Source organism: Campylobacter sp. RKI_CA19_01121 (genome assembly GCF_025771295.1).
Classification (GTDB): Bacteria; Campylobacterota; Campylobacteria; order Campylobacterales; family Campylobacteraceae; genus Campylobacter_D.
Genome location: NZ_JAKMQA010000004.1, coordinates 1 through 115,343 on the forward strand (window position 1 = coordinate 1; position 115,343 = coordinate 115,343).

Consider the following 115,343-nt stretch of genomic DNA (forward strand, 5'->3'; position numbering starts at 1 on the left):
AGGTTTGAATAAAAAAATAATGTTATAAATTTTTAAAAGAATTTTTTACTAAAAGTATACTTAGCAAAATAACCAGAACTATTGTAAAAATTTAATCTTATTTTCTAAAATACTTTTTGGGGTAAGTCCGATGAATTTTTCATTTATTTTGCCTTTTTCATCGTAAAAAACTATCACAGGCACACCATAAATTCCACCCACAGCTTTAGATAAAAATGAGCTTGCTTTGGCTTCATATAAAAGTGGCAAATCTAGCTTTTTTTTCAAAAGAATTTTTTGAGCTTCTTCTTTTGAATTAACTCCATTTAACACTGCTAAAATAGGAAAATTTCTTTCTTTATAAAGCTCGTTTAACATAGGAATTTGCACATTACATGCACCACAATCTTGCGTGAAAAAAAATAAAGCGTAAGCTTGATTTGCATTTTGTGTTTTTAAGGTTTTTTCAAAACCATCATATTTGAAAGTATAGTTTTGATTTGAATTTAGGGTTTGAAATTCGTTATTTGAGCATGCACTAAAGAAAAAAATGCTTATTAAAGCCAAGAAGCAATAGAAGCTTTTAGTTGCAACCATGGTTTTTCTCCTATAATTTTATCTTGCACAACTCCATCTTTAATGACAAAAGTAGTTGGCACCGCAAAAACACTAAATCTTTGCCATGAGATATCTAAATCATCTTGCAAAAATGTGATATTTTTATAATCATATTTTGTAGCAAATTCTTCAAAATCTTTACCCTTATCTATAGAATCAAGCGCTAAAATAGTGATTTTTTTAGGGTATTCGTTAGCTAGTTTTTCCAAAAGTGGTAAATCTTTTAAACAAGATGCACAACCTTGCTCCACAAAGGTTAAAACGATAAGATTATCAAAATCAGCTAGTTTGATTTTCTCACCTTCTAAATTTTTAGCTGCGATTTCTGGTGCTTTTAGACCTATTTTACCACCATTTTTATTGTTGTTTTCAAAACACGCACTTAAAAAAACTAAACATAAACAAGCTAAAATTATACTTTTAATTTTCACTTTTCATCACTCCATGGCTTAAAATGATAGTTCTATCAGCAAAGGTTGCTAAGTCTGGATTGTGGGTGATTAAAACTATGGTTTTACCATCTTGTTTTAATTTATAAAAAAGTTCTAGAATATTTTTTTCATTTGCCTCATCTAAATTTCCAGTTGGCTCATCTGCTAATAAAATTTCAGGATCATTCACTAAAGCTCTTGCTATGCATAGTCTTTGTTGTTCCCCGCCACTTAGTTGGCTTGGTAAATGCGTAAGTCTGTGTGAAAGCCCTACTTTTTCTAGCGCCATTATAGCGTCTTTTTGCTCTATACTTGAGTGATAAAACTGAGCTAGCATAACATTTTCTAAAGCATTTAAATAAGGTATTAAATGAAATTGTTGAAAAATTAAGCCTATTTTTTCTCTTCTAATCACGCTTTTTTCTTCTTCGCTTAAATTTCCAACTTCTTTATCATCTAAAAAATACTCCCCACTACTTTGAGTATCCATCAAAGAAAGTATATTTAAAAGTGTTGATTTACCTGAACCTGATGGACCCATGATAGCTAGCCATTCACCTTGCTTTACTTCTAGGTTGATATTTTGCAAAGCTTTAACTTCTTTAAAATTACGATTTAAATTTGAAATTTTTATAATATTTTTCATCACTCACCCTTTAAATTTTCACAAACATTGATCTTTAAGGCTTTTTTTAGTGGTAAGATGCTTGCAAAAAATGCAAATACCAAAGAAACAAGTACCGCAAAAAATACTGAAAGCAACCTAAAATCTATACTTGCATTAAAAATCAAATACCCAAAAATATTTGCCAAAAAATATCCACAAAAAGCACCGAGCAAACTAGCACTTAAACTTAAAATAAATACTTCAGCTCCAAAGAGCTTGATGATTTCTTTATGCTTAGCTCCTAGTGCAAGGTGCAAGGCTATTTCTTTTTTTCTTGAAAAAATCACCGCACTAAGAGTGGTATTTACACTCAAAGAACTAATGAGTAAAATAGTTAAACTAATCAAAGCCATTAAAGATTTGATCTTTTCTAAAATCACACCTTCGCTAATGGACACTGAAGCTATGACTTTGGCTTCTACATTGCCCTTGCTAAGCTCTTTTGCTTTTTGATCTAAACTTTCATAATCACCTAGCAAAATAGCTTGAGCATAATTTATCACTTCTTTAGCTGCTAACTCTTGAGCTTTTTTTAAAGAAATGATTAAAACCCCATCTTGCTCATCATTGCTTCTTAAAATAGCTTTGATTTTTACTTTGACTATTTTAGATATATTTGGATTATAAATTTGTAATTCTTGTCCTATTTTAAGCTCTAATTGTTTAGCTAAATCAGCTCCCACAAAGGCACTATCTTCGCTAAAATCGCTCAAAGAAAAACTTCCTTTTAAAACTTCCATAAAAGGTTTGGTAAGCTTTAAATTTGCAAAATCAACCCCAACAACTACCGCACTTGAGCTTTCAAGATTATAAAAACCATATAAAAATGGGGTTAAAGCTTTTGCTTTCAAGTTTTCTTTGGCTTGATTAAATTCATCCATGCTTAAAAACTCATCATCTTTTGGCGTGATGATAAAATTAGCTCCATAAGCTTTTAATTCTTTAGATAATTTTGTGTCAATATCAAAATAAATATTAAAAAATGAAGCACTAACCATAGCACCCATAAACACAGCTATAAAAATAATACAAACTCTTTTATAAGAAAAAATAAGAGATTTAAAAACCTCTTGCATAAAAAAATTATTTGCCATATAAAACCTCTGAAGTAGAAAGTTTAGAAATTCCTTTGATAGAAAACAAACATCCTAAAAATACTATAAGCACTGCAAAAAATAAACAAATTGGTAAAATAATCCAGGAAATTTCAATGGTATGTTCAAATATACTCAAGGCGATAATCTCTGACATACCTATACCAAAAGCAAAGCCCAAAACAGCCCCAACTAAAGCTACCACAACCCCTTCTAACGCAAAAATCATATAAATTTGCAAAGTGCTAGCACCCAAAGCTTTTAAAAGTCCTATTTCGCTTTTTCTTCTAAAAATATCTGCACTCATTAAAGATGATATGGCTATGGAAGCTACGATTAAACATATAATACTAACTACTGCCATTAAAGATTGAATTTTAGATACTATCAAACTTTCTGCATCTGAAATCGCACTCACTACTTTTGTGCTAGCACCTTTAAAATCTTCTGCGATTTGATAAGCAATAGAACTTACATAAGCAGTACAATACCACTGATCATACTCAAGCTGATCAAGACTATCTACATCGCGTCTTGCTTTTTGTGCTAAATCATTTTCAGGTATAGTCAAAGCTGAAACTTCTGCTTTAGCAAATAAACCTTCTTTTTTAGAAAGCTTTTGTGCTAAAAGTAAAGAAGTAATGATTTTATTTGAAAAGGCTTGAGTTAAGTCTATAATACCAACAATTTTCACTTTAAAAAATCGTTCATTTTGCACAAGGGTGATTTCATCATCTATTTTTAAATCATACTTTTGTGCTAAGTCTTTTCCTAGCATTATTTCATCTAAACTATCATCTTTTGGATAATTTCCTTTAATTTGACTATATTTGTATAATTCTTTAATACCTGCATAAAAATCATCATCATCTTGAACCTTTATAGCCTTATCAAAATAAGTTCCCACTAAAGAGATATTTTCATAATTTGCATTTGGAGTTTGAATTTTTACCTGGGTATCTAAAAATGGCGCAAAGGCATTGATATTATTTCTCCAAAAAATTTCTTTTATAGTATGAAGCTTATTTTCTTCTAAAAAATTTTGATTTTTCAAAGGCTCATAGATTTTATTACCCACTTCTACACTTAAACTTGTACCTTTAGGTAAAACTAAAATGTTTGACCCATAACTTCTTAATTCTTTTGTAATTTCATTACCTATACCCAAAGTAAGATTTAACATAGTAGCCATAAGTAAAGTAGCTAAAAAAATGGTTAGTAAAGCTAGAGATTTTTGAATTTTATTTTGAAAAATGGAATTTTTTACAATCTTAACTTGCATAGTCATTTCCTAATAAATTATGAATTCTATATTTTGAAGTCTTATTCATATCGATGTATTTTAAAGGATCGTTTTTAAACTCTTCATAATTTTTTTCATTAGCAAAAAAATATGTTCTACCTTTATAAACATAAGACCTTGGCGCTTTTAAATTAATAAGCTCAGTATTATCAATAGGATCATAAACTTTCTTTTCTACTACTTGAGTGAAAAAATTCACCCCATCTAAAATTTCTGAAAAAGGTATAATAACCTTACCATTTTCAAATTTATACTTCATAGGGATAGGATTACACCCACCTGCCTTACCTACACTTGGTAAGAAAATTCTAACATTACATGAGATACAAATTAATTCTCCACCTTTTTTAACATACCCCATATCCCCACATATACTACAAGCATCAAAAACAGCTACTGGCGAGTCTTTATCTTCTCTTTTGTTAATTAAAAAAAATCTCACCACTTTACCCTCATCACTAATATAAGCAAAGCGATGTAAGTTATTATCTCTTAAAATCGCTACATCAAAGACAAATTCATCATTTTCATTTGGCTCTACATAGGTTGGCTCGTCTATGGTTACCGGTCTTGAAGCATGCAAGTCATAAAAAAGAAAAATACAAAGACTTAAAATCATAGCACTAAAAATACTTGCACTAAAACTAGTTATAGTTGAATTTTTTGCTTGATTTTTTCTAAATTCTATATCAAAATCTTTTTTCTTGCTGTTTTCACTCACTCTTTGCTTTAGAGCTAAAACTATACAAATTCCTAGCAATAAAAACCATACATAAGTATAAAATTTAGCATAATACACACTTTTTGCCACATAGCTTAAATACAAGCTTTCTGTTTCTACCACGCCTTCTCTCATAAGGTGTAATAAAATTTGCGCTAAAGCTTCATTTAGATAAAAAATCACGATAATAAATAAAAATAAATTTAAAAACTTAAATTTAAATTTCCTTAACCATCTTGTAAAAAGATAAACCCCAAAACACATAATAAAAGCAAGTAAAATAAACCCAAAAGAGCTAATCGCTAAAGAATCTAAAAAATTAGTGCTTAATATAGGAAAATCAATAGAAATATGTAAGTATTTTATACCAAAAGCAAAAGATAATAAAAAAAGCAATATTGCTTGAATTTTTTCTTTTAAAAAATTATTTTTCATAAAAGAAAAAATGATAACATCCAAAAACAATAAAACAAATAAAATATCATTAGAAAAATACAACAAATCATAATTTAGTGTTTTAGCGCTAATAAAAAAAGCAAAATAAGAAAAAACAAAACCCACAAAAGCAAGTTTAAACACTAAAGAATTTTTTAGATTATAAAAAAATAAAGCACTCAAAAGCGCATAAGAAAAAAATGCTCCAAAAAAATGTACAAAATAAATCGACATAGGCTCTTCTTTAATAGAATTTATTTATAAAATCAATAATTTCATAAATAAACCCTAGCAAAAGCTAGGGAAAAAATCACTTAGGTTTTCCTGTGTATTTGAAGTTATATTTAACTGAAAATGGCTCAAACCACTTACCAACACCTGTTTCTTTATCAACATGGCGTCCAAAACCTTGTTTTTCTGGACTTTCTATTAAAAATACTAACTCGTAATTTCCAATGCCTGTATCCATTTTTAAATTTGCACCATAGTGAGGGCCATCATCTGCTACCATAGGCATAAGAGTTCCTGTTTTTACTTTACCATTATCAAGATTAGTTAGCTTATAAGCTATAGTTAAATAAGGGATCCAAAAGCCTTCTGGAAAGCCGTTTTTATTGCCCTTTAATGCATGAATATCTGCTTCAAGGTGAATATCTGCTAAACTAGCTGCAAGATCAATCCCTCTTGGCTCCATTTCGATTGGCTGTAAATAAACCGCTGCTATTTCCATACCATTTAATTCATAAGGATCGCCAATTGGCACCTCTGCTGCAAAAACTGAACTAGCTAAAATACTAGCTGCTGCGCCTAAACTTAATAAAGTTTTTTTCATATTTTTTCCCTTTTATTTGAAATTTGCTTTGTTATAAAAATACCCATAATGAGTAAGATTAAAACCATAAACTGAGGTATGATGCTCTCATAGTAAGGATAAATTCCAAGCCATAAAATTCCTTCAAAATCAAAAGGAAGTAAGCTTGGGGTGATAACCTTAGCTTCTATGAGCTCACCAATGCCTTTGCCTGTAAAGACAAAGACCATGTAAAAAATAATGTATGAAGTTATATAGAAAAATTGTTTTACTGGTATTTTTAAAGCACCAGCTTTTAATAAATAATAAAGTATGATAAGTATAATTAATCCACTAGCTAATCCTATAAATATAAAACTATAATCTGTGCTTGTTTTTGCATCAAATAATAAAGCCTGATAAAAAAGAATAGTTTCAGCACCTTCTCTATATACAGCTAAAAACACACTAAACCATAAGGTTTTTGCTGAATTATTTGATATAGCTTCAACTGCTTGGGTTTTTATGCGATTTGCCCATTTTTTATTTTGTGCATTTGATAAAAGCCAAAAACCTACATAAAATAATAATGCAACAGCCACAAGCATAGTAATGCCTTCTAGCAACTCTCTGCTTTGCCCTGCTTGTTCTTTAAAAATCCATGAAATAAAAAATGCTGTTACAAAACTTAAAAATACCCCACTCCAAAGTGCTGAATATACTATATTTAAACGCTTTTTATTACCACTTTGAACTAGGTATGAAACTATAGCTACAATAATAATTAAAGCCTCCAAGCCCTCTCTTAAGATAATACCCAAAGCCCATATAAATAAAGACATAGGTGAGGATTCTTGAATTTTATCTAAAGAGCCTTCCACTAAGGCACTAAGCTCGTCAAAATTTTGTTTTAATTCTTCTTTAGAAGCACTTGCTTTAATAAGTGCAACACCTTTTGAAAAATAACTTTCTATTTTTAATTTTAAAGCACTATCAATAGCACCAATTTTACTTTCCATGCCACTTGCTTCAAAAATATCCAAATACACATTTTGCAAAGCATCTATACTATTTAAACTAAATCCCTCATAATTTTGCAAAATATCATTAAGAGCAATTTTCATATCATCATATACTTTAGTATAGTTTTTAGCACTCATAGTACTTTCATCAAAGCCTTTAACTTGAAGCAAGGCTAATTCTTCTTTAGGTAGAGCTAAAAACGCTTCATATAATAAATCTGATATGTTTGAAATTTCATCTCTAATAGTTTTTTCATCTAAAGTATTAGCATTGATTTTTCTTATAATAGTTCTAAGTTTAGTTTGAATTTTTTTATCCACTCCTGCCTTAGTATATCTTGCCACTAAAACTTCTACTTTTGAATTTCTATAGTCTTCAAACAATGCTGATTGAATCAAATCTTTAGCTTTTTGATAGTCTTTATTTACAAACGCTAATGCAGCCTGATCAAGCTTTGAAATCATAGAATCCATTAAAAATTGCAACCTTGCATCCAAAGTCGAAGCTTCTTGTAAAGCTAGCAATGCTTCATCTTTTTGAGTGTCTTGCTCTTGAGCAATCAAACTTTGAGTTGAGTTTTGTGAAGTTTGTTCTTTAACATTCTCTCCAAGCAAAGCAGCAAACATCGCTTCAGCTTGTGCTTGGCGTTCTTTTTCTGCTTTTAAAGATGAGTTTTCAGCTGCTTTTTTATCATAATTTACATCACTAGCTTCAGCTTTAAGCTGGAAGCCTTTTTCTAAAATAGGAACTATTTCATCTAAATCAAAATACAAACTACTAATCAAAGCTTCTATTTTAGAAAAATCTTCTTTATCTTTATATAACTTTCTTAAATTAACAAATTTACGCTCCATAACAATGGCTTTTCTACCAACATTACGCCCAATAGAGCCTTCCATGGTTTCAAAATGCTGAAAGTATGCATCTTCTGCTTTTTTCTTTGCTTCTAAATTTTTATTTTCTTTGTATAAAATCATACTTTCATTTAAAATTTGTTTGATTGCTTGGGCTTCTTTTTGATAATCAATCTCTCTAGCATAAACAATAGTACAAAATAAAAAAATTATCAACAAGCTTATTTTTTTAAACACTATTTTACTCCGAAATGATATTCATTTTTAAAATCATAGTCGCAAGTATAGTACTAGCTTTCTTAAATTTAGATAAACATTATCATTATTTATTTCATAATAAATCAGATAAAAATACTACAAAATGCTACTTTTAGCTACAAAATAAGCTAAAAAATTATTATTTTTAAGAGTATTGTTTATTTTTTATTTGTTTTAATCATAAAAATAAGTTTTTCTTTGCTAATATGTGGTGGTTTTAAAAATTCAAGGAGTTTTTGTGCTAGTAATTACCCATGAAAAACCAAGCAAGCTCAAAAAAATGTTAAAAAATTTAGGTTTTTGGGTGATTATAGGAATAATAGCTGGTATTAGCCTTGGTTTATTAGATAAAGAACTTGCACTAGCTAGTAAAATCGGGGTAGATTATTTTATACAAGCTTTAAAATTTTTAATAGGGCCTATTATATTTTTGACTATTGTTTTAGGAGTTGTTAGCCTTGAAAGTCTAAAGCAAGTTGGAAGTATAGGCGCTAAAGCTTTGTTATACTTTGAAGTAGTGAGTACTTTTGCTTTAGCTATTGGTATTTTTATGGCAAATATCATGGGACCTGGAAAAGGAATGAATCTTGATCCAAGTACCTTAGATAAAGATAGTGTAGCTCAATTTGTCAATAACAATATAGAAATAAGCGCACAAAATGAAATTTTACATATTTTAAAAGACGCTATACCTACTGATATCATCGCTGCTTTTAGCGAGGGGAAAACCTTGCAAATCTTAGTTATAGCCCTAGCTTGTGCTTTTATTATTTCACTTATGAGAATTGATGAGAAAAAAGCTATACAAAAAACCTTAGAAATAATGCAAAGTTTTGTTTTTAAAATCCTAGAAATCATTATGTATTTTTCTCCTATTGCTGCTTTTTCTGCGATGGCTTTTTTAGTGGCAAAATATGGACTTGATTCTTTGTTAAATTTAGGATATTTACTTGTTGTTATGCTACTTGCTTCTTTGCTCTTTATCTTTGGAGTTTTAGGACTTATTTGTTTTATTGCCAAAGTAAATATTTTTAAATTTATGCGTTTTATTTCAAGAGAAGTTTTGATAGTTTTTGCTACAAGTTCTAGCGAATCAGCATTAGCTCCACTTATGAGAAAGCTTGAAAAAGCAGGAATTTCAAAAGCCACTGTGGGTTTGGTATTGCCAACTGGATATAGTTTTAATCTTGATTGTACTAATATTTATTTGGCTATGAGTTTGATTTTCCTTGCACAAGCTTTTAATGTAGAGCTTTCTTTAACGCATGAAATTAGCATTTTAATCGTACTAATGATAGCTTCAAAAGGTGCTGTTGGTGTAACTGGTTCAGGTTTTATCATACTAGGAAGTACGCTGGCAGCTTTATCTAATATGCATATTGCAGAAGCTAACAATGGCTTAGGAGCAAGTTTAGGCGAGGTTTTACCAGTAGCTGCTATTTCTATACTCTTGGGTGTGGATAAGTTTATGTCTGAAATTCGTGCAGTAGGAAATTTATGCGGTAATAGCGTAGCAGCTTTAATCGTAGCTATTTGGGATAAACAAATAGACTGGGAAAAGTTTCGCTACGCTCTTGATAATCCTAAAGAATTTACTAATGCGGGTTTTGATTAAAAAACCTCTTTTTGTATTTTTTCTACATATTTTTCTCTTAGTTTTTGGGTATAAAAGCCTACTTTACCATCATTAATCACCTTGCTATCTGCTTTTATAACACCTAAAATCAAAAAAGTAGCCGCAGAAATAAATACCTCATCAGCCTCATATACTTCTTTCATACTAAAAGCTCTTTGATCTACTTTAAGATCAAGTTCTTTGGCAAATTTCAAGATATTTTTGCGGCGAATTCCTGGTAAGATTTCATTAGAAAATGGCTTAGTAATTAAAGTTTTATCTTTTATAATAAAAGCTGAACTACTAGAAGCTTCCGTTACTAAAGCATTTTCTACCATAAAAGCTTCAAAAACCTTAGCTTTTATAGCTTCTTCTTTTGCAAGACATTGAGCCAATAAAGAAATTGATTTTATATCCCTTCTTTTCCATCTTAAATCAGCTGTTGAAATAACACTTACCCCATTTTTAGCATACTCATGCTCAATCACCTTGCATTCAAAAGCAAAAGCCATAATAGTAGGTTTTAATCCCTTCAAAAGAGCAAAATTTCTACTAGCAACCCCTCTAGTAACTTGCATATAAAGCCCACCTTCTTTAAGAGAGTTTTTAATGATTAATTGCTCTAAAATATTTTCAAATTCTTCTTTTGTATAAGGAATTTGTAGTTCAATTTGAGCCAAACTACGCTCAAAACGCTCCCAAAATTCTTCTTTGTCAGCTATTTTTGCATTTACCACAGGAACTACTTCATAAATTCCATCTCCAAAGATAAAACCTCTATCAAAAACACTCACTTTAGCTTCACTAGCTTTTACAAACTCATCATTTAAAAACACCACTTCCATTTCTTGCATAAGTCCTCCTTTTAATCAAATAAATCAACAATATCTTTTGGCAAATCAAGCTGATTAGAATAATAAAAATACTTAGCTAAAACTAAAATTCCTATATAAAATTCTATCTTTTCATCCAAAAATTGCTCTATGTAAGCATGGACATTTTGAATGATTTCTTTTGCTCTATGCGGATTAATTAAATAATAATCAAGCAAAGCTTCTACATTTTCATAATCATCATCAATCAAAGCAAAGTGCTCATTTGGAACTAGCTTTCCTTCCATAAACCAAGTTTCATAGCGCATTTTTGGTGCCAAAACTAAAGAATTTGTTCTCATCGCCCACTTTAAGTTGCTTGCTACATCATTGCCTTCTAAAGAAAGTAAAAATTTAAACTGAGTTTGATAGGCTCTACTGATTTTAAAATTTAAATTTTTAATCCATTTTTCGGCTTGAATTTTTCTACCACCAACATGAGCAATATCACAACGAGGATTATCAAAATACTTTTCAAAAAATTTAATACGATGAGGTTGATAAATTGCGCCTCTAAAAAAAAGCAAATCTTCTTTATCTTCAAATTGGTTTTTATCTTGTATAAAATCAAAATGTCTGTTTTTGTCTAATTTTAAAATGATATTATTAAAACCATTTTCAACCGGTCTTGATTTAGCTATACTTGGATATTTAAGATTATAACTAATATCCCCAAAACCTTTAACCCATAAAAAATCATCATCAAAATACTTACTGATTGCATAAGCATCGTAAGCATAAGAAGTTTTTTTAAAAGGAAATTTTCCTATTTTTTCATAATTTTCAAATTTTTTTATATCAAAAAAATCATTTTGCAGATTATAATAATTTAAACGAGTAATAATATTATCTATATTTTTTGATTTTAAAATTTCTTTTAAAATATTTTGCAATTGATTTTGATAAATTTTTCTAGGTATAAAACTTTTAGCTATGCCTTTTACATTCATCATAAATCTAGAATCTGCCATTTTTCTTCCATTTTGATATTAAAATAATATAAATTTTAACACAAGAATTCATTTACAAGACTTAAAAATTTAGTTTAATTAAAAACAAAAATGTTAAAATCACAAAAATCACATACTAATTGGGTAAAAAATGAAAATACAAGAATTTATTTTAAACTTTATTTTTAAAGTTTCAAACCAACCTGTTAATTTAAAAGATTTATTAGAAGCAAACGCCTTACTTAATGAAGGCATGATGGTAGATCCTGCGAAATTAAATTTTAAATTTAAGGTGTTTAATTCTTATCTTATTTATGCATTTTTTTGCATAGCTATTTTAGTTCCTATGCTTATCATTAGTCATTATTTTTTAACAATTATTGATTTTCATATTAGTATTTTAAGTGCTGTTTTTGTAACCGCTTGTGTTTTTATTGGCTATGATATTTTTAAAATTTACACTAGAAAAGCAATAAGCAAAAGATTATTAAAAAAAGCTTGGGTTTTGCATTTTCCATATTTTGCTTATGAAAAATATTCAAAAATAGCAGAAAATATTTATAACCAAGCCATTAAAGAAGAAATCCCAAAAAACCAACTCGAGCAATATATTTTAGAAAAAATCATTCAAACACAAGATTAATCTAAAAAGTCTAAAACTTGATTTTGAAAATATAGCGCCTCAAGCTGTCTTTGAAGCTCTTTATTTTCTTCATCTAAAACAAGTTCTTGCGATCTTAAATCCGCTATATCTCTACTTACATAATAAATTTGATTTCTAATATAAATTTGTGGGAAAAATATCAATAAAGCAAATGCTATTATCAAACCTGCGTATATTAAATTTTTAGGACTTAAATTTTTATTCTCCTCACTTACTATACTATCTAAAAGTTCATATTTATCTTCTTGATTATACTCTTGGTTTTCTTCAAGTCTTACTTTTTCTTCTAAAATTTTTTGTTCTTGCTTGGCTAATTTTTCTTTTTCTTTTAATTCCTCTTGAGCTTTTCTTAGTTTTTCTTGTTCGATTTTTTTTTGCTCTTTTAATTCTTGTTTGAGTTTAGCTTTTTCTTTTCTTTTTTCTTTTAAATCTTGAAATTTTGAAGTGACAAAAACATTGCTTTGGGTAAGAATTTTAGATATTTGAATAGGATCTTTATTTTCTTGTTTTTTTTCTATTTTTCTTGCTTCTTGAGTTGATTTGTTACTTTTAAGCGTTTTAGAATTTGCAATATTTTTTTTATCGAATTTTTCTTTTTGCTTTTTGAAAAAATTAAGTTGTAATTTAAAAGGCTTTTTTTCTTCTAATTTAACATTAATCAAATCTTCTTTTAAATAAATAGCAGATTGCTTCCTAGGTTTTTCTTCATATTCTTCATCAAAATCTGTAAATTTAGGTCTTTTTTTACGTTGTATTCTATTTTTTAGTATACGATCACTTTCATTAAAATTTTGCTCATATTCTTCATAAGGCCTACCTTCTTTAATAGCCCTAGAATATTTCAACATTTTTTCACGTATATTTTGCTTTTCTTTTAAAAAATCATCTTCAACCATTATTTACCTAAAATAAAAAATTCTCATTTTTGCACAACTTGATCTGCTATTATAGCTTATTTCTTCTTTGGAGGCACTTATAGCTTTTTTACTTAAAATTTTCCCAAGACTATGATTTTTACCACATTCACATTTTATGGCTCTTTCATCACAAATGCAGTCTTTTTCCCATCTTTTAAAAGTATTTTTTACTATCCTATCTTCCAAAGAATGAAAACTAACAATGGCTAATTTACAATCTTTTAATTTTGCTTTTTCTATGTTTTCAAGCAAGGATTTTAATTCGCCAAGCTCATTATTTACTTCTATACGCAAAGCTTGAAATACAAGCAAAGCTAAAGATACATTACGCCCTTTTAGCTTAGCATTTCCTATAATTTGACTTAATTCTTTTGCGCTTGTAATCTCTTTTTGACTTCTTGCATTAATGATTTTTTGAGCAAGCATTGAAGCAACCGGTGTTAAATCTCCATAGTCTTTAAAAATTTGCTCCAAGGCTTCCTTGCTGTAAGAATTTACCACTTCTTTAGCGCTTAAAGGATTATTTTGATCCATTCTCATATCTAAAAAATCAGAATTTAGTGAAAAACCTCTATCATTTTTGTCAAGCTGCAAAGAAGATACACCGATATCAGCTAAAATTCCTCTTAAGTTTTGCGTTGGAATTTGAGTTAAAATATCTTTAAAACCTATATGATTAAAACTTATCCTATCTTGAAATTTTTTTAAAAATTCTTTAGAAAAATTTAAAGCTTCTAAATCTTTATCACAAGCAATTAATCTTAGTTTCTCATGAGCTTGCAATAACGCCTTAGAATGCCCTCCATAACCCAAAGTGCAATCTAAAAAATCCCCACTATCAAAATCATCAAAAACATCTAAAACTTCTTGCAGTAAAACAGGAATATGTGGACTTTGCAAAATAAACCTTTAAAATATTTTTTAGTATAATATCTTAGTTAAGTTTAAAACAAGGTTTTTAATGAATAAAGAAAATATCATTTCTCAAATCAAAATACTTTCTACTTCAATGTTTAAAAAAAATTTTTTTGGAATTTGCCACGGATCAGTTTCAGCAAAACTATCTCAAAGTTCTTTTATTATAAATAAAAATGACACTTTTTTAAATCAACTAGATGAAAAAAGTTTAAGTATTTTAAAATTTGCAAAAGATTATAGCTGGGATGAGGCAAGTAGCGATAGTGAAATCCATAAAAGTATATATGAGAACATACCTGAAGCCAAATTTATATGTTTTGCCTGCCCAACCTATACCTTATCTATGAGTTTAAATCATGATTTTATAACACCTCAAGATTATTTTGGTGAAATTTTTCTAGAAGAAATTCGAGTTTATAATCCTAAAAATTATGAAGATTGGGAGGATAGATCACAAACTGAAATTTATCGTTATATGTTAGAACAAAAACAAAATTTTGTTGTTGTAAAGGGCTATGGTATATTTGCCTATGGTAGAACAAGTTATGAATTAGGTAAAATTATAGATTTAATTGAAAATTCTTGCAAAATTATCCATTTAGCGGAAACAAATTTATCATAATAATTTAAAATTAATCTTTTATTAATCACAAATTATTTATAATTTATAGTTTAATTTATTTAATCAGATTGGGGTAAAAATGCTCACTTGGATGCAGCATCATAAAAAATACTTAGTTGTAACTATTTGGATTAGCGTTATTGCTTTTGTTGGAGCAGGTTTTGTTGGTTGGGGGAGTTATGATTTTAACACCGATAGATCTAGTTCTGTTGCAAAGGTAGGCGATGAAAAAATAAGTTATGATGAGTTTAATCTTAAATATTCTCAATTATTTAGCTATTATTCTCAGCTAAACAATGGCAATTACACACAAGAACAAGCACAAAAAGATGGCTTAGACACCCAAGCTATTAATGAACTTATACAAGAAAAACTACTACTTTCTTATGCTAAAACCTTGGGTTTAAATGTGAGCGAGGAAGAAATTGCTTATGATTTAGCACATCAAAAAATCTTTCATAATGCTTCAGGTGTTTTTGACAAAAATTTATACTACAATCTGCTTGCAAGAAACAACTATACACCAAAAACTTATGAAAAAATCATTCACGATGAGTTATTACTTAAAAAAATCAATGCTATTTTAAATTTACAAATCAAACCAAATGAACTTGATATGTTTGGCGCAAGTTTTTTAATGCAAGATAGTTTAAAAGTTCAAGCTATAAAACTTGATAATAAAAACATAACAATGGATGAAAAAGAGTTAAAACAAACTTGGGAGAAAAATAAAGAGCTTTATAAGACGCAAAAAAGTTACGAGCTTGCAACTTATTTTTTAAACCCTGATATAATCAAAATTGATGACAAAGAAATCCAAGCTTACTATGAAGAAAATAAAAATGACTATAAAGATTTTGCAGGGAAAATTCTAAGTCTAGAACAAAGCAAAGATAAAGTTATAAAAGATTTAAAACTTTCTAAACTTAAACTTAAAGCCAATGAAAGCTATGTGGCTTTGAGAAAGAACGAGCTTAGTTTTGATAAAAATATCACAATCAGCGATGCTGATATTTATTATCCTTTAGAAAATATACAAAAAGCTAAAGAAAATGATTTTATTAAGCCTTTTAAATTTGAAAACGGCTATATGATTGCAAAAATTATAAAAATAAATCCTATACAAACTATGACTTTTGAGCAAGCTAAAAACGAAGTAAGTAAACTTTACATTAAAGAAAAAACTAAAGCCTTATTAGAAGAAAAAGCAAAACTTGCCCTAGATAATTTCCAAGGCATAGACATAGGAACTTATAGTCGCGACTCAGCTAAAAATGCAAAAGTAGGTGATATGATGAATGATGCTGAATTTAGCGAGTTTTTAATGCATGTATTTGACTCAAACAAAGCTAAATCTTATGTATTGTTTGATGATAAAGCAATTGTTTATGAAATCACAAAGCAAACTTTAGAAAATAAAAATAAAGAAGAAATTTATAAATTTATCATAGAGCAAAGCGCTAAACAAACTAAACAAGCTTTACTTAAGGAAGAATTATTAAAAAAACTTATAGAATTATATCCAATTCAACGCTATTATAAAGGAAATACAAATTGAATATTTTAGGAATTGATTTAGGCTCAATACAAACTTGCGCCATATTAGCACAAAAAAGCGAAGAAGGACTAAAAGTCATTGGTTTTGGAAAATCAAAATCAAATGGTATAAAAAAAGGAGCAATTACTAATATAGAACTTGCTTCAAAATCTATAGAAGAGGCAGTAGCTGATGCACAAATGATGTCAGGCGTGCATTATGATAAAGTAATTGTATCTATTTCAGGTGCTTACGCAAAAAGCGTAGATAGTATAGGTGTAGTTAATATACCAAATCATGAAATAGGTATTAAAGAAATTCACAGAGCAGTAAGCACAGCAAAGCATACTGCAAATATACCTAGTGGATATGAAATCATTCATGTATTACCTTATAATTTTAAAGTAAATGATCTTGAACATGTAGAAGATCCTTTGGGAATGAGTGGAAATCGCCTTGAAGTTTCTACGCATATTGTAATCTCGCAAGAAGTGCATATTAAAAATCTAAAAAAAGCTGTGGAGCTTGCTGATCTTAGAGTAGATAACATCGTTCTTTCAGGCTATGCTTCTTCTATTGCTTGCTTTGATGATAGTGAAAAAGAATTAGGTGCTATTTTAATCGATATGGGTGGAGCAGTTTGCGATATGGTCATTCATGCGGGTAATTCTATACGCTACAATGAATGCTTGCAAATTGGCTCAGTAAATATCACCAATGATTTATCCATAGCTTTACATACCCCACCAAAAGAAGCAGAAAAACTAAAATTAAATTATGCATCTTTAGCACAAAATGAAAACTCAATTATACAAATTCCATACATGGGTGATGAAAAAAGAAAAAATGAAGTTTCAGTAGAAGTCATATCCAATGTAATTTATGCAAGAATTGAAGAAACTATTATTATTTTAGCTAAAATGCTAAGCGATAATGCTTGTGCAAATCAAGCAGGAGCAGGTATAGTATTAACAGGTGGAATGACAAAATTTGCAGGACTTGACAAGCTTGCTTCAGCTTATTTTGATAATAAAGCTGTTAGAATAGCGACTGCAAAAAAAGATACTATGGATGGTTTTAAAGAAATTTTTGAAGATGCAGAAAATAGCTGTGCTATAGGTCTTTGTTTGTATGGTGGTGGGCATTTTACTCCTTATGAATTAGATTCTAATGAGAAACTAAGATATAAAGGAGAGCCTGAGTTTATCAATAAACAGATCAAACAAAATCTTACCATAGATGAAAACGAAGAAGAAAATAAAGATTTTGAAGAAATTTTTCAAGATCAAAAAGAATTTGAAGATGAAAAAACAGAATTAGCAAAAATAGAAACAAAGAAAGATAAAAAAACGAATTTAATGCATAAATTTTGGAATAAATTAATAAACCAGTTCTAATAGGAGACACAATGAGCGAATATCTAGTGGAAGAAATGCAACACGCAAAAGGTGCAAAAATAAAAGTCATAGGCTGCGGTGGCGGTGGCGGTAACATGATAGATCATATGGTAAATATGGGTTTACATGATCTTGATCTTATTTCAGCTAATACTGATGCACAAGCTATAGCTAAATCTTTAGCAAAAACTAGAATTCAACTAGGTGAGAAAAAAACCAAGGGTTTGGGTGCTGGAATGCAACCAGAAATTGGGGCAGAAAGCGCAAGAGAAAGTTTTGAAGAAGTAAAAGCTGCTTTAAGTCAAAGCGACATAGTATTTATTTCAGCAGGACTTGGTGGTGGAACTGGTACAGGTGCAGCTCCTGTTGTAGCACAAGCTGCTAAAGAAGTAGGTGCGCTAACTGTTTCAGTTGTAACTATGCCTTTTGCATTTGAAGGAAAACAAAGAAAAAAATTAGCAGAAGCTGGTTTAGCTGAATTAAAAAAAGAAAGTGATTCTATCATTGTAATCCAAAACGAAAAACTTCTTAGTATACTCCCAAAAAAAGCAGGTATAAAAGAAGCATTTAAACTAGTTGATGATATTTTAGCTAGAGCTGTTAGGGGTATGGTGTCTATCCTTTTAGAAGATGGCGATATTAATGTTGACTTTGCTGATGTTAGAACTGTTATGAGCCACAGAGGTTTAGCACTAATGGGCGTGGGTCATGGAGAAGGTGAAAATGCTATCATGGATGCATTATCAAGTGCTATAGAATCTCCATTATTAGACGGCATGACCATGAAAGGCGTTAAAGGCGTAATCATCCATTATAAAATTGGTCCTGAATGCTCATTGATAGAAATTTCACAAGCTACTCAAAGCATTAGCGATATAGCAGATGAAAACGCAAAAGTAATCTTTGGTGCAACGACTGATGAGAGTATGGGTGATCGCGTTGAAGTTACTATCATTGCTACAGGTTTTGAAGATAAAGCTGAAATAGAAAGCGCTAAAGAACAAGAAGAAAGTAAAAAAAATAGCTATATGAATTTACGTAAAGCTAGCGGTGGATTTGATGAAGAAGTGATTTCTCAGCTTGATGTTCCTGCTTTCTTGCGTCGCCAAATGGATTAATTTTTTAGTAAAAATCCTTATATGAATTCTTCATTATTATGTGATTTTTACGAACTAAGTATGGCTTATGCTTATTTTAAACAAAATATGCATAAGCAAATTGTTTATTTTGAAGTTTTTTTTAGAAAAGCTCCTGATAATGCTTCTTATGCTGTTTTTTGTGGATTAGAACAAATCATAAATCATATTAATCATTTTTCTTTCTCTAAAGATGACATAGATTTTTTGAAAAATACTAAAAAATTTGATGATGAATTTTTAAACTACCTTTCAACTTTAAAATTTAGTGGAGATATACTAAGCGTTAAAGAAGGTGAATGCGTTTTTGCTAATACTCCTTTAATGATTATTAAAGCACCTATAATAGAGGCTTTATTGTTAGAAACTTTCATACTTTTAACCCTAAATCATCAATGTCTAATTGCCACTAAAGCTAGCAGAATTACTCAAATTGCAAAAGAAAAATTGCTTTTAGAATTTGGCTCTCGCAGAGCCCATGGAGAAAGTGCAGCTTTAAATGGTGCTAGAGCTGCTTTTATCGGTGGTTTTCATGCAAGTGCTTGTACTTTAGCTGGGAAAAAATTTAATATTCCTATTAGTGGAACCATGTCTCATGCTTGGGTGCAAATGTTTGATGATGAGCTAAGTGCTTTTAGGGTATATTGTCAAATTTATAAAGATAATATAAGTCTTTTGATTGATACTTATGATTATAAAAAAGGCATTGAAAATGCTATTTTAATTTTTAATGAGTTAAATGCGCAAGATTCTATGCAAAATTATTCTATCCGTATTGACTCAGGAAATTTGCTTAAAATCTCTAAATATATTAGAAAAAAACTAAATCTTGCTGGATTAACAAAATGCAAAATCATAGCTAGTAATACTTTAGATGAGTTTATCATAGAAAAATTACTAAAAAACAAAGCCCCAATCGATGCTTTTGGCATTGGAGAAAAGCTTATTACTTCGGCAAGTTCGCCTATTTTTGGAGCTGTTTATAAGCTTGTTGCATTAGAAAAAAACAATCAAATCATCCCTAAAATAAAAATCAGTGCAAGCTCAAGCAAAACAACCTTGCCACATTTTAAAAAACTCATAAGGTATTATAAAGAAAATAAAGCAAGTTTTGATATCTTATATGCACATGATGAAAGTATTAAAAATTATCAAGGTTATACATATAAAAATTTACATGAGCTTATTTTTAAAGATGGAAAATTAATCTATGAGCTTCCTAACTTGAAAAATATTCAAGAGTATCATAAAAAAAGTATTGATAGTTTGGATTTTAAACTAAAAAAACTTCAAAATCCAAGTATTTATAAAGTAAAAATTTCTAAAAAATTACAAAATATGCAAAAAACTTACTTAGAAAAAAATTAATCTTTTTTTCTAAGTTTTACCTCATCTTCTACTTCAAGTAAAAATCTATCTACAAGCTCATCTTCTTTTAATTTTGCCACTACTTCGCCATGTCTTATAACTAAACCTTGATTTTTTCCAAAAGCAATAGCCACATCAGCACCCTTAGCCTCGCCCAAGGCATTTACAACACAACCCATAACACTTATATTTAATGGTTCTTTTATATGCTTAGTTTTTTCTTCTACTATTTTAATCGCTTTGATCAAATCACTTTGAATTCTTCCACAAGTTGGACATGAGATGATATTTACTCCACTTTTTTGCACTCCACTATCTTGCAAAATAGCCCTTGCTACTTTAATCTCTTCTTCAAGCTCCCCTGTCATAGAAACTCTCATTGTATCGCCTATACCTTTTAAAAGCAAATTTCCTAAAGCAATCGAGCTTTTAACCGTGCTATGAAATTTAGTCCCTGCCTCAGTAACTCCTAAATGAAATGGATAATCACAAAGTGGTCTTAGAGCTTCATAAGCTTTTATGGTATTTTGCACATCTGAAGTTTTCATAGAAATTTTAATATCAAAAAAGTCTAAATCTTCTAGTAATTTTATATTATATAAAGCGCTTGCAAGCATAGCTTCTATATTATAACCATATTTATCGCTAAATTGCTTTTCTATAGAGCCATGATTTACCCCTATTCTAATAGGAATTTTTCTTTGTTTACAAGCTTGCACCACTTCTTTGATATTTTCTTTTGAGCCTATATTTCCTGGGTTAATTCTCACCCCATCGATAAATTCAGCACAAAAGACTGCTAGCTTATGATTAAAATGTATATCCACTATTAAAGGTAAGGGACTTTTTGCTTTGATTTCTTTTAAAGCTCTTGCATCTGCCATATCCAAACAGGCTAAACGCACTATATTTGCACCAGCAAAATAAAGTCTGTTAAGCTGCTCTAAACAACCTTCAATATCTCTTGTTTTAGTAAAAAGCATAGATTGCACTGAAATAGGAGCATCTCCACCTATTAAAACATCACCTACTTTTATTTGTCTTGTTTTGTACCTTGTCATTAAAATCACTCTAAAAATATTTTTAGAGTATTATAGCCCAAAAATGGGCTATATCATTAATCTTTTTTATTTTTATTAAGAGATTTATATTTTATATCTGTATCTCTTGTTAAAAGGGTAAAAATTTGATTTGTCAAATCTTGAGTAAGTTTTTTAGCTTCCATTTGATTTTGCAATGAAAAATCAACTAAAATTTGCTTTGCTTTGTTCTTATCTTTTTTATAAAGACTTAAATATTCTTTTTCCATAGCTTCTTGTTTTAAAGATGTGTCTTTTTCAAATTTAGCATAAGCATTTTTTACGATAGGAGCATATTTATTATAATCACTCATTACAAGAGTTTGCAACTTGCGATAAATCCAATAAATTGATTTATCATCAGCTTCATTTGTTCCTTGTTGATATCCTGCAATAAACTCATCATTACCAAAATAATAAGGCAAATACACACTCAAATCAGCCATTCCTATTGCGACATAATTTAATCTACCTATTTCTTTAGGAAGCCACGGTCTAACTTGCATAATGTGAGATTCATAAGTTCTAAACACACTCACAACACGGTAAATGTTTTCATTTTCATTGAAATTTGCATATGGATCATATTTTGTTCCATCATAGTGCGATCTTAAAGCTTTTTTTAAATCATCCACACTAAGTTTTTGCTCAGGTTGCAAAAACACATTAAAATTAGCACCATTTTTTACATCTTGATTTAAAGATGGATTAAACATTTTTTGTATCCACCAAACTCTAGGATAATTATAAGTTAAATCTCTATCATCATTTCTTGTATAAACTTTAAAAAAATCAAAATCCTTATCCACTTTAGGATTATACGCTTTATGTATTATGGCAAAATTTATTAAATTTTTAGAATGCAAGGTATTTTCATCGTTGAATTTTAGTTGTTTTAGCCTACCTTGATTCGCACTAACAAAATACGAATTATTAGGAATTTTTACAGCCATCCACTGATGTGCTGTGGCACTTTCTAAATACCAAATTTCTTTAGAATCCACAAAAGCTACTCCAAAACCCTCAGTAGCTCCTTGTTTTTCTATAATATCACCCAATAATAAAACACCTTCTTTTGCACTTTTAATTCTTGGAAGCAAAACATCCAAAATATCATCTTCACTAATGCCATTTTTCTCATTATAAGGATCAAATTTTAAAAGTTCATCTTTTGCATAAATTGATTCAGTAGCACTTATCCCAACACCCATTTCATTAAAACCAGTAGCACCGTGTAATTTACTTTGCCAATTAGCTATGGTACTATATTGAAAAGATTTAGTAGGCAAAGGGTAAGTAAAATCATTCATTCCTTGATGTGCTTTAGTGCTATAAATACCTTTTTGATTTTCAACTCTTGGGTGGATTAGAAAAACTTGTGCTTTATCTGCCTTACTATCAGCACTTCTTGCAACCAACATAGAGCCATCTTTACTTGCTTCATTTGGTACTAAAATAGTAGTGCAAGCTAAAGTATTATTAAACAAAGCACCAAAAAGTACACAACCTGCAAGAAAACTAAACTTTTTCATTTTCTCTCCTTTAAATTTAAGAAATTAAAAAAGTATATTCTTATCAAAATAAATTTAAAATTAAAAATAAAATATTGTTTTTATTATAAAATAATAATTATTTATAAATAAATATATTTTTCAAGAAAAATCAACTGGATCTATATCGCAAGTAATATTTTTAAAATTTAAAGCAAAATGCTCAAATTTTACAAGTTCTTGATGGGTATTAGCACGCAATAACACATAAAAACGCCATTTTTTATTTAGCATTTCAATACCACAAGCACCATGGCCTACTAATTGCACTTGTTTTAATTCTTGAACTTTATTAGCTATAAATTCACACAAATTTAAAGCTTTATTTTTATCCTCATCTTCAATAATTAGCCTTAAAAGTCTTTTAAATGGAGGATAAAGTTCATTTCTAGCATTTAATTCATCTTTTAAAAAACTATCGTAATCTTGTATATATTTTTCAAAAAAAGATCTATTTTTAGTTTGTAAAAGCACCCTACCTTCACCCTTTCGACCTGCACGACCTGCTACTTGCATAGCAAGAGCCAAAGTCTCTTCTAAGGCTTTAAAATTAGGCCTAAATAAATATTCATCAAGCCCCAAAATCACACTCAAATCCACATTGTGATAATCATGTCCTTTAGCAAGCATGGAAGTGCCTACTAAAATATCAATTTTTTCTTGGTTAAAATCTTTTAAAATCATATCAAGCTTTTTTACACTGCTAATCTCATCACTATCAAATCTTTTTATGATAGGATTAAACTCAGCTAATTCTTTTTCTAAAAGCTCACAAAGCTCTGCTGTGCCCATTTTTTTAGCTTCAAGCATAACTCCATTGCAAGTTGGGCAGGCTTGATCGATTTCTTTAGTGAAATTACAATAATGGCATTTTAATGCATTTTTATTTTTATGCAAACTCAAAGCAATAGAACAAAAAGGGCATTTAATAGTATTAGCACATTCTTTGCATAAAATTTGTCTAAAATTTGCCCTTGTAGGTAAAAATACCACGGCTTGCTTTTTATTTCTTAAGCTAATTTTTAATTCTAAAAGCAATTTTGATGAAACACTAAGCTCACTCTCATCATATAAAAACTGCTTTTTACTTTCAAAGAAAGTTCCTTTAAGCCTAAAACAAGGATGTTTATAAAAACTTACAACACTTGGAGTAGCCGAACCTAAAAGAACTTTTATATGCATTTTTTTTGCTACAAATAAAGCTAAATCTCTTGCATTGATTTTTGGATTATTAGAAGCTTTATAAGAATTATCATGCTCTTCATCAATAATAATCAAACCCAAATTCTTAAAAGGTAAAAACAAAGCCGACCTAGCTCCCACTACTAAAAGAGCTTTTGAATTTGCTAAATCTTGCAAACATTCTTGCTTTTTTTTCTTAGTAATTTTAGAATGCCACAAGAAAAAATGCTCGCCAAAATACACTTTTAATCTTTTTTGCATTTGTGGAGTTAGAGCGATTTCTGGCATTAAAAGCAAAACTTGCTTTCCTTGCTCTAAATATTCTTTTATCAAGCTAATATAAATTTCAGTTTTACCACTTCCTGTATCACCAAATAGCAAACTAGTTTGTTTAGTTTTTATAAATTCCAAAGCCTCTTGCTGGTTTTTACTTAAACTAGGTACTTTTTCTATATGAATTTTTTCATTTTTATACTCTTTAATGCTTTCAAACATACCTAAAACAAAAGCTATTTTACTAGCATAATAATAAGCAATAAATTGAGCAAGTTCGTATTGATATTGCGTTAGTTTAAAACCTGTTTTTTCCTTTATAGCTTGGGTTTTAAAATCAGGCTTTGAACATTTTTGTAAAATTATAGCTTTGAGATTTTTTTTCCTTGCAAGATCAACTATTACCTCATCTAAAATTTCAAATTCTTCTTCACTTTCGTAAGTTAAGGTATCTAAATAATATCCTTTAATAGCAAGTTGATAAAAATTCAAAACCCATAATCCTTACAATTTAAACTCACACATTCTAAAAAAACTTTTTCACTATTATAAGAAAAATCTATGTAATTTTTAGAATTTATAAAAAATCTATATTGAGTATTTGCTATTTTCATCCACGATTTTTTAGATGAAATGATTGGTTTTTCTAAAACGCTGTAAGTGCATTGTTTTGTATTTTTATGATTTTGAGAATGAGAACATACAAATAATTTTTGATTTTCACTATTTATCAAAGCTTCATCTAAAATTGCTGGAAAATCCTTACTTTCTTTAAATAAAAACTGATTTCTAAGTAAAGACAAAGAAGCATTGATAAGCTCCACCTCACTTTTTACTTGAATGAGTTTAGCATCATTTTTTCCAAAAGAAAAATACGGATAAGCAATTACGCTAAGAATAGCAATAATCATCATACAAAAAACAAGCTCTATCAAAGTAAAAGCTTTTTTTGTTTGCATTTATTTTATTTCTTCATCGATAGTATTGATAAGTTTATTGAGTTCTTTTTTTAAGATATAGTTTTCATAGCTAAGTTTTACAAAAGCATTAATGAAATTTGCAAGCTCTATCTTGCCTGTACCTCCAGAAATTAAAGCAATTTCATCTTCAAGATGATTTGCAAATTCATTACTGCATGTTACAACAAAGTCTTTTGCATAGACATTAATTGTAACTTTTCTTTGGTTATTGTTTGCCAAGAACTGCCTCTATTTTTTTGATCACATCTTCGCTTTCAATATTTTTATTTTTAAGCTCTTCTTCTAAACGTGCGATTTGATTGTTTTTAGCTTCATTTTGTGCTTTTACACTTACTAATTCATTTCTTAAATTTTCATTGATTTCACATACTTCATTATATTTAGCCAAAAGCTCATTTACTTTATCAGTCATTGTGTTGATTATTCTTTCATCATACATATTTTCTTGCCTTTATTGATTTTATATTTAGAGTATTTTAAACACATAATTGTAACAAAAAAAAATTTAATTTTGCATAGCTTTTTGTTTTAAAATTTAAATTTTTACAAAAAATTTTGTGTAAAATTAGCAAAAATACAAGTTAGGAAAATTTATGTTTGAACTTACTAGTGATTTTAAGCCAAGTCCTGATCAAAAACAAGCCATTGATGGTATAGTAAAAAGCATTAAAGCGGGCAATAAATACCAAACCTTGCTAGGTGTTACAGGTAGTGGAAAAACTTTCACTATGGCAAATATCATTAAAAACTTAAACATGCCTACTCTTATCATGAGCCACAATAAAAGCTTATGCGCGCAACTTTATAGTGAATTTAAAGGCTTTTTTGCAAATAATCATGTGGAGTATTTTATAAGCTATTATGATTATTATCAACCCGAGGCTTATATACCAAGAACCGATGTTTTTATAGAAAAAGATAGTTCCACTAATGAAGATTTAGAAAGATTAAGACTTAGTGCAAGTGCTTCGCTTTTAAGTTATGATGATGTTATTTGTATAGCTAGTGTTTCGGCAAATTATGGTTTGGGAAATCCAAGTGAGTATGTAGGTATGGTTTTAATTTTAGAACTAAATATGCAAATTTCACAAAAAGAACTTTTAAAAAAACTTGTAGACATGGGTTATAAACGCAATGATAATTTCTTTGATAGAGCTGATTTTAGAGTAAATGGAGATATAGTAGATATATATCCAGCTTATTATGAAGATGAAGCTATTAGGCTTGAGTTTTTTGGCGATGAGCTTGAGGCGATGTATCATTATAATGTCTTAGAAAATAAAAAAGGTAAAGATTTAAAAAAATTCATACTTTACCCAACCAGTCAATTTAGCGTAGGTGAAGTTAGGCTTAAAGAGGCTATAAAAGGTATAAAAGCTGAATTAAATGAACGCCTTGCTTATTTTGAAAATGAAAATAAACTCGTAGAAGCACAAAGGTTAAAACAAAGAGTAGAATTTGACCTTGAAATGCTTCAAAGCACTGGAATGTGTAAAGGAGTTGAAAATTATGCTTTGCATTTAACAGGGCTTAAAAGTGGTGATACACCTTATACACTTTTTGATTATTTTGCTATTAAAAACCAAGACTTTTTAGTCATTGTGGATGAATCTCATGTATCTTTACCACAATTTCGCGGGATGTTTGCAGGGGATAGAAGTAGAAAACAAACTTTGGTTGATTATGGTTTTCGCTTGCCAAGTGCCTTAGATAATAGACCTTTGATGTTTGATGAATTTATTAATAAAAATTGTAAATTTTTATTTGTTTCAGCTACACCTGCACCTTTAGAACTAGAATTAAGCAAAGAAAATATTTTTTATCAAATCATGCGTCCAACAGGGCTTTTAGATCCTAAAATAGAAATCAAAGATAGTGAAAATCAAGTAGAAATTTTATACGATGAAGCTAAAAAAGTTATAGAACGCAATGAAAGAGTTTTAATAACCGTTTTAACTAAAAAAATGGCTGAAGAGCTTAGTAAATACTACTTAGAACTTGGCTTAAAAGTAAAATACATGCACTCAGAAATTGATGCAATAGAGCGTAATGAAATCATCCGTGGTTTAAGAAGTGGTGCTTTTGATATTTTAATCGGGATTAATCTTTTAAGAGAAGGACTTGACTTGCCTGAAGTTTCTCTTATAGCGATTATGGATGCAGATAAAGAAGGCTTTTTAAGAAGTACCACTGCACTCATTCAAACGATGGGGCGTGCTGCTAGAAATGTCAATGGAAAAGTTTTACTTTTTGCCAAAAAAGTCACAAAATCCATGCAAGAAGCTATCGATACTACTAATGAAAGAAGGGCTTTGCAAGAAGCTTATAATAAAAAACACAACATCACACCAACCTCAGTAAAAAGAAACATAGAAGAAAGTTTAAAACATGAACTTGAGCAAGGAGAAATTTATCGTAAAGGTAAAGAACTTGAAAAAATGCCTGCAAAAGAACGTGCTAAAATAGTAAAAGAATTAAGAAAACAAATGTTAGAAGCAGCTAAAAATCTTGAATTTGAAAAAGCAGCAATGCTTAGGGATGAGATTAATAAATTAAGAACTTTATAAACTCTTACTATTTAAGATTATTTTCATAATATTTTTAATAAACTAAAAATAAATAATAAATTTAAAGTGAAACTATGCTCAAATTTCTTTTGCTTGCCATGTCAATATTTTCTTTCTATGCATGCTCTAATCCAAATGACAAATTTGATGCAATGGGGATTTTTGAAAGTGATGAGATAATTATCTCTAGTGAAATACAGGGAAAAATTTTAGAATTTAATATCCAAGAAGGACAAAAACTACAAAAAGACCAGATAATAGGAAAAATAGATAGTGTTTCTTTGGAGTTAAAAAAGAAAGAACTTTATCATATTATTGAAGCGTTAAAACTACAAAAACTAGATATAAAAAACCAACTCTCACCTTTATTTCAGCAACTCAAAGATACCTTAGTAGATAAAAAACGCTATTATACACTTTTGAAAAATGAGGCAATTTCTCAAAAAGAATACGATGATATTAATGCAAAATATTCATTATTAGAAAAAGAGATCGATGCTAAAAAAGAAAATCTAACTCTTAAAAACGCTTCTATAGACAAACAAATTCAAACCGCATTGATTCAAATTGCTATCTTAGAAGATAGTATTGCCAAAAGCTTTATAAGATCTCCTATTTATGGCACTGTTTTAGAAAAGTATGCTTTCGCTGGAGAATTAAGTAAAAATCAAGCGTTATTTAAAATAGCAGATTTATCAAACCTATATCTTAAAGCTTATATCATCAATCAAGATTACAACAAAATAAAGCTTAAAGATAATGTTAAAATAATTTCTGACACAGGCAAAAGCTATCAAGGTGTTGTATCTTATATTTCACAAAAAGCTGAATTTACACCAAAGACTATCATGAGTAAAGATGAGAGAGAAAATCTTGTTTATATGATAAAAATAAATGTCAAAAATGATGGTTATTTAAAAATCGGAACCTATGCCGAAGTACATTTTTACCATGATTGAAGTTAAAAATCTTTATAAAAGTTACAATAATAAGAAAGTTCTAAGTGATATTAATTTTAATCTAAATGATGGTGAAATTTTAGGCATTATTGGAGCAGATGGATCTGGCAAAAGTACTTTGTTAAAAATTTTAAGCACTCTTGTATTACCCGATACGACAAAAACTAAAATTTATGGATATGATCTAGTAAAAGACTATCAACAAATTAGAAAAATAATAGCCTATATGAGTCCTTGTTTTAGTCTCTATGGTGATCTTAGTATAGATGAAAATATAGATTTTTTTGCCAAAATTCACTCTTGCAATTGGAAAGAAAATTTACAAGAAATATTACCTATATATCAGCAATTACAACAAGTAAAAAATAGAAAAGCAAGCGCTCTTTCTGGAGGAATGAAGCAAAAGCTAGCTCTATGCTGTGCTCTCATTCACAAACCAAAACTTTTAATACTAGATGAACCTACAACTGGAGTGGATCCTTGTTCAAGAAAAGATTTTTGGGATATATTATTGTCTTTAAGCAAAAGTATTATCATAACAAGTTCTTATATGGATGAAATTGCAAGATCAAATAAAATCGCTTTTATACAAAATGGTAAATTTATAAGATTAGACAAGCCAAAAACACTATGCGAAAATATTCAATCAGAAATTTATGCTCTAGAAGGAATAAAAATCAAAAACATTATGACAATTTTAAAAAATGATGATAGTGTAAAAAATTTTTATGCTTTTAAAGAAAATATTCATATTGTTTTTAAAGAACATACTAATACTTCTAAATGGTTATCTATAATAGAAAAAAAATGCAATCAAAAACTTTCCTTATATAAAACCAATGCAAATCTTGAAGATTGTTTTATGGAATTAAACCATGGATAGTGTTATAAAAACTTCTAATCTTTGTCAATATTTTGGAACCTTTAAAGCAGTAGATAATCTAAATTTTGAAGTTCACAAAGGAGAAATATTTGCCTTTTTAGGAGCCAATGGAGCAGGAAAAACCACTGCTATAAAAATGCTTTGTGGTTTGAGTTTACCAACAAGTGGAAATGCTTTTATTGGCGGATATGATGTATATAAAGATAGTGAAAAAATCAAACAAAATATAGGTTATATGAGTCAAAAATTTTCGCTTTATGAGGATCTAAGTGTTTTTGAAAATATAGAATTATTTGGCACAATATATGGTTTAAGCACTAAAACAATAAGAGAAAACGGAGACTCATTATTAAATTTTTTAAATATATATGCTTATAAAAACAAGCTTGTAAAAGATCTATCTTTAGGTTTTAAACAAAAGCTAGCCTTTTGCGTAGCAACTTTACACAAGCCAAAGATTATTTTTTTAGATGAACCCACAAGTGGTGTAGATCCAAAAACAAGAAGGGATTTTTGGGAGCTTATTTACAAAGCAAGCAATGAAAATATTTCTATTTTTATCACAACGCACTATATGGATGAAGCAGAATATTGCGATAGAGTAAGTATTATGATAGATGGCAAAATCAAAATTTTAGATACTCCCAAAAATTTAAAAAGAACATATAATGCTAAAGATATACAAGAAGTATTTTTTCAATTAGCAAAAGAAGCAAAAAGATCTTAATATGAATATTTTTCTAGCTATTGTTAAAAAAGAGAGTTTGCATATTATAAGAGATAAAAGGACTATGTTGATAGTATTTTTCATGCCTATAGTGCAAATTTTACTCTTTGGTTTTGCACTTAGCATGGAAGTAAACCATATAAAATTTAGCATTTTAAATTTATCAAAAGATAATACTAGTAAACAAATATCTCAAACACTAATAAATAATCCTTATTTTGAATTTATACAAACTTACCACGACATTAAACAAATGCAAGATGATTTTAAAAACTCTAAAATAGATATGACTCTTATATTTGATCATAATTTTGCAAAAAATCAAATAATTCAAATTTTAATCGATGCAAGTGATCCTAATAGGGCTAGCATTATCAATGCTTATATTGAAAATATTTTATTAGAACAACTTGATGTACAAAATTTCAATATACGTTTTTTATATAATCCTAGTTCTAAAAGTCAATATGTATTTATACCTGGACTAATGGGTATGATTTTAATGTTAATTTGCGCGATGATGACTAGCATATCCATAGTGCGCGAAAAAGAAAATCAAACCATGCAAATGCTACTTAGTGCCCCAATAAGACCTTTTATAATTATATTTGCAAAAATGTTGCCGTATTTTTTTATTTCTAATATTAGCTTGTTTATTATTTTGTTGTTATCGGTTTTTGTTTTAAATATACATATTCAAGGAAATCTTTTTATCTTGCTTTGTTTTTGTATGTTATACATTTTTCTAGCTTTAAGCATAGGGCTTTTTGTATCATGTATAACAAAAACACAAGCAAGCGCTATGTTAATATGTGGAATGGTATTTTTAATCCCTATAATTTTACTTTCAGGTATGATATTTCCCACTGAAAGCATGCCAAAAATTCTAGAATTTTTCACCCATTTGATCCCTGCAAAATGGTTTATCATAGGCATTAAAAAAATTATGTTTATGGATGTTAGTTTAAGCTTTTTATTAAAAGAACTTATTATTTTATTGTCGATGAGTTTTATTTTCCTATTTGCAAGCATTAAAAAATTTAAAGATAGGATTGAATAATGCTGTTAAAAGCTTTATTAAAAAAGGAATTTTTACAATTTAAACGTAATAAATTTTTACCACGATTGGTTTTGATTTATCCTTTAGTTCTAATACTTATTATGCCATGGGCAACAAATCTTGAAGTTAAAAATATCAATATAGCAGTAATTGACTGGGATAAAAGTCAGAGTACTAAAAATATAATAAATACTATTGTTAATAACAAATATTTTGACAAAATATACACATTTTCCACGTACCAAGATGCTAAAAAATGTATAGAAAATAACATTTGTGATGCAATATTAGAATTTAACTCAAATTTTGAGCGCGATTTTTTCAAAGAAAACAAATTAAATTTATCTCTTTATATTAATGCTATAAATGGAGTAAAAGCCAATATAAGCTTAATCTATATAAATAAAATCATCACTTCAAGCTTAAATTTAAAACAAGACAAAATTAATATCTTAAGCAATTTCAAATTTAATCCAAATCTTAATTACCAACATTATATGATTCCTGCTTTAAGCACTATAGTACTCACTTTACTTTGTGGTTTTTTACCCGCAATTAACATTGTAAGTGAAAAAGAAAAGGGAAATATTGAACAAATAAATGTTAGTCCTATTTCTAAATTTAATTTTATACTAGCCAAGCTCATTATGTACTGGATAATTGGTATAGTTGCCTTTAGCATATGTCTTTTGGTTTCATTTTTTGTTTATGATTTGTATCCTAAGAGTAATGTGTTGTTACTATGTGCTGTGGTGTTTATTTATATTTTGGCTATTTCTGGATTTGGGATTATCATTTCTAACTATTCTAATACCATAGCACAAGCTATGTTTGTAATTTTTTTCTTCATGATGATTTTTATATTAATGAGTGGCCTTTTTACTTCTATACTTTCTATGCCAAAGTGGGCTTATGCTTTAAGCCATCTAAATCCATTAAAATACTTTATAGAATCTTTAAGAATGATTTTTCTAAAAGAAGTTGATATAACAAATTTATATTCTAATTTTATAATACTTGGTATATTTGCGATTATATTCAACTGCTTTGCTATAATAAGTTACAAAAAAAGAAGCTAAAAGCCTTAAAAAAGGCTTTTATTTATTTGCTCTTTCTATATATTCTCCACGCACAGTATCAACGCGAATTACTTCCCCTTCTAATACATGGAAAGGAATTTGCACTACTGCACCTGTTTCTAAAGTAGCTGGCTTTTTGTTTGAGCCTTGAGTGTCACCTTTGAAATTTGGTGCTGTTTCGATAATTTTAAGCTCCATTACTTGAGGCACTTCCACACCAATTGCTTTTCCATTGTGGAATAAAACATCCACCATGGTTCCATCAAGCATCCATTTTTTAGCTTCACCCACATCTTCATCGCTAATTGCAACTTGCTCATAAGTTTGAGTATCCATAAATTGACAATTTTCACCATCATCGTATAGATATTGCATTTGTTTTTCTTCTAAATTTGGAGATTCGCATTTATCTCCTGCATGGAAAGTTTTTTCTAAAACCTTACCATCGATAAAAGATTTAATTTTAATACGTACAAAAGCAGGACCTTTTCCTGGTTTTACGTGTTGATATTCTACGATTTTAAAAGGAATACCATCAATTTCTATTTTTAAACCTTTTTTTAAATCTCCCATTCCATAAGAAGCCATATATTTTCCTTAATTTTAAAATTAAAAAATAATTGTAACAATTAAGGCTTATAAAAAGCCTTAAACTTCTGCATATTCTGCAAAAATACAAGCATCAACTGCTCTTAATTCCTCAAGCAAAGCTTTTGAAATTTTTGCATCAAGCAAAATCACAGCTAAAGCTTTTCCAAAACCATTTCTACCAAGTCTAAAATCAGCTATATTGACATTATTTTTAGCTAAAATTCCGCTAACATTAGCAATAACTCCTGGTATATCATTGTTATTTAAAATTATCATTTTCCCTTTTGGTTTAAAATCTACATCAAAACCATTTAACTCTACTATCCTTTGTTCATTTTCACCAAAAATAGTCCCTGAGATAGAAAGGTTAGAATTATCTGTAATTACCTTTATGGTGATTTTGTTACTATAACCACTACTTGGTAAAATACAAGAAGAAAGTTCCACACCCTTGTCTTTAGCTACAAAATGTGCGTTGATATAATTAATATTTTCACCTAAAATTCCTCTTAAAACACTCACTGTTGCAAAAGTTAGCAAAGACTCATTATACTCACTAATTTGTCCTTCACTTTCAAGTTTAATAGCTTTAATAGGAGTTTTATCAAGCTGAGCAGCCAAAAAGCCCATTTTAGAAATAAGCTCAATATAAGGTGCTACAAAACTTGGCAAATCTTCAGTTTTAATTGGTAAATTTAAAGCATTAGGATAAGAAATTCCTCTTGCAGCATTTAAAGCTTGCTCGCATGCTTGGATAGCTATATTTTCTTGACTTTCTAAGGTATTTGCACCAAGATGAGAAGTAACAGAAACATTTTCAAAGTCTAAAAATGGATGATTAGTTGCAGGTTCTTTATTAAACACATCGATACCAAGCCAAGCTATTTTACCACTTTTTAATCCTTCACACAAAGCATCTTCATTATAAAGACCACCTCTAGCACAATTTATCAATCTTACGCCATCTTTCATTTTAGAAATTTCTTCAAAAGAAATCATATCTGTTGTTTCTTTTGTTTTTGGTGTATGTATAGTAATAAAATCACTTTGAGTTAAAATTGTATCTAAAGAATTCACGCACTCAATACCCAAATCAGTCATTTTAGAAGCTACCACATAAGGATCATAAGCTATAACTTTCATACCAAAAGCTTTTGCGCGTACAGCTACTCTTGAACCTATATTACCAAAACCTATAACCCCTAAAGTTTTGTTCATAAGTTCAACACCATACCATTTTTCTCTTTCCCATCTTCTTTGTATTTTTAAAAAATTATGAGCATTTACAAAAGATCTTGCAGAGCATAATAGATGATTCATAGTAAGTTCAACTGCTGCTATGGTATTAGCCGTTGGCACATTCATAACTATAATGCCTTTTTTAGAACATTCATCTATATCAACATTATCAACTCCAACACCTGCTCTAACTAAAGCTTTTAAATTAGAACATGCATTGATAAATTTCAAATCCACATCTGTTGAACTTCTAGTAATAGCCACATCTACATCACTTAATTTTGTTAAAAGCTCATCTTTAGGTAAATGCGCTGCTTCAATAAGTTCTACATCATCAGCTTTTCTTAAAAGCTCCATACCTTTGTCTAATATTGCATCACATACAATAATTTTTTTCATAACCAAACCTCCTTTAATTTTGCATTTATGTTGTAAATTTTTAATTTGTCGATCAGTGCGTTTAAAACTTTTTCATTATTTGTATCTAAATAAATTGCCACTTCATCTTTGCTTTGTGTTAAAGTGTATTTGATAAAAAAAGAATGCAAAGTTTGCTTTAAACAAAACATAGAATAAACATCGTTTTTGTTTACATCGAGCATATAAAATTTTTGTTTTGGTTTTACTACAGAATCATCCATATTAAAACTCATATAAAATTCATTCGCTGCTGGAGAAAAATCATTAACTTTAAGATTTGAAAGTTTATCTTGCCAAGTTTGTGGTAATTCTTTTTTTATCTCATCAAAAGAATATTTAACATTTTGTGAGATAGGTAAATTTCCAACACTTACATATCTCACCATAAAAACAAAAGCAACAATCAAAACTAGGCTTAAAAAGCCTAAAATACCATAAAGGGTATATTTTTTCATTTGTTATTATGAAAGTTGATCTTTGATAATATCACCTAAAGTTACTTTATCATTATCATTGATTTCGTTTAACGCTTCTCTTTCTTTCATTCTTGCAAGACTTTTTACGCTTAAACGAATTCTATTTTTCTTTTCATCAATGAAAACAATTAAAGCTTCTATTGTATCGCCTACTTTTAAACTTGAAAAATCAATATTACCCAAATCTTCTTTGTGAATTAGTGCATCAACGCCCTCTTCAAGCTCTACAAAAACTCCAAAATCCTTAATATCTCTAATTTTTCCTGAGATAATATCATTTACTTGGTGTTTTTGTGCATAAACCTGCACAGGACTTTTTTGCAATTCTTTAGTACTTAAAGAAATTTTTTGATTTTCTTTGTCAAGCTTGATGATTTTAACTTCTATAACATCACCAACTTTATACATATCTTTGCATTTATCGTTTCTATTCCATGAAGCATCTTCATTATGCAACAAACCTTCTAAGTTTGCAATTTTTACAAAGGCACCAAAATTAGTTACAGAAGTAACACTACCTTTTACCACATCACCTACCTTATGTGATTTTAAAAACTCATCAAAAGGTTTTGCTAATAAATTTTTTAAAGAAACTCTAAGTCTTCTTTCTTTAGCATTAATCTCAATTACTTCCACATCAAGCTCTTGGCCTTCGCTAATATAATCTTTTGGATTTTTAGCATTTTTATCCCAAGAAATTTCACTTATATGTAAAAATCCTTCTATATCATTTCCCAAATCAACAAAAGCACCATATGGCTCTATATTTGAAACCGTAACCTTAATAGTGTCACCAACCTCTAAACCATCTTTAATTTCATCCCAAGGATCAGGCATAGCAAGTTTGATAGATAAAGAAAGATGTTTTTTATCTTTATCATATTTAATCACTTTTACAGGAACCTTATCACCCTCATTATATAATGAACTAGGATTTACCGGTCCTTTATAAGAAATTTCACTATAGTGAACCAAACCATCAACACCGCCTACATCAACAAACATACCATAGGTGGTGATTTTTTTAACAATACCTTCTATGATTTCTTCTTGATTTAACACATTTGAGATAATCTCTTTGCGTTTTTTTCTTTCTTCATCTAGTATTTTTTTTCTAGAAACTACTATACTTTGAGCTTCTTTATCTATTTTGATGATTTTAACTTTGAAAGTTTTATTGATGATGTTATTTGAATCTTTAAAGCTACTTTGTGATTTTGGCAAGAAAAATTCTACTCCATTTTCATCCACAGCTACAAAACCGCCTCTATTTTTACCAATGATTTTTACATCAAACATACTTTCATCATCTTTATAATTATCAATAAATTCTTTAACTTTTTGCTTTCTTAAAGCTTTTTTATGAGAAAGTAAAGATCTGCCACCGCGAGAACCCACTATAGCAACTTCTAATGTATCGCCTTCTTTGAAGATAAATTCGCCTTTGTCGTTTTGAATTTCTTCTATTGCCAAAATACCTTCTGATTTTTGCCCTACATTTACAAATACTTCATCGCCTTTAATCGCGACAATTATACCCTGTGTAGTTGCCTCCTCATCAGACTTGAAAGATTCCTCGAGCATTTGCTCAAAATCTTCTTCTATAATAATATCCTCTAGTCTGTTTTGAACTTTTTTGTTCACCTCGCTCATCGTGGTCCTTTGTTTTAAATTTTAATTCTTGATTATAGTATTGTTTTCTTTAAACTTAGTTAATTTTGGTGTATTCTTTGATTTTTTCCAAAACCAAGTCAATCACCCAATCAGGTGTAGAAGCACCTGCGCTAATACCGCATTTTTCTTTACCGCTAAACCATTCTTTTTGAATTTCTTTTTCATTTTCGATTAAATAGCTATCCTCGCAGTAATTTTTTGCTATTAAAAAAAGTTGCTTAGTATTAGCTGAATTTTTCCCTCCAACTATTATCATTACATCACTTTTTTTTGCAAGCTCATTGATTGCTTCTTGGTTTTTAAAAGTCGCATCACATATGGTATTAAAAACGCGCACTTCCTTAACCCTAAGCATTAAATAATTTACAATTTCCATAAATTTTTCTATCTTTTTTGTAGTTTGTGATACCACTGCAATTTTAGAAGGCAATTTAATATCAAATAATTCTTTTTCATCAAGAACCACATAAGCTTTAGTGCTTACATAACTTCTAACCCCTTTTACTTCAGGATGATTTTCATCTCCAAAAATCACAACTTCATAACCTTCATTGCTCATTTGCTCGCAAATTTTTTGAGGTTTAGTCACAAAAGGACAAGTTGCATCAAAAATTTCTATATCTTTTTGCTTTAATTTTTCCAAATCTTGCTTTGTAATACCATGGGTTCTAATGATAGCTTTTTTTTCTGTGCTTAATTCATTGATATCGTTTAATGTTTTAACATTATAATTTTTCCAAAGTCTTGTGATTTCTTCATTATTATGGATTAAAGGGCCTATGGTAGCTGCATCTTTAATCTGTTCAGCCTTTTTAATAGCTCTTTTTACCCCAAAACAAAATCCATAGCTTTTTGCTAGTTCAATCTCCAATTTTAGCTCCTATTTGCTTTAAAATCTCAATAAAATTTGGAAAAGAAGTTTTAATGCATTCACTATCATCTACTTCCATTCCACATCTTAAACCTAAAATTAAAAAACTCATCGCAATTCTATGATCTCCAAAGCTTTCTATTTTAGCACTTTTAACTTCGCCACCTTCTACTTCAAAACCATCTTCTAATTCTTTTACTTTTATGCCACATTTTTGCAAATTTAATACAATTGATTTGATTCTATCACTTTCTTTTACGCGTAATTCTTTAGCATTTTTTATAATGCTTTTTCCTTTTGCACAAGCAAAAGCTATGGCCAAAGCTGGAATTTCATCAATCAGCCATGCGATATTTTCACTCACACTTACTGCCTTTAAAGGCGCACTTTCAACACAAATTTCTCCAATACTTTCAAAATCTTCATTGGTAATATTATAGGTGATCTTTGCGCCCATTTTTTCTAAAATTTTAAAGGCTTCAATGCGTGTTTTATTTAACAAAACATTTTTTAAAACTACTTTTGAATGAGGTAAAATACAAGCAGCTAAAGCAAAATAAAAGGCCGATGATGGATCATTTGGCACACATACTTCAAATGCTTTTAATTTTTCTTTTAGAGGATTGATTTTGATAAAAGTTTTTTCCTCGTTTAAATATTCAATACAAGCTCCCATTTTATTAAGTATAATCTCACTATGATCTCTTGAAAGCTCAATTTCTTTAAAATAACTTTCTTTTTTGGCAAATAAAGCTGCTAAGATTAAAGCTGATTTTACCTGAGCTGAAGCAATATTACTACTAAAATCAAAACCATCCAACTTAGCTCCTTGTATACAAATAGGTGCTAAATTTGCATTAGCTCTTCCATAAATTTTAGCCCCTAAACTCATCAAAGGCTCACTTACGCGTCTCATCGGCCTAGCATTTAAATAACAATCACCGCTAAGTACAAAAAATTCATCTTCAATAGCGCCTAAAAGACCTATTAAAAGTCTCATAGCTGTACCTGAATTGCCACAATCTAAAACACAATTTGGAGATTTTATATATTTTGGAGCTTTAATGCAAATTAATCCATCAATTTCTTCAACCTCAGCTCCCAAGGCTTGAATGATTGCTAAAGTATGTAAAGTATCTTGGGCTTTTAAATAATTTTTAATTTTGCAAGTTCCTTGGGTAAGCAAAGAAAAGATAGCAAAGCGATGAGATATAGACTTATCAGAAGCTATATCTTCAAGCTCTGCTGTAAAAGAACTAATAGGACTGATTTTCATCGAAGTTTTAAACCATACTCATCATCTAAAGCTTTGATGATTTTATCAATATATTCAAGAATAATATTATCTTCTAAGGTTTTTTCAAAATCTCTAAATACTAAATTAATAGTCAAGCTATAAAAATCGCCTAAATTCTCATCTGTATATAAATCTACTACTCTAAAACTTTCTAATCTTTCAATATCTAATTTAGCAATGGTATGTTTGATTTTTTCATATTCAAAACCCTTAGGTATAACTATACTTAAGTCCCTGCTCATAGATGGAAATTTAGAATAAGCTTTAGCGGTTTTAAAGTCTTGTTTTAAGCCTTCTAAATCAAGCTCACAAATATAAGTTTTAACCAAATCTCTTTTATTTTCTATACTTAAATGCACTCTACCTATAAACCCTATACGCTTACCATTTTTATATACATTTGCTTGCTCATATGGGCTTAAAAACACATATTCTGATTTTTGCAAACTAAAATCACCTATAATGCTTTTTAATTCTGCTAAAAAAGTATAAAAATCTACCAAAATAGGCTTAGCTTTATTTGTGATTTTAGCTTCTTCTTTGCAGCCACTAAAGATCATCGCAAATTTAGCATGCTCATTTGAAAACTCATCAAAAACACTACCACATTCAAAAAGTTTGATTTTCTTTTTTGAATTTCTTAGATTAAAACTTGCTGCATTTAAAAGATGATTTATCAAAGTGTTTCTTAAAGTATTAAGCTCATTGGTGATAGGATTAATAAGCTTATTTTTAATGCATTTAAATCCTAATTGACTTAATTCTTCTTCATTATCTAAAACATAATGCACACTTTCAAAATACCCATTACTACTTGCTTTTAATCTTAAATTTTTAAGCTCTTGATAATCAAAATATACTTGATTTAGGCGATTTTTTTCTTTAAATTCTAAAGCTTTTGATGGGATATTATCAATGCCAATAATTCTTACTATTTCTTCACTAATATCAGCTATATTTGCTATATCACTGCGATGAAGTGGGATTTTGATATTAAATTGCTCATCATTTACCACACTTATTTCAAAGCCTAGTTTTTTAAGAATTTTTACTAAATTATTTTTATCTATAGGCATACCAATGATTTTATCAATCTCTGCACCAAAAATACCAATAATATTTGCTTCATTTTCTTTAAAAACTTGTTGGCTTCCTGAAAAAACACTCATCGCGCTAATTTTTAAACACTCATTAAATAAATACTCCATTCCCAAAGAAAGCTTAGGTTCACTACCTCTTAAAGAACGATATATAGTATCATTTTTCTTTTTATAAAAGGCTATTGCATTTGCTATAGTTTGAGGATGAGTATAGCTTGCTTCTATAATGATGATTTTACTCTCATCATTGATTTTAAATTTATCTTCTTGCTCTATACCTGCTAAAGCAATCAACTCATCTTTATAATAAACTCCATATTCTCCATGCTCTTGAGTTTTAATCTCTAAAACAATCTTTTCATCGATTTGACAATCTTGACAAAGCTTATGAAAATCATAAGCACAAAAAATCACCCCACTTGCATGAGTTGCATAAGTTAAAAGATTTTCTATGTTGTTGTTTTTATATAATTCAATCAAAGCAAGACGAATTTGTATCGTGATATTTAACTTAAACTCTTCTTTGATTTCTAAAGCTTTATAAGCAAAAAACCCTTCGACATCACTTTGATTTTTAACACTTAGTATTCTTCCTATACCTACGCTATTTTCACTTTCTTTTAAAGGGTTTAATTCTTTTAAATTTAAATCAAGCGCCGCGCTTAAATCTCTAGCAACACCATATAAACTCAAGCAATCTCCGCGATTTGGAGTAAGTTCAATTTCAATTAATTCATCATTAAAAAGTTCATAATCATTTAAAGCTTTTCCTAGAACTAATTCCCCCATGCTTTCATCTAAAACCATAATGCCTTCATTACTTTTTCCAAAACCAAGCTCACTAGAAGAGCAAATCATACCCATAGATTCAACCCCTCTAAGTTTAGCAGGTTTTATCTCAAGTCCATTTGGAAGCACTGCGCCTACTAAAGATACGGCTACAAATTGATCTTTATCAACATTTTTTGCCCCACAAACAATTTGTAAAATTTCATTCCCAACATCTACTTTACAAATATTCAATTTATCTGAATTTTCATGTTTAACTTTTTCTAAAACCTTACCTATTACAACTTTTTGGGGAGCTTTAACACTTTTGAAACTATCAACCTCTAATCCTATGGAATTTAAAGTATTTACTATAGTTTGCGTTGATATTTCACTTAAATCAATCCATTCATTTAACCAATTTCTACTAATAATCATCTAAATTGCTCCAATAATCTTAAATCACCTTCAAACATAGAACGCAAATCAGGAATTTTATGTAAAAGCATAGCAAAACGCTCCACACCCAAACCAAAAGCATAGCCACTTACATTTTTATAACCAACAAATTTATAAACATTAGGATCAACAACACCACATCCTAAAACTTCAAGCCATCCTGTTTGCTTACAAACCCTACATCCACAACCTTTACAAAATACACAAGAAATATCTACTTCAGCAGATGGCTCTGTAAAAGGAAAAAAGCTAGGTCTAAAACGCACTTTTACATCACCAAACATATGTTTTAAAAAATGTTCTAGCATATCTTTTAAATTTGCAAAATTTACCTTATCACCCTCTTCTACCACAAGTCCTTCCACTTGATGGAACATAGGTGTATGGGTAATATCAAAGTCTCTTCTAAAAACTGCACCTGGTGCTATCATTCTAATAGGTGGTTTTTGAGATAGCATAGTTCTAATTTGAACTGGAGAAGTTTGGGATCTAAGCAAGGTTTTATCTTCAAAATAAAAAGTATCTTGCATATCTCTTGCAGGATGATTTTGTGGTAAATTTAATGCTTCAAAATTATGAAAATCATCCTCAATCAAAGGCCCTTTTTCTATGCTGAAATTTAAAGCTGTAAAATATTCTATGATTTTATCCATAGTTTGCATGATTGGGTGCAAAGCACCTGCATTTGAAGTTTCATCAAAAAAGCTAAAATCTTGCACATCTTGTTTCATTTTTTCATTTAAAGCTTTTTCTTCTAATTCTTTTAATTTTATTTGATAAGCTTCATTAAATTCATCTCTTGCTTTATTTAAACCATTAGCAAATTCTTTTTTTTCTTCACCTTGCAAATCTTTTAACTTTGCAAATTCCAAAGTCAAAATACCTTTTTTTCCTAAAACACTTACTTTTATATTTTCAAGTTCTGCTAAAGTACTTGCAGAAGCAATTTTTTCTATCATATCTTGCAATTTTAGCTCCAACTAAATTTTTTTTAAACATTCTAATGTAAAATTATTTAAAATTAGCAAAAATAACAAAAAAAGGACTATTAAATGAGAGAAAAAACCGTATTTGAACTAATCATAGAAGGAAAAATCCCTGCTAATAAAGTTTTAGAAAGTGAAAAATTTTTAGCCTTTCATGATATTAATCCTAAAGCACCTATTCATATTTTAATCATTCCAAAAGAACATTTTGAAAACTTTCAAGAATTAAGACCTGAATTAATGAGTGAAATGACACAATTTATCCAAGAATTAGCTACTCTTTTAGGACTTGATAAAAGTGGGTATAGATTAATCACAAATTGTGGAAAAAATAGCGGACAAGAAGTCTTTCATTTACATTTTCATATGTTAGGTGGATTTGAGCTTCCAAAAAATAAAGAAACCCAAATCAATCCTGAATCACTATTCTAAAAAGAGCTTAACTCTTTTTAGATAGCAGGACCAGCTAATTTAAATTCTGCTCCTTCTTTTACATCTTCATAGCGTTTAAAATTTTCTATAAACATTTTTGCAAGCTTTAATTTGGTTTCCTCATAAGCTTTTTTATCTTCCCAAGTATTAACAGGGTTTAATAACTTACTTTCTACACCCGCTAATTCTTTTGGAACTGCAAGATTAAATAAATCATAGTTTTCAAACTCACAATTTTGTATGCTACCATCTAAAATCGCATTAATGCAAGCTCTAGTAGCTTTAATACTCATTCTTTTGCCTACACCATAAGCTCCACCGCTCCAACCGGTATTTACTAGATAAACATTCACATTATGCTTGCTGATTTTTTCGCCCAAAAGTTTTGCATAAACAGTTGGGTGTAATGGCAAAAACACTTCTCCAAAACAAGCTGAAAAAGTCGCAACAGGCTCAGTAATACCTCTTTCAGTTCCTGCTACTTTTGCAGTATAACCACTTAGAAAATAATACATTGCTTGTTCTTTACTAAGTTTACTAACCGGAGGTAAAACACCAAAAGCATCTGCTGAAAGGAAAATAATATTACTAGGATGACCTGCGCTAAGACTTGGCTCGTGATTTAAAATATGTTCTATCGGATAAGAAACTCTAGTATTTTCAGTTTTAGAACCATCATTGAAATCAACACTTAAATCATCTTTTAAAACTACATTTTCTAAAAGTGCATTTTGCTTTATAGCTCCATAAATTTCTGGCTCACTTTGAGGGTCAAGGTTAATACATTTTGCATAACAACCTCCTTCAAAATTAAACACACCCTCATCATCCCAACCATGCTCATCATCGCCTATTAATTTTCTTTTTGGATCGGTTGAAAGAGTAGTTTTACCTGTACCGCTAAGTCCAAAGAAAAGCGCCACATCACCTTTTTCTCCAACATTAGCACTACAATGCATAGGAAGTTTATTTTCTAGCGGAAGCCAGTAATTCATCATAGAAAAAATTCCTTTTTTCATCTCTCCGCCATACCAAGTCCCACCAATTACTGCTATATTTTTTTCTATGTTAAAAATGACAAAAACTTCTGAATTTAAACCATCTTTTTCATAGTCTTCATTCACACATTTGCAAGCATTATACACCACAAAATCAGGTTTAAACTCACCAAGCTCTTCTTCTTTTGGACGAATAAACATATTTTTTACAAAATGCGCTTGCCAAGCAATTTGTGTTACAAAACGCACAGCTTTGCGACTTTTTAACGAAGCACCACAATATGCATCTTGGATATAAATGTCACTATTACTAAGCTGCTTTTTAGCTTTTGCTAAAAGTTTTTCAAATAATTCCTCACTAATAGGTTGGTTAATCTTACCCCAAGCAATATATTTTTGTGAAGGATCTTGTTTTACAAAATATTTATCCTTAGGGCTTCTTCCGGTAAAAATTCCCGTATCCACACTAAAGGTACCATTTTTAGTACATACACCTTCATTGTTATTTTTTTCATGTTTTAAAAGCTCATCATAACTAAGATTATGAAAAACTTGCCCGATATTTTCTAAACCTAAATTTTCTAAACCTATCATTTTTGCCTCCTTATTTATAAGTCATTAAAGCTTGGCCTTCACTTACACTCTCACCAGCATTTACTAAAAGTTCTGCGATTTCTCCATCTTTACTTGCACTAACTTCAATCTCCATTTTCATAGCTTCAAGTACAGCTACAACTTGCCCTGCTTTTACACTATCATTTTCTTTGACTAAAATTTTAAATACATTTGCATTCATACTTGCAACGATAGCATTATCACCCGTTTGGACTTTTTTAGCTTCTGTGTTGTTACTACTTGCTTTTACAGCACTTTTAACATTAACATCTCTATCAAAACCTGCACTTACTTCTACATGGTATTTGTTACCATTAACTGAAACAGTAAATTGATTTTCATTAACAAGACTTGGTTTTAATTTGCTATTTTTTCTAACATTAACCTTAGCTTCACCTTTTAAGAAAGCTATACCTTTTTCTTTACAAGCTGCAACGATAAAAATATTTTCTTCACTTGTTTCTAAATTTTCTTTTTCCAATAAGTTTTTAATATAAGCTATGCTTTTACTCTCATCTGCATCAGCAATATCTGTGGCTAATTTTGTAGTTGGTTCTAATTTTAATTGCTCGCTTGCAAGCTTAATTACTTCAGGATCTGGAGCAACAGGAGTTTTTCCAAAATATCCCAAAACCATCTTACCATATCCATCTGCTATTTTTTTCCAAGGACCAAACATTACATTATTAAAAGCTTGTTGAAAATAAAACTGCGATACAGGAGTAACCGAAGTACCATAGCCACCTTTTTCTACCACTTCTTGCATGGCTTTTATAACTTGAGGAAATTTATCTAAAATATTATTATCTCTCATCATTTGTGTATTAGCAGTTAATGCCCCACCTGGCATAGGTGAAAAAGGTATTAAAGGATTTACCGCTGTTGCTTCAGGTGGTAGAAAATAATCTTTTAAGCAATCTTTTAACACTTCTTCATATTTTAAAATTTTCTCTTCATCCAGACCAAGATCAAAATTACTTCCCTTTAGAGCATGAAGCATGGTTAAAATATCAGGTTGAGAAGTACCACCACTAACAGGAGCAGCAGCTAAATCTACACCATCAACACCTGCTTCTAAAGCTGCTAAATAGCATGCTATACTCACCCCTGCAGTTTCATGCGTATGTAATCTTATATGCATATTTTCAGGCAAGTTTTTTCTAGCCATTTTAATAACTTCATAAATTTTATTTGGATTTGAAGTTCCACTTGCGTCTTTAAAACAAATACTATCAAAAGGAATTTGTGCTTGTAGGATTTCTTTTAAAATTCTTTCATAAAAAGGTACATCATGCGCACCTTTACATTTTGGAGGTAAATCCATTAAAGTAATAGTAATTTCATGTTTTAAACCATGTTTAACTATGCATTCTCCACTAAATTTCAAATTATTTACATCATTTAATGCATCAAAATTTCTTATGGTAGTTGTACCATGTTTTGCAAACATTTTTGCATGTAAATCAATAATTTCTTTACTACCTGTATCAAGTGCTACAGTATTAACCCCTCTTGCAAGGGTTTGTAAATTTGCTTCTTTTCCAACGATGGCTCTAAATTTATCCATCATTTCAAAGGCATTTTCATTTAAATAAAAAAATAAGCTTTGAAACCTAGCTCCACCGCCAAATTCAAAATGCTTAATATCTGCTTCTTTAGCTGCTTCTAGGGCAGGAAAAAAGTCATTCATCAAAACTCTAGCACCATAAACAGATTGAAAACCGTCTCTAAATGTGGTATCCATCACATCAATTAATTTTTTAGCCATAATTTTTCCTTATTTTTGCATCTTTGCAATTATAACCTTATTTCTTAAAAAATAAATTTATAAAATTTGATTTAACATAATGATAATAATCGCAACAGGCGCAACAAATCTGAGTAAAAAATACCATATTTCAAAAATACTTTTACTCATAAATTTAGAAAACAAATTATACATTTTCATTTTATCTACAAAAAATCCTACAAAAATAGCACTAGCAATAGCTCCAAGTGGGAGCATAAAATTAGAAGTTAATTTATCCAAAATATCAAAAAAACTAAAACCAAAAAAACTAAAACTAGCCCCATAACTAGCACTAAAAGATAAAATACAACTCATCCCTAAAAGAAAAACCACAAAACCTATAAAAACCAAAGCTTTTTTTCTTGAAATTTTATATTCATTCACAAGATAAAAAGTAAAAGGTTCTATCATAGAAACTGCTGAAGTAATCCCTGCAAAAAACAAAGCCAAGAAAAAATAAAAGGCTAAAAAATGCCCAAAGATAGCACCTAAGTTGGAAAATAAAGTCGTTAAAGATATAAATACAAGTCCAGCACCTTCTGCGGGATTGGCATTAAATTTAAATATAAAAGTAAATACAATAAGCCCCATCATTAAGCCAATGCTGATATTTAAAAGCACAATTATGGCTGAACTTGTGATTAAATTTGTATCATCTTTTAATGAAGCTGCGTAAGTAGTAATACAACCTATACCTAAACATAAGGTAAAAAAAGCAAGGCCTAAAGCTGTTAAAACCGAGTTTAGATTAAGTTTAGTAAAGTCAGGATAAAACAAATAAACAAAAGCTTCTTTAAAACCATCTTGAAAAAAGCAATACACTAGCATTAATACAAGCATGATAAATAAACTTGGCATGATCCAAACATTCAGTTTTTCTATACCACTTTTAACCCCTCTTGAGACAACAAACAAGGTAAGAAAAAAAGCAATTAAAAAATACAAACTACTTTCCAAAATACTATTTTGTATTAAATTTCCAAACAAAGCTCCTGCCTCTTGGGTATTACTAGGCAAATAATAAATCGAAGTTATCATGTATTTTAAAACCCAACCCATAATAACAAGATAAAAAGATAATACAAAAATTCCACCAAGCATAAAAAATCCAGCAAATTTCCATTTTTGAGCATACTTGGTTGCTAAACTTTTATAAGCATTTACAGGATCACTTTGACTTAATCTTCCCATAGCAATTTCAGCTAAAAATACACAAAATCCCACACTAATAGTCAAAAGCAAATACAAAAGCACAAAAGCAAAACCACCATTTTGCCCTACTAAGGTTGGAAATTTCCAAGCATTTCCAAGCCCTATAGCACCACCTGCAACGGCTAATACAAAGCCTATTTTAGAAAATTTATCATTCATTTTAATGCCTTAGAAAAAAAGCTGTCTGGCCATGATTAAAATCACTGCTAATGGAGAAATATATCTTAAAAAGATATACCAAATTTCAAAATACACCCCGCGCATAAAGGGATGAAATAAAATTTGCAAAGCCTCTTTTTTAAGCACAAAACCCACAAAAAACGCTGTAATTAAAGCAGAAATTGGCATTAATAAATTTTGTATGAAAAAATCTAAAATATCAAAAAAACTTTTTCCAAAGAAATTTAAACTTGGCGCACTTACATGATAAAAAGAAAGTATAGATAAGCTTCCAAGAAAATAAACAATCACACCTACAAAAACCAAAGCTTTTTTTCTTGAAATTTGATAACGATTTATAAGATAAAAAGTAAAAGGTTCTATCATGGAAATAGCTGAAGTAATCCCTGCAAAAAATAAAGCTATAAAAAAGGCTATGGCTAAAACATTTCCTAAAAATCCTAATTTTGCAAAAAGTGTTGTTAATGATATAAATATAAGCCCTGGACCTTGTTGGGTAGGATCAGCCCCAAATTCAAATATAAAAGTAAATACAATAAGCCCCATCATTAAGCCAATGATAGTATTAATGATGATAATATTTAAAGCACTACTTATAAAATTTGTTTTATCAGGCAAGCTTGCTGCGTAAGTTAAAATCACACAAACACCCAAAGACATACTAAAAAATGCAAGCCCTAGTGCATCTAATATAGAATTAACACTTAATTTTGAAAAATCAGGTACAAACAAAAACTCACTTGCTTTAGAAAAACCATCCATGCTAAAAGAATACCCGAGCATTAAAATAAGTAGTATAAATAAGCTTGGCATCATCCAAACATTGAGTTTTTCTATACCACTTTTAACACCTTTTGATACTACATAAAAAATAACTATAAATACAAAAGTAAAACATATAAATTGAGATAAAACATCATTAGAAAGTAAATTTCCAAAAATAGCGCCTGCTTCATTTGTATCTTTAGGTAGTTCAAAAAATCCAAAATAAGCATATTTTGCTATCCAACCTATCACAACACTATAAAAAGACACTAAAATAATAGCACCAAGCATAAAAAATCCCGCTAGAGACCATGCCTTTTTATTTTTTGGTGCTAAAGTATAATAAGCATTTACAGGGTCTTTTTCACTAAGTTTTCCTATGCTAAGTTCTGCTAAAAATATCACAAAAGCCACACCTAAGGTTAAAAGCAAATACACCACTACAAAAGCTGAACCGCCATTGTTACCCACTAAAGTTGGAAATTTCCAAGCATTTCCAAGCCCAACGGCTGAACCTGCCACTGCTAATACAAAACCTATTTTAGAAAATTTTTCATTCATCTTTTAACCTTAAAAAAATAATTGTTTTATCATGATTAAAATCACCGCCAAAGGTGAAATATATCTTACAAAAAAATACCAGCACTCAAAGTATTTACCCCTCATATAAGGATAAAATAAAGTTTGCAAAGCTTCTTTTTTAAGTACAAAGCCTACAAAGATTGCACCAAATAACCCGCCCAAAGGCATCATTAAATTTGAAGCTATAAAATCTAATATATCAAAAAAACTTTTTCCAAAAAATTCCAAAGAATCTTTACTCCACTCAATTCCTGATAAAATACACAAACTTCCCAAAAAATACACAATGAAAGCTATAAAAATCAAAGCTTTTTTTCTTGTAAAATTATAAGAATTAATTAAATAAAAGGTTAAAGGTTCTATCATGGAAACTGCCGAAGTAATCCCTGCAAAAAATAAAGCTATAAAAAAGGCTATGGCTAAAATATTTCCCAAAGGTAAAAAGCCAATTGGATCAATATTTGAAAACAAACTCATTAAAGATACAAAAATCAAACCTGGACCTTGCTGAGCTGGATTGCCATTAAATTCAAATATGAAAGTAAATACAATAAGTCCCATCATAATACCAATGATAATATTAATAATAATAATATTAATAGTACTTGTAATAAAATTTGTTTTATCAGGCAAACTTGCAGAATAAGTTATAATCGAACCCACTCCAATAGATAAAGAAAAGCAAGCAAGTCCTAAAGCACTCAAAAACGCCCCTACACCAAGCTTAGAAAAATCAGGAGAAAACAAAAATTCACTCGCCTTAGAAAAACCATCCATACTAAAAGAATACCCAAGCATTAAAATAAGTAGTATAAATAAACTTGGCATCATCCAAACATTAAGTTTTTCTATACCACTTTTAACACCTTTTGATACTACATAAAAAATAACTATAAATACAAAAGTAAAACATATAAATTGAGATAAAACATCATTAGAAAGTAAATTTCCAAAAATAGCACCACTTTCTTCTATGCTTTTTGGTAAAGGAAAAAATCCAAAATAAGCATACTTCACAATCCATCCTATAATCACACTATAAAAAGAAACAATCAAAATAGCGCCTATTAAAGAAAAACCGACTATAGACCAAGCTCTTTTGTGTTTTGGTGCTAAAGTATAATAAGCATTTACAGGATCTTTTTCACTAAGTTTTCCTATACTAAGTTCTGCTAAAAATATCACAAAACCTACACCCAAAGTCAAAAATAAATACAAAAGTACAAAGGCTGAGCCTCCATTTTGCCCTACTAAAGTTGGAAATTTCCAAGCATTTCCAAGCCCAACGGCTGAACCTGCCACTGCTAATACAAAGCCTATTTTAGAAAATTTATCATTCATAAAAATAACCTTAAATTTTATAAACACATAAAAAACATTTAATGTAGCTAAAAAAAACTTTAATTTATTTTAAAATATGCTTATTAATTTAAATTTCAATAATTTTAAAGCTATATTAATATATAATTTCGCTTTTATAAATCACGAGTAGGGATACGCAAGCCGAAAGGATTTAAATTTTATATCGAGGGAATACTATGAAAAAAATCGTATTTTTAATGCTAGCTTTAAGTGGTTTTGCATTCGCTGCTGAAGGCTCTATGAATCAATGGTTAGCTTCTTTTTCTATCTTAGCAGCAGGTTTAGGACTTGGTGTTGCAGCTTTAGGTGGTGCTATTGGTATGGGTAATACTGCGGCAGCAACTATAGCAGGTACTGCTAGAAACCCTGGTCTTGGTGGTAAATTAATGACTACTATGTTTATTGCTTTAGCGATGATTGAAGCTCAAGTTATCTATGCACTTGTTATTGCTCTTATCGCTCTTTATGCTAATCCATTCCAAGCATTAGTAGCAGCTTAATCACAAAAGCCCTTTTAGGGCTTTATGCGGTTATGGTGGAACTGGTAGACACGCCATCTTGAGGGGGTGGTGCGCTCAGCGTGTGCGAGTTCAAATCTCGCTAACCGCACCATTTAAGGAATTTTAAAAAATGGTTTTTTATCTCTTAATTAGCGCAATAGCTTTTTTAATTCTTTTTTTTGCTATTAAAAAATATACACTAAAATTAGATGAGCAAGCCTTACTTGAACCCATTAAAAATGATATCTATCCTGAATTTTGTGATCTTATTAACGAAGAAATAAGAAATATCAAAAACAATCTTTTACAAAACACTTTTACACTTCAAAATGAAAATAATAAAGATGAATTTTTGGAAAATTTAAGCGATATGAGCAGAAAGCTTAACCATATTCAAACTATGAATTTAAGTAAAAAAAGCAATGCTTTGTGGGAAGAAGCTCTTTTTGACTTTTTAAAAGAGCTCGAAAAGCTTAATGAACAATACTTAAAGAATAGTGATGAGATTAATGATTCAATCAGAACTTCTTTGCAAGAAAAATTTTCTAATTTAACAAAAAACTAACACAAACAAATTATTTATTTCAAAAAACACTTTATAATTTTAAGCTATTTTTATAAAGGAAATTCATGTTTGTCAATAAGAAAAAAATCAATGAGCAAATTATTCAATTAGAACAATCTAATCAAGCTTTTCAAGATATACTTAATGCTATTAGCAAAACTATGGCGATGATAGAATTTCAAACAGATGGGACCATCATTAGCGCTAATGAAAATTTTCTAAAAACTATGAATTACTCTCTAGATGAAATTAAAGGAAAACACCATAGTATGTTTTGCTTACCTGAAGTAGTAAAGTCTCAACGCTATGTTGATTTTTGGAGAGATTTAAAAGGTGGTAAATCAAGAAATGGTCTTTTTAGACGCATCGCAAAAGGTGGAAAAGACATTTATCTTGAAGCTAATTATCTTCCTATTTTAGATCAAAATAACAAAGTATATAAGGTTATTAAATTCGCCAATGACATTACTCAAAGGCACTATGAAATGCTTGATTTAAAAAACACCATAGATGCAGCTAATCGTTCTATGGCTATTATTGAATTTAATCCTTATGGAGAGATTTTAAATGCTAATGAAAACTTCACTCAAACTATGGGTTATTCATTAAGTGAAATCAAAGGAAAGCACCATAGTATGTTTTGCGAAGAAAAGTTTAGAAACTCAAAAGAATATACAATTTTTTGGGAAGAATTAAGAAGTGGTAAATTCCAATCAGGAAAATTTATACGCTTTGGTAAAAACAATAAACTAATCCACCTAGAAGCAAGCTATAATCCTATCAAAAATGATGATGGAGAAATTTATAAAGTTATTAAATTTGCAACAGATATTACCGAGCAAGTTGTAAGAGATGAGGAAAAACTAAAACTCATTAGCGAGCTAGCAGAACAAAATGATAATTTAACTCAAGAAGGCGATAGTGTTATAGAAAATACGGTTCAAAATATTCAAAATATTGCCGAGATGATGAATAATAGTAGTAATTTAGTTTCATCATTAAATGAACAATCAGAAGAAATCAAAAATATCATTCAAACTATTAGTGATATAGCAGATCAAACCAATCTTTTAGCGCTAAATGCTGCCATAGAAGCAGCGCGTGCTGGAGAACATGGACGTGGTTTTGCCGTGGTTGCTGATGAAGTTAGAAATCTAGCTGAAAGAACTGGACATTCAGTAAATGAAATTACTACTACCATTAATTCTATTAGAAATGTAACAGCTGAAGTGGTACAAAGTATTAAAGATGGTTTAAGTGGTGTAAATCAAAGTGTGGATTTAGCCAAAGAAGCTAGAGAATGTATGGAAAAAATTAGAAATAGCTCAGCTCAAGTAGCACAAGCTATGCAAAATAAATAAGAGTTTTTAGCTTAAAAGCTAAAAACTTTTCCTGCTATAAAGCTTTTTTCTACCTTACCTTGCAAGGTATCATTTGCATATAAACCCTCCCCTTTAAAAGAAAGATTTTCTTCAAATACAACTAAATCAGCATCAAAACCAAGTTCTATTTTACCTTTGTTTAATCCTAAAAATTGCGCTTGATTATAACTTGTAAAATCACATAATTCTTTCCAAGTTAAAATACCTTCTTTTACTAAATATGTAAAACATAAACTCATATACATAGCTATGGCATTAATTCCAAAGTCTGCTTCATCAAAAGCTAAATCTTTTTTAGTGCTAGGAGTATGCAAAGAGCTTAAGAAAGTAATTTTTTTATCTTGAAGTAATTTTTTAAGACCTATTAATTCATTTTTTGCTCTTAGTGGAGGTAAAATTTTTGCTTGAGTATTGAAATTTTCACAAGCGTTTTCATCTTTGATTAAATGATGGATTGAAATTTCACTATATTGATCATGTAGTAATTCAAATGATCTTGTAATTGCTAAAGAGTTAAAACAAGCTTTGTTTTTATAAAACTCCACTAATTCTTTCATTTTTGCTACTTCACTAGTTTCAGCTATATCACTAATTCCTATTAGTCCTAATTCAAAACTTGTTTGTCCATCATTCATCACTCCATGATCATCAAAACTCTCATCAAAACACTTTAAAAACACAGGAGTTGATTTCATATTAGCATATTGCATACACTGTCTTAAATAATTTGCACCTAAAGTACTTGAAAGTTCCAAGCCTTTTGCGCCCATATCAATTAAGGTGGCGATATTTTTTAATTTTTCTGTTTTATCTAATACATTAATAGTAGGTAAAACATTAATATCTAAAGATTTTAATTTATCAAAATAAAGTGCATAGCCTTGAGTGTTAGCTTCTAAACTATCTTTTAAAACAATAGTCCCTACCCCGCCTTTTAAGCATGCTTTTTCAAGATCATATAATTTATCTATACTAAATTCATTATCAAGTAAACTAACATTTAAATCAATAAACGAAGGAAGCAAAGTTTTGCCTTTTATATCAACAATACACTCATCATTATTTAAATCATTGGCAATTTGAGTGATTTTTCCATCTTCTATTTTAAGATCAAGTACTTGTTCACCATAAATTTTTGCATTTTTGATAATCATGATATTTCCTCCTTTGATGACATCAAATCTTTCAAAGATTCCCAAGCATTTTTACCCTCTAGCATTAAAACCACTTCATTGACAATCGGGGTATAAATTTGAAATTGCTTTGATAAGGCATGTATGGCATAAGCAGTTTGCACTCCTTCGGCTACCTCTCCAAGCTCCATTAAAATATCTTTTATATTTTTGCCACTAGCCAAACTCAAACCTACTCTATAATTTCTTGATAGATTGCTTGAAGCTGTTAAAAATAAATCTCCAGCCCCACTAAGTCCTAAAAATGTTTCTTCTTTAGCACTAAAAAACTGCCCAAAACGGTGCATTTCTACTAAACCTCTTGAGACTAAAGAAGCTCTTGCATTATTGCCTAAATTTAAGCCATCACAAACTCCGCTTGCAATTGCTAAAACATTCTTATAAGCACCACAAATTTCAGCACCTTTAACATCAGAACTTGTATAGGTTTTAATATAGTTTGGAAAAAAACTCGCAAATTGATTACAGAGTTCTTGATTTTTACCACTAATAACCAAAGCACAAGGTTTTTTTTCTAGCACTTCGCTTGCAAAAGAAGGTCCACTTAAAAAACAAAGTCTATCACTACTTATAAACTCACCAAATACCTCATCCATAAATTTTAAACTTTTGCAATCAATGCCCTTAGAAGCTACAAGAATTTTTTGATTTAAATCTTTAAAATTATTTGCAAGCCATTCATGTATTCCTTGAGCATATAAAGCAAAAACCAAATATTCATACCCTAAAGCTTCTTTGGTGCTAACAAAATAAGAAAGATCTTTTTCGTGAAAAGAAGTTATCACGCATTCATTTTTAACACTCAATGCATCATATAAAGCACTTCCCCATTTTCCTGCACCAATAACTGCTATTTTCATATTTAACCAAGTTTTGCTTTTAAAATTTCATTTACCTTAGCAGGATTAAACGCACCCTTGCCTGCTTTCATTGCTTGACCAACAAAGAAACCAAAAAGTTTATCTTTACCACTTTTATATTCAGCTACTTTATCTTCATTGTTTGCTAAAATTTCATCAACAATCTTTTCAATAGCACCATCATCGCTTACTTGTTTTAAACCAAGTTTTTCAATAGCATTATCAATTTCAACTTCTGTATTTTCAAACACATAAGCTAAAATATCCTTACCTGCTTTAGCACTAATAACACCTTCTTCTATACGTTTGATTAAAACAGCTAATTTTTCTTGTTTTATAGGTGAGTTTTCTATAGTTAATTCACCTTTTAAAAGTCCCATTAACTCGGTCGTAAGCCAAGTAACACAAAGTTTTGGATTTAATTTTTGATCAATTAAATACTCAAAATATCTACAAAGCTCTAATGAAGAAACAATCACTTCACTATCGCTTTCTTTAATACCTAACTCACTAACAAATCTAGCTTTTTTCTCATCAGGAAGTTCAGGTATATCTTGACTTAGCATTTCATCATCTAAAATTACAGGTAAAAGATCAGGATCAGGAAAATATCTATATTCAGCAGAATCTTCCTTGCCTCTCATACTTCTAGTAACTAAATTAACCGTATCAAATAATCTTGTTTCTTGCACAACTTCTTGATCGTATTTTCCATCTTCCCAAGCTTCACTTTGGCGTTTTACTTCATACTCAATCGCCTTTTGGATAAAACGGAATGAATTTAAATTTTTAATCTCCACTCTAGTATAAAGCTTATCATCACCCTTTGGACGAATACTAACATTAGCATCACATCTAAAACTACCTTCTTGCATATTTGCATCTGAAATATCTAAAAATCTTATAATAGAATGAAGCTTTTTCAAATAAGCCACTGCTTCATCAGAACTTCTAAGTTCAGGCTCGCTAACGATTTCAAGCAAAGGTGTACCTGCTCTATTTAAATCTACTTTTGAAAAATTACTTTCATGTATATTTTTCCCCGCATCTTCTTCTAAATGAGCTCTAGTAATACCTATGCGTTTATTTTCTCCATTTACATTAATAAACAACTCGCCATTTTCTACTATAGGAATGTCAAATTGCGAAATTTGATAAGCCTTTGGTAAATCAGGATAAAAATAATTTTTTCTATTAAAAATACTTTTTTTATTTATAGTTGCATTAACTGCTTTTCCAAACGCTATAGCTTTTTTCACTGCTTCTTGATTTAATACAGGCAAAGCACCTGGTAAAGCTAAACATGTTGGGCATACATTAGTATTTGATTTTTCTCCAAAAGAAGTTGCACATGAACAAAAGATTTTTGTTTTGGTATTTAATTGTGCATGAACTTCAAGTCCTATAACAACTTCAAACATTAAAATTTTCCTTAGAATTTTTTGTTTATTCTAGCGTTTTTTATTTCAAAAAGAGTTTAAAAAAAGAATAAAAGAGGAATAATAAAAAAGAAAAAAGCAAAAAATATTTTTTGCTTTTTAAAAATTAATGATGTTCATCAACTACAGTTGCACCCGCTAAATAAACATAAGTTAAAATCATAAAAATAAAAGATTGCAAAAATGCCATAAAAGTTAAAAGCATATAAGCAGGCAATGGCGCAACCCAAGGCACAAGAGCTAAAATAACTGCTAAGAATAAATCATCTCCTTTGATATTACCAAATAAACGGAAAGATAAAGAAATAACTCTTGAAAAATGAGAAACCACTTCTATAGGAAACATTAAAGGTGCTAGAATTTTAACAGGTCCCATAAAATGTGCAAAATACTTAAAAAATCCTTGAGTTCTAATGCCTTCAAAATGATAATACACAAATACTATAATAGCTAAAGAAGCACTAAAATTTAAACTAGCACTTGGAGCTTCAAAACCTGGGATAATTCCTATAATATTACTAAAAAACACCATAAAACCTATAGTTGCAACCAAAGGTAAATATTTTCTAGCAGCTTCATCACTACCCATGGTATCTCTACCCATGCTTAAAATGCCTTCCATATAAGCCTCAGCTAAATTCTGACTACCTCTTGGGACAATTTGCATGGATCTTGTAGCAAGTTTTGCTAAAATTAAAGAAATCACAACCACTATACCCAAATGAAAAAAGTATGCAAAAGTGTGACTAGAATCTATAAAAGAACTAAATAAAAATAAATCTTTCATTAAAAATCCTTAGCAGAATAAATATTTCAAAGCTAATATTATAAAAAAAAATTGCTTATATTTTAATGAAAATTCATTTTATTAGCGCAAAAATATCCTCCTAAAATCGCACCTGTAAAACCACCGCCAGGAAATATAAAAGCATTAGCAAAATATAAATTTTCTATACTTTTACTTTTATAATACAATCTATATTTAACCCCTTCTTGATCTTGAGAAAATCCATAAATTGCACCCTCATAAGCTTTAGTATATCTTTGTATAGTTTTTGGGGTAGCTAATTCTTGATGGATTAAGTGTGAGCTTAAATTTGGAAATATCTCATCTAGTCTTTGCACTATAGCTTTTAATACTTCTTCTTTTTTAGCTTTATAATCTTGTTTATTTAAATCCCATTCATTATAATTTGAACTAAAAGCTACAACACCTATGTATCTATCGCTAGCTAAACCACTATCAATTTTAGAATAATTTACAAAAGCCATAGGTCTTTTTTTGATATCTAATTTTAAAATATTAGTATTTTCATATGAACTATTTAAAAAATCATCTTCAAATATAAAATTGCAATAATCCATATTTTCATAAATTTTAGAAATATCTTTATCATAAATAAAATAAGCACTTACCAAAGAACAAGCACGCTTTTTAGACTCTATTGCTTTGATTTCTTGGGTTAAATTTAAATCTTTAAGCAAGTCTTTATATACGATTAAAGGATCACAATTTGCAATGATATTTTGCGCATAGATGGTGTGTTTTTGATTATTTTGAATGTATTCTACTCCATAAGCTTTTTGATCTTTTGTGAGTATTTTAACAACTTCAGCCTTAGCTAAAACCTGTCCTTGATTTTCTTTGATAACCTCAGCCAAAGCATCACTTAAAGCTTGCGAGCCACCTTTAATATACACCCCACCATCATAATAATGCTTTTGAGCAATGCCATGAAAACTAAAAATAAATTCTTTACTATCATGATGATAATAACTCATATTTGCATTTAAAATCTTTTTTAACTTATCGTCTTTTATATAAGCATTTAAAACATCATAAACTTTTTTATTAAACAATCTATTTTTGATAAATATCCAAGAAGTGCTAAATGGAAATAACAATAATTCACTTAATTTTAAATCCCAAGGAAACCTTCGAATAGCATAAGCTTGCGTTTTTATAGCTTTAAAATATTTATCAATGCCTTTGCATTCTTGTGGAAATTCTTTTTTCAAAACCTCTTTTACTTTTTCTATGCCATGAGGTAAAGTTAGATTATAATTTTTACTTTTAATACTCCATGCACTTGGTAAAGGTAAAATTTCAATTTTATTTTTTATACCAAGTTTTTCAAAAACCAAATGCTTCATGTCAGTTTTTGCTTCACCTAGGTCCATTTCATGAAGCCCCGCATCAATCAAAGCACCTTTTCTTTTAAAACAAGTAGCACAACCACCGATTAAAGAATGCTGTTCTAAAACTAAAACTTTTTTACCATTTCTAGCTAAAAAAGCACCCGCACTTAAGCCTCCAAGTCCTGAGCCTATAACAATCACATCAAATTTTACATCCATTCTAAAACCTCACGTAATTCTTTGGCTACAAAACATTTTAAACCAAGTTCTTCCATAGGTTTAACCGGCACTATGGCATTTTTAAATTTTTGCATTTTAGCTTCTTTTAAACGCACATCAAGCGAAAATACTTCTTTAATCTCACCATTTAAGCTAAGCTCACCCACAAAAACACTATCTTTACTCAAGGGGCGGTTTTTAAAACTTGAAATAATCGCTGCAACCACCGCTAAATCTGCCGCAGTTTCACTAATTTTCACCCCACCACTTACATTAATAAACACATCATAATGTCCCAAAGGAATTTCAAGCTTTCTCTCAAGTAAAGCTATGAGCATATCTAAACGATTTTTTTCATAGCCTGTTGCACTGCGTTTTGGGTAAGCACTCTCACAAACTAAGGCTTGAATTTCTAACACCAAAGCTCTGCTTCCTTCCATCACTACACTCAAAGCGCTACCACTTACTGCCTTGCCACGCGTAAAAAATCTATTAGCTATATCTTTAGCACTAATTAAACCCTTAGAAGTCATTTCAAAAATACCAACTTCAGAAATATTTCCAAAACGATTTTTAAAACCTCTTAAAATTCTTATTTCTTTATTAGCATCACCTTCAAAATAAAGCACTACATCTACCATATGCTCTAAAATTCTAGGTCCAGCTATAGCCCCATCTTTAGTGATATGTCCTATGATAAAAGTGCTAATATTATTGGCTTTAGAATAGCGCATTAACTCAAAAGTAATTTCTCTAACTTGAGTGATACTACCTGCTGCTGAAGTAATTTTATTAGAATATAAAGTTTGAATAGAATCAATAATTAAAATTTCATAATCTTTTTTAGAAAGCTCGCTTAAAATATCTTCCAAGCAAAGTTCAGTAAGTAAAAATAAATTTTCACAATTTGCATTCAAACGATCTGCACGCAGTTTGATTTGAGATTTACTCTCCTCTCCACTTACATAAAGTACTTTTTTGCCACTTTTTGCCAAATTTGAAGCAATTTTTAATAAAAGTGTGGATTTTCCAACTCCGGGTGAACCCCCAATTAGCACCAAAGAACCCACAACAAGCCCACCACCTAAAACTAAATCAAGCTCATTATCATCAGTGCTAATACGTGTAAAATTTTCTGCTACAACATCATTTATACATACTGCAGAATTTGGAGTGTTTGAGGGTGAATTTAACTCTTTTAAAACTTTAATTTGTTCTTGCTTTAGCTCAACAAAACTATCCCAAGAACCACATTCAGGGCATTTTCCTAGCCATTTACTTTGCTGATTTCCACAAGCTTGGCATTCAAATAAAATATGTTTTTTAGCCATAAATTACGCAAAAATCTCTTCAACTAAAGTTTTAACATATTCATTAGGATTAAACTCATGAATTTGTCCTAGTTGCTCCCCTACTCCTACATATAAAATAGGAAGTTCAAGCTCTCTTGCTATGCTAAACAAAGCCCCACCTTTAGCAGTTCCATCAAGTTTTGTAATAATCACTCCATCTAGTTTTACTAAATCATTAAAAGCTTTTGCTTGCAAAATTCCTGCCACACCTTGAGTGCCATCAAGCACAAGGATTTTTCTATGAGGAGCTCCTTGCATAGCTTTATCACTTATGCGAACGATTTTTTCAAGCTCATTAGCAAGATTTTTTTGATTTTGCAAGCGTCCTGCCGTATCTAAAATAACCCTATCATAGTTTTTTGCCAAAGCTTTAGAAATAGCATCATAAGCGACTGCTGAAGGATCGTGTCCTTGTGAAGTAGCTATGATATCTATATCTAATTTTTGCGCCCATAACTTTAACTGCTCTATGGCTCCTGCTCTAAAAGTATCACAAGCTCCAAGTATAACTTTTTCGCCATTTTCTTTATGTAAATGCGCCATTTTAGCAATACTTGTAGTCTTGCCTACCCCATTTACACCTAAAATCAAATCCACAAAAGGCTTGGCATTAGCAAGTTCTGGTTTATCATAAATAAAATAAGTCCCCATAACACGCTCTAAATCAGCCTTTTTAACCTCATCATTTGGAGGAAGATAGTAAATAATCTCTTCAACTATCTCATATGCCACATCAGCTTCTAAAAGCATTTCTTCAAGTAAATCTTTGGTAATGATTTTATTTGAAGCTTTAACTAAATGAATACTTTCTAAGGTTTTTTTCAAACCATTTTTTAAAAATCCAAACATTACATTATCGCTTTTTGTATATCTATATCTAACATTTCTTCGGGGATTATCCCTAAATACTCTTTAATCTTTTCGCCTTTTGCATTAAACAACACCATCGTTGGAATAGAATTGACATTTAAAACCTTGGAAAAAACAAAATTATTCCCTCCTATAGCCGCTGAAAATTTCATTTTTTCATCTTCTATAAAAGTTAATATTTCTTGCTCTTTATTTTCTTCTAAAAAAAGCGCTATTACTTCAAATTTGTCTTGGTATTTTTTATTTAGATTATTTAAATGTGGAATTTGAACCTTACAAGGTGCACACCAACTTGTAAAAAAAACAAACAACTTAGCTTTAGTCGTATCATCAAAACTGAAAGCTTGTTCATGATATTTCACATACATTTTTCTACCATCTAAAAATTTCAAAGTAAAATCAGTATTTTCACTTTGAGTCAAACTTGCATTGTCTGTATTTTCAGTGCTAGAATTTTCTTTATCACTCGAACATGAAGCAAAAAATACCGCGATAAAAATTACTAAAAAAATTTTAAATTTCAATTCTTATCCTTATGATTTTTTAAGCTTAAAAGTATAACATAAAAAGTTAAAAACTTTAAGGAAAGCCTTGATAAAAAACAATTTTAGAATAAAACAAAAATCCAAAATGCATTTAAAATTAAAATATCAATATAAAAGAGATTTTTTAGTTTTTCAAGAAATAATGAAAATTCTAAATTTATGCAAAAATTGCAAAAATATCCTTATATATATCCCTTTAAAATATGAAATTAATCTTTATAAATTCAGACATTTTTTAACAAAAAAATATCAAATTTTCGTCCCATTTATGCAAGATAAAAGTTTAAAGGTAGTAAAATTAAGATTAGCTCTTGAAAAAAAGAGCTTTGGGGTATATGAACCAAAAGATTCTTTTTTGCAAACTCGCATTGATGTTGCGATTATCCCTGTAATAGGTGTAGATGCAAAATTAGGAAGAATCGGTCATGGTCAAGGTTTTTACGATAGGTTTTTTGAAAGCATTTCTTATAAAAAACCTTTGGTTATTTTTACGCAAATGATAGATGCAAAATCTGATCAATTTTTTAGCCAAGATCATGATATAAAAGGAAATTTTTATATAAACCCTTATAAAAAATATTTTAGGAAAGTTAAAAACAATGATAGAAATATTAGTCGCATTAATAGCCGTTTTTATAGGCGGAGGGATTGGGTATATAGTCGCCAAAAAGATTAATGATGCAAATTTCAATATCTTTTTAGAGCAAGCAAAAGCAAAAGCAAAAGCCATTGAATATGAAGCTGAGCTAACACTTAAAGATGCTAAAAATTCAGTTGCTGAAGCTGAATTTGCGGCAAAGAAAAAATTTGATGAAAAAATTCAAAAACTACAAAAAGAGCATTCTATTAAACTAGAAGAGCTTAACAAAAAAGAACAAAATCTTCATTATCAAGAAAAACTTCATGAGGAAAACAAAAATAAATTAGCAAAAGAACAACAAGTTATAAAAGCTTTACATGAAGAAAATGAAAATTTAAAACAAAACTATGAAACAAAACTCGATGAGGTGCTAAAAATACTTGAACATTCAGCTGGTCTTACACAAGAAGAAGCAAAAAACATTGTCTTACAAAAAGTAGAAGAAAACTCAAGGGCTGAAATTGCTCATATTGTTAGAAAATACGAAGAAGAAGCTAGAAATGAAGCTAAAAGAAAGGCTAATTTTATCTTGGCACAAGCTACTTCAAGATTTGCAGGAGAATTTGCTGCTGAAAGATTAATCAATGTGGTAAATATCAAAAATGATGAGCTAAAAGGTCGTATTATAGGTAAAGAAGGAAGAAATGTTAAAACCTTAGAAATGGTTTTGGGTGTTGATATTATCATCGATGATACACCTGGAGCAATCATAGTAAGTTGTTTTAATCTTTATAGACGCGCCATTGCTACAAAGGTGATTGAACTTTTAGTTGAAGATGGCAGAATTCAACCTGCAAAAATAGAAGAAATTCATGAAAAAGTTTGTAAAGAATTTGAAGATAATATCTTAGAAGAAGGTCAAACCATAGTAATGGATTTGGGACTTAATAACATCCATCCTGAAATTGTTAAATTAATAGGAAAATTAAGATATAGAGCAAGTTATGGTCAAAATGCTCTAGCACATTCTTTAGAAGTAGCACATTTAGCTGGAATCATAGCAGCTGAGTGTGGTGGGGATGAAAAATTAGCAAGAAGAGCTGGGATTTTACACGATATAGGCAAGGCTTTAACACATGAATTTGAAGGTTCTCATGTAGACTTAGGAGCTGAGCTTTGCAAAAGATACAAAGAACATCCTGTTGTGATTAATGCAATTTATGCTCACCATGGACATGAAGAGGCTACAAGTATAGAATCAGCTGCAGTTTGTACAGCAGATACACTAAGCGCTGCGCGTCCTGGTGCAAGGCGTGAGGTGCTTGAGGCCTTCTTGAAACGAGTTAGCGAACTTGAAGATATAGCAAAAAGTAAAGAAGGGGTTAAAAAAGCTTATGCTATTAATGCTGGTAGGGAGATTAGAGTTATTGTCAATGCAAAATTAGTTAATGATGATGAATCTGTGCTTTTAGCTAAAGAAATAGCTGAAGAAATTCAAGAAAAAGTTCAATACCCTGGTGAAATAAAAGTCAATGTCATCAGAGAGCTTAGAGCTATTGATTTTGCAAGATAAGGTTTTTCATGCAAGAAATGATAGATAATCTAAGCACTTATGGCTATTTGATTTTATTTTTTTATTCTTTTGGTGGAGGTATGGTTGCTATACTTGCTGCAGGAGTGCTTTGTGCAAGTTCTACTAAACTTGATTTGCATTTGTGTATATTTTTAGCCTTTTTAGCTAATACCATAGGCTCAACTTTATTATTTATCTTGGGAAAATACTATAAAAAAGACATAATGCCTTATTTTAAAAATCATAGAAGAAAAATTGCTCTTGCTATGATGAAAATCAAAAAATACGGCGATTTGCTTTTAGTGGTGCAAAAATTTATCTATGGAGTAAAAACTATCATTCCTATAGCAGCAGGTCTTTGCAAATTTAGCTTTGTAAGATTTTTCATCATCAACACCTTAGCTAGTTTGATTTGGGCTGTTGTTTTAGGTTATGCTGGTTTTATTTTTGGAAATACCCTAAAAGAAGCTTTTGAAGCATTTACCAACTACCCTTACATAGCTCCTGCTTTTATAATCACTTTAATTTTTATTATATGGTTATATTTATCACTCTTTTCTAAGAAAAAATGAGTTTAAAATTCTCTATAAAAGAAACTTATAGAGAATTTTTTATTTTATTATTATGTTTTTTAGCAATTTTTAGTTTAAATCTCATCTATGAGTATAAAAAATATCAAAATTTTAAACTTACTAAGCATTTATTACTTAAAGATAACATCGTTTTATCTTCTTATGAAAAAACTAATAAAAAAGGTAAAAAATATCAAGTTTTAAAACTCAAAAATTCTGATTTTATTTTTTATACCACTAGCTTTAAAGATCTAAATTTAAGTAAAAATGATGTGATAAATCTTAGAATTATCACTAAAAATATTAACTTCAAAGATTATCTTAGTAAAAGTTTTTATGCGCCAAGTTATGATTTTAACAAAACCAAAACACAAAAAGAAAATACTTTAATAAGGTATTTTTTAAATCAACATCAAAATGAAAAAATCAAAGAATTTTACGGGGCTTTATTTTTTGCTAAAAATATTTCAAATGAGCTTAGAACTGATGTAAATTTTTACAATATCGCGCATTTAATCGCTATTAGTGGGTATCATTTGGGCTTGTTATTTAGCTTTTGCTTTTTGATTTTTGCTCCTTTATACGCTTTTTTTCACAAACGATATTTTCCTTATAGAAGTTTAAAGCTTGATATTAGCATTTTTGCTTTCTTGCTTTTAATTTTTTATATATTTTTAATAGACTTTAGCCCTTCTTATACAAGAGCTTTATTAATGAGCTTTTTTGCTTTTTATTTATTTAGTAAAAATATTAAAATACTCAGTTTTAAATTTTTATTTTTAAGTATAGTATTTTGTATTAGCATTTTTCCAAAACTTCTTTTTAGCGTTGGGTTTTTATTTTCTATTTTGGGAGTTTTTTATATTTATTTATATCTTTATCATTTTAAAGATCAATTTTCAAATTTTACTCATGTTTTTTTGCTAAATATCTGGGTCTTTTTAGCAATGATTATTCCTGTATTATACTTTTTTCCTCTACTTAGCTTTCAGCAATTTTTAGCTATACCTTTAAGCTTAGCCTTTGTGATATTTTATCCTTTGGTTTTAATCTTGCATATTTTTTCTTATGGAAATTTATTAGATTTATATTTAATGCATTTTTTTGAGTTTAAAATGCATGCAATTAATCTATCAATACCTTTTGTGTTTTATTGTATTTATTTAATTTTATCTTTAATCGCTATATTTAATAAATACTTAGCTCTTTTTATAATTTCTCTTGGGCTTATTCCCTTTATTTTCTTGATTTAAAAGCAAATAAGCCTTTAAGCCCAAAAGATAAATAATCCAAGAAATATAAATCCACAAAAAGAAAAATAATATTACAGAAAAAGAACCATATACATTTAAATAAGTTTTATTATATACAGCATAATACACAAAAATCATCTTAGAAATATACCAAATCACAGAAGCGCCAAAAGAACTAATAAGTAAGGTTTTTAAATCACCTTTTTTGCTTACTGAACTTGAATAAGATACAAAAAATAAAGCCCATATAATCACATAAGGTAAAATCTCAAAAAAATTTAAAGCAATATTAAAATCATCTAAGGTTTTTTGTATAAAACCTGAAATATAAAAACTCACTCCAAGCCCAAGTGGAGTTAATGTTGCCAAAGTCCAATAAGAACTTATACTATGCCAAAGACTTTTAGAGTCTTCTTCCAAAAGCTTATTAATAACATAATCATAACCTGAAAAAAAAGCCAAAGAAGTCAAAGCCATAGCTAAAAGCCCTATAAGTCCTAAATTTACACTGTTTTTTAAAAATGTATTGATGTATTGTATGATTAATTCTTGTTGAGTTGGGATTAAAAAAGTAAAAATTAAATTTTTAATTCTTTCTTGATACATTTCAAAACTTGGAATTTGGGTAAAAACCCAAAAACACAAAAACAAAAGTGGTATTAAAGATAAGATAGTATAAAAGCTCAAAGCCGCAGCATAATTTAAAATTTCTTTATCTCTTAAAGCTAAAAGAATTTTAAATAAGTTTTTAAAACTCATCAAAGTCCCATTTTGAAAGGATTGAGTATATTATTTGGATCAAATGCCTTTTTGATATTTCTCATTAAGTCCATTTCAGCTTCACTAAAAGCAAGCTTCATAAAAGGAGCTTTTGAAATGCCTATACCATGCTCTCCACTTAAAGTCCCACCCAAAGAAACTGTAAGCTTAAACACCTCTTCCACGGCTTCATAACCTTTTTTAACCAACTCAGGATTATTTTTGTCACTTACCATCACATTAGTATGCACATTGCCATCGCCAGTATGACCAAAACAAGGAATTTTAAAACCATATTTTTTAGAAATTTCAGCTATGCCTTTTAAAAGCTCAGGTAGTTTTGAACGTGGCACTGTAATATCTTCATTAAGCTTTAAATTTCCATACATTGCTATGCTTTGAGAGCAATTTCTTCTAGCAAACCAAATATTAGCTGCTTCTTGCTCATCTTTTGCTATTTTAAACTCTCTTACGCCAGATTCATAAAAACTCTCTTGCAAGATTTTTAAATCTGCTTCCAAAGCCTCTTCTACATTACCATCTACATCAGCAATTAAAATTGCACCCGCATCCATAGGTAAGCCTTTTTGGAATTTTTGCTCTAATGCTTGTATGCTTAGTTGATCTAAAAATTCCATAGATACAGGAGTTACACCTTTGGCTAAAGTTTTATAAACTGCATTCATTGCTTCATCAATACTGTTAAAAATCCCCATAGCTGTCTTTTTAAACTTTGGCAAAGCAACTAGTTTTAATGTAATCTCACTAAGCACAGCCAAAGATCCCTCACTTGCTATTAAAATTCCAGCTAGATTATAACCTGCTACATCTTTTATGGTTCTTTTACCTGCTCTAATGATTTCTCCATTAGGTAAAACTGCTCTTAAAGCCATTACATAATCTTTAGTTATGCCATACTTAGCAGCCCTCATACCCCCTGCATTTTCGCTTACATTTCCCCCTAAAGAAGAATACTCCATACTAGCAGGATCAGGTGGATAAAATAAGCCATATTCTTTTGCTTTTTCTTGTAAAGCCATATTTATCACACCAGGTTGTACCACTGCGACTAAATTTTCAAGATCAATTTCTAAAATTTTATTCATATGTTTTTCAAAGCTTAGCACCACTCCACCATTAACAGCCAAGCTTCCACCGGTAAATCCGCTACCTGAGCCCCTAGGAATGATGATGATTTTATTTTCATTGCAATATTTTAGAATTTGACTAATATCATTTTCATCTCTTGGAAAAAGCACTCCATCAGGTAAATAATGCTTTTTAGTAGCATCATAACTATACGCTCTTTTATGGATAGGATCAAAATGAGCATTTTCAACCCCTAAAAGATCTTGAAAGAATTTTTGATGAATTTCTTGCATTATTTTTCTCTAGTTAAGCTAATTAGTTTTTCATAATATACATAATAATTTCCAATAGCCTCATCATTTAAGCTAAAAATATCACTTTTATAACCTGTAATTCTTGAATAAAATGGAATTTGCAAACTTTGAGCTTGCGGTATGGTAAATTCTTCAATCTTACCAAAGTCTTGACAATCAACTATCTCAGCTTTATTTTCTAAAGCTACTACTAAAAGCCCTACAGCATTTTTTGAACAAAAAGATCTAAAATCTGATCTTCTTGGAGTTTGGCGGTATTCTTGTATCATATGCGCACCAAATAAATCAGGATGTAAAAAATAAATTCCATTTAATTTTTGTGCTATAAAATGATACACACTTTTATCAGGAGCTATAATCAAAGCTCTATCGTATAAATAATTTAAAACTATTTTATCGCCTACTTGTGGCAATACATTTGGCAAAGGCATAGCATCTTGAGCTAGCATATCAAAAACTTTAAATTGTAATTTGACTAAGCCATTTTCACGCCCTATCACACTAGCTCTTGCAATAATGGATTTTTGTGTATCAATTTCATGCACAACTATACCACTTGAGTGCAATAAAATTCTAGGATCATCTTTTATATAACCATAAATATCATCTACTTTTTCAAGTTTTGTTTGTATTAAATCAAAATTTTTAGCTTGTAAAAATGCTAAAAAACAACAAAGCAATAAGATAATTCTTGACAATTTATACTCCTTAAAAAGTGTAAAAAATAAATTATATTGTTTTTTCCTTACAAAATTGTAAGAAAAATTAAGTAAAATACAAATTTATGTTTAAATTTTAGAAGGCTTTAGATTATCATGAAAAAAATTTTCATATCTTTACTTTTATCTATAAAACTTTTTGCTATTTCAAGTGTCGAAGAACTTTCTTGGGAAAATGGCAAAACCTTACTTGATTTTTTACAAGATCATTCTATACCACTTAATTTATATTATAATCTTGATGGAGAAGATAAAGAACTAAGCGCAGAAATCACAAGTGGTGTTAGATACCAAATGCTAAAAGATGAACAAGGTGAGCTTGAGCAAGTTTTAATCCCAATTAGCGATGATTTACAAATTCATATTTACAAAAATATAGAAAATAAATTCGTATTGAGTTTTACTCCTATTTCTTACACTAAAGAAAAGCGAACTATTCGCGTAGCTATTAACAACTCAGCTTATCAAGATGTTTATGATGAAAGTGGCAGTGTAACCTTAGCAAGAGCTATGGTGAGAGCTTTTAAAAATAGTGTTAACTTTAAAAATGTCAGAAAAGGCGATAGCGTAGTATTAATTTATGAGCAAAAAAGAAGACTAGGAAGACTTTTTGGCGATATTAATATCCAAGCAGCTTTAGCTAACATTAGAGGCAAAGAATATTCTGTATTTTTATATAAAGATTCTTATTATAATGCTCAAGGAAAAGAACTTGAAAATTTCTTTTTAACCAAACCTGTTAAATACACAAGAATTTCAGATCGCTTTACTAGGGCAAGATATCATCCTATCTTAAAACGCTATAGAGCGCATTTAGGTATTGACTATGCAGCTCCAACGGGTACTCCAGTTAAGAGTGCAGGAGATGGGACGATTAGTTTTGTTGGGACAAAAGGTGGTTATGGTAAGGTTGTACAAGTAAAACATGTATCAGGCTATATGACTTTATATGCTCATCTTAGTCGCTTTGCAAAAATCAAACGTGGCCAAAAAGTTAAGCAAGGACAAGTAATTGCCTATGTAGGCTCTACTGGTATGAGCACTGGGCCACATTTGCATTTTGGACTTTACCTAAATAACAAAGCAATTAATCCTGAAACCATAGTAAAAATTCCAAAATCAAGCCTAAGCGGTAAAAACAAAGAAGAATTTTTAAAAATGGCAAAAGAGTATGAAAACCGCTTGCAAAGCATTGATGAAAACTATAAAAATCCACCAAAAGAACAAAATATAGAAAATTCTATGGAGCTTTGAGATGATGAATGATTTTTTAGAAGCACAAGAACTTTTAAAAAATATTTCCAAAGATCAAAGCACCTATGAAACCAATGAAGCCCTAAAGACTATCAAAAGATATAACGAAGAGCTTTATTTGCAAACTCTTAAATCTTTTGATACTTACACACTTGCAAATGTAGCTACTATAACACCTGAACATATCTTAGAAGATATTTTAGAACACTTAAGCATTATAAAGATTGCAAAAGCAGTAGAAGAGCTTGAAAGTGATGATGCAACAGACTTAATTAAGCGTTTTGAAGAGCTAAATCCGCAAAAAACTTTAGCTATTTTAAACCGCTTAAGCTCTGAAGATAAAGAAGAAATTTTACGCCTTAAAAATTATGATGAAAATACTGCTGGTGCTTATATGCAAACAGAAATTTTCACAGCTTCTATTGATGAGAGTATAGAAAAAGCTATTAAAAGATATAGAATTTTAAAACATTCAGGACAAGTAGATCAAATTTTTCAAGTTTATATCATAGATAATCAAGGAAAGCTTTGCAATGCTATCAACCTAAGCGATCTTTTGCTTTGGGATTTTAAACTAAGTTTTGCAGATATTATTAAAAACAATAATGAAAGATATAAAAGCTATAGCATAAAAGATCATGAAGACATACAAAAGGCTATTGATATAGTGGAAGATTATGATTTGAGTGTTTTAGCAGTTGTAAATGATGATGGAGTGCTTTTAGGTAGAATTACCTATGATGATATCCATGATTTAATCCAAGAAAATGCAACAGAACAAATTTATAACTTAGCCGGAGTTGATGCAGATGTTGAGGAAGAAAGTGCTTTTAAAGCGGCTAAAGCTAGAGCTTTTTGGCTTATGATTAATCTTACTACTTCATTAATCTCAGCTAATATCATTAGCCTTTTTTCAGGTGAAATAGAACAACTTGTAGCCCTAGCAGTACTTATGCCTATCGTAGCTTCCATGGGAGGCAATACAGGCTCACAAGCTTTAGCAGTAACAGTTAGAAAGCTCTCACTCAATGAAGTAGAATTTAAAGATGCTAAAAAAGTTATATTAAGAGAGAGTGGAATTTCTTTACTCAATGGATTTATATTTGCTAGTATTATGAGCATTATAGCTTTCATATGGTTTAAAACAGCTCTTTTGGGACTTGTTATAGCCTTATCAATGCTAATTAATCTAGCCTTAGCCGGTTTTGTAGGTTCTTTTGTACCTCTAACTTTGAAAAAATTTAAAATCGATCCTGCGGTAGGATCAAGTGTAGTGATTACTGCGATTACTGATGGTTTGGGATTTTTTAGCTTCTTACTTTTAGCAAAAATGATTTTATTATAAAAAAGGGAAATTATGTCAAGCATTACATATAAAGGTCAAATTATAGAACTTGCAGGAATTGAACTAGAAGTTGGAGATAATGCTCCAAGGGTAGTTCTAAGAACCAAAAATCTTGCCCCAGTAGAAATAGCACCACCTGGGAAAACTCAAATTTTATTAACTCTACCCAGCTTAGATACACCAGTATGCTCAAAACAAGCCAAAGAAACCAATAAAAGACTAGCTTCTATGAAAAATATTGAAGTTATTATTGTTAGCATGGATTTACCTTTTGCTATGGATCGTTTTTGTGCTACTGAAGGGATTGATAATATTATAACCGCAAGTGATTTTGCCTTTAAAGATTTTGGCATAAACTATGGGGTATTAATAAATGATAGTGTGTTTGCAGGATTACTAGCAAGAGCAGCCTTTGTAGTCAAAGATGGAAAAATAGTATACAAACAGCTCGTAAAAGAGCTAATGGGAAAAATCGATTTTAAAGATTTAGAACTTTTTATGCATAAAAATTATGGTTACCCTTTGAATTAGCCTTCAAAGTTTGTAACCACAAAATCTTCTTTTGGAGCTTCAATAAAGCATGATTTTTCTTTCAAAAAAAGCAAATCCACATGCCCTACAGGGCCATTTCTATTTTTACCTATAATGAGCTCAGCCTTTTCTTGCACAGGATTTGGCATAAATTTTCTCTCATAAGTTTTGCCTTCATTTTTAGCTTTATTTTCTCTTTCTTTTTCTTCTTGTTCTCTATAAACCTCATCTCTATATACAAATAAAATCGTATCTGCATCTTGTTCTATGGCGCCACTTTCTCTTAAATCACTGAGCATAGGACGCTTATTTGCTCTACTTTCTAATGAACGATTAAGCTGTGAGAGTGCCACTACTGGCATATTTAATTCTCTTGCTAAAAGCTTTAAGCCTCTTGAAATTTCACTCACTTGCAAATGCCTATCATTAAAAGCTGAATTACTCATCATAAGACCGATGTAATCAACTACGCAAAGCTCAATACTCTCATCTTGAGCTTTAATTTTGCGTAAAATCGAACGAATATCAGCTATACTAGCATAACCACTATCGTAAATATAAAGATTTTTTTGTGCATATTCATTACAAGCATCACCTACCCTACTCCACTCATCATCGTTTAAATCTGCGATTAGAATTTTTTGCAAAGGAATGGAAGTTTTTGCACTGATTAATCTTTGCATGATTTGCGTAGCAGGCATTTCTAGTGAAAACATCACAACGCCTTTATTTTGTCTTAGTGTTTTTTCTATAAAATTTAAGCAAATTGTAGTTTTTCCCATACCAGGGCGTGCAGCGATGATTACAAGATCGCCAGGTTTAAAGCCTTTTGTCATTTTATTAAGCTCACTAAAGCCTGTATTAAGTCCCAAAATGTCTTTGTTTTCTGCTTCTTTTTGCTTTTTAAACTCATCCATAAGCTCAGACATAACCATAGTCATATCCTTAATACTATTACTATTTACACGGTTAGTAAGATTAAAAATCTCTTTGCCTATTTCATCTGAAATTTGAGAAATGCTTTTATCTTCATTAACCCTTGTAGGTATAGTATAAGCAAAATTTAAAAGCTGGCGTCTAATGGACTTTTCTCTTAGCTCATAAGCATATTTACTCACATCTGCTATAGAAGTAGTGGCTAAAACTTCAGCTAAAATTTGCTCATCTACTTTTTTATGTTTTCTTATAAAACTTGCACTTATAGGCTCACCTGCATTCACACAAGCTAAAATAGCTTTGTAAATATCTTGATGAGCTTTGAGCGAAAAATCATTAATCTCAATATCTGAAGAAATACTAAAAAAAGAATCCTCACTATATATACAAGAACTTAAAATCGCCCTTTCAAGATCTAAATCAAAATGCTCATTATTTTGACTCATATTCACTCCTAATTATAAATTTACAAATAAATCAGTTGACAAATACCGCTCGGCTGTATCATTTAACATAGTCAAGACTTTTTTATTTGGATTTTCTAAAGCAATTTTTCTAGCCATATATACATTTGCCCCGCTTGAAATTCCTGCCATTATGCCGTTTTTACCAAGCTCTAAGGTTGTGTTTATGGCATCTTCATTACTTACACAAACTATCTCATCTATGATTTTTTGATTTAAAATTTTAGGGATAAAATTTGCACCTATACCTTGAATTTTATGGCTTGCAGCGGTATTTTGACTCAAAAGTGGTGAAGATGCGGGCTCTAAAGCTATGATTTTAATATTAGGATTGTGTTCTTTTAAAATTTCTCCTACCCCACTAATAGTCCCGCCTGTACCAAAACCTGCTAAAAAAATACCAAGATCAGGCAAAGCTTTTAAAATTTCTAAGGCAGTATTTTTTCTATGTGCGTTTTTGTTGTTGATATTTTCAAATTGACTTACCATAAATGAATTTGAAATTTCACTCAAAAGCTCATTAGCTCTATCAAGCGCTCCTTGCATGCCTTTGCTTGCTTGAGTAAGCTCTAACTTTGCACCAAAAAAACTCATCATTTTTCTACGCTCAATACTCATAGACTCAGGCATAGCTATGATAAGTTTAAGCTTTAAGCTTGCACAAATCATTGCTAAAGCTATGCCGGTATTTCCACTTGTAGCTTCTATAATGGTTGTTTCTTGATTGATCTTACCTTCACTTAAAGCTTGTTTTATCATCTCTACAGCCGCTCTATCTTTTATAGAATGACTTGGGTTAAAATACTCACATTTAGCATAAAGATTTGGAGCAAATTCTTTTAAAGAAATAATCGGGGTATTACCTATACAATCTAAAATATTATTATAAACTGACATTGTTTTCCTTCTAATTTTTTAAAACAATATCAAAAGAAAATTAATACTTAATCTATGAAGAAAAACGCAAAAGTTAGAAACTTTTGCGCAAAGAATTATTTTTTAGCTTTTTTAGCAGTTTTAGCAGCAGCAACCGCGTCTTTAAGGTTTTTACCTACTTTAAATTTAGCAACTTTAGTAGCAGGCACTTTGATAGTAGCACCAGTGCTTGGTACTCTAGCTTCTCTAGCAGCTCTTTCAGCTACAGAAAATGTACCAAAACCGATAAAGCTAATACTATCACCTTTAGCTAATACATCAGTAATAGTAGCGATTACTGCATCAGTAGCTGCAGTTGCATCTTTTTTAGTTAGCCCAGCAGTTTGAGCAACTTGAGAAATAAAATCTGCTTTAGTCATAAAAAGCTCCTTGATTAAAAATGATTGTTAAGTTTAACACATTTATCAAGCTTTTGCAAGAGGTTTAAACCCAAATCACAAAGAAAAATATGTTAAAAAAATGTTTTTGCTAAATTTATTACCACTTCAGGCTTTAAGTCTTTCATGCATTTGTGGTGTTTTAAAGGGCAGACCTTTTGCATACAAGGCATACAAGCTAAATTTAAATGTGCTATTTTAGCATTTTCTTGCCAAGGCGAGGTTTGACTAAATTTAGTCGAGCCAAAAACGGCCACCATTTTTACCCCATAAGCTGCACCTATATGCATAGGACCACTATCGTTTGTGATGAGCAAATCAAGCATAGAAATATTTTTACATAAAGTATAAATACTAGTTTTACCACAAAGATTTTTTGCCCTTATGCCTTCTTTTAAAAGAAAATGTTCAATTTCATTACAAATTTCTCTCTCACTTTCCACTCCAAAGATTAAAATTTGATGGGTGGAGCTAAATTCTTTTGCTACCCTTGCAAAATAGCTCGCTTCCCATCTTTTCGCGCTTCCAAAATGCGCACCTGGGTTTATACCTAAAATTTTTTGAGTTAATTTTGCTTTTATAGGGAGTTTTAAAGAATTTGAAGTAGCTTTAAAATTTAAGGCTTTTTCTATGAAATTTAAGTATTTTAAGACTTGGTGTTCTTCTTTTAGAATATTTTTATCAAAATAAAATCTTTTTTTTGCTTTGATTAGATTTAAAATGATCTTACTTGAAAATGCCGAGCGAAATGAAAAAGCTAGATCGAATTTACCAAGATTTTTTCTAGCTTTTAAAATTTGCTTATATCTTTGCTTTTTATTTTCTACTAAAATTTGAGCATTTTCAAAGCGTTTAAAAAGCTCTGTGCTCACAAAAGAACCATAAAAAGTAAATTTAGCTTGAGGGTATTTTTCTTTTATAGCATAAATAGCCGCACTAGCCATCACCGCATCGCCAAGCCAAGTAGGAAGGTTGATAAAAATATTCATAATTTTCCTTAAAAATAAAAGCTATAATTATATCATCACTTTATTTAAAGAGCTAAAATGAGTCAAATTTCCATCATACTACCAACCTATAATGTAGAAAAATATATTGCTAGAGCATTAGAAAGCTGTATTAATCAAACTTTTAAAGATATAGAAATCATTGTGGTAGATGACCTTGGCAATGATAAAAGTATAGATATAGCTAAAGAATATGCTAGTAAAGATGATAGGATAAAAATCATACACAATGAAGAGAATTTAGGAACTTTTGCTAGTAGAAATATAGGTGTATTAAATGCAAAATCAGATTTTATAATGTTTTTAGATCCTGATGATTATTTAGAGCTTAACGCTTGTGAGTTTGGGTTTGAAAAAATTAAAAATGTAGATATGGTAGTGTTTGATGCATATGTCCATAGAGTGAAATTTAAGAAATTTTATAGATTTAAGCAAGATGAGCTTTTTAAAAAAGATGAATTTTTGGAATTTTTACTTAAACAGAAACATTTTTGCTGGAGTGTTTGGGCAAAAGTCTATAGAAAAAATTTGATTTTAAAAAGTTTTGAGCATGTTGATTTTAAAGAAAAACTTTGTTATGGAGAAGATGTGCTTTTTAACTATATAAATTTTATGCTAAGTGAAAGTTTTTTTGTATCGCAAGAATGTATATACCGCTATGAATTTAATGAAAATGGTAGATATGAAAACAAAAATAAAGAAATTTTATGGCAAAATTACGAGCATAAAAAGCAAAGTTTAAAATACATTAAAAAATTAACTAATATTTTTCCATATAAGCATTTCAATGAAAAAATATTAGAAGTTTTAGTAAAAGAAATTTTAGGATTGAAAGGTAGGGTTTGGAAAAAGTAAGTAATTTTTATAATAAAAAAATGATAATTTTCAATAGAAGTTTTTTTTATATATTACTTATAAATATTTTCTTATATTCTTTAGTTTATTTATCGCCACAAACTTTTAGAGGCTGGTTTGAGACCATCGAAGAAATTAGCAGAGCAGTAAAATACAATATAATTAGTGTATTTTGCTATTTTTTTATTATTTCATTCTTTCCTCTTAAGATTAAAAATCTGCTGGAAAAAATAATTATTGTGGTAATTTTTATTATTGGGCTTATTGATTTATTTTTATATGTAAACTTTAATTCTTTTTTAAATTTAGCCTTTTTAGAAACTTTTCTTACCGCAGATCCCACAGAAAGCAAAGAATTTATTCAAACCTATTTTGACTTTACCACTATAACAATTTTGCTAGCCTATGTACTAGCAACTTTTTTATATTTTAAACTACCTTTTCCATCTTTTTTTATTCCCAATAAGTATAAAATGCAGCAGTTTTTAAAGGTAATACTATTTATTGTTTGTATAATAACTATTATCAAAAAACCAAATAAATATTTGTATGAGGATACATTAACTTTTGCAAGATGGATCCAAACGATCTCCGTTGCTCTGGGAAAACAAAATTCATATATCGAGCAATTAAAAAAATATGACATAGAAATGAATAAAATTTTGGAAATTTCAAATTTGAACATCACTCATTCGCTAAATATACCAAAAATTGTAATTATAATGGGAGAATCTACGCAAAGAAATTATATGGGAATTTATGGGTACCCATTAGATACTACCCCACAACTAAATAAAATCGCAAACGAGGGCAATCTTTTTATCTTTGATGATATTATTTCACCTTTTTCTCATACAAACCCCTCTTTAGCAAGAATTTTTACTTTTAGTAACTATGAAAATAATACTATACCTTGGTATCAACAATTAAACATCATAGATATCATGAAAAAAGCGAATTACCATACATATTGGATTAGCAATCAAGAGCCTATTTCTATTTATGGAAATGCACCTGAGGCTATATCTAGAAGAGCTAATGAAACTATTTTTTTAAGTAAATTTTCTTCATTTAATTCCAACACTTTAGATGGAATTATTCTGACTAAGTTACAAAAAAATAAATTTGAAAAAGAATTTTATATTATACATCTTGCTGGAACACATACTAGTTATGATAAAAGATATCCACAAAGCTTTAATATATTCAAAAAAGAAAATCTAATATCCAACAATCTCAACAATCTTAATTCAAGAGAAAAACTTAGCACAAGACAAGCTCAAGTCAAAACACGCTATTTAAATGCTATTGCCTATAATGATTTTGTAGTCAGTGAAATTTTTAAATATTTTAAAGATGAGAATGCATTGGTAGTTTATATGAGTGATCATGCAGATGAGGTATATGATTTTAGGAATTTCCATGGACATAGCGAAAGTCTAGCCTCGAGATTTATGGTTGAAATTCCGTTTATGATTTATGTTAGTGATAAATTTAAAAAAACCTATCCGGAAATAATTGATAAAATTCAAAAAGCTCAAAATTTACCTTTCATGAGTGATGATTTTTTACACTCTTTCTTAGATTTAACTCAAATTAAAACCAAACAACTAGAAGAAAATCGCAGTCTATTTAATGAAGCATACAATCAAAATAGAATTAGACTTTATGCCAATAGAAATTACGATGAAGAGCTAAAACAAAATTATCCATTCAAAGCACCATCTAAAATTTGGCTTCACAGAACAAACAGTTTGGATAAATTTGAATATTTTAAAAATGACTATAAAAATTTTGAAGTAGATGTTCATTTTTTTGAAGAAGAAAATTACTTTGATATTGGACACGATGGCAAACAAACATCAATAGGGTTAGATTTAAAAGATTTATTAAAAGCTGCGGTTGAAAAAGATAAAACTACTCATTTTCAAACCAAATTTTGGATTGATTTTAAAAATCTTAATAACAAAAATGCTAAAAAAGCACTATCAGTACTTTTAAAAAATTGCGAAGAAACCAATTTTGATCCTAAAAATTTAATCATAGAAAGTTCACAATATACAGCATTAAAAGTATTTAAAGATGCAAAATTATATACTAGTTATTATATAAAATACTATACAAAAGAAGAACTTCAAAAAAATGGCAATAACATTCGTAGCGATATCCAAAAAGCAATAGATTCAAAATCATTTAATGCTTTAAGTTTTCCATATTATCTTTATAAGTTTATAAAACAATCAAATTTCAAAGTTGAAAATAAATATAATAATTTAGAAGATATTGATTTATTAATTTGGAACGAAAGCAATGATTGGTTCAAAAATCAAAACAAAGAAATTTTTCATGATCCTCAAATAAAAATTATACTAGCTGGAGAAAAATACAACAAAAACTAAAATTATAATTTATTTATGAAAGAAAAGAATTGAAAAATGACTAATATCCTTCTTTGTGGTGGTAGTGGTACAAGACTTTGGCCACTTAGTAGAACACTAATGCCAAAACAATTTTTGAAATTATTTGATGATAAATCTTTATTTGAACTAGCCCTACAAAGAAATTCCAAATTTTGCTCTAATACTTTAATAGTATGCAACGAAGAACAGTATTTCCTAGCTCTTGATCAAATTTCAAACACAAGTAAAACTAGATTTATTTTAGAACCACTAGCAAAAAATACCGCAGCAGCTATTACTTTAGCTTGCTTATCTTTATCTAAAGAAGAAATAGTTTTAATTACACCAAGTGACCACTTAATCAAAAATAAAAAAGCATATCAAGAAGCAATAGCTAAAGCTATAGAATTTGCAAATAATAATTATCTTGTCACTTTTGGTATAAAACCCGATAATCCACATACTGGATATGGCTATATTAAATCCAAAAATACTTATGATGCTGAAGCTTTTATAGAAAAACCAAATTTAAAAAAAGCTGAAGAATTTTTAGAAGATGGAAATTATTCATGGAATTCTGGTATGTTTATGTTTAAAGTTGGTTTTTTCTTAGAGCAAATGCAAACTTATGCAAAAGAAATATATGATTTTTGTTTAAAAGCGCATAAAAATGCTTTAATACAAAATGATTTTATCAAAATCAAATCAGCAGACATGGAGAAAATTCCAGAACTAAGCATAGATTATGCCTTGATGGAAAAATCAAACAAAGTAAAAGTGATACCTAGTAACATTTCTTGGAGTGATGTAGGAAGCTTTGAAAGCTTAGCTAAAGAGTTTAATAATGGTAATAATTATTCTAATGTTAATACCAAATTTTTAGATTCTAATAATATCTTTTGCTATGCAAGCGATCAAAAGAAATTTATAGCTACAATTGATCTTGATGATATATTTATCATAGATACTCAAGATGCACTTTTAATTAGCAAAAAATCATCCTCTCAAAAAGTAAAGCAAATTTATGAAACTATTCAAGAAAATGAAAATCTAAGTAAAAATCATCTTTGCACGCATAGACCTTGGGGAAGTTTTACTATACTTGAAGATGAAAAAGGATATAAAATCAAACGTATAGAAGTTAAACCTGGAAAACGACTTTCCTTGCAAAAACATTTTCACAGAAACGAACATTGGATAGTTTTAAGCGGTACAGCAACTGTAGAAATAGATGGAGTGGAAAATTTAGTAAGACCTAATGAGTCAATCTATATAAAAATGGGGCAAAAACATCGTTTAAGTAATTATGGCAAAATTCCTGTTGTAATTATAGAAGCTCAAGTGGGCGAATACACTGGTGAAGATGATATAGTAAGATTAGAAGATGATTATAAAAGGATATAAATGAAAAAAGTGGCGTTAATAACTGGAGTTACTGGACAAGATGGAGCTTATTTGTCTGAATTTTTACTCAATAAAGGTTATGAAGTACATGGCATAAAAAGAAGATCTTCTTTATTTAACACAGATAGAATAGATCATTTATTTGAAGGTCATCATGGCAAAAAAAATGATTTTTATTTACACTATGGTGATATGACTGATTCTATGAATTTAACTAGAATAATAGCTGAGATTAAACCTGATGAGATTTATAATCTTGCCGCTATGAGTCATGTACATGTTAGCTTTGAGACACCTGAATACACAGCAAATGCTGATGGTATAGGTACGCTTAGAATACTTGATGCAGTAAGATTTTTAAATCTAACTCAAAAAACTAAAATTTATCAAGCCTCTACTTCAGAGCTTTTTGGAAAAGTGCAAGAAACCCCACAAAGTGAAAAAACCCCATTTTATCCAAGAAGTCCTTATGCGGTAGCAAAAATGTATGCATATTGGATTACAGTAAATTATAGAGAAGCTTATAATATGTTTGCATGTAATGGAATTTTATTTAATCATGAAAGTCCTATTAGAGGTGAAACATTTGTAACTAGAAAAATCACCCGCGCGGCTGCAAAAATAGTCTTAAATTTAGATGATATACTTTATCTTGGTAATTTAGATGCTAAAAGGGATTGGGGTCATGCAAAAGATTATGTAAAAATGATGTGGATGATACTTCAACATAAAAAGGCCGATGATTGGGTTATAGCTACTGGAAAAACTACTACAGTAAGAGACTTTGTGAAGCTTGCCTTTGAATACTGTGGGATAAAATTAAATTTTAAAGGAAGCGGAGTGGATGAAGAAGGTTTTATAGAAGATTTTGACCAACAAAGAGCTAAAGAGCTTTCTTTAAATTTTAACCATCTTCAAAAAGGTCAAGTGGTAGTAAAAGTAAATCCTAGATATTTTAGACCTACTGAAGTTGATTTGCTTTTGGGCGATCCTTCTAAGGCTGAAAAAGAACTAGGCTGGAATAGAGAATATGATCTTAAAAATTTAGTTGATGATATGATGGAAAGTGATTTAAAACTTATGAATAAAGATGTCTATCTTAAGCAAGGTGGATATAAAATAATGAGATATTATGAATAGGAAATAAAATGCAAGATTTATTAAAAGAACTAAAACTAAATAACCAATTAAAATATCAATTATTAATGTCAAATATTATTTCAAATTTGGATTTTAAAAATCAAAAAGATAAAGAAATATTACTATTATTGCTACAAGATAGAGATAGAAATTTCATAAGAATTAATAACAACAAGCAGTGTTACGAAAATATTAAAGCATACTTAAAAGTTTTACAACCACTTGATATTCCACAAGAAGATCTAATTCGCATTGGTGGTCATACTGATGGTGGTTATATAATGTATAATAAAAACAATGAATTAAATAATCCTCTAAATAACAAAGCTATATCTTTAGGTGTTTCAGAATCTTCACCATGGGATTTAGATATGGCTGATAGAGGATTTAAAGTGATCGAATATGATGCTAGCATAAAGCAAAGTCCATATCAACATAAAAATATAACTTTTCATAAAAAATTTATAGGTATAAAAAATGAAGGTGAATACATAAATATTGAAAAAGTTATAGAAGATAATAACTTAAATAAAAAAGATATGAATATTCTCCAATGTGATATTGAAAATTCAGAATGGGATATGCTTAATAGTATAAATATAGGATTATTTAACGATTATTTTAAACAAGTTATATTTGAATTTCACGGATGCAATCCTGAGGAACAAGTAGGTTTTGAAAAAAGAAAATCTCTCTTAAAAAAAATAAATCAATATTACTACCCTTTTCATGTGCACCTAAACAACCATGGAAAAATATTCTACTCTAATGGCTTATTTTTTAGTACTACTTTAGAAGTCAGCTATATAAGAAAAAAAGATTTAGATAAAACCAACATTAAATATAACTATAAAACAATTGGTATAACTGAATTAGACTATCCATCCTGGCCTTCAAATCCTGAAATTCCTTTAAAATTTGAGTTTGAAGATGATAGCAATGAATAAAACATCCAAAATTTTCATAGCAGGTCATAAAGGTTTAGTTGGCTCAGCTATATTAAAAAATTTACAAGATAAAGGTTATAATAATTTAATTTATAAAGACAGAAAAGAACTTGATTTATTAAATCAACAAGCAGTAAAAAATTTTTTTGAAAAAGAAAACATAGAATATGTTTTTTTAGCAGCTGCAAAAGTAGGAGGTATATTAGCTAACAATACCTATAGAGCCGATTTTATTTATGAAAACCTTCAAATTCAAAACAATATCATTCATTATTCTTATCTAAATAAAGTAAAAAAATTGCTATTTTTAGGTTCTACTTGTATTTATCCAAAAAGTGCACCTCAACCCATGGATGAAGAAGTGCTTTTAACTAGCGAATTAGAATACACCAATGAACCTTATGCTATAGCTAAAATAGCTGGTATGAAAATGTGCGAAAGTTACAATTTACAATACAGCACCAATTTTATCAGTGTAATGCCTACAAATTTATATGGCAAAAATGACAATTTTAACCTTGAAACATCCCATGTTTTACCTGCATTACTTAGAAAAATATATCTAGCTAAACTTTTAAGTGATGATAATATGCAAGAAGTTTTAAAAGACTTAAACATACAAGATATCAATCAAGCTAAAAATTATTTAGAAAATTTTGGAATTTATAAAGATAAAGTTGAAATTTGGGGTAGTGGTCAAGCAAGAAGAGAATTTTTATATAATGAAGATATGGCCGATGCGTGTGTATTTATCATGGAAAATATAAATTTTAAAGATCTTATAAGCGATAAAAAAGAGATTAAAAATACCCATATAAACATAGGTACAGGAATAGATGTAAGCATAAAAGAGCTTGCATATCTTATAAAAGATATCGTAGGTTTTAAAGGGGAATTATATTTTAATACTCAAAAACCTGATGGAACTATGATAAAACTAACCAATCCTAGTAAACTTCATAAACTAGGATGGAAACACAAGACTTCTTTAGAAGAAGGGATTAAAAGTATGTTGGAGTGGTATAGGAAAAGTAAAAAATTATACAGATATAACAAAATATGATATACTTCTTTCAAAAAAGGCTTATTCATGTTATATGAAAATACTTTATTGAAAATAAAAATTATAATATATTATATAAAAAGCATATTTTTACATCAGCAGGCAATAATAAAATTAAAAAAATATAGAAAACAGTTAGAGTTAAATAAAAAAATTTACCAAGAAAATACAAATAATTGCACTCTTATTGAAAACTCAAGCGTTCCTAGTGTTAATAAACCTTGGGTTTTATTCAACTACTCGTATAAAAATAATGATTTTAATGTTGATAACTTTTCTTGCAATCTAGGTGACTATATTCAAACCATAGCTACAAAAAAAATTCTAAATAAAATTGGATATAACAATCATCTTTTCCATGATAGAGATAATTTAGTAGATATTTTTAATAGCAATATTATTATGCAAGGTTGGTTTGCCCATTCTATTAATTTTATTCCAAATAAAACAAATACACCAATATTTATAGGAACACATTTTACAAAAAATATTCAAGCATATTTTGATAAAATTGAAAAATACAAAAATATTTTTCCTTTTAAAGGTGTTGATATAGGATGTAGAGATTTATTTACTCTTCAATATTTAAAATCAAAAAAGCAAAAAGGAATTGATATTAATCCTTACTTGTCAAGATGCTTAACTTTAACTTTACCCAAAAGAAACGAACAAAAAAAATATGACAAAATATTTTTTGTAGATTTAACAGACGATATATTAAAATATATACCTAAGAATATACAAGAAAAAGGAATTACAGTACAACAAAAAGAAGTGTTTGATGGAAAATATGATTTAGAAAAAAATTGGAATTTTTACTATCAAAAAGCAGAAAAATTACTAAATCTATATAAAAATGAAGCGAAACTTGTCATAACTACTGCTCTACACTGCGCTTCTCCTTGCATAGCTATGGGCATCCCTACAATACTAATAAGCAACAACAAAGAAGAGCAAATGACTAGATTTTCTGCATTAGATGGAATTGTTACGATTTATACGCTCGATGATATCAAAAATCGCCAAATAAATTTTTATCCAGAAATACCACATATAGAAGATTTGAAACACTATATGCTGAAAAATTTAGAACTTTCAATATTAAAAACAATGGGCAAAGAAGTTAACGAACAAGAACTTGCGTATATCAGAAATATAATAGAAACATGGAAATCAAATTAACGTGATATGGAAAGATAGTGATTTAAATAAAATTTTTTCCGGAACAGAGAAAAATATTTTTAAACAAAATGAATATTATATAATAGAACTAGATAATATTTATAACTTAGAAGTTATTAAGCTTTTTTGCCTTGATTCAATTACGATTAATACCCCATGTTTTTTATTATCAATAGATGGAAATAATTTCATTAAAGCATCAATTGAAAAAAAACATGACACTCTTAATACAATTGTATTTTATTTATATAAAAATACTCCTGTTAAATTTATAAAATTTTTACACTATTCAAATTTTATCATTGATATCTATAGTCGGAAATACTGTGGCATATTTTTATCTACTTGGCAAGGAGGTTGGGGCGATAGAATCATACCTCTACTAAATGCAATGTATTTAGCAAAACATACGAAATTTAAATTTGGCTTCATATGGAATCAATTAGACAATGATTTTTTCAATATAGAGAAAGAGAATAATATTTTTTCGAAGCATTTTATTAACAAATACTCATACACAAACAATTGTAAAGATGTAATTTTAAATGATACTTTTTTTTCACTCAAAAAAACATTTAACGATTACCAAAAAAATCCATTTGATTATTATTACGGATATAATACAAACCACTACATTTTTTTAAAGCCAAAAAAATTTTATCAAGAATGCAAAAAATTATTTAATCAAATAGATTTTTCTAAAAATATCAAGAAAACGATAAGAACGGCTCGATTAATTTTTTCAAAATATATTCCTAAGGATATTACCGCACTACACATAAGAAGTGGTGATATTATTTATAGCAAAGAAAGATTTCGCTATTTTTTATATTACGAGAAAGCTATGCCATTTGAGATAGCACTGGAGCTCATAAAAAAAATAAAAACTAAAAATATACTACTTTTTGGAGAAGACCAAGACATATTAAATAACTTATTTAATACAAACCAAAATAAATCAAGAAAAAAAATCTTTTTTGCTCGCGACTTTATTCCTCATAATATAAATAATAAACATATTGCGATCTATGAGATTATATTAATGTCTCAATGTAAAAATATTTATTCTACTTCTGGTTTTGCCAGATTGGCAAGTTTAATAGGGAATGCTAGAGAGCCTAATAATTGGAAAAATATATTTTCTGAGAAACAAAAATACAATATAATCAAAGATAACATTGCAATGAATAAGAATCATCCATTACAATTATCTTTTTCACTGTTTTGCCTATACACTTCTGCAAAAAAGCTAAAAATGAATGAGTTGTATTTAATTAATATACTTGAAGAAGCAATTAAAAATGATTCGAACAACATGATACTTTATATATTAAAAATTCAACACCTAATCTCCATCAAAAAATATGCAGAAGCTGAAATTACGATCAAACAAATACACCAAAAAGAAAATTTTAAGTTAACAATTAAATTATGGGCAGAGCATTTAATAGTAAAAAATATCTATTTTAATTTTTCAAAGTATTTATATGTTTGTTATTTTTTAAGTATTTATTTTAAATTTAAAAAAAATTATATATATTATGCATTATACACATCTTATCTATTACAACGCAATAACCAAATAGATTTTTCATTTTTACTTAATAATAAAAATAAATATATAATCAAACAATATCACATTATCAGAAATGAGCTTAAAAACAACTTATCCTATAAAATAGGAAGTATCATCATAAATAACACAAGTTATTTAAAAATAATTTATAAAATTATCACAATTACAATCTTTCAAAACAGGAAGCATAAAAAATCTCTCATATATAACGATAAGACTATAGTCTTTCCGTATTTCCAACATACGAAAGAATATTATGCTATACAGGTAGGCAATTTACTAATAAACATCTATTTAAAATTATCACTTAAAGTTTTAGTAAGAAATATTTTAAAAATATTAAAATTAAAAAAAGAACTGAGAGGTAAAAATTTTTAATGAATAATCCTTTAATATCTATTATCATACCAATTTACAATGTAGCACCATACTTAAAAGAATGTCTAGATAGCGTTATCAATCAAAGCTATAAATATTTAGATATTGTTTTAGTAGATGATGGAAGTGATGATGGAAGCTTAGATATAGCTTTAGAATATCTTAATAAAGATGAAAGAATATTTTTAATCTCTAAGGAAAATGGAGGATTAAGTTCGGCAAGAAATATGGGATTAGAATTTATAAAAGGAACTAAACTTAGAAGCTTTTTTGAAGATGAGAAAGAACAAGATATAATCTCTTTTACCTCAACTCATACCTTTGACAAAAATACAAAAACAATTAACAAAGAAACTATAAAATCAAATTTTATACCTATTCAAAAAAGATACATAAAAACAAATATAGAAAATATAAATGATTTATTAGTGCAAGAGCTACCAAATTCTATAATTCACTTTTTAGATTCAGATGATTATTTTTTAAATGATTGTATTGAGCTTTGCGTGAAAGAAATGATTGAAAAAGATTTGGATATTTGTGCGCATGGGTTTGAAGAATATCATGAAGAAAATTCTTGTTTTTTAAAAAAACCATCAACAGACCTAATGCAAAAAAGTAAAAAAATATTTTTTAATACCGGTATAGAACTATTGCAAGAAAATAACTTTTTTCAGTTTTATTTTGCTTGGCAAGGAACTTTTAAAGCTAAAATTTTAAATCAATATAATCTTCGTTTCACTCATGGAATTTATCATGAAGATCATGATTTTGGAACTATATTGTTTTGCTTGGCTAAAAAAGTTTTTTATATCAATACAACCTTAATGATATATAGAATTAGAAAAGGTTCCATAACAAATATCCAAAATACCTTAATACCACAAAAATTACCTAAATATCTAGAACCGCTCAAAGAACATTTTAGCGATTATAAAGAGCTTAGAGAATATTTTCACCTATACTGCCTACTAGTTATTTTTTTAAAAATACAAAAATTTGACAATCAAACTTCTTTTTTAAAAAAATCATCGAAAAGTTATTTGTACTCTATAGCGCAAAAGAAAATTACAAAAGATCCTCTAAAAATCCGTGAGAATCTATATAAGTACTTAAAATTTGTTGAATTATATAAACTATATTACATAATTAGATTATACATTAGACATCCAAAAAAAATAATCTCATTATTTAATAAAACTCGATAATAATCTAAATATTTTATATCGAATCTTTGATATCTTATAAGATTTCAAATCATTAAGTTTTCTCTGAACACACAGTGGGTCTTTACTAAATTTTTTTATCTTAAATGCATTTTTTATATAAAAATATAATATTGATCTTTTTAATGCTAAAGAAATTTCTCTGTCTTGGTAGCTATCTATAAACTTAGTTAACTCTAAAGATATCATAACCCAACTAGAATATTTAAAATACTCTTTTGCCGTATTCGCATTCTCATCAAAAGCAATAAATATATCTTTAAAATAAGGATGAATACTATCTTTGGTAATTTTTTTGTCTTGATTTGTTGATGAATTTTGCCTAATTCTATAATTATAGAAAACTTTAGGATAAACATAAATACTTTCGGCTTGAGAAAAAAGCAAAATTCCAAATAAATGATCTTCTGCAAAAATATAATCTTTAAATTTTATTTTTTTATTTTTTATATAATTAAAATTTATCATTCCTGTACATACAAAAGCAAAATCTTTCATAGTGCTTTTTACTAAATACTTAGCCCATATATAAGAATTTATTTTACATTCATTTCTTATATTCATTTTTTTTAATCTTGAATACTGTTTTCGATTAATATTATTAATTTCATGATATTCAATCATATCAAACCACACCACTTCTACCCCATCCATTCTAGGTACACATTCTTCTATGCAGTTTAATTCCCAATAATCATCAGAATCTAAAAAGATAATATAATCTATAATAGGATAAGTAAAGTTGGTTAAATCTTGTTCATCATTAAAAGCTTTATAGCTTTTATATACAGTATATATTTCATAAGGATTATTACCTTCTATATTAAATTCTATTAAAGAATTTTCTTTTATAGTTTGAGTTTTATTTTTGAGTTTATATTCTCCGCTAAAATATTCTATACCTACATTTCTAGCTGTACTTTGTCCACCATTTTTTTTATCAAAAAGAGTGATTCTTTTATCTTTTAGAGTATATTCTTTTGCAATATTGAGTGAGTTTTCATCTGTACTACCATCATTTACAAGTATGATTTCTAGATTAGTATAAGTTTGATTGATTACACTATCCAAACATTCTTTTAGATATTTTTCTACATTGTATATGGGGATTACTACGCCTACTTTTTTCATACCTTTATCTCCAAGTTATTTTTTTATTTTTTATAGTTTCAAGATGAAACATTAAATTATTTAAAAAACTTTTTTACTTTTTGCCAAAACTTCCAAAGGTCATAAGGGAGTCTTGTTTTAACATACGGCTTTATAATAGGTAATTTTTCCTTTAAATTTAAAGGATCTTTTTTAAATTTTTTAATCATCAAAGCTTTTTTTACATAAAAAGGCAAAAATATCTCTTTTATAGCCAATGCGTTTTCACTCTTTTGATCTTTAAAAAAATCTATTAATTCTAAAGCTGTTATCATCCTACTTGCTGCTTTTAAATAGTTTTTTGCCTCTTTAGCATTTTCACCAAAAAATTCATATAAATCTTTAAAGTACTCTGATACATTTGCTTTTGTAATTTTTTTATCATGATTGGATATACTATTAGATCTTAAAATACAAATATATAATGGTTTAGGCAAAATACAAATAGACTTAGCACAAGCAAATAAAACCATACCAAAATGTATATCCTCATTGATGACATAATTAATAAACTTTAATTTTATAGACCTTAAAAAGTCAAAATCTATCATCCCCATAACACCAAAAGAAATATCTCTCATACCAACGTCTTCTGCTCTTTGCGCATATTCTTTTGGACTAATAATACATTCATCATTGTAAGAAAATTTTTGAAATCTCGTTTCTTTTCCTTTATCTTTAATCCCATCTTCATAAACACATTTATAATCAAATAACAATACATCTACATTTTGCATTCTTGCAACGCACTCTTCTATGCAGTTTAACTCCCAATAATTATCAGAATCTAAAAAGATAATATAATCAATCTTTGGAATTTCTAATTTATCATCAATTAAAGTATTTTTGTACTTATAAATTTTATAAATATTTTGTGGGTTATTGCCAGTAATCTTAAAAATATTTAATTCATTTTCTTTTTCAATATATTGTGTTTTATATTCACCATAAAAAAATTCTATACCCACATTTCTAGCAGAGCTTAAACCACCATTTTTTTTATCAAAAAGAGTGATTCTTTTATCTTTTAGGGTATATTCTTTTGCAATATTAAGTGAGTTTTCATCTGTGCTACCATCATTTACTAGTATGATTTCTAAGTTAGTATAAGTTTGATTGATTACACTATCTAAACATTCTTTTAGATATTTTTCTACATTGTATATGGGGATTACTACGCCTACTTTTTTCATGCTTTATCTCCAAGTTATTTTTTTATTTTTTATAGTTTCAAGATAAATTTGATGATTAATTTCAAGCATATTTTTGCTATTTTCTTCATGATAGATATGATAAGCTAAAGCATTAAATTTAAGTCTTTTAAACACTCCATCATTAAATAAAAATCTAGCTACAAACTCACTATCTTCCCTGCCCCAACCTATAAATTTTTCATTAAATCCCTCAATGGCTTCAAAATCACTTTTATAAAAACTCATATTGCAAGTTTTACTACCTTTAACAAGTTGTGATTTTTTAAAAAATTTCTTAGTTAGTTTTGAAAATTTATATATACATTTAGCTAAAAAAATATTTCTTTGATTTTTAAAACCTTTTTTGTCAAATGCCAAACTAAAATCATTTTTTCTTAAAAGTTCTTTGCTTTCATTTTCATTTAAAATAGTTCTTGATCCTTGCAAAATAGTCTTTAAACTAGCAAATTTTAAATGATCACTAATGAAGTTTTTTTCTAAAATCATATCCCCATCAATTAAAACAATATATTCACTATTAGAAGCATTAATTGCCTTATTGCGACTTGCCGCAGCACGAAACCCCTCATCTTCTTGCCAAATATGCTCTAACTTGCAAGGAAAATCTTTTTGATAAGCTTGTATAAGTTTAGCCGTATCTTCCCTGCTTCCATCATCAGCTATTAAAACCTCATCTGGTAAAGGCTCTAAATTTTTAACGCTATCAAGCACCAAAGCAAGCCTTTCTTTTTGATTATAGGTTGTGATGATTAAAGCACAAGTTTTTGGCTTTTGTTTTTTTAACTCATATAATTTCATATATTTAAAAAAAGCTCCAAGACCATTACAAGTACTTATAATAAAGCCTTTATAACCATAAAAAATCCCTTTTTTCAAAACATAATTTCTAAAAAAAGTCCAAATTCCTCTTAGCAATGCCTTGCAAATGCTACTTTCTTTGTGTAAATTTTGCAAAGCCCAAAGTTTAGAGTATTTTTGAAGTTTATCTAACAAACTATCGATATCTTCAAAAGCAAAATGCCTCAAACCATTTTGCAACTTAATCTTTTTGCTATCTTCATGTAAAATCAAACTCTCATGTACTAAATTTTCATTAAAACTAGTATGGGTTTTATTAAACACTCGCATTACATAATCAGGCCACCACCCACAAGCTTTAATCCACTCTCCATTGTATAAATTTTCTCTTGGCAAAGCTATGATATCTTCTTTATTAGGCTCGATTTGCCCTAACTCTTGTAAAAATTCTTTCTTAGCAAGCTCATCTGCGTCAACATTAAAAATCCAATCATTACTAGTATAACTTATGGCTAAATTTTTCAAAGGCCCAAAACCTATAAATTTATGCTGGTAAATCTTGATATTTTTATAACTTTTACTAAACTCATAAGCAATTTTTAAAGTATCATCATTGCTATCATTTTCTATCAAAACTATCTCGCCAAATTCTTGCAAAGATTCCAAGCAAGCCTTTAAGGTTTTTTGAGCATTTTTAACAATCATTATCACACTAATTTGCTTTAAATCCATTTTATATCCTATAAATACAACTCATGATTGTATCTTTTAAATCTCTTATGAAAGAAAAAATACTCATCAGGTTTAAATTTAATCACCTCTTCACAACACTTTGCTTGATACTTAGTAAGCTCTTCTATACTTGCTTTACTTGCGTCTAAAGCCTTAAAAGTTTTTACAAAAAATTTCTCATCTTTTTGATACACAAAACAAGGTAAAATCATAGCATTTGTTTTTTTAGCAAGCACACTTGCACCTGCTATAAAATTCACTTCTTGATTAAAATATTGTATTTTTATACTTTCACCATCTACCGCATCTTGATCGGTTAAAATTCCAAGTGATCTACCTTCTTTTAAGGCTTTTAGCATTTTTTTAAGACCACCCTTTTTTTCTATAAGTTCTATGTTAAATTGCGTGCGATTTTTACTTAAAATTTTATCCATTATCACACTATCAAGCGCTCTTCCAACTATGGAAATTCCTTGAAATTTAGCTCCAAAAGATAAAGCCAAAAGTTCCCAGTTACCATAATGAGCCGTAGTTACGATCAAGGGTCTTTTACTTTGCATTATATTTAAAATTTGCTCCTCATCATCAAAGCAAATTTTATTGATGATTTCTTCTTTGCTTGCATTTTGATTTTTGATAAAATCAATCCCAAATTTAGCAAAATTTTTATAGATATTAAGACTAGTTTCATCGCGCCATTTTTGATCTTTTTCAGGAAAGCAAATTTTTAAGTTTGTATCAATGATTTTGCGGTGTTTGTGATTAAGCCTATAAGTGATCAAAGCAACCAAATTTGCAAAAGAGTTTAAAAGCTTTGAAGGTAAAATCTTCACAAGAACTTTTAGTATATAAAAAAGGCTTAGATATACATAATTTATCATTTTTCTAAAAGCTCACAAGCTAGTTTAAAAATATCTTTTTCATCGATATTTTGTATGCAAAAATCACTTCTATCAAATTTGAATTTAACATTAGTATCAAATTTTTTGCCCGCACTTATAGCTTTATTAATCTGAGTTTCAATGCACACACGACTATCCCATGTAGCACCAAATATAGTTATAGAAGGCTTGTTTAGTGCAAAAGCTAAATGAGTAGGTCCACTATCATTACCTATAACCAAATCACTTATCTTTGTCATGCATATTAATTCTTTTAAAGATAATTTTGGTAGTTGAATTAATGTTTGAGTTGAAGAATTAACAATTTGACTTAATTGAATTAATTCCTGTGATAAGTAATATTCTTTTTGATTGCCCCAACAAAGATAAATATTAATTTCTGAAAAAGCATTCACAAGCATTTTACACAATAATGCCATTTTCGTTATAGAATATATTTTATTATCTTCTGCGGAACCAACATGGATTAATACATTTTTTAAATTTTGATTAAAATCAATTCTTTGAATCAATTCATCTTTAATTTCCTCATCCAAAGGAAAAACTGCTTGTTTATGATAAATTTCTTTATAATCAAATTCTTCATTAAAAGCATAGTGCACAAGAGATAAATACCGAATGTACACATTTTCATTATAACTTGCATCAAATTTTTGGCTATAAAAATTATGTGCAAAAGTTTCCCTTAAACCATTTTTATCAAAACCAAAAACATTAGAGCCTAAAATTCTACTGACCACAGCTGATTTAATCAAACCTTGCAAGTCAATCACAACATCATATTTATTTTGCCTGGCTTCAAAAAGGATCGCAAAGGTTTCTTTGAATTTTTTATCTTTTAAAGGTAACACATAAAGTTCATCTATCAAAGGATGATCTTGTAATAAATTAGCAAATCTTTTATCGACAAACCAATGAATTTCAATATTTTTGTTTATTTTTTTAATAAACTGCAAAACGATCGCAGATTGAATAATATCACCCAAAGCAGAAAGTCTTACAATTGCTATTTTCATTTTATATTAAACCTAATTTTAAATTTTCTGTTATGATTTTAACAAAGATTTTTTTAAAAAAAGGTTTATCATGCAAGAATATATTTGCGTTTTTGATTGTGAGAGCATTCCTGATGTAGAATTGATAAAACATCTTTATGATTTTAATGGCGATGATTTAAGCATTAGCAAGCAAGCCTTAGAAAAACAAAAAGAAGAAAGCGGAAGTGAATTTTTACCCCTGCCTTTTCATAAAGTTGTAAGCATTTGTGCAGTGATTGCAGATAAATTTGGAAATTTCATCAAAGTTAATAAAATCAAGGGCGAAAATGAAAAGCAAATGTTAGAAGAGTTTTTTAACTTCATAGACAAGCACCAACCCCGCCTTGTAAGTTTTAATGGCAAAAGCTATGACATGCCTTTGCTTATTATAAGAGCATTAAAATACAATATCAACGCAAGTGCTTATTTAGATGCAAGCGATAAATGGAATAACTACAAAAGCAAATTTGTAGAAAATAAACATTGTGATTTATTAGAATCTTTAGGAAGTTTTGGCCAAAAAGGCTTAAGACTTGACACACTTTGTGCTATGGCAGGACTTCCTGGAAAGTATGATGTGCATGGAAATGAGGTATTAGAACTCTTTTATCAAAACAAATTAGAAAAAATTCACGAATACTGTGAAAGTGACGTGTTAAACACTTATATGCTATTTTTAAAATACGAACTCATCAAGGGCAACTTAACCCAAGAAGATTATCTTAATATTTTAGAAAATTTCAAAGAAGAGCTTTTGCAAAAACATAGCGATAAAAGCTACCAAAAGCCATTTTTAGAGGCCATAGAAAAAGAAAAGAACAAGTTTTAAATTAATTAAGAAAAGTATATTAAAATAACTATTATTAAATATCACAAAAAGGATAAAAATGAAAATTTTAATCACCGGTGGCGCAGGATACATAGGCTCTCATACCTTAAAACAATTTTTAGAAACAAATCATGAAATTTGTGTATTAGATAATCTTTCAAAAGGCAGTAAAAAAAGCTTAGATGAACTTTCTAAAATCAGACCTTTTAAGTTTTTTGAGCAAGATTTAAGCGATTATGCTGGGATTAAAAAACTTTTCAAAGAAGAAAAATTTGATGCAATTGTGCATTTTGCAGCTAGCATTGAAGTTCCTGAAAGTATGGAAAATCCTTTAAAATACTATATGAACAATACCGCAAATACAAGTAATCTAATCCAAACTTGTTTAGAAACAGGTGTGAAAAAATTCATTTTTTCTTCAACCGCAGCTACTTATGGAGAACCACAAACTCCTATTGTAGATGAGCAAAGTCCATTAGCACCGATTAATCCTTATGGACAAAGCAAACTAATGAGTGAAAAAGTCTTACAAGATGCTAATATGGCTAATCCTGAATTTAAATACTGCATTTTAAGATACTTCAATGTAGCAGGTGCTTGCATGAGCTATCCTATAGGTCAACGCTATCCAAAAGCTACTTTACTTATCAAGGTTGCTGCTGAAGTAGCCACAGGAAAAAGAGAAAAACTTTATATTTTTGGCGATGATTATAATACTAAAGATGGTACTTGTATTAGAGATTTTATCCATGTTGATGATATTTCAAGTGCGCATTTAGCTGCTTTAGAATACCTAGAAAACAATGAAAGTAATATTTTCAATGTAGGCTATGGGCATGGCTTTAGCGTAAAAGAAGTTATTGAAACCATGAAAAAAGTAAGTGGAGTAGATTTCACAGTAGAACTTGCACCAAAAAGAGCTGGGGATCCTTCTGTGCTTATTTCAAATGCGGATAAAATCAAAACTCTAACTAATTGGAAACCAAAATATGATGATTTAGAATTAATCTGTAAAAGTGCTTATGAGTGGGAAAAACAGTGTTAAAAAAACTTTTTTTCATACTCAATACTCATGATAAGAAATTTTTATTTGCTTTACTAATTTTTTCTATTTTTATAGGATTTATAGAAAGCTTTGCTATTTCTTTAATCATGCCCTTTGTATCGGTAGCGAGTAATTTTGAGCTTTTAGAAAAAAGCTCTTATTTTCAACCTATATATGAGTATTTAAATTTACCAAGTTATAAGATTATTGCTTATTTTGGCTGTATATTAATCGCCTTTTATATTTTTAGAGCCTTTTTAAATGCCTTTTATTTTCATTTGCTTGCGCGTTTTTCTAAAGGGCGTTATCACAGCCTTGCTTGTCGAATTTTTGATAAATACTTACATCTTGAATATGAAAATTTTACTAATAAAAATCAATCAGAACTTTTAAAAACTATTACTCAAGAAGTATTTCATCTAAGCACTTTAATTAGTGCATTTTTACTTATGCTAAGTGAAAGCTTTGTGGTGTTTTTACTTTATACTTTATTGCTAATTATCAACTATAAAATCACCCTAGCTTTAAGTGCTTTTTTACTTTTAAATGCTTTTATTTTGATTAAAATTCTCTCACCCTTGGTAAAAAAAGCTTCCATAGCTAGAGAAGAGGCGATGAAAAATTATTTTGAAATTTTAAATGCAAATTTAAACAACCTTAAAATCATCAAACTCAAAACCAAAGAACAAAGCACACAAAAGCTTTATGAAACTCAAAGCGGGCTTTTTGCCAAAGCAAACATTAGTAATGAAAGCATGTCAAGCATTCCTAGAATTTACCTTGAAGGTATAGGTTTTTGTATGCTTTGTTTTATTGTAGTATATTTAGTTTTAAGATATGAAAGTGATATTTCATCTATCTTAGCAACTATTACTATTTTTGTGGTGGCTCTTTATAGGCTTATGCCAAGTGCTAATCGTATCATCACAAGTTATAATGAAATCACATATTATAAAAACTCTTTAGATATTATTTATAATATGCTCAATGAAAAAGAAGAAAAACTAGGCGATGAAAATATTAAATTTAAAGAAAAAATCGTTTTGAAAAATCTTTTCTTTGCTTATAAGGGCAAGAAAAATTTATTTAAAAATTTAAATTTTGAGCTTAAGAAAAATGAAAAAATCGCTTTTATAGGTAAAAGTGGAAGTGGTAAAAGTACTTTAGTTGATCTTATCATAGGGCTTTTAAAACCAAGTGATGGAGCTATTTTTGTAGATGGAATTAAACTTGATGAGAGCAATATAAAAAGTTTTAGAAGTAAAATTGGATACATACCTCAACAAATTTATCTTTTCAATGATTCTATTGCTAAAAATATTAGCTTTGGAGAAGAAGTGGATGAAGCACTTTTGTATAAGGTAATCAAACAAGCTAATCTTGAAAGCTTTGTAAATTCACTTGAAGATGGAGTGCATACTAAGGTGGGTGATTCAGGTTCGTTTTTAAGTGGGGGCCAAAGACAAAGAATAGCCATAGCAAGAGCGCTTTATCAACAACCTGAAATTTTAGTTTTAGATGAAGCAACTAGCGCTCTTGATCAAGAAAGTGAAGCAAAAATCATGGAAGAAATCTATAAAATTTCAAAAGATAAAACCCTCATCATCATAGCCCATAGGCTCTCAACTATACAAGGTTGCGATAGAGTATTTGAAGTAAAACATGGACATTTAAAGGAACAAGTATGAAAATCACTTTCATCATAGCTACTTTAAATTCAGGTGGTGCTGAAAGAGTATTGGTCACTTTAGCTAATGAGCTTTGCAAAAATCATGAAATAAATATTATTAAATTTCACAAAGAAGACTCTTTTTACAAGATTGATCCAAAAATCAAACTTTTTACCCTAGAGCAGTTTGACTTTTCCACTCTTTATAATAAAATGGCCTCACGCATTAAAAAATTCAAAGCCTTAAAACAAGCACTTAAAGACCACAAAAGCGATGTTTTTATCTCATTTTTAGATACAACTAATATTGCTTGCATTTGGGCAAATAAAGGTTTAAATACACCTTTAATTATTAGCGAGCATAGCTCTTATACTTATTTAAAATCTAAAATTTGGAAGTTTTTACGCCGTATAAGTTTTCCTCATGCAAATGCTCTAACTGTGCTAAGTAATGATGATAAAAATTATTATGAAAACTTTGTTAAAAAAGTTATCAATATGCCAAATCCTTGTCATTTTAGCCCTATTAAAGAAAATTTAGAAAAAGAAAATAATGTTATTTTCGTAGGCAGACTTGATCATAATAAAAATGCTTCTATGTTTTTAAAAGCCATAGCAAGACTAGATATAAATTTACAAAATCAATACAATTTTTTCATAGCAGGCGATGGAGAATTAAGACAAGATTTAGAACAAGAAGCCAAGAATTTAAATATCAAAGTTAATTTTCTAGGTAAAGTTGAAAATATGCAAGATCTTTATAAAAAAGCAAAAATAATCTGCCTTTGCTCTTTCATAGAAGGCTTGCCAACGGTTTTACTTGAAAGTTTATATTATCAAGTAGCACGCATTAGCACTAAATACACGAGCGGCCATAAAGATTTAATTGATAATGGAAAAGATGGATTTTTAGTAGATTTAGATGATGAAAAAGCTTTAAGCGAAAAACTCGCACTTTTAATGCAAGATGAAAATTTAAGAAAAACACTAGCGCTTAATGCACAGCAACGATGTAAAGATTATGAAGTGGCCAATGTAGCACAAAAATGGATTGATTTGATCAAAGAAGTAAGGGTTTAACATGAAAAAACTAGCAATTTTTATTTATTCTTTAGGAAGTGGTGGTGCTGAAAGGGTTGTATCTACGCTATTGCCTGTGTTAAATTTAAAATATGAAGTACATTTGATTTTAATGAATGACAAAATATCATATGATATTCCTGAGGTTAATATCCACTACCTTGAAAAATCAAATCCAAGCGAAAGCAACTTAGCCAAATTTTTAAAACTGCCCTTGCTAGCTATGAAATACAAAAAGTTTTGCGAAGATTTAAAAATCAATTTGCAATTTGTATTATTAAATAGACCTAATTATATTGCGTTAATGGCAAAATCTCTAGGACTTAAATCAACCCTTATTATCAATGAATGTACCACTCCAAGTGTGATTTATAAACATAATAATCTAAATTCTTTTATCAATAAATTTCTTATTAAAAAACTTTATAATAAAGCAGATTTAATCTTAGCAAATTCTATAGGAAATAAAGAAGATTTAATACAAAATTTCAATATAGAAGCAAAAAAATGTGATATTTTATACAATGCCATAGATTTAGAAAGTATTATAGAAAAATCTAAAGAAAAAATAGACTTTAAAGATCCTTTTATACTAAGTGTTGGTAGACTTGATCATGGTAAAAATCATGCTATGCTTATAAGGGCTTATGCAAAAGTTAAAACTGATTTAAAATTAGTCATTTTAGGCGAGGGTATTTTAAAAGATGAGCTTTTAGCTTTAATAGAAACTTTAAATTTAAAAGACAAAGTCTTTTTACTAGGTTTTGATAAAAATCCTTATAAATACATGAGCAAATGTGACTTTTTTGCTTTTGCTTCAAGTTTTGAAGGCTTTTCCAATGTTTTAATCGAATGCCTAGCTTGTAATACTGCCGTACTTTGCACTGATCATAAAAGTGGCGCAAGGGAGTTATTTTTAAATGATGAGTTTGGACTTTTAGTAAAAGTAGATGATGAAAAAGCCATGCAAGAAGGCTTAGAGAAAATGTGCAATGATGAAGCATTAAAAGCTTCATATAGACAAAAGGCTTTTTTGCGTGCAAAAGAATTTGATAAAATTAGCATAGCAAAGCAATTATTTGAATTTTTCAACAAGGCATAAAATGAAACTACGACAGAATTTCACGGATAATAATTCTATAAAATATACCTGTATTTTAATCCTTATAGCCTTTGCTTTTAGTGTTTTGTGTAGATTATACTGGGTAGCTTGGGCAAGTGAGTTTTATGAGTTTTTCTTTAATGATCAACTCATGATTACTACTAATGATGGCTATGCTTTTGCAGAAGGTGCAAGAGATATGATAGCAGGTTTTCATCAACCCAATGACTTATCTTATTTTGGAAGCTCACTTTCTACTTTGACTTATTGGCTTTATAGTATTTTGCCTTTTAGCTTTGAAAGTATTATTTTATATATGAGTACTTTTTTTGCTTCTTTGATTGTTGTGCCTATTATATTAATCGCAAGAGAGTATAAAATCACTACCTATGGCTTTATAGCAGCCTTACTTGGAAGCATTGCAAATAGTTATTATAACCGCACTATGAGTGGGTATTATGATACTGATATGCTAGTGTTAGTTTTACCAATGCTTATTTTACTTACCTTTATACGCTTAACTATTAATAAAGACATTTTCACCCTACTTTTAAGTCCGGTTTTTATCATGATTTATTTATGGTGGTATCCATCAAGTTATTCTTTAAATTTTGCCATGATAGGACTTTTTGGTCTTTATACTTTAGTATTTCATAGAAAAGAAAAGATTTTTTATCTAGCTATTGCTTTGATGATCATAGCTTTAAGTATGCTAGCATGGCAATATAAACTTGCTTTGATTGTATTATTATTTGCTATTTTTGCTTTTAAAGAAGAAAAAATTAATTTTTATATGATTTGGGCTTTGATTTTTATTAGCATTTTGATTTTACATTTAAGTGGTGGCTTAGATCCTGTTTTATATCAACTTAAATTTTACGTTTTTAAAGCTTCTGATGTACAAAATTTAAAAGATGCTGCCTTTGTGTATTTTAATGTCAATGAAACCATTATGGAAGTAAATACTATCGATCCTGAAGTGTTTATGCAAAGAATTAGCTCTAGTGTTTTAGTATTTATCCTTTCTTTTATAGGTTTTATCTTACTTTGCAAAGATCACAAAAGTATGCTTTTGGCTCTACCTATGCTTGCACTAGGTTTTATGGCTTTAAGAGCTGGACTTAGATTTACCATTTATGCAGTTCCTGTGATGGCTTTGGGTTTTGGGTATTTTTTATATGCTTTTTTTAATTTTTTAGAAAAAAAACAAATCAAACTTAACCTAAGAAATAAAAATATCTTACTCATGCTCATTGCATTTTTTAGTATAAGCCCTGCCCTAGTACATATTTATTATTATAAATCCTCTACTGTTTTTACTTCTTATGAAGCTAGTATTTTAAATGATTTAAAAAATAAAGCTCAAAGAGAAGATTATGTTGTTGCTTGGTGGGATTATGGTTATCCAATACGCTATTATAGCGATGTAAAAACCTTAATCGATGGTGGAAAACACCTAGGAAAAGATAATTTTTTCTCATCTTTTGTCTTAAGCAAAGAACAAATTCCAGCAGCTAACATGGCAAGACTTAGCGTAGAATACACTGAAAAATCTTTCAAAGAAAATTATCCTGATGTTTTAAAAGCTATGGTTAAAGATTATAACCAAACAAGTGCTAAAGATTTTTTAGAAAGTTTAAATGATAAAGATTTTAAATTTGATACCAATAAAACAAGAGATGTATATATTTACATGCCTTATAGAATGTTGCGTATCATGCCCGTGGTAGCACAATTTGCAAATACAAATCCTGACAATGGAGAGCAAGAAAAAAGTTTATTTTTCTCTCAAGCTAATGCCATAGCTCAAGATAAAACCACAGGTTCTGTTATGCTTGATAATGGAGTAGAAATTATTAATGATTTTAGAGCTTTAAAAGTAGAAGGTGCAAGTATACCTTTAAAAGCTTTTGTGGATATAGAATCTATCACTAATGGCAAATTTTATTACAATGAAATTGATTCAAAAGCTCAAATTTATTTGCTCTTTTTAAGAGAATATAAAAGCTTTGTGATTTTAGATGAAAGTCTTTATAATAGTGCTTATATACAAATGTTTTTATTAAATCAATACGATCAAGATTTATTTGAGCAAGTCACTAATGATGCAAGAGCAAAAATTTATAGGCTAAAAAGATGAAAATAGGAATTTTAACCCATAGTGCAATGAGTGTGTATTATTTTCGTCTTGCACTCATTAGGGCTTTAGAAAAAAATAATCATGAAGTTATAATCATCACTCCAAAAGATGATTTTGCTATTAAATTACAAGAACTAGGCTATAAGGTTTGTTTTTATGATTTAGCTAGATCAAGTGTCAATCCTTTGATTGTTTTTAAAAATCTACTTAGTTTAAAAAATACACTCAAAAGTTTAAATTTAGATCTTTTACAAACAAGTGCTCACAAAAGCAATACAACAGGTATCATAGCAGCTAAAATGGCGGGCATTAAATATACTTTTGGTTTGGTTGAGGGCTTAGGAAGTTTTTATATAGATGATGATTTTAAAAGCAAATTAGTAAGAATGAGCATTAATTTACTTTATAAAATTTCTTTTAAACTTGCTAATGGTTTTATTTTTGTCAATGAAAGCAATGCTTTATTTATGAAAAATTTAGGCTTAAAAGAAGAAAAAATCAAAATCATCAAATCCGTAGGACTAAATTTAAAACAATTTTTACCTTTAAAAATTAGCACAGAAGAAAAACAAGCTTTTTTAAAAGAACACAATATGCCTGATAAACCTATCGTTTTAATGATCTCAAGAGCGCTTTGGCATAAAGGCATTAAAGAATTTTATGAGGCAAGCCAAATTTTAAAAGATAAGGCAAATTTTGTTTTGGTAGGCGGAAGGGATGATAATAAATCTTGCGCACCATTAGAATTTTTAAACTCAAATGATGTTTTTTATCTTGGTGCAAGAAGTGATATTGCACATTTATTAAATTTATGCGATATTTTTGTTTTACCAAGTTATAAAGAAGGCTATCCAAGAACGGTTTTAGAAGCACAAGCTTGCAAAAAAGCATGTGTTGTAAGTGATGCTGAGGGTTGCATTGAAGCAGTGGATAATGCCATAGATGGTTTGATTTGCAAATGCAAAGATAGTAAAGATTTAGCTGAAAAAATCACAGTTTTATTAGAAGGTGAAAAACTAAAAAATACTTTAGCGCAAAATGCTTTTCTTAGAGCGCAAAATTATGATGAAAATATCATAGCTTTGAAATATCTTGACTTTTATAGGGGTTTTACAAATGTATAAAAATGGTTTAAAGCGTGTTTTTGACTTTTTTTTAGCTTTGATTTTGTTGATTGTTTTTTCACCCTTTATAGTGCTTATAGGCATTGTTTTAAAAATCGTTCAAGGAAGTGTGCTTTTTAAACAAGCAAGACCAGGATTAAATGAAAAAATTTTTTATATTTATAAATTTAAAACCATGAGTGATGAAACCGATGAAAATGGAGAATTACTTCCTGATGAATTACGCTTAAAGCCTTTTGGCAAACTAGTTAGAAGCTTGAGCTTAGATGAATTACCACAGCTTTTTAATGTATTAAAAGGCGATATGAGCTTCATAGGCCCAAGACCTTTACTTGTAGAATACTTGCCCTTATACAATCAAGAGCAAAAAAAACGCCACGATGTAAGACCAGGTATTACAGGTTGGGCACAGATTAATGGACGCAATGCTATTTCTTGGGAGCAAAAATTTAAATATGATGTAGAATATGTGCAAAATTGCTCTTTTTTATTTGACCTTAAAATCTTTTTTATGACTATTATTAAAGTTTTAAAAAGAAGTGGGGTTAATAAAGAAGGAGTAGCTACAACGGATAAATTCAATGGACACAACTAAAAGTATTTATATATATGGTTCTAGTGGGCATGGTTTAGTCTGTGCTGATGTGGCTAGAAATTTAGGATATGAAAAAATCATCTTTTTAGATGATAATAAAGGCTTAAAATATCACTCCAACTTAGAAAAACACGATATGTTTATTGCTATTGGTGCAAACTCTATTAGAGAAAAACTTTTCAAAAAAGCAAAAGAAGATGGATTTAGATTAGTAAATTTGATACACAAAAGTGCTATTATTAGTCCAAGTGCTTTTTTAGATGATGAGGGTATTTTGATCATGCCAAATGTCGTAGTTAATGCTAAAGCTAGCATTGCAAAAGGTGTGATTTTAAATACTGCTTGTGTGATTGAGCATGAGTGTTTTGTAGATGAGTTTAGCCATATTAGCGTTGGAGCTAAGCTAACAGGAAATGTAAAAATAGGAAAGCGTTGTTTTTTGGGAGTTAATTCAAGCGTTATTCCCTGTATGAGTTTAAATGATGATATAACTTTAGGTGCGGGAGCAGTTGTGGTTAAAAACTTAACTTCTAAAGGTATTTATGCTGGAGTTCCTGCTAAGAAAATAAAGGAGGTAAAATGAGATTTTTTCTATCAGCACCACATATGAGTGGAAAAGAATTAGAATATATACATAAAGCTTTTGAAAGTAATTATATAGCACCTTTGGGTGAGTTTGTTAATGCCTTAGAACAAAGTATTAAAGATTATACAAAAAGCTCTAATGCACTTGCTCTAAATGCAGCCACTGCAGCCATTCATCTAGCTTTAAGAGTTTTGGGTATCAAAGAAGGTGATGTAGTTTTAGCTTCAAGTTTTACTTTTATTGCTTCAGTAGCGCCTATTTCTTACATGAATGCTACGCCTGTGTTTATTGATTGTGATGAAACTTATAATTTAGATGTAAATTTATTAAAAAAAGCTATCAAAGAAAGTCCTAAAAAGCCAAAAGCTCTCATTTTAACACACCTTTATGGTAATGCTTCTAAAATGGATGAGATTGTCCAAATTTGTAAAGAAAATGAGATCTTTTTAATCGAAGATGCCGCTGAAGCTTTGGGAAGTTTTTACAAAAATAAAGCTTTAGGTACTTTTGGAGATTTTGGAGTATATTCTTTTAATGGTAATAAAATCATCACAACAGGTGGTGGTGGCATGCTTGTAAGTGAAAATCATGCCAATCTTGAAAAAGCAAGATTTTATAGCACTCAAGCTAGAGAAAATTGTCTTCATTATGAGCATAAAGAATATGGTTATAATTATAGAATGAGTAATATCTTAGGTGCAATCGGCACTGCTCAAATGGAAGTTTTAGAAGAAAGAGTGAATAAAAAGCGTGAAATTTATAGCTGGTATAAAGAATTTTTAAGTGGCACTTTTACTTTTTTAGATGAGCTTGAAAATACCAAGTCAAATCGCTGGCTAAGCACTGCTTTACTTGATTTTGATTTAAATAAACTTAATACTTATGAAAAACATTGTATATGTGAAAATAAAAATGTTCAAATTCAAGATAAAATTTTAAAAATCATACAAGTTTTAAAAGATAATAAAATCGAAAGTCGTCCGCTTTGGAAACCGATGCATTTACAAGAACTTTACAAAGGTTGCGATGCTTACTTAAATGGCAATAGTGAGTTTTTCTTTAGCAATGGAATTTGCCTTCCAAGCGCAACTACTATGAGTAAAGCCGATGTAGAGGAAGTTTCTACTTTAATCTTAAACACCTTAAAGGACTAAGATGGATTATAAAAGCAAACGCTTAGGATTTTTTTTAGGCGCTGATATTTTACTTTTTGTTATAAGTATTTATTTGTCTTTTTCTTTACGCTTTAGTGCAGACATTCCAAGTGAATTTTATGAAGGTATGTTTAAAAGTGCGGTGATTTTGATTTTACTTAAAATCATTTTTCTAGCTTTTTTTAGAATTTATCAAGTTGCTTGGAGATTTTTCTCACTTAATGAAGCACGTAAATTAGTTATCGCTTTAGCTTTAGCTGAACTTGTATTTTTAGCAATTTATTATTTTTATGATGATTTTTTTAATCCTTTTCCAAGAAGCGTTATAGGAATAGACTTTGTTTTATCTTGTATGCTAATTGGAAGTTTGCGTATAAGCAAAAGAATGATAGTTGATTTTAGAAAGCCAAAATACAATGAAGAACATCCTTGTATAGTAGTTGGTGCCACTTCAAAGGCTTTACATTTATTAAAAGGAGCCAAAGAAGGAAGCTTAGGACTTTTCCCCGTAGCTGTGGTAGATGAGCGTAAAAATTTAATAGGTACTTATTGTGATAAATTTATAGTTGAAGAAAAAGAAGCTATTAGAAAATATACCGCTGAAGGAATTCATACTGCTATCATTGCTTTAAAACTTGAACAAGAAGAACTCAAAAAGCTTTTTGATGAGCTTATTGCTTATGGGATTAATGATATAAAACTTTTTTCTTTTACACAAAATGAAGCAAGAGATATAAGCATTGAAGATTTATTAGCGCGTAAGCCAAAAGATTTAGATAATGCTTGCGTGATTGATTTTATCAAAGATAAGGTAGTTTTAGTTAGTGGGGCTGGTGGGACTATAGGAAGCGAGCTTTGTAAACAATGCATTAAATTTGGCGCAAAACACTTAATCATGCTTGATCATAGCGAGTATAATTTATATAAAATCAATGAAGAATTAAGCTTGCATAAAGAAAAAATTGAACCTATTATGATGAGTATATTAGACAAAGAAGCATTAGAAAAACTTTTACAAGAAAAAAACATAGATTTGATTTTGCATGCAGCAGCTTATAAACACGTGCCTTTGTGTGAGCAAAATCCACATTCAGCTATTTTAAATAATATCATAGGTACTAAAAATTTAATCGATCTTGCAAAAACTTACAAGGTTGCTAAATTTGTTATGATAAGCACTGATAAAGCTGTAAGACCAACTAATATCATGGGTTGTACAAAAAGAATTTGTGAACTTTATGCGCTAAGTTCAAGTTGTGAAAATTTTGAAGTAGCTTGTGTGCGTTTTGGTAATGTTTTAGGCTCAAGTGGAAGTGTCATACCTAAATTTAAAGCTCAAATTGCAGCTAATGAACCACTTACTCTTACTCATCCTGATATAGTGCGTTATTTTATGCTAGTAGATGAGGCTGTGCAGCTTGTTTTACAAGCTGCAGCTATTGCCAAAGGTGGGGAGTTATTTGTACTTGATATGGGTGAGCCTGTTAAAATCATGGATTTAGCTAAAAAAATGCTTTTACTTTCTAATAAAAAGTTAGAAATTAAAATCACTGGACTTAGAAAAGGTGAAAAACTTTACGAAGAGCTTTTAATCCATGAAGATGATTTGAAAACTCAATATGAAAGCATTTTTGTCACCACTAGTGAAATTAAAGATTTAAAAATTTTAAATCAAGAAATAGAAAGATTACTCCAAAGCACAGATCCTGCAAAAGTTTTAAAGGAAATTGTGCCTGAGTTTAATCATAACAAAAATGGAGAGTGATTAAATTCTAATTTTATTTTTAAATGGTATAATATAAACTTTTAATTGATTAATAAAAATAAAAACGATACAATTACACTTTTATGTAATTACATCAAGATAAAGGAAAAAAAGTGAAGTTATTAGTAGTTGATGATAGTTCTACCATGAGAAGAATAATCAAAAACACTCTTGTAAGATTAGGTCATAAAGATGTTTTAGAAGCTGAACATGGAGTTGAAGCTTGGGATTTGCTTTCACAAAATGATGACATAAAAATTTTAATTACTGACTGGAATATGCCCGAAATGAACGGCTTAGAATTAGTAAAAAAAGTAAGAGCGGAAGAAAAATATGCTGATATGCCTATTATCATGGTAACTACAGAAGGTGGTAAGGCAGAAGTTATCACAGCTTTAAAAGCAGGTGTAAATAACTATATTGTAAAACCTTTTACACCTCAAGTATTAAAAGAAAAACTTGAAGATGTTTTAGGAACAAACGAAGGTTGATTATAGGTTTTTATGCAAACACATTATTACGAACTTTTTTTTCAAACAGACAAGGAATATTTAGATTTATTCCTTGATCTTATTTTTTCTCTAGATATAGACGCCATAGAAGAAAAAAACGATGGCATTTATATACGATCAGAAGAAGATATAGAACTCATTCAAATAGCCTTACAAAATTTTCATCAAAAATTATGTGAAAAATTTAACACTAAGATTTATTTTCATTCTACTTTAGAAAAAAAAGAAAATAAAAACTGGATAGAAGAGTATAAAAAAGGCATACAAGCTTTAACCATTGACAATATCCACATTCACACCACTTGGCAAGAAGCTATACAAGATAAAATCAATATCATTATAGACCCTGCCCTAGCTTTTGGCTCAGGACATCATGAAAGCACTTACACTTGTATAGAATTTTTACAAAAATACACAGATGATTCTAAATTTTGCTTAGATGTAGGCTGTGGAAGTGGGATTTTAAGTATCATCATGGCAAAGCTTGGAGCTAAAGTGCAAGCTTGTGATACAGACGAGCTAGCCGTAGTTGCAAGCAAGGAAAATGCAAAATTAAATCAAGTTAACTTTGATGATATTTGGGTAGGTTCTATTAATAAAAGCTTACATAAATATGATATAGTTGTGGCAAATATCATTGCTGATATTTTAATCATACTAGAAAAAGATCTTAAAGAAAAAACCAAAGAAGGTGGAATTTTAATCTTATCTGGTATTTTAAACAAATATGAAGAAAGAATTAAAGATAAATTCAAAGATTTGACTTTGTTAGAATGTAAACACAAAGGAGAGTGGTTGAGTTTAGCTTACAAAAAGGAAACAAAATAATGAATAAAAAACCAAACGAACCAAAAGATAATCCAAACAATAATAGCTTTTTTAATAAAAACCCTATTTTTATTTTCGCTATTTTTGCCATTGTGATGATTCTTTTATTTAAAGGATTTTCAGATGATGGTAGTATGGGTATTATGGGCGGAGAAAATACCAAAAAAGTTACTTATTCTGAATTAAAAACTTTAATCGAAAATAATCAAATTGCCCAAGTTAACATAGGTCAAACTACCATAAAAGCAGTATCTAAAGCAGGAAATATGGTATATATTACTAAAAAAGTTCCAAATGATGCTACTTTTGTGCCTTTGCTTGATTCAAAAGGCGTTTCTTACGGAGCTTTTAACGAGAGTAATTGGTTTATAGATATCTTACTTTCTTGGGTTTTACCGGTATTTATTTTCTTTGGTATATGGATGTTTTTAGCTTCTCGTATGCAAAAAAATATGGGCGGATCTATACTTGGTATAGGAAGCTCTAAAAAGCTTGTAAATTCAGAAAAACCAAAAGTTAAATTCAATGATGTTGCAGGTGTTGAGGAAGCAAAAGAAGAAGTTAAAGAAATAGTTGATTTTCTAAAATATCCTGAAAGATATATCAATCTTGGAGCAAAAATTCCAAAAGGACTTTTGCTTGTAGGCCCTCCAGGTACAGGTAAAACTTTACTTGCAAAAGCAGTGGCAGGCGAAGCTGATGTACCATTTTTTAGCGTCTCAGGTTCATCTTTCATAGAAATGTTTGTGGGTGTTGGAGCTAGTAGGGTTAGAGATTTATTTGAAAATGCTAAAAAAGAAGCTCCAGCTATTGTATTTATAGATGAAATTGATGCTATAGGCAAATCACGCGCAGCAAGTGGCATGATGGGTGGAAATGATGAAAGAGAGCAAACTTTAAATCAACTTCTAGCAGAAATGGATGGCTTTGGTACTGAAAGCTCGCCAGTAATCGTACTAGCAGCGACAAACCGTCCTGAAGTACTTGATGCAGCGTTACTTAGACCAGGACGTTTTGATAGACAAGTTTTAGTAGATAAGCCTGATTTTAAAGGCAGATGTGATATTTTAAAAGTTCATATGAAAGATGTTAAAATTTCACCTGAAGTAAAAGTAGAAGATATCGCAAGATTAACAGCAGGTCTTGCGGGTGCTGATTTAGCAAATATCATTAACGAAGCAGCTTTACTTGCAGGTAGGGATTCTAAAAAACATGTAGAACAAAAAGACTTAGTTGAAGCAGTAGAAAGAGCTATAGCAGGACTTGAGAAAAAATCACGTAGAATTAATGATAAAGAGAAAAAAATCGTAACTTATCATGAATGTGGCCATGCTTTAATCGCTGAAACCACAAAAGGTGCTAAAAAAGTAAGTAAAGTTTCTGTTATACCGCGTGGTTTAGCAGCTTTAGGATATACGCTCAATACTCCTGAAGAAAATAAATTTTTAATGCAAAAACATGAGCTTTTGGCTGAAGTTGATGTACTTTTAGGTGGACGTGCAGCTGAAGAAATTTTCATTAAAGAAATTTCAACTGGTGCAAGCAATGACCTTGAACGTGCAACTGACATCATAAAAGCTATGATTTCTATGTATGGTATGAGTGAAATTGCAGGTTTAATGGTGCTTGAAAAACAAAGAAATACTTTCTTAAGTGGTGGACAAACTATCAAAGATTATTCTGATAAAATGGCTCAAGATTTAGATGAGTATGTGAAGAAAACCTTAGATGAACGCTATGCGGGTGTAAAAGAAATTTTAAAAACTTATAGCGGTGCTATAGAAGTAATGGTACAAGCACTTTATGAAGAAGAAACTATTGATGGTGCTAAAGTAAGAGAGATTATTAAAAACTATGAAGAAGAAAACAATCTTCCAACGCGCTTAGAAGAAAAAGAACAAGAAGTTACTAAGGATAACTAATGAAAACAAATTTTATTGCAAAGGCTGGCTGGAATTTACTTATAATTCTAGCTATAGTTTTTGCAATAGCTCAATTTATATGGGGATTTTCTTGGCTTTTATGGTGTATTTTTATACTTTTTGCTTGCCTTTTTAGAGCTAGTAAAATCGATTATATAGCAGATCCAAATACTATCATAGCTCCCATAGAAGGAAAAATAAAATGCATTAAAACAAGCTCATATAAAGAGCTTGGCGAATGCATAGAAGTACAAATTATAAACAATATCATCCATCAAGGTAGCATCATAGCTCCACTTAATATGGATATAGAAGAAACTAGACCAAGACACGGACTTTTTTTATGTCCATTTATGAAAAATACAAATTTAATGGGCGAAAGAATGCTATTTTTAGCACGTTCTAAAGGCAAACAATGGGCATTACGCATCATTTTTGGCGCCTTAAATAGAAAAGTTCATATTGATGATTTTGGTCATCATTTAAACCATGGACAAAATATAGGTTTTATGTTTGATGGCAGTGTGAGTTTATTGCTTCCAAAAGATACTAGAATTTGCGTAAATGAAAACGATAAAGTACGCATTGGTGCATTGATAGGGTATTTAAATCCATGAATTTTAAACTAATTTATATTTTACCTAATCTTTTTACAGCTGCTTCCATATTTTTAGGCATTATTTCAGTGATTGCTTCTATTAATCAAAATTTTGATAAAGCATTAATTTATATCATTTTATCATTAATTTGTGATGGCTTGGATGGACGCGTTGCAAGAGCTACTAATTCTACTTCTAAATTTGGAGTTGAGTTTGACTCACTAGCAGATTTAATAGCCTTTGGTGTTGCACCTGCTATGCTTTTTTATATGAGTATAGGTTATGAATATGATCGTTTTGGCTCCTTAATAGCTGGTTTATTTGTAGTTTTTGGCGCTATACGCTTAGCAAGATTTAATGTCACCACAGGTACTTATGAACCTTCAGTTTTTATAGGACTTCCTATACCAACAGCTGCAGTTGTAAGTGCTTTATGGGTAAGCGCTTATTTATATTATGATTTTTTACGTGATTTTTCTTTGGTGATAGTATGTATTCAAATGCTTTTAGCTTTTTTAATGGTAAGCAATATAAGATATCCAAGTTTTAAAAAAATTGATTTAAAACGGGCAAATGTTTTAAAAGTATTAATCCTTTTAGTAATCTTATTTTCCATGCTTTATTTGTATTTTTTAGAAAGTGCGTTAATCGTCGCAAGCTTATATGTACTTTATGGAATCATTCGAAGCTTTTTTACTCTAGCTCGTAAATTTAAAAAAGATTAAAATTTTATTTTCACTTCACTTTTTAATAATATACTTCTCATTATTTTCAAAAAGGAGTAAAAATGAATAAAAACAAATTATTCAGACAAATTCACATTTACATTAGCTTATTTTTCTTACCACTAGCATTTTTATATGCTGTTACTGGTTTTGCTTATATAGCTGGTTTTGATGGGGAAAGTGGAGCTAAAATTCAAACTCAAAAAGTTCAAGCTATTATCCAAGAAGGCGCTGAAGCTGAATTTTTAATTGATTTTTTAAAGAAAAATAACTTAAAACTTCCTTCATCTTTGGAACCAAAACTTAACAAAAAAGGCGATGGAATAGAGCTTGGCACTATAAACTATACTGCAAGTATTGTCAAAATAGATGAAAATAATTATGAAATTATCACAAAAGAAAGAAGTTTACTTGGAAATATGATTTTACTTCACAAAGATAAAGGTATGTGGTATTTTTCTGTTCTTGGGCTAGCTTTTGCACTTGCTATGATAATCCTTTATATTTCAGGACTTTTAATCACTATCATAGCTATACGCAAAGACAGGGGCAAACAAATCGCAGTTTTAGGTGCTGGTTTTGTTATAACTTTAATTATAGCTTATCTTAGTGTATAAATTTAAGGTATATCTTATAATCAATAAGATATACTTTCCCTTTTAATACGGACAGATGGGTGAGTGGCTGAAACCACACCCCTGCTAAGGGTGCAGATCTTAACGGGTCTCGAGGGTTCAAATCCCTCTCTGTCCGCCACCTTATAAAATTCATTTTATTTCATCTATTTTAGTAATTTTTATTGTTATAATTAATATCATCAAAACTTAATAAATCCAAAGGCAAGCTTCACATACTATGCAAATTTATGCTTCTATTGACTTGAAATCTTTTTATGCATCAGCTGAATGTGTTTTAAGAAATTTAGATCCTTTAACAACTAATCTCATTGTAGCAGATGAATCAAGAACAGATAAAACCATCATACTAGCAGTTTCACCTGCACTAAAAACTTACAATATACCTGGTAGATTAAGACTTTTTGAGTTTAAACAAAAAATCCACTCAATCAACCAAGAAAGATTAAAACAAACTCAAAAACACTGCTTTAAAGCTAAAAGTTTTGATACATTAGAACTTAAAAATGATTTAAATTTAGAACTAGATTACATCATCGCCAAGCCCAGAATGGCTACTTATATAGAATTTAGCACAAAAATATACAGCATTTATTTGAAGTATTTTGATGCAAAAGATATCCATATATACTCTATTGATGAAGTTTTTATTGATCTTAGTTCTTATCTTGAAAAATACAAACTTTCAGCTTATGAGTTACTTACTAAGGTTTTACTTGATATTTTACACACAAGTAAAATCACTGCAACAGCAGGTATAGGTACAAATTTATACCTAGCTAAAATTGCCATGGATATACTTGCTAAAAGACAAAAAGTAGATGAAAATGGCTTACTTATAGCCTTTTTAGATGAAAAATTATACAGATATAAATTGTGGCAGCATAAACCTTTAAAAGATTTTTGGCGTATAGGTAAAGGCATTGCCTTAAAACTTGCAAATTTAAACATTCATACTATGGGAGATCTTGCAAGATTTTCTTTAAAACACGAAGCCTTGCTTTATAAACACTTTGGTGTTAATGCTGAATTATTAATCGATCATGCATGGGGTATTGAAACTTGCACGATGAAAGATATTAAAAACTACAAATCACAAAATCACTCTAAAGTCATGGCTAAGGTTTTGCCTTTTGCATATGATAACACTCAAGCAATGAAAGTTTTAAAAGAACTTGTGGATTATTTAGTGCTTGAACTTATACAAAATAACCTTAAAACAAACCATATCACACTAGATATACAATATGATAAAAGCAATTTAGAAAATTCAAGTTTTTTGAGTTCTTACAAAGGAGCTATCACTAAAGATAATTATGGAAGAACTATACCTAAAAATGCTCATGGAAGTATAAATTTAGAAAATTTTACCCATTCTTTAAAAATCATCAATAAAAAAGCCTTGGAACTTTTTTATAAAATCAGCAATAAAAACTTAAGCATTAGAAAAATCAGCTTAAGTTTAAATAATATCACAGACAAAGCACAAGAAAATTTCCAAGAATTAAATTTATTTAGTGATTTTAATGCAATTTTGCAAGAAAAAAATCAACTTGAAAAAGAAGAAAAACTTCAAAAAGCAAGACTTCAAATCATGCAAAAATTTGGTAAAAAGGCTATTTTAAAAGCTTCAAGCTTAGATAATGAAACCAAAGAAATTACTTCTTTAATAGGAGGACATAATGCATGATGATTATAAAGATATAATAAATATAAAATATCAAAAATCAAAACAATTCCCACCAATACCAAGAGAAAAAAGAGCGGCGCAATTTGCTCCATTTTCAGTGCTAAATGGTTTTAACAAAGCTATTTTAAAAACGCAAAAAGATATGGAAAAAGCATTAGAAAATAGCAAATATCAAGAAGAAAGCTAAGTTCTTCTTGATAAAATTTTATTTTGCATTAGAGTATTTTTCAAACTCTCCACTTTCATCGATTTCATTGCCATAAAGTTTGTGTAATTCATAGTAATATTTTACAAATTCCTTACATTCTTCATCAAGTGGTAAAAACACCTCATCTTCTAAAATACAAAACTCATCTAAATAATTTTTAGCATCTTCTTTTAGCATATAATGTCTTGCTAACTTATAGTAATTTTGCATAAACACAGCTTTAAAGGCTTCATAAGCTTCCTCATCAAATTTAATGTTTAATTTCTCATTTGCAAAAGATAACACCCCTGATTTAAACAACAATGACAAATGAATCAAACCTTCTGTATAATAAGGCTTAACCTCCTCTACTCTTTGCCAAGCAATCAATCCTATAGCCCTTTTAATAAGCTCATAAAACACAGGAAGCTTTAAATCATCTTCTTCATGTAAGAAGAAATTTACAAGCCCACCCGCAGTAGCTTTAAACTCTTCTATATTTTTAAACACACCACTTTCATTCATTTTCTTTTCGCTATCATTTGCCACAAAGAAAATATGCCCAAACTCATGACCTATGGTAGAAACTTCATAAATTCTTTTCCATAATTTTTCATTGTAAAATAAAATTTCTCTACCATAATCTAAAAATTCTTTTTCAAATACCATAGAAGAAAGCTTCATAAAAGGCTTGGTTTTAGCATTTTCATAAACATAATTTAAAAAAGCAAAGATCTTTTTTCCTGCTATATTGCTTACATACTCATCATTTGGCACTACTTGAGCAGAAAAAAGCCCCTTAAGCTCTGCTCCATAAAAAATCATAGGCATACAAATATAAAGCTGAGTTTTTTCAAGATTAAAATTCACTTCATCAAACAAAGCTTCATCTTCTTCATCTAAATTTGCATACACCATTGCAAAGCTTTCTTTGATTTTATCTTTAAACTCACTCCCATTAAAATCACTCACATCTTCTAAGCGTATATCCCACTCAAGTGCTACTGCATGTGTGTAAGAGTCTTCATAGTATTCTAAAGGATGGCCAATTTGCAATGGGCATTTTACTTCCATCCACGCAAGCTCTGCTTCTTGCCATTTTTTAACCACTTCATTATTATCTTTTTCACAAAATGCAAATTTTAATTTTTCTATATAGTCAATATAAGCATTTTTTTCATCATCTAACGCACAATTTCTTAGTTTTTCTAAAAGTTTATCAAACTCATATTCAAGCTTTAAAACCTCATTTTCAAAAGCCTTTGCATAAGGTAAAAATCTCCAAAGTGTTCCTATTTTAACTAAAGCCCCATAGCTTCTTTCACAAATTTCACCATCTTGATTAAGCTGATAAAGCTCATTTTGCTTTAAAAACTCCAAAGCATCACTTAAATTTGGAAATTGTTCTTTTAAGATTTTATTATTTGTATCTAAAATTTGCTTGCTCCAAACAAGCTCAAAAGAATTCATAACTACACCTATATTATGCACACCTTGAACTAAAGCCAAATAAAACTCATCAAGTAAATTTTTACTCTTAATCTCATCGATTAAATCTTGATGTTCTACTTCATAAAAGGCTCTTACTAAAGAAAAAACTTTATATTTTATTTGAGAAATTTCTTCTTCATTTAAACCTTTTTTCTCAAGCTCTTGGACTAAATTTTCCTCTTTTAAATCCACCAAACGACGCAACATTGCTAAAACATTGCTTTTTTCGTTTTCAAGATTAGCTAGTTCTAAAGCTCTATCTATCAAAGGATGACTTTGATTAGTTTGAAGTATATTATAAAGACTATTGATATTTTGTTTCCTATTTTTCACAATTTTTGCTATTTGCTTAAAATCATTCATTTTTTACCTTTCTTTATTTTTAAAACTTAATTATAATGTTTTTTTTAAAACACAAGGAGAATGTATGAAAGATATGGGAGAACCTAAGCTAAGAGTTATAGCTATGCCAAGCAATACAAACCCCGCTGGTAATATCTTTGGTGGTTGGATCATGTCGCAAATTGATCTAGCCGGAGCCATTGCCGCAAGAGAACTTTCCCCAC

104 protein-coding genes, 2 tRNA genes and 2 pseudogenes (1 of these 108 running past the window's edge) are annotated in these 115,343 nt (G+C 29.3%); 56 read left to right on the plus strand and 52 right to left on the minus strand.

The genetic code is table 11. The annotated features are described in order from the left end of the window. Positions 1-78: 78 nt before the first annotated feature. The 8 genes from L8T90_RS02570 to L8T90_RS02605 all read right to left on the minus strand — a co-directional run bounded on the left by L8T90_RS02570 (position 79) and on the right by L8T90_RS02605 (position 8,152). Positions 79-576 (minus strand): TlpA family protein disulfide reductase, encoded by a 498-nt coding sequence (locus L8T90_RS02570; RefSeq protein ID WP_263736632.1) that lies wholly within the window; start codon positions 574-576, stop codon positions 79-81. Beyond that, entirely contained in the window at positions 537-1,028 is a 492-nt protein-coding gene (locus L8T90_RS02575; protein WP_263736633.1) for a TlpA family protein disulfide reductase, read from the minus strand. The genes L8T90_RS02570 and L8T90_RS02575 overlap by 40 nt, the downstream gene beginning before the upstream one ends. After that, positions 1,018-1,674, minus strand: coding sequence for an ABC transporter ATP-binding protein (locus L8T90_RS02580; protein WP_263736634.1), 657 nt, complete (start codon positions 1,672-1,674; stop codon positions 1,018-1,020). Before L8T90_RS02580 ends, L8T90_RS02575 begins: the two co-directional genes overlap by 11 nt. Continuing rightward, entirely contained in the window at positions 1,674-2,789 is a 1,116-nt protein-coding gene (locus L8T90_RS02585; RefSeq protein ID WP_263736635.1) for an ABC transporter permease, read from the minus strand. The genes L8T90_RS02580 and L8T90_RS02585 overlap by 1 nt, the downstream gene beginning before the upstream one ends. Further along, on the minus strand, positions 2,779-4,071 hold the full coding sequence (locus tag L8T90_RS02590) for an ABC transporter permease (RefSeq protein WP_263736636.1): 1,293 nt from the start codon (positions 4,069-4,071) through the stop codon (positions 2,779-2,781). Before L8T90_RS02590 ends, L8T90_RS02585 begins: the two co-directional genes overlap by 11 nt. Next, complete coding sequence (locus L8T90_RS02595) at positions 4,061-5,482, minus strand: Fe-S-containing protein (RefSeq protein ID WP_263736637.1); 1,422 nt, start codon at positions 5,480-5,482, stop codon at positions 4,061-4,063. The genes L8T90_RS02590 and L8T90_RS02595 overlap by 11 nt, the downstream gene beginning before the upstream one ends. A gap of 76 nt (positions 5,483-5,558) precedes the next feature. Next, positions 5,559-6,080, minus strand: a complete 522-nt coding sequence (locus L8T90_RS02600; protein ID WP_012661874.1) for a ferrirhodotorulic acid transporter, periplasmic binding protein — start codon at positions 6,078-6,080, stop codon at positions 5,559-5,561. After that, entirely contained in the window at positions 6,077-8,152 is a 2,076-nt protein-coding gene (locus L8T90_RS02605; RefSeq protein ID WP_412174994.1) for an FTR1 family iron permease, read from the minus strand. Before L8T90_RS02605 ends, L8T90_RS02600 begins: the two co-directional genes overlap by 4 nt. A gap of 301 nt (positions 8,153-8,453) precedes the next feature. Here L8T90_RS02605 and L8T90_RS02610 point away from each other — a divergent pair, with 301 nt between their 5' ends. Then, positions 8,454-9,788, plus strand: a complete 1,335-nt coding sequence (locus L8T90_RS02610) for a cation:dicarboxylate symporter family transporter (RefSeq protein ID WP_263724967.1) — start codon at positions 8,454-8,456, stop codon at positions 9,786-9,788. On the opposite strand, the gene L8T90_RS02615 is transcribed toward L8T90_RS02610, so the two are convergent. Continuing rightward, a complete protein-coding gene (locus tag L8T90_RS02615) occupies positions 9,785-10,642 on the minus strand; it encodes a D-amino acid aminotransferase (RefSeq protein ID WP_263702178.1) in 858 nt (285 codons plus the stop codon). The two genes, L8T90_RS02610 and L8T90_RS02615, sit on opposite strands and share 4 nt — an antisense overlap. Positions 10,643-10,653: 11 nt before the next feature. Next, the gene (locus L8T90_RS02620; protein ID WP_263736638.1) at positions 10,654-11,631 is read right to left on the minus strand and encodes a glycosyl transferase family 90; all 978 of its coding nucleotides are present in this window, start codon (positions 11,629-11,631) and stop codon (positions 10,654-10,656) included. 130 nt (positions 11,632-11,761) lie between these two features. On the opposite strand from L8T90_RS02620, the gene L8T90_RS02625 reads away from it, so the two are divergent. Continuing rightward, entirely contained in the window at positions 11,762-12,253 is a 492-nt protein-coding gene (locus L8T90_RS02625) for a hypothetical protein (protein ID WP_263724963.1), read from the plus strand. Here L8T90_RS02625 and L8T90_RS02630 read toward each other — a convergent pair. Further along, on the minus strand, positions 12,250-13,170 hold the full coding sequence (locus L8T90_RS02630; protein ID WP_263724962.1) for a hypothetical protein: 921 nt from the start codon (positions 13,168-13,170) through the stop codon (positions 12,250-12,252). The two genes, L8T90_RS02625 and L8T90_RS02630, sit on opposite strands and share 4 nt — an antisense overlap. Positions 13,171-13,173: 3 nt before the next feature. Next, positions 13,174-14,091, minus strand: coding sequence for a 16S rRNA (cytosine(1402)-N(4))-methyltransferase RsmH (rsmH, locus tag L8T90_RS02635; RefSeq protein WP_263724961.1), 918 nt, complete (start codon positions 14,089-14,091; stop codon positions 13,174-13,176). Positions 14,092-14,152: 61 nt separating this feature from the next. Between rsmH and L8T90_RS02640 the strand changes: the two genes are divergently transcribed. From L8T90_RS02640 to L8T90_RS02660, 5 genes are all read left to right on the plus strand, one after another. Next, a complete protein-coding gene (locus tag L8T90_RS02640; protein ID WP_257397147.1) occupies positions 14,153-14,731 on the plus strand; it encodes a class II aldolase and adducin N-terminal domain-containing protein in 579 nt (192 codons plus the stop codon). Between the two features lie 79 nt (positions 14,732-14,810). After that, positions 14,811-16,289 (plus strand): peptidylprolyl isomerase, encoded by a 1,479-nt coding sequence (locus tag L8T90_RS02645; protein ID WP_263736639.1) that lies wholly within the window; start codon positions 14,811-14,813, stop codon positions 16,287-16,289. Then, positions 16,286-17,665: a cell division protein FtsA gene (gene ftsA / locus L8T90_RS02650; protein WP_263663486.1), complete on the plus strand. Its 1,380-nt coding sequence runs from the start codon at positions 16,286-16,288 to the stop codon at positions 17,663-17,665. The genes L8T90_RS02645 and ftsA overlap by 4 nt, the downstream gene beginning before the upstream one ends. An 11-nt stretch (positions 17,666-17,676) precedes the next feature. Beyond that, positions 17,677-18,783, plus strand: coding sequence for a cell division protein FtsZ (gene ftsZ / locus L8T90_RS02655; protein WP_039626779.1), 1,107 nt, complete (start codon positions 17,677-17,679; stop codon positions 18,781-18,783). A gap of 21 nt (positions 18,784-18,804) precedes the next feature. Then, positions 18,805-20,169 (plus strand): nicotinate phosphoribosyltransferase, encoded by a 1,365-nt coding sequence (locus L8T90_RS02660; RefSeq protein WP_263736640.1) that lies wholly within the window; start codon positions 18,805-18,807, stop codon positions 20,167-20,169. Here the strand turns inward: L8T90_RS02660 and ispG are convergent. From ispG to L8T90_RS02690, 6 genes are all read right to left on the minus strand, one after another. Continuing rightward, a complete protein-coding gene (gene ispG, locus L8T90_RS02665) occupies positions 20,166-21,230 on the minus strand; it encodes a flavodoxin-dependent (E)-4-hydroxy-3-methylbut-2-enyl-diphosphate synthase (RefSeq protein WP_412174995.1) in 1,065 nt (354 codons plus the stop codon). The genes L8T90_RS02660 and ispG overlap by 4 nt on opposite strands. Before the next feature lie 56 nt (positions 21,231-21,286). Then, positions 21,287-22,780: a C69 family dipeptidase gene (locus L8T90_RS02670; RefSeq protein WP_263736641.1), complete on the minus strand. Its 1,494-nt coding sequence runs from the start codon at positions 22,778-22,780 to the stop codon at positions 21,287-21,289. 120 nt (positions 22,781-22,900) lie between these two features. Next, complete coding sequence (locus L8T90_RS02675) at positions 22,901-24,745, minus strand: primosomal protein N' (protein WP_263736642.1); 1,845 nt, start codon at positions 24,743-24,745, stop codon at positions 22,901-22,903. Beyond that, the gene (locus tag L8T90_RS02680; RefSeq protein ID WP_257927896.1) at positions 24,742-25,212 is read right to left on the minus strand and encodes a type II secretion system protein; all 471 of its coding nucleotides are present in this window, start codon (positions 25,210-25,212) and stop codon (positions 24,742-24,744) included. The genes L8T90_RS02675 and L8T90_RS02680 overlap by 4 nt, the downstream gene beginning before the upstream one ends. Further along, on the minus strand, positions 25,213-25,452 hold the full coding sequence (locus L8T90_RS02685) for a hypothetical protein (RefSeq protein ID WP_012661889.1): 240 nt from the start codon (positions 25,450-25,452) through the stop codon (positions 25,213-25,215). It lies immediately after the preceding gene. Further along, complete coding sequence (locus L8T90_RS02690; protein WP_012661890.1) at positions 25,439-25,672, minus strand: hypothetical protein; 234 nt, start codon at positions 25,670-25,672, stop codon at positions 25,439-25,441. The genes L8T90_RS02685 and L8T90_RS02690 overlap by 14 nt, the downstream gene beginning before the upstream one ends. Positions 25,673-25,826: 154 nt before the next feature. Here L8T90_RS02690 and uvrB point away from each other — a divergent pair, with 154 nt between their 5' ends. From uvrB to L8T90_RS02720, 6 genes are all read left to right on the plus strand, one after another. Beyond that, positions 25,827-27,800, plus strand: coding sequence for an excinuclease ABC subunit UvrB (uvrB, locus tag L8T90_RS02695; protein WP_263736643.1), 1,974 nt, complete (start codon positions 25,827-25,829; stop codon positions 27,798-27,800). Positions 27,801-27,874: 74 nt separating this feature from the next. Continuing rightward, on the plus strand, positions 27,875-28,759 hold the full coding sequence (locus tag L8T90_RS02700) for an HlyD family secretion protein (protein WP_263736644.1): 885 nt from the start codon (positions 27,875-27,877) through the stop codon (positions 28,757-28,759). Beyond that, positions 28,731-29,642 (plus strand): ABC transporter ATP-binding protein, encoded by a 912-nt coding sequence (locus L8T90_RS02705; RefSeq protein WP_263736645.1) that lies wholly within the window; start codon positions 28,731-28,733, stop codon positions 29,640-29,642. The genes L8T90_RS02700 and L8T90_RS02705 overlap by 29 nt, the downstream gene beginning before the upstream one ends. Next, entirely contained in the window at positions 29,635-30,369 is a 735-nt protein-coding gene (locus tag L8T90_RS02710) for an ABC transporter ATP-binding protein (RefSeq protein ID WP_263736646.1), read from the plus strand. The genes L8T90_RS02705 and L8T90_RS02710 overlap by 8 nt, the downstream gene beginning before the upstream one ends. A gap of 1 nt (position 30,370) precedes the next feature. Next, on the plus strand, positions 30,371-31,429 hold the full coding sequence (locus L8T90_RS02715) for an ABC transporter permease (protein WP_263736647.1): 1,059 nt from the start codon (positions 30,371-30,373) through the stop codon (positions 31,427-31,429). Next, positions 31,429-32,508, plus strand: coding sequence for an ABC transporter permease (locus L8T90_RS02720; RefSeq protein ID WP_263736648.1), 1,080 nt, complete (start codon positions 31,429-31,431; stop codon positions 32,506-32,508). The genes L8T90_RS02715 and L8T90_RS02720 overlap by 1 nt, the downstream gene beginning before the upstream one ends. 18 nt (positions 32,509-32,526) lie before the next feature. On the opposite strand, the gene efp is transcribed toward L8T90_RS02720, so the two are convergent. Genes efp through pheS form a run of 8 tightly spaced genes read right to left on the minus strand, consistent with a single transcriptional unit; the run spans position 32,527 to position 42,371 of the window. After that, positions 32,527-33,096, minus strand: a complete 570-nt coding sequence (efp, locus tag L8T90_RS02725; RefSeq protein ID WP_039618934.1) for an elongation factor P — start codon at positions 33,094-33,096, stop codon at positions 32,527-32,529. A 60-nt stretch (positions 33,097-33,156) separates the two neighbouring features. After that, a complete protein-coding gene (gene serA, locus L8T90_RS02730) occupies positions 33,157-34,737 on the minus strand; it encodes a phosphoglycerate dehydrogenase (RefSeq protein ID WP_263736649.1) in 1,581 nt (526 codons plus the stop codon). Next, positions 34,734-35,213 (minus strand): hypothetical protein, encoded by a 480-nt coding sequence (locus L8T90_RS02735; RefSeq protein ID WP_220555329.1) that lies wholly within the window; start codon positions 35,211-35,213, stop codon positions 34,734-34,736. Before L8T90_RS02735 ends, serA begins: the two co-directional genes overlap by 4 nt. 6 nt (positions 35,214-35,219) lie before the next feature. Continuing rightward, a complete protein-coding gene (locus L8T90_RS02740) occupies positions 35,220-36,887 on the minus strand; it encodes a 30S ribosomal protein S1 (RefSeq protein WP_263736650.1) in 1,668 nt (555 codons plus the stop codon). Between the two features lie 55 nt (positions 36,888-36,942). Then, positions 36,943-37,779, minus strand: a complete 837-nt coding sequence (locus L8T90_RS02745; protein WP_039668700.1) for a 4-hydroxy-3-methylbut-2-enyl diphosphate reductase — start codon at positions 37,777-37,779, stop codon at positions 36,943-36,945. Continuing rightward, entirely contained in the window at positions 37,769-39,055 is a 1,287-nt protein-coding gene (gene aroA, locus L8T90_RS02750) for a 3-phosphoshikimate 1-carboxyvinyltransferase (RefSeq protein WP_263736651.1), read from the minus strand. The genes L8T90_RS02745 and aroA overlap by 11 nt, the downstream gene beginning before the upstream one ends. After that, positions 39,052-41,382 (minus strand): phenylalanine--tRNA ligase subunit beta, encoded by a 2,331-nt coding sequence (pheT, locus tag L8T90_RS02755; protein WP_263736652.1) that lies wholly within the window; start codon positions 41,380-41,382, stop codon positions 39,052-39,054. Before pheT ends, aroA begins: the two co-directional genes overlap by 4 nt. Beyond that, complete coding sequence (pheS, locus tag L8T90_RS02760; protein ID WP_039668703.1) at positions 41,379-42,371, minus strand: phenylalanine--tRNA ligase subunit alpha; 993 nt, start codon at positions 42,369-42,371, stop codon at positions 41,379-41,381. The genes pheT and pheS overlap by 4 nt, the downstream gene beginning before the upstream one ends. A gap of 84 nt (positions 42,372-42,455) precedes the next feature. Between pheS and L8T90_RS02765 the strand changes: the two genes are divergently transcribed. Then, positions 42,456-42,821, plus strand: coding sequence for a histidine triad nucleotide-binding protein (locus L8T90_RS02765; RefSeq protein WP_220555324.1), 366 nt, complete (start codon positions 42,456-42,458; stop codon positions 42,819-42,821). Between the two features lie 17 nt (positions 42,822-42,838). On the opposite strand, the gene pckA is transcribed toward L8T90_RS02765, so the two are convergent. Genes pckA through L8T90_RS02790 form a run of 5 tightly spaced genes read right to left on the minus strand, consistent with a single transcriptional unit; the run spans position 42,839 to position 50,303 of the window. Further along, complete coding sequence (pckA, locus tag L8T90_RS02770; protein WP_263682346.1) at positions 42,839-44,413, minus strand: phosphoenolpyruvate carboxykinase (ATP); 1,575 nt, start codon at positions 44,411-44,413, stop codon at positions 42,839-42,841. Positions 44,414-44,423: 10 nt separating this feature from the next. Further along, positions 44,424-46,202 carry a biotin/lipoyl-containing protein gene (locus L8T90_RS02775; RefSeq protein WP_263736653.1) on the minus strand — a complete coding sequence of 593 codons (1,779 nt, stop codon included), beginning with the start codon at positions 46,200-46,202 and terminating at the stop codon, positions 44,424-44,426. A 57-nt stretch (positions 46,203-46,259) separates the two neighbouring features. Next, positions 46,260-47,594: a sodium-dependent transporter gene (locus tag L8T90_RS02780; protein WP_263663469.1), complete on the minus strand. Its 1,335-nt coding sequence runs from the start codon at positions 47,592-47,594 to the stop codon at positions 46,260-46,262. Between the two features lie 9 nt (positions 47,595-47,603). Further along, positions 47,604-48,941: a sodium-dependent transporter gene (locus L8T90_RS02785; RefSeq protein WP_263736654.1), complete on the minus strand. Its 1,338-nt coding sequence runs from the start codon at positions 48,939-48,941 to the stop codon at positions 47,604-47,606. Positions 48,942-48,950: 9 nt separating this feature from the next. Further along, positions 48,951-50,303 carry a sodium-dependent transporter gene (locus L8T90_RS02790; RefSeq protein ID WP_263682350.1) on the minus strand — a complete coding sequence of 451 codons (1,353 nt, stop codon included), beginning with the start codon at positions 50,301-50,303 and terminating at the stop codon, positions 48,951-48,953. Between the two features lie 197 nt (positions 50,304-50,500). Here L8T90_RS02790 and L8T90_RS02795 point away from each other — a divergent pair, with 197 nt between their 5' ends. From L8T90_RS02795 to L8T90_RS07925, 5 genes and pseudogenes are all read left to right on the plus strand, one after another. After that, a complete protein-coding gene (locus L8T90_RS02795) occupies positions 50,501-50,824 on the plus strand; it encodes a F0F1 ATP synthase subunit C (RefSeq protein ID WP_012661906.1) in 324 nt (107 codons plus the stop codon). Positions 50,825-50,850: 26 nt separating this feature from the next. Next, positions 50,851-50,936 (plus strand) — tRNA-Leu (locus L8T90_RS02800). 18 nt (positions 50,937-50,954) lie between these two features. Continuing rightward, positions 50,955-51,389 (plus strand): hypothetical protein, encoded by a 435-nt coding sequence (locus L8T90_RS02805; protein WP_263663465.1) that lies wholly within the window; start codon positions 50,955-50,957, stop codon positions 51,387-51,389. A 167-nt stretch (positions 51,390-51,556) separates the two neighbouring features. Beyond that, a pseudogene (locus L8T90_RS07920) lies at positions 51,557-52,222 on the plus strand (PAS domain-containing protein); the annotation flags it as partial. A gap of 102 nt (positions 52,223-52,324) precedes the next feature. Next, positions 52,325-52,750 (plus strand): annotated as a pseudogene (locus L8T90_RS07925) (methyl-accepting chemotaxis protein); the annotation flags it as partial. Positions 52,751-52,761: 11 nt separating this feature from the next. Here the strand turns inward: L8T90_RS07925 and L8T90_RS02815 are convergent. From L8T90_RS02815 to L8T90_RS02850, 8 genes are all read right to left on the minus strand, one after another. Further along, positions 52,762-53,925, minus strand: coding sequence for a metal-dependent hydrolase (locus L8T90_RS02815; protein ID WP_263736655.1), 1,164 nt, complete (start codon positions 53,923-53,925; stop codon positions 52,762-52,764). Beyond that, the gene (locus L8T90_RS02820; RefSeq protein ID WP_263724944.1) at positions 53,922-54,824 is read right to left on the minus strand and encodes an NAD(P)H-dependent glycerol-3-phosphate dehydrogenase; all 903 of its coding nucleotides are present in this window, start codon (positions 54,822-54,824) and stop codon (positions 53,922-53,924) included. The genes L8T90_RS02815 and L8T90_RS02820 overlap by 4 nt, the downstream gene beginning before the upstream one ends. A gap of 2 nt (positions 54,825-54,826) precedes the next feature. Then, on the minus strand, positions 54,827-56,245 hold the full coding sequence (gene gatB / locus L8T90_RS02825) for an Asp-tRNA(Asn)/Glu-tRNA(Gln) amidotransferase subunit GatB (protein ID WP_263663461.1): 1,419 nt from the start codon (positions 56,243-56,245) through the stop codon (positions 54,827-54,829). 124 nt (positions 56,246-56,369) lie between these two features. Continuing rightward, a complete protein-coding gene (locus tag L8T90_RS02830; RefSeq protein WP_039668715.1) occupies positions 56,370-57,050 on the minus strand; it encodes a F0F1 ATP synthase subunit A in 681 nt (226 codons plus the stop codon). Positions 57,051-57,112: 62 nt separating this feature from the next. Further along, positions 57,113-58,621, minus strand: a complete 1,509-nt coding sequence (locus L8T90_RS02835) for a phytoene desaturase family protein (RefSeq protein ID WP_263736656.1) — start codon at positions 58,619-58,621, stop codon at positions 57,113-57,115. After that, positions 58,612-59,952, minus strand: coding sequence for a DNA repair protein RadA (radA, locus tag L8T90_RS02840; protein ID WP_263736657.1), 1,341 nt, complete (start codon positions 59,950-59,952; stop codon positions 58,612-58,614). The genes L8T90_RS02835 and radA overlap by 10 nt, the downstream gene beginning before the upstream one ends. 3 nt (positions 59,953-59,955) lie before the next feature. Continuing rightward, positions 59,956-60,822, minus strand: a complete 867-nt coding sequence (gene ftsY, locus L8T90_RS02845) for a signal recognition particle-docking protein FtsY (RefSeq protein ID WP_220517071.1) — start codon at positions 60,820-60,822, stop codon at positions 59,956-59,958. Continuing rightward, positions 60,822-61,367 (minus strand): TlpA family protein disulfide reductase, encoded by a 546-nt coding sequence (locus L8T90_RS02850; protein ID WP_263736658.1) that lies wholly within the window; start codon positions 61,365-61,367, stop codon positions 60,822-60,824. The genes ftsY and L8T90_RS02850 overlap by 1 nt, the downstream gene beginning before the upstream one ends. Positions 61,368-61,434: 67 nt before the next feature. Between L8T90_RS02850 and L8T90_RS02855 the strand changes: the two genes are divergently transcribed. The 4 genes from L8T90_RS02855 to L8T90_RS02870 are packed head-to-tail and all read left to right on the plus strand — an operon-like array spanning position 61,435 to position 65,366. Further along, positions 61,435-62,064, plus strand: coding sequence for a 5-formyltetrahydrofolate cyclo-ligase (locus L8T90_RS02855; RefSeq protein WP_263675219.1), 630 nt, complete (start codon positions 61,435-61,437; stop codon positions 62,062-62,064). Next, positions 61,988-63,541 (plus strand): ribonuclease Y, encoded by a 1,554-nt coding sequence (gene rny, locus L8T90_RS02860; protein ID WP_263736659.1) that lies wholly within the window; start codon positions 61,988-61,990, stop codon positions 63,539-63,541. The genes L8T90_RS02855 and rny overlap by 77 nt, the downstream gene beginning before the upstream one ends. Positions 63,542-63,549: 8 nt before the next feature. Next, entirely contained in the window at positions 63,550-64,113 is a 564-nt protein-coding gene (locus tag L8T90_RS02865; RefSeq protein ID WP_263736660.1) for a DedA family protein, read from the plus strand. Continuing rightward, positions 64,110-65,366: a ComEC/Rec2 family competence protein gene (locus L8T90_RS02870; protein WP_263736661.1), complete on the plus strand. Its 1,257-nt coding sequence runs from the start codon at positions 64,110-64,112 to the stop codon at positions 65,364-65,366. The genes L8T90_RS02865 and L8T90_RS02870 overlap by 4 nt, the downstream gene beginning before the upstream one ends. Here L8T90_RS02870 and L8T90_RS02875 read toward each other — a convergent pair. The 3 genes from L8T90_RS02875 to L8T90_RS02885 are packed head-to-tail and all read right to left on the minus strand — an operon-like array spanning position 65,313 to position 68,217. Beyond that, positions 65,313-66,125, minus strand: coding sequence for a YihY/virulence factor BrkB family protein (locus L8T90_RS02875; RefSeq protein WP_087685400.1), 813 nt, complete (start codon positions 66,123-66,125; stop codon positions 65,313-65,315). The two genes, L8T90_RS02870 and L8T90_RS02875, sit on opposite strands and share 54 nt — an antisense overlap. Then, a complete protein-coding gene (locus L8T90_RS02880; RefSeq protein ID WP_263736662.1) occupies positions 66,125-67,507 on the minus strand; it encodes an FAD-linked oxidase C-terminal domain-containing protein in 1,383 nt (460 codons plus the stop codon). The genes L8T90_RS02875 and L8T90_RS02880 overlap by 1 nt, the downstream gene beginning before the upstream one ends. Next, positions 67,507-68,217 (minus strand): plasminogen-binding N-terminal domain-containing protein, encoded by a 711-nt coding sequence (locus L8T90_RS02885; protein WP_412174996.1) that lies wholly within the window; start codon positions 68,215-68,217, stop codon positions 67,507-67,509. The genes L8T90_RS02880 and L8T90_RS02885 overlap by 1 nt, the downstream gene beginning before the upstream one ends. 126 nt (positions 68,218-68,343) lie before the next feature. On the opposite strand from L8T90_RS02885, the gene L8T90_RS02890 reads away from it, so the two are divergent. The 3 genes from L8T90_RS02890 to tpx are packed head-to-tail and all read left to right on the plus strand — an operon-like array spanning position 68,344 to position 71,377. Beyond that, the gene (locus tag L8T90_RS02890; protein ID WP_263736664.1) at positions 68,344-69,501 is read left to right on the plus strand and encodes a peptidoglycan DD-metalloendopeptidase family protein; all 1,158 of its coding nucleotides are present in this window, start codon (positions 68,344-68,346) and stop codon (positions 69,499-69,501) included. A gap of 1 nt (position 69,502) precedes the next feature. Beyond that, complete coding sequence (gene mgtE, locus L8T90_RS02895) at positions 69,503-70,846, plus strand: magnesium transporter (RefSeq protein ID WP_263663450.1); 1,344 nt, start codon at positions 69,503-69,505, stop codon at positions 70,844-70,846. A 12-nt stretch (positions 70,847-70,858) separates the two neighbouring features. Next, the gene (tpx, locus tag L8T90_RS02900; protein ID WP_263736665.1) at positions 70,859-71,377 is read left to right on the plus strand and encodes a thiol peroxidase; all 519 of its coding nucleotides are present in this window, start codon (positions 70,859-70,861) and stop codon (positions 71,375-71,377) included. On the opposite strand, the gene L8T90_RS02905 is transcribed toward tpx, so the two are convergent. The 4 genes from L8T90_RS02905 to waaF form a co-directional block, all read right to left on the minus strand. Then, complete coding sequence (locus tag L8T90_RS02905) at positions 71,374-72,759, minus strand: replicative DNA helicase (protein ID WP_263736666.1); 1,386 nt, start codon at positions 72,757-72,759, stop codon at positions 71,374-71,376. The two genes, tpx and L8T90_RS02905, sit on opposite strands and share 4 nt — an antisense overlap. Positions 72,760-72,771: 12 nt before the next feature. Then, positions 72,772-73,674, minus strand: coding sequence for a cysteine synthase A (gene cysK / locus L8T90_RS02910; protein ID WP_263736667.1), 903 nt, complete (start codon positions 73,672-73,674; stop codon positions 72,772-72,774). Positions 73,675-73,769: 95 nt separating this feature from the next. Then, positions 73,770-74,072 (minus strand): HU family DNA-binding protein, encoded by a 303-nt coding sequence (locus L8T90_RS02915; protein ID WP_039619003.1) that lies wholly within the window; start codon positions 74,070-74,072, stop codon positions 73,770-73,772. 92 nt (positions 74,073-74,164) lie between these two features. Next, positions 74,165-75,079, minus strand: a complete 915-nt coding sequence (gene waaF, locus L8T90_RS02920; RefSeq protein ID WP_263736668.1) for a lipopolysaccharide heptosyltransferase II — start codon at positions 75,077-75,079, stop codon at positions 74,165-74,167. A gap of 57 nt (positions 75,080-75,136) precedes the next feature. Between waaF and L8T90_RS02925 the strand changes: the two genes are divergently transcribed. The 9 genes from L8T90_RS02925 to L8T90_RS02965 all read left to right on the plus strand — a co-directional run bounded on the left by L8T90_RS02925 (position 75,137) and on the right by L8T90_RS02965 (position 87,249). Further along, a complete protein-coding gene (locus L8T90_RS02925; RefSeq protein ID WP_263736669.1) occupies positions 75,137-75,952 on the plus strand; it encodes a glycosyltransferase family 2 protein in 816 nt (271 codons plus the stop codon). A 650-nt stretch (positions 75,953-76,602) separates the two neighbouring features. Next, positions 76,603-78,351: a phosphoethanolamine transferase gene (locus tag L8T90_RS02930; protein ID WP_263736670.1), complete on the plus strand. Its 1,749-nt coding sequence runs from the start codon at positions 76,603-76,605 to the stop codon at positions 78,349-78,351. A gap of 36 nt (positions 78,352-78,387) precedes the next feature. After that, the gene (locus L8T90_RS02935) at positions 78,388-79,755 is read left to right on the plus strand and encodes a mannose-1-phosphate guanylyltransferase/mannose-6-phosphate isomerase (RefSeq protein WP_263736671.1); all 1,368 of its coding nucleotides are present in this window, start codon (positions 78,388-78,390) and stop codon (positions 79,753-79,755) included. Then, the gene (gene gmd, locus L8T90_RS02940; RefSeq protein ID WP_263726864.1) at positions 79,756-80,895 is read left to right on the plus strand and encodes a GDP-mannose 4,6-dehydratase; all 1,140 of its coding nucleotides are present in this window, start codon (positions 79,756-79,758) and stop codon (positions 80,893-80,895) included. 8 nt (positions 80,896-80,903) lie between these two features. Next, positions 80,904-81,842, plus strand: coding sequence for a hypothetical protein (locus tag L8T90_RS02945; RefSeq protein ID WP_263736672.1), 939 nt, complete (start codon positions 80,904-80,906; stop codon positions 81,840-81,842). Further along, a complete protein-coding gene (locus L8T90_RS02950) occupies positions 81,835-82,905 on the plus strand; it encodes a GDP-L-fucose synthase family protein (protein ID WP_263736673.1) in 1,071 nt (356 codons plus the stop codon). The genes L8T90_RS02945 and L8T90_RS02950 overlap by 8 nt, the downstream gene beginning before the upstream one ends. Before the next feature lie 27 nt (positions 82,906-82,932). Further along, the gene (locus L8T90_RS02955) at positions 82,933-84,087 is read left to right on the plus strand and encodes a polysaccharide pyruvyl transferase family protein (protein ID WP_263736674.1); all 1,155 of its coding nucleotides are present in this window, start codon (positions 82,933-82,935) and stop codon (positions 84,085-84,087) included. Position 84,088: 1 nt separating this feature from the next. Further along, the gene (locus tag L8T90_RS02960; RefSeq protein WP_263736675.1) at positions 84,089-86,041 is read left to right on the plus strand and encodes a hypothetical protein; all 1,953 of its coding nucleotides are present in this window, start codon (positions 84,089-84,091) and stop codon (positions 86,039-86,041) included. Beyond that, positions 86,041-87,249: a glycosyltransferase family 2 protein gene (locus L8T90_RS02965; protein WP_263736676.1), complete on the plus strand. Its 1,209-nt coding sequence runs from the start codon at positions 86,041-86,043 to the stop codon at positions 87,247-87,249. Before L8T90_RS02960 ends, L8T90_RS02965 begins: the two co-directional genes overlap by 1 nt. Here L8T90_RS02965 and L8T90_RS02970 read toward each other — a convergent pair. From L8T90_RS02970 to waaC, 5 genes are read right to left on the minus strand one after another with little or no spacing between them, the layout of a single operon-like run. Then, on the minus strand, positions 87,229-88,398 hold the full coding sequence (locus L8T90_RS02970) for a glycosyltransferase family 2 protein (RefSeq protein WP_263736677.1): 1,170 nt from the start codon (positions 88,396-88,398) through the stop codon (positions 87,229-87,231). The genes L8T90_RS02965 and L8T90_RS02970 overlap by 21 nt on opposite strands. A 56-nt stretch (positions 88,399-88,454) precedes the next feature. Beyond that, entirely contained in the window at positions 88,455-89,609 is a 1,155-nt protein-coding gene (locus L8T90_RS02975; RefSeq protein ID WP_263736678.1) for a glycosyltransferase family 2 protein, read from the minus strand. 3 nt (positions 89,610-89,612) lie between these two features. Further along, entirely contained in the window at positions 89,613-91,160 is a 1,548-nt protein-coding gene (locus tag L8T90_RS02980; protein WP_263736679.1) for a glycosyltransferase family 2 protein, read from the minus strand. A gap of 8 nt (positions 91,161-91,168) precedes the next feature. Beyond that, a complete protein-coding gene (locus L8T90_RS02985; RefSeq protein ID WP_263736680.1) occupies positions 91,169-92,041 on the minus strand; it encodes a lipid A biosynthesis lauroyl acyltransferase in 873 nt (290 codons plus the stop codon). Then, the gene (gene waaC / locus L8T90_RS02990) at positions 92,038-93,078 is read right to left on the minus strand and encodes a lipopolysaccharide heptosyltransferase I (RefSeq protein WP_263736681.1); all 1,041 of its coding nucleotides are present in this window, start codon (positions 93,076-93,078) and stop codon (positions 92,038-92,040) included. Before waaC ends, L8T90_RS02985 begins: the two co-directional genes overlap by 4 nt. A gap of 70 nt (positions 93,079-93,148) precedes the next feature. Between waaC and L8T90_RS02995 the strand changes: the two genes are divergently transcribed. The 20 genes from L8T90_RS02995 to L8T90_RS03090 all read left to right on the plus strand — a co-directional run bounded on the left by L8T90_RS02995 (position 93,149) and on the right by L8T90_RS03090 (position 113,286). Next, entirely contained in the window at positions 93,149-93,928 is a 780-nt protein-coding gene (locus L8T90_RS02995; RefSeq protein ID WP_263736682.1) for a 3'-5' exonuclease, read from the plus strand. A 58-nt stretch (positions 93,929-93,986) separates the two neighbouring features. Continuing rightward, positions 93,987-94,973 (plus strand): UDP-glucose 4-epimerase GalE, encoded by a 987-nt coding sequence (gene galE, locus L8T90_RS03000; RefSeq protein ID WP_039626879.1) that lies wholly within the window; start codon positions 93,987-93,989, stop codon positions 94,971-94,973. Further along, complete coding sequence (locus L8T90_RS03005; protein WP_263736683.1) at positions 94,967-96,661, plus strand: ABC transporter ATP-binding protein; 1,695 nt, start codon at positions 94,967-94,969, stop codon at positions 96,659-96,661. The genes galE and L8T90_RS03005 overlap by 7 nt, the downstream gene beginning before the upstream one ends. Further along, positions 96,658-97,722: a glycosyltransferase gene (locus tag L8T90_RS03010; RefSeq protein ID WP_263736684.1), complete on the plus strand. Its 1,065-nt coding sequence runs from the start codon at positions 96,658-96,660 to the stop codon at positions 97,720-97,722. Before L8T90_RS03005 ends, L8T90_RS03010 begins: the two co-directional genes overlap by 4 nt. Position 97,723: 1 nt before the next feature. Beyond that, entirely contained in the window at positions 97,724-98,824 is a 1,101-nt protein-coding gene (locus tag L8T90_RS03015) for a glycosyltransferase (protein WP_263736685.1), read from the plus strand. Position 98,825: 1 nt separating this feature from the next. Beyond that, positions 98,826-100,964: an STT3 domain-containing protein gene (locus tag L8T90_RS03020; protein WP_263736686.1), complete on the plus strand. Its 2,139-nt coding sequence runs from the start codon at positions 98,826-98,828 to the stop codon at positions 100,962-100,964. After that, entirely contained in the window at positions 100,961-102,088 is a 1,128-nt protein-coding gene (gene pglA, locus L8T90_RS03025) for a N,N'-diacetylbacillosaminyl-diphospho-undecaprenol alpha-1,3-N-acetylgalactosaminyltransferase (protein ID WP_263736687.1), read from the plus strand. The genes L8T90_RS03020 and pglA overlap by 4 nt, the downstream gene beginning before the upstream one ends. Continuing rightward, positions 102,081-102,683: an undecaprenyl phosphate N,N'-diacetylbacillosamine 1-phosphate transferase gene (gene pglC, locus L8T90_RS03030; RefSeq protein WP_087685512.1), complete on the plus strand. Its 603-nt coding sequence runs from the start codon at positions 102,081-102,083 to the stop codon at positions 102,681-102,683. The genes pglA and pglC overlap by 8 nt, the downstream gene beginning before the upstream one ends. Then, positions 102,670-103,266: a UDP-N-acetylbacillosamine N-acetyltransferase gene (pglD, locus tag L8T90_RS03035; protein ID WP_114640582.1), complete on the plus strand. Its 597-nt coding sequence runs from the start codon at positions 102,670-102,672 to the stop codon at positions 103,264-103,266. Before pglC ends, pglD begins: the two co-directional genes overlap by 14 nt. Then, positions 103,263-104,423, plus strand: coding sequence for a UDP-N-acetylbacillosamine transaminase (gene pglE, locus L8T90_RS03040; RefSeq protein ID WP_263723841.1), 1,161 nt, complete (start codon positions 103,263-103,265; stop codon positions 104,421-104,423). The genes pglD and pglE overlap by 4 nt, the downstream gene beginning before the upstream one ends. A gap of 1 nt (position 104,424) precedes the next feature. Further along, positions 104,425-106,188, plus strand: coding sequence for a UDP-N-acetylglucosamine 4,6-dehydratase (configuration-retaining) (gene pglF / locus L8T90_RS03045; protein ID WP_263663429.1), 1,764 nt, complete (start codon positions 104,425-104,427; stop codon positions 106,186-106,188). A 113-nt stretch (positions 106,189-106,301) separates the two neighbouring features. After that, entirely contained in the window at positions 106,302-106,679 is a 378-nt protein-coding gene (locus L8T90_RS03050; RefSeq protein WP_039619063.1) for a chemotaxis response regulator CheY, read from the plus strand. A gap of 12 nt (positions 106,680-106,691) precedes the next feature. Next, positions 106,692-107,528, plus strand: coding sequence for a 50S ribosomal protein L11 methyltransferase (locus tag L8T90_RS03055; RefSeq protein WP_263736688.1), 837 nt, complete (start codon positions 106,692-106,694; stop codon positions 107,526-107,528). Next, positions 107,528-109,450: an ATP-dependent zinc metalloprotease FtsH gene (gene ftsH, locus L8T90_RS03060; RefSeq protein WP_263663426.1), complete on the plus strand. Its 1,923-nt coding sequence runs from the start codon at positions 107,528-107,530 to the stop codon at positions 109,448-109,450. The genes L8T90_RS03055 and ftsH overlap by 1 nt, the downstream gene beginning before the upstream one ends. Then, positions 109,450-110,067 carry a phosphatidylserine decarboxylase gene (locus L8T90_RS03065; RefSeq protein ID WP_263702245.1) on the plus strand — a complete coding sequence of 206 codons (618 nt, stop codon included), beginning with the start codon at positions 109,450-109,452 and terminating at the stop codon, positions 110,065-110,067. The genes ftsH and L8T90_RS03065 overlap by 1 nt, the downstream gene beginning before the upstream one ends. Next, the gene (pssA, locus tag L8T90_RS03070; RefSeq protein WP_263724916.1) at positions 110,064-110,774 is read left to right on the plus strand and encodes a CDP-diacylglycerol--serine O-phosphatidyltransferase; all 711 of its coding nucleotides are present in this window, start codon (positions 110,064-110,066) and stop codon (positions 110,772-110,774) included. Before L8T90_RS03065 ends, pssA begins: the two co-directional genes overlap by 4 nt. A gap of 62 nt (positions 110,775-110,836) precedes the next feature. Next, a complete protein-coding gene (locus L8T90_RS03075; RefSeq protein WP_263682382.1) occupies positions 110,837-111,391 on the plus strand; it encodes a PepSY-associated TM helix domain-containing protein in 555 nt (184 codons plus the stop codon). A gap of 49 nt (positions 111,392-111,440) precedes the next feature. After that, positions 111,441-111,530, plus strand: a tRNA-Ser gene (locus tag L8T90_RS03080). Positions 111,531-111,629: 99 nt separating this feature from the next. Then, positions 111,630-113,099 carry a DNA methylase gene (locus tag L8T90_RS03085; protein ID WP_263736689.1) on the plus strand — a complete coding sequence of 490 codons (1,470 nt, stop codon included), beginning with the start codon at positions 111,630-111,632 and terminating at the stop codon, positions 113,097-113,099. Next, positions 113,092-113,286 carry a hypothetical protein gene (locus tag L8T90_RS03090; RefSeq protein WP_263682384.1) on the plus strand — a complete coding sequence of 65 codons (195 nt, stop codon included), beginning with the start codon at positions 113,092-113,094 and terminating at the stop codon, positions 113,284-113,286. The genes L8T90_RS03085 and L8T90_RS03090 overlap by 8 nt, the downstream gene beginning before the upstream one ends. Positions 113,287-113,304: 18 nt before the next feature. Here L8T90_RS03090 and ciaB read toward each other — a convergent pair whose 3' ends face one another. Continuing rightward, the gene (gene ciaB / locus L8T90_RS03095) at positions 113,305-115,140 is read right to left on the minus strand and encodes an invasion protein CiaB (protein WP_263736690.1); all 1,836 of its coding nucleotides are present in this window, start codon (positions 115,138-115,140) and stop codon (positions 113,305-113,307) included. Positions 115,141-115,204: 64 nt separating this feature from the next. Between ciaB and L8T90_RS03100 the strand changes: the two genes are divergently transcribed. Next, positions 115,205-115,343, plus strand: the 5' end (the start) of a protein-coding gene (locus tag L8T90_RS03100) for an acyl-CoA thioesterase (RefSeq protein WP_039619080.1). Its footprint extends 266 nt past the window's final position; 139 of the gene's 405 nt are visible here — the first part of the coding sequence; its start codon is at positions 115,205-115,207; its stop codon lies beyond the right edge, outside the window.

Coding starts and splice junctions, on each gene's coding strand:
- pglD (WP_114640582.1), top strand. CDS start 102,670: ATGGACACAACTAAAAGTATTTATATATATGGTTCTAGTGGGCATGGT.
- tpx (WP_263736665.1), top strand. CDS start 70,859: ATGTCAAGCATTACATATAAAGGTCAAATTATAGAACTTGCAGGAATT.
- L8T90_RS02985 (WP_263736680.1), bottom strand. CDS start 92,041: ATGATAAATTATGTATATCTAAGCCTTTTTTATATACTAAAAGTTCTT.
- L8T90_RS03010 (WP_263736684.1), top strand. CDS start 96,658: ATGAAAATCACTTTCATCATAGCTACTTTAAATTCAGGTGGTGCTGAA.
- L8T90_RS03065 (WP_263702245.1), top strand. CDS start 109,450: ATGAAAACAAATTTTATTGCAAAGGCTGGCTGGAATTTACTTATAATT.
- pckA (WP_263682346.1), bottom strand. CDS start 44,413: ATGATAGGTTTAGAAAATTTAGGTTTAGAAAATATCGGGCAAGTTTTT.
- L8T90_RS02680 (WP_257927896.1), bottom strand. CDS start 25,212: ATGCAAACAAAAAAAGCTTTTACTTTGATAGAGCTTGTTTTTTGTATG.
- L8T90_RS02785 (WP_263736654.1), bottom strand. CDS start 48,941: ATGAATGAAAAATTTTCTAAAATAGGTTTTGTATTAGCAGTGGCAGGT.
- L8T90_RS02645 (WP_263736639.1), top strand. CDS start 14,811: ATGCTCACTTGGATGCAGCATCATAAAAAATACTTAGTTGTAACTATT.
- ispG (WP_412174995.1), bottom strand. CDS start 21,230: ATGACAAGGTACAAAACAAGACAAATAAAAGTAGGTGATGTTTTAATA.
- mgtE (WP_263663450.1), top strand. CDS start 69,503: ATGATGAATGATTTTTTAGAAGCACAAGAACTTTTAAAAAATATTTCC.
- L8T90_RS02615 (WP_263702178.1), bottom strand. CDS start 10,642: ATGCAAGAAATGGAAGTGGTGTTTTTAAATGATGAGTTTGTAAAAGCT.
- L8T90_RS02720 (WP_263736648.1), top strand. CDS start 31,429: ATGCTGTTAAAAGCTTTATTAAAAAAGGAATTTTTACAATTTAAACGT.
- L8T90_RS02660 (WP_263736640.1), top strand. CDS start 18,805: ATGAATTCTTCATTATTATGTGATTTTTACGAACTAAGTATGGCTTAT.
- L8T90_RS02600 (WP_012661874.1), bottom strand. CDS start 6,080: ATGAAAAAAACTTTATTAAGTTTAGGCGCAGCAGCTAGTATTTTAGCT.
- L8T90_RS02930 (WP_263736670.1), top strand. CDS start 76,603: ATGAATAAAATTTTGGAAATTTCAAATTTGAACATCACTCATTCGCTA.
- L8T90_RS03020 (WP_263736686.1), top strand. CDS start 98,826: ATGAAACTACGACAGAATTTCACGGATAATAATTCTATAAAATATACC.
- L8T90_RS02925 (WP_263736669.1), top strand. CDS start 75,137: ATGAGTCAAATTTCCATCATACTACCAACCTATAATGTAGAAAAATAT.
- L8T90_RS02625 (WP_263724963.1), top strand. CDS start 11,762: ATGAAAATACAAGAATTTATTTTAAACTTTATTTTTAAAGTTTCAAAC.
- aroA (WP_263736651.1), bottom strand. CDS start 39,055: ATGAAAATCAGTCCTATTAGTTCTTTTACAGCAGAGCTTGAAGATATA.
- pheT (WP_263736652.1), bottom strand. CDS start 41,382: ATGATTATTAGTAGAAATTGGTTAAATGAATGGATTGATTTAAGTGAA.
- L8T90_RS02830 (WP_039668715.1), bottom strand. CDS start 57,050: ATGAAAGATTTATTTTTATTTAGTTCTTTTATAGATTCTAGTCACACT.
- gatB (WP_263663461.1), bottom strand. CDS start 56,245: ATGTTTGAAGTTGTTATAGGACTTGAAGTTCATGCACAATTAAATACC.
- ciaB (WP_263736690.1), bottom strand. CDS start 115,140: ATGAATGATTTTAAGCAAATAGCAAAAATTGTGAAAAATAGGAAACAA.
- L8T90_RS02585 (WP_263736635.1), bottom strand. CDS start 2,789: ATGGCAAATAATTTTTTTATGCAAGAGGTTTTTAAATCTCTTATTTTT.
- L8T90_RS02995 (WP_263736682.1), top strand. CDS start 93,149: ATGCAAGAATATATTTGCGTTTTTGATTGTGAGAGCATTCCTGATGTA.
- L8T90_RS02735 (WP_220555329.1), bottom strand. CDS start 35,213: ATGAAAAAATATACCCTTTATGGTATTTTAGGCTTTTTAAGCCTAGTT.
- L8T90_RS02870 (WP_263736661.1), top strand. CDS start 64,110: ATGAGTTTAAAATTCTCTATAAAAGAAACTTATAGAGAATTTTTTATT.
- ftsY (WP_220517071.1), bottom strand. CDS start 60,822: ATGTTTGGATTTTTAAAAAATGGTTTGAAAAAAACCTTAGAAAGTATT.
- L8T90_RS02935 (WP_263736671.1), top strand. CDS start 78,388: ATGACTAATATCCTTCTTTGTGGTGGTAGTGGTACAAGACTTTGGCCA.
- L8T90_RS02670 (WP_263736641.1), bottom strand. CDS start 22,780: ATGAAAAAGTTTAGTTTTCTTGCAGGTTGTGTACTTTTTGGTGCTTTG.
- L8T90_RS02700 (WP_263736644.1), top strand. CDS start 27,875: ATGCTCAAATTTCTTTTGCTTGCCATGTCAATATTTTCTTTCTATGCA.
- ftsZ (WP_039626779.1), top strand. CDS start 17,677: ATGAGCGAATATCTAGTGGAAGAAATGCAACACGCAAAAGGTGCAAAA.
- pglA (WP_263736687.1), top strand. CDS start 100,961: ATGAAAATAGGAATTTTAACCCATAGTGCAATGAGTGTGTATTATTTT.
- L8T90_RS03085 (WP_263736689.1), top strand. CDS start 111,630: ATGCAAATTTATGCTTCTATTGACTTGAAATCTTTTTATGCATCAGCT.
- L8T90_RS02705 (WP_263736645.1), top strand. CDS start 28,731: ATGCCGAAGTACATTTTTACCATGATTGAAGTTAAAAATCTTTATAAA.
- L8T90_RS03090 (WP_263682384.1), top strand. CDS start 113,092: ATGCATGATGATTATAAAGATATAATAAATATAAAATATCAAAAATCA.
- L8T90_RS02740 (WP_263736650.1), bottom strand. CDS start 36,887: ATGAGCGAGGTGAACAAAAAAGTTCAAAACAGACTAGAGGATATTATT.
- L8T90_RS02975 (WP_263736678.1), bottom strand. CDS start 89,609: ATGAAAAAAGTAGGCGTAGTAATCCCCATATACAATGTAGAAAAATAT.
- L8T90_RS02820 (WP_263724944.1), bottom strand. CDS start 54,824: ATGAAAATAGCAGTTATTGGTGCAGGAAAATGGGGAAGTGCTTTATAT.
- L8T90_RS02630 (WP_263724962.1), bottom strand. CDS start 13,170: ATGGTTGAAGATGATTTTTTAAAAGAAAAGCAAAATATACGTGAAAAA.
- L8T90_RS02865 (WP_263736660.1), top strand. CDS start 63,550: ATGCAAGAAATGATAGATAATCTAAGCACTTATGGCTATTTGATTTTA.
- L8T90_RS02590 (WP_263736636.1), bottom strand. CDS start 4,071: ATGCAAGTTAAGATTGTAAAAAATTCCATTTTTCAAAATAAAATTCAA.
- L8T90_RS02835 (WP_263736656.1), bottom strand. CDS start 58,621: ATGGATGTAAAATTTGATGTGATTGTTATAGGCTCAGGACTTGGAGGC.
- L8T90_RS02805 (WP_263663465.1), top strand. CDS start 50,955: ATGGTTTTTTATCTCTTAATTAGCGCAATAGCTTTTTTAATTCTTTTT.
- L8T90_RS02640 (WP_257397147.1), top strand. CDS start 14,153: ATGAATAAAGAAAATATCATTTCTCAAATCAAAATACTTTCTACTTCA.
- L8T90_RS02955 (WP_263736674.1), top strand. CDS start 82,933: ATGTTATATGAAAATACTTTATTGAAAATAAAAATTATAATATATTAT.
- L8T90_RS02690 (WP_012661890.1), bottom strand. CDS start 25,672: ATGTATGATGAAAGAATAATCAACACAATGACTGATAAAGTAAATGAG.
- waaF (WP_263736668.1), bottom strand. CDS start 75,079: ATGAATATTTTTATCAACCTTCCTACTTGGCTTGGCGATGCGGTGATG.
- L8T90_RS02765 (WP_220555324.1), top strand. CDS start 42,456: ATGAGAGAAAAAACCGTATTTGAACTAATCATAGAAGGAAAAATCCCT.
- L8T90_RS02915 (WP_039619003.1), bottom strand. CDS start 74,072: ATGACTAAAGCAGATTTTATTTCTCAAGTTGCTCAAACTGCTGGGCTA.
- L8T90_RS02970 (WP_263736677.1), bottom strand. CDS start 88,398: ATGAAAAAAGTAGGCGTAGTAATCCCCATATACAATGTAGAAAAATAT.
- L8T90_RS02890 (WP_263736664.1), top strand. CDS start 68,344: ATGAAAAAAATTTTCATATCTTTACTTTTATCTATAAAACTTTTTGCT.
- L8T90_RS02965 (WP_263736676.1), top strand. CDS start 86,041: ATGAATAATCCTTTAATATCTATTATCATACCAATTTACAATGTAGCA.
- pglF (WP_263663429.1), top strand. CDS start 104,425: ATGGATTATAAAAGCAAACGCTTAGGATTTTTTTTAGGCGCTGATATT.
- pglE (WP_263723841.1), top strand. CDS start 103,263: ATGAGATTTTTTCTATCAGCACCACATATGAGTGGAAAAGAATTAGAA.
- L8T90_RS02780 (WP_263663469.1), bottom strand. CDS start 47,594: ATGAATGATAAATTTTCTAAAATAGGCTTTGTATTAGCCGTTGCAGGT.
- L8T90_RS02610 (WP_263724967.1), top strand. CDS start 8,454: ATGTTAAAAAATTTAGGTTTTTGGGTGATTATAGGAATAATAGCTGGT.
- rny (WP_263736659.1), top strand. CDS start 61,988: ATGATAGAAATATTAGTCGCATTAATAGCCGTTTTTATAGGCGGAGGG.
- L8T90_RS02905 (WP_263736666.1), bottom strand. CDS start 72,759: ATGAGTCAAAATAATGAGCATTTTGATTTAGATCTTGAAAGGGCGATT.
- cysK (WP_263736667.1), bottom strand. CDS start 73,674: ATGTCAGTTTATAATAATATTTTAGATTGTATAGGTAATACCCCGATT.
- gmd (WP_263726864.1), top strand. CDS start 79,756: ATGAAAAAAGTGGCGTTAATAACTGGAGTTACTGGACAAGATGGAGCT.
- serA (WP_263736649.1), bottom strand. CDS start 34,737: ATGAAAAAAATTATTGTATGTGATGCAATATTAGACAAAGGTATGGAG.
- L8T90_RS02980 (WP_263736679.1), bottom strand. CDS start 91,160: ATGGATTTAAAGCAAATTAGTGTGATAATGATTGTTAAAAATGCTCAA.
- L8T90_RS02715 (WP_263736647.1), top strand. CDS start 30,371: ATGAATATTTTTCTAGCTATTGTTAAAAAAGAGAGTTTGCATATTATA.
- L8T90_RS02815 (WP_263736655.1), bottom strand. CDS start 53,925: ATGATTATCAAAAATGCAAAAATTTATGGTGAACAAGTACTTGATCTT.
- L8T90_RS02945 (WP_263736672.1), top strand. CDS start 80,904: ATGCAAGATTTATTAAAAGAACTAAAACTAAATAACCAATTAAAATAT.
- pglC (WP_087685512.1), top strand. CDS start 102,081: ATGTATAAAAATGGTTTAAAGCGTGTTTTTGACTTTTTTTTAGCTTTG.
- L8T90_RS03015 (WP_263736685.1), top strand. CDS start 97,724: ATGAAAAAACTAGCAATTTTTATTTATTCTTTAGGAAGTGGTGGTGCT.
- L8T90_RS03055 (WP_263736688.1), top strand. CDS start 106,692: ATGCAAACACATTATTACGAACTTTTTTTTCAAACAGACAAGGAATAT.
- uvrB (WP_263736643.1), top strand. CDS start 25,827: ATGTTTGAACTTACTAGTGATTTTAAGCCAAGTCCTGATCAAAAACAA.
- L8T90_RS02790 (WP_263682350.1), bottom strand. CDS start 50,303: ATGAATGATAAATTTTCTAAAATAGGCTTTGTATTAGCAGTGGCAGGT.
- pssA (WP_263724916.1), top strand. CDS start 110,064: ATGAATTTTAAACTAATTTATATTTTACCTAATCTTTTTACAGCTGCT.
- L8T90_RS02595 (WP_263736637.1), bottom strand. CDS start 5,482: ATGTCGATTTATTTTGTACATTTTTTTGGAGCATTTTTTTCTTATGCG.
- L8T90_RS02795 (WP_012661906.1), top strand. CDS start 50,501: ATGAAAAAAATCGTATTTTTAATGCTAGCTTTAAGTGGTTTTGCATTC.
- L8T90_RS02570 (WP_263736632.1), bottom strand. CDS start 576: ATGGTTGCAACTAAAAGCTTCTATTGCTTCTTGGCTTTAATAAGCATT.
- L8T90_RS02880 (WP_263736662.1), bottom strand. CDS start 67,507: ATGCAAGAAATTCATCAAAAATTCTTTCAAGATCTTTTAGGGGTTGAA.
- L8T90_RS02620 (WP_263736638.1), bottom strand. CDS start 11,631: ATGGCAGATTCTAGATTTATGATGAATGTAAAAGGCATAGCTAAAAGT.
- L8T90_RS02580 (WP_263736634.1), bottom strand. CDS start 1,674: ATGAAAAATATTATAAAAATTTCAAATTTAAATCGTAATTTTAAAGAA.
- waaC (WP_263736681.1), bottom strand. CDS start 93,078: ATGAAAATAGCAATTGTAAGACTTTCTGCTTTGGGTGATATTATTCAA.
- L8T90_RS03075 (WP_263682382.1), top strand. CDS start 110,837: ATGAATAAAAACAAATTATTCAGACAAATTCACATTTACATTAGCTTA.
- radA (WP_263736657.1), bottom strand. CDS start 59,952: ATGGCTAAAAAACATATTTTATTTGAATGCCAAGCTTGTGGAAATCAG.
- L8T90_RS02775 (WP_263736653.1), bottom strand. CDS start 46,202: ATGGCTAAAAAATTAATTGATGTGATGGATACCACATTTAGAGACGGT.
- L8T90_RS02875 (WP_087685400.1), bottom strand. CDS start 66,125: ATGAGTTTTAAAAACTTATTTAAAATTCTTTTAGCTTTAAGAGATAAA.
- efp (WP_039618934.1), bottom strand. CDS start 33,096: ATGGCTTCTTATGGAATGGGAGATTTAAAAAAAGGTTTAAAAATAGAA.
- L8T90_RS02950 (WP_263736673.1), top strand. CDS start 81,835: ATGAATAAAACATCCAAAATTTTCATAGCAGGTCATAAAGGTTTAGTT.
- ftsH (WP_263663426.1), top strand. CDS start 107,528: ATGAATAAAAAACCAAACGAACCAAAAGATAATCCAAACAATAATAGC.
- galE (WP_039626879.1), top strand. CDS start 93,987: ATGAAAATTTTAATCACCGGTGGCGCAGGATACATAGGCTCTCATACC.
- L8T90_RS02710 (WP_263736646.1), top strand. CDS start 29,635: ATGGATAGTGTTATAAAAACTTCTAATCTTTGTCAATATTTTGGAACC.